At 73.5% G+C, this 89725-nt stretch carries 58 protein-coding genes and 4 pseudogenes (1 of these 62 running past the window's edge); 27 read left to right on the top strand and 35 right to left on the bottom strand.

Going from position 1 to position 89725, the window contains the following annotated elements:
* Positions 1-132: pseudogene (locus AB0O19_RS19890) on the top strand (IS5/IS1182 family transposase); the annotation flags it as partial.
* A gap of 269 nt (positions 133-401) precedes the next feature.
* Here the strand turns inward: AB0O19_RS19890 and AB0O19_RS19885 are convergent.
* Positions 402-668, bottom strand: coding sequence for a hypothetical protein (locus AB0O19_RS19885; RefSeq protein WP_363621062.1), 267 nt, complete (start codon positions 666-668; stop codon positions 402-404).
* Positions 665-4537, bottom strand: coding sequence for a glycohydrolase toxin TNT-related protein (locus AB0O19_RS19880; protein ID WP_363621060.1), 3873 nt, complete (start codon positions 4535-4537; stop codon positions 665-667). Before AB0O19_RS19880 ends, AB0O19_RS19885 begins: the two co-directional genes overlap by 4 nt.
* Positions 4538-5034: 497 nt before the next feature.
* Here AB0O19_RS19880 and AB0O19_RS19875 point away from each other — a divergent pair, with 497 nt between their 5' ends.
* The 4 genes and pseudogenes from AB0O19_RS19875 to AB0O19_RS19860 all read left to right on the top strand — a co-directional run bounded on the left by AB0O19_RS19875 (position 5035) and on the right by AB0O19_RS19860 (position 7928).
* Complete coding sequence (locus AB0O19_RS19875; protein ID WP_363621058.1) at positions 5035-5505, top strand: hypothetical protein; 471 nt, start codon at positions 5035-5037, stop codon at positions 5503-5505.
* Positions 5506-5622: 117 nt separating this feature from the next.
* The gene (locus AB0O19_RS19870; protein ID WP_363621056.1) at positions 5623-5751 is read left to right on the top strand and encodes a hypothetical protein; all 129 of its coding nucleotides are present in this window, start codon (positions 5623-5625) and stop codon (positions 5749-5751) included.
* A gap of 12 nt (positions 5752-5763) precedes the next feature.
* Positions 5764-6177 (top strand): annotated as a pseudogene (locus tag AB0O19_RS19865) (trypsin-like serine protease); the annotation flags it as partial.
* Positions 6129-7928 carry a trypsin-like serine protease gene (locus tag AB0O19_RS19860; RefSeq protein ID WP_363621054.1) on the top strand — a complete coding sequence of 600 codons (1800 nt, stop codon included), beginning with the start codon at positions 6129-6131 and terminating at the stop codon, positions 7926-7928. The pseudogene AB0O19_RS19865 and the gene AB0O19_RS19860, both read left to right, overlap by 49 nt.
* An 823-nt stretch (positions 7929-8751) precedes the next feature.
* On the opposite strand, the pseudogene AB0O19_RS19855 reads toward AB0O19_RS19860, so the two are convergent.
* A pseudogene (locus AB0O19_RS19855) lies at positions 8752-9087 on the bottom strand (integrase core domain-containing protein); the annotation flags it as partial.
* 6 nt (positions 9088-9093) lie between these two features.
* Here AB0O19_RS19855 and AB0O19_RS19850 point away from each other — a divergent pair.
* Positions 9094-9204 (top strand): annotated as a pseudogene (locus tag AB0O19_RS19850) (2-hydroxyacid dehydrogenase); the annotation flags it as partial.
* A gap of 38 nt (positions 9205-9242) precedes the next feature.
* Here AB0O19_RS19850 and AB0O19_RS19845 read toward each other — a convergent pair.
* Complete coding sequence (locus tag AB0O19_RS19845) at positions 9243-10316, bottom strand: hypothetical protein (protein WP_363621053.1); 1074 nt, start codon at positions 10314-10316, stop codon at positions 9243-9245.
* Positions 10317-10573: 257 nt separating this feature from the next.
* On the opposite strand from AB0O19_RS19845, the gene AB0O19_RS19840 reads away from it, so the two are divergent.
* Positions 10574-13750, top strand: a complete 3177-nt coding sequence (locus AB0O19_RS19840; protein ID WP_363621051.1) for a BTAD domain-containing putative transcriptional regulator — start codon at positions 10574-10576, stop codon at positions 13748-13750.
* An 83-nt stretch (positions 13751-13833) separates the two neighbouring features.
* Here the strand turns inward: AB0O19_RS19840 and AB0O19_RS19835 are convergent, their stop codons facing one another.
* The 17 genes from AB0O19_RS19835 to AB0O19_RS19755 all read right to left on the bottom strand — a co-directional run bounded on the left by AB0O19_RS19835 (position 13834) and on the right by AB0O19_RS19755 (position 50480).
* Complete coding sequence (locus tag AB0O19_RS19835; protein WP_363621049.1) at positions 13834-14070, bottom strand: hypothetical protein; 237 nt, start codon at positions 14068-14070, stop codon at positions 13834-13836.
* Between the two features lie 135 nt (positions 14071-14205).
* Entirely contained in the window at positions 14206-15018 is an 813-nt protein-coding gene (gene ddaH / locus AB0O19_RS19830; RefSeq protein ID WP_363621046.1) for a dimethylargininase, read from the bottom strand.
* A 109-nt stretch (positions 15019-15127) separates the two neighbouring features.
* The gene (locus AB0O19_RS19825; protein WP_363621044.1) at positions 15128-16450 is read right to left on the bottom strand and encodes an MFS transporter; all 1323 of its coding nucleotides are present in this window, start codon (positions 16448-16450) and stop codon (positions 15128-15130) included.
* Positions 16451-16456: 6 nt separating this feature from the next.
* The gene (locus tag AB0O19_RS19820) at positions 16457-29710 is read right to left on the bottom strand and encodes an amino acid adenylation domain-containing protein (RefSeq protein WP_363621042.1); all 13254 of its coding nucleotides are present in this window, start codon (positions 29708-29710) and stop codon (positions 16457-16459) included.
* Positions 29711-29755: 45 nt separating this feature from the next.
* Positions 29756-30751: a TauD/TfdA family dioxygenase gene (locus AB0O19_RS19815; RefSeq protein WP_363621041.1), complete on the bottom strand. Its 996-nt coding sequence runs from the start codon at positions 30749-30751 to the stop codon at positions 29756-29758.
* Between the two features lie 8 nt (positions 30752-30759).
* Positions 30760-30972, bottom strand: a complete 213-nt coding sequence (locus tag AB0O19_RS19810; protein ID WP_063350320.1) for an MbtH family protein — start codon at positions 30970-30972, stop codon at positions 30760-30762.
* Positions 30973-31091: 119 nt separating this feature from the next.
* Positions 31092-32276: a cytochrome P450 gene (locus AB0O19_RS19805; protein ID WP_363621040.1), complete on the bottom strand. Its 1185-nt coding sequence runs from the start codon at positions 32274-32276 to the stop codon at positions 31092-31094.
* A gap of 2 nt (positions 32277-32278) precedes the next feature.
* Positions 32279-33076 (bottom strand): thioesterase domain-containing protein, encoded by a 798-nt coding sequence (locus tag AB0O19_RS19800; RefSeq protein WP_363621038.1) that lies wholly within the window; start codon positions 33074-33076, stop codon positions 32279-32281.
* Positions 33073-34830: a non-ribosomal peptide synthetase gene (locus AB0O19_RS19795; RefSeq protein WP_363621036.1), complete on the bottom strand. Its 1758-nt coding sequence runs from the start codon at positions 34828-34830 to the stop codon at positions 33073-33075. Before AB0O19_RS19795 ends, AB0O19_RS19800 begins: the two co-directional genes overlap by 4 nt.
* A gap of 9 nt (positions 34831-34839) precedes the next feature.
* On the bottom strand, positions 34840-39321 hold the full coding sequence (locus AB0O19_RS19790) for an amino acid adenylation domain-containing protein (RefSeq protein WP_363621034.1): 4482 nt from the start codon (positions 39319-39321) through the stop codon (positions 34840-34842).
* A 32-nt stretch (positions 39322-39353) separates the two neighbouring features.
* Positions 39354-44147, bottom strand: a complete 4794-nt coding sequence (locus AB0O19_RS19785) for an amino acid adenylation domain-containing protein (RefSeq protein ID WP_363621033.1) — start codon at positions 44145-44147, stop codon at positions 39354-39356.
* 150 nt (positions 44148-44297) lie between these two features.
* Positions 44298-45569, bottom strand: a complete 1272-nt coding sequence (locus AB0O19_RS19780; protein WP_363621031.1) for a glutamate synthase-related protein — start codon at positions 45567-45569, stop codon at positions 44298-44300.
* Entirely contained in the window at positions 45566-46558 is a 993-nt protein-coding gene (locus tag AB0O19_RS19775) for an asparagine synthetase A (RefSeq protein ID WP_363586019.1), read from the bottom strand. Before AB0O19_RS19775 ends, AB0O19_RS19780 begins: the two co-directional genes overlap by 4 nt.
* A 97-nt stretch (positions 46559-46655) precedes the next feature.
* A complete protein-coding gene (locus AB0O19_RS19770; RefSeq protein ID WP_363621029.1) occupies positions 46656-47945 on the bottom strand; it encodes a methylaspartate mutase in 1290 nt (429 codons plus the stop codon).
* Positions 47942-48385: a cobalamin-dependent protein gene (locus AB0O19_RS19765; protein ID WP_363621027.1), complete on the bottom strand. Its 444-nt coding sequence runs from the start codon at positions 48383-48385 to the stop codon at positions 47942-47944. The genes AB0O19_RS19770 and AB0O19_RS19765 overlap by 4 nt, the downstream gene beginning before the upstream one ends.
* A gap of 204 nt (positions 48386-48589) precedes the next feature.
* On the bottom strand, positions 48590-49885 hold the full coding sequence (locus tag AB0O19_RS19760) for a helix-turn-helix domain-containing protein (protein WP_363621025.1): 1296 nt from the start codon (positions 49883-49885) through the stop codon (positions 48590-48592).
* Between the two features lie 220 nt (positions 49886-50105).
* Positions 50106-50480 carry a MerR family transcriptional regulator gene (locus AB0O19_RS19755; protein WP_363621023.1) on the bottom strand — a complete coding sequence of 125 codons (375 nt, stop codon included), beginning with the start codon at positions 50478-50480 and terminating at the stop codon, positions 50106-50108.
* Positions 50481-50600: 120 nt separating this feature from the next.
* Between AB0O19_RS19755 and AB0O19_RS19750 the strand changes: the two genes are divergently transcribed.
* Positions 50601-51713, top strand: a complete 1113-nt coding sequence (locus tag AB0O19_RS19750; protein WP_363621021.1) for an alkene reductase — start codon at positions 50601-50603, stop codon at positions 51711-51713.
* A 47-nt stretch (positions 51714-51760) separates the two neighbouring features.
* Here AB0O19_RS19750 and AB0O19_RS19745 read toward each other — a convergent pair whose 3' ends face one another.
* From AB0O19_RS19745 to AB0O19_RS19735, 3 genes are all read right to left on the bottom strand, one after another.
* The gene (locus AB0O19_RS19745; RefSeq protein WP_363621019.1) at positions 51761-52213 is read right to left on the bottom strand and encodes a MarR family transcriptional regulator; all 453 of its coding nucleotides are present in this window, start codon (positions 52211-52213) and stop codon (positions 51761-51763) included.
* Positions 52213-53700, bottom strand: coding sequence for an MFS transporter (locus AB0O19_RS19740; RefSeq protein WP_363621017.1), 1488 nt, complete (start codon positions 53698-53700; stop codon positions 52213-52215). The genes AB0O19_RS19745 and AB0O19_RS19740 overlap by 1 nt, the downstream gene beginning before the upstream one ends.
* A gap of 165 nt (positions 53701-53865) precedes the next feature.
* Positions 53866-54531 carry a LuxR C-terminal-related transcriptional regulator gene (locus AB0O19_RS19735; RefSeq protein WP_363621015.1) on the bottom strand — a complete coding sequence of 222 codons (666 nt, stop codon included), beginning with the start codon at positions 54529-54531 and terminating at the stop codon, positions 53866-53868.
* 174 nt (positions 54532-54705) lie between these two features.
* Here AB0O19_RS19735 and AB0O19_RS19730 point away from each other — a divergent pair, with 174 nt between their 5' ends.
* Positions 54706-58050, top strand: a complete 3345-nt coding sequence (locus tag AB0O19_RS19730) for a cytochrome P450 (RefSeq protein ID WP_363621014.1) — start codon at positions 54706-54708, stop codon at positions 58048-58050.
* A gap of 204 nt (positions 58051-58254) precedes the next feature.
* A complete protein-coding gene (locus tag AB0O19_RS19725) occupies positions 58255-59511 on the top strand; it encodes a hypothetical protein (RefSeq protein WP_363621013.1) in 1257 nt (418 codons plus the stop codon).
* Positions 59512-59564: 53 nt separating this feature from the next.
* Here AB0O19_RS19725 and AB0O19_RS19720 read toward each other — a convergent pair whose 3' ends face one another.
* Both AB0O19_RS19720 and AB0O19_RS19715 read right to left on the bottom strand, forming a co-directional pair.
* A complete protein-coding gene (locus tag AB0O19_RS19720) occupies positions 59565-61583 on the bottom strand; it encodes a transglycosylase domain-containing protein (RefSeq protein ID WP_363621011.1) in 2019 nt (672 codons plus the stop codon).
* Positions 61584-61885: 302 nt separating this feature from the next.
* Positions 61886-64066, bottom strand: coding sequence for a hypothetical protein (locus tag AB0O19_RS19715; RefSeq protein WP_363621009.1), 2181 nt, complete (start codon positions 64064-64066; stop codon positions 61886-61888).
* Positions 64067-64267: 201 nt separating this feature from the next.
* Between AB0O19_RS19715 and AB0O19_RS19710 the strand changes: the two genes are divergently transcribed.
* Entirely contained in the window at positions 64268-66379 is a 2112-nt protein-coding gene (locus AB0O19_RS19710; protein ID WP_363621008.1) for a phosphocholine-specific phospholipase C, read from the top strand.
* Between the two features lie 83 nt (positions 66380-66462).
* On the opposite strand, the gene AB0O19_RS19705 is transcribed toward AB0O19_RS19710, so the two are convergent.
* A complete protein-coding gene (locus AB0O19_RS19705) occupies positions 66463-67464 on the bottom strand; it encodes an NAD-dependent epimerase/dehydratase family protein (RefSeq protein WP_363621006.1) in 1002 nt (333 codons plus the stop codon).
* Positions 67465-67712: 248 nt separating this feature from the next.
* On the opposite strand from AB0O19_RS19705, the gene AB0O19_RS19700 reads away from it, so the two are divergent.
* Both AB0O19_RS19700 and AB0O19_RS19695 read left to right on the top strand, forming a co-directional pair.
* Positions 67713-68744: a cytochrome c oxidase assembly protein gene (locus AB0O19_RS19700; RefSeq protein WP_363621004.1), complete on the top strand. Its 1032-nt coding sequence runs from the start codon at positions 67713-67715 to the stop codon at positions 68742-68744.
* Positions 68745-68817: 73 nt separating this feature from the next.
* A complete protein-coding gene (locus tag AB0O19_RS19695; RefSeq protein WP_363621003.1) occupies positions 68818-69450 on the top strand; it encodes a YdcF family protein in 633 nt (210 codons plus the stop codon).
* A gap of 29 nt (positions 69451-69479) precedes the next feature.
* Here AB0O19_RS19695 and AB0O19_RS19690 read toward each other — a convergent pair whose 3' ends face one another.
* The 4 genes from AB0O19_RS19690 to AB0O19_RS19675 all read right to left on the bottom strand — a co-directional run bounded on the left by AB0O19_RS19690 (position 69480) and on the right by AB0O19_RS19675 (position 74287).
* On the bottom strand, positions 69480-70775 hold the full coding sequence (locus AB0O19_RS19690; RefSeq protein WP_363621002.1) for an RICIN domain-containing protein: 1296 nt from the start codon (positions 70773-70775) through the stop codon (positions 69480-69482).
* Positions 70776-71019: 244 nt separating this feature from the next.
* On the bottom strand, positions 71020-73242 hold the full coding sequence (locus tag AB0O19_RS19685; RefSeq protein ID WP_363586001.1) for an NADP-dependent isocitrate dehydrogenase: 2223 nt from the start codon (positions 73240-73242) through the stop codon (positions 71020-71022).
* 165 nt (positions 73243-73407) lie between these two features.
* On the bottom strand, positions 73408-73764 hold the full coding sequence (locus AB0O19_RS19680) for a DUF4180 domain-containing protein (protein WP_363586000.1): 357 nt from the start codon (positions 73762-73764) through the stop codon (positions 73408-73410).
* A 94-nt stretch (positions 73765-73858) separates the two neighbouring features.
* Positions 73859-74287: a helix-turn-helix domain-containing protein gene (locus AB0O19_RS19675; RefSeq protein WP_363621001.1), complete on the bottom strand. Its 429-nt coding sequence runs from the start codon at positions 74285-74287 to the stop codon at positions 73859-73861.
* A gap of 236 nt (positions 74288-74523) precedes the next feature.
* On the opposite strand from AB0O19_RS19675, the gene AB0O19_RS19670 reads away from it, so the two are divergent.
* The 3 genes from AB0O19_RS19670 to AB0O19_RS19660 all read left to right on the top strand — a co-directional run bounded on the left by AB0O19_RS19670 (position 74524) and on the right by AB0O19_RS19660 (position 76215).
* On the top strand, positions 74524-74829 hold the full coding sequence (locus tag AB0O19_RS19670) for an SAV_915 family protein (protein WP_363585998.1): 306 nt from the start codon (positions 74524-74526) through the stop codon (positions 74827-74829).
* Positions 74826-75152 (top strand): hypothetical protein, encoded by a 327-nt coding sequence (locus AB0O19_RS19665; RefSeq protein WP_363585997.1) that lies wholly within the window; start codon positions 74826-74828, stop codon positions 75150-75152. The genes AB0O19_RS19670 and AB0O19_RS19665 overlap by 4 nt, the downstream gene beginning before the upstream one ends.
* Positions 75153-75291: 139 nt before the next feature.
* Positions 75292-76215: a serine/threonine dehydratase gene (locus tag AB0O19_RS19660; RefSeq protein WP_363585996.1), complete on the top strand. Its 924-nt coding sequence runs from the start codon at positions 75292-75294 to the stop codon at positions 76213-76215.
* Between the two features lie 103 nt (positions 76216-76318).
* Here AB0O19_RS19660 and AB0O19_RS19655 read toward each other — a convergent pair whose 3' ends face one another.
* A complete protein-coding gene (locus AB0O19_RS19655) occupies positions 76319-77944 on the bottom strand; it encodes an FAD-dependent monooxygenase (RefSeq protein WP_363620999.1) in 1626 nt (541 codons plus the stop codon).
* Between the two features lie 302 nt (positions 77945-78246).
* Here AB0O19_RS19655 and AB0O19_RS19650 point away from each other — a divergent pair, with 302 nt between their 5' ends.
* From AB0O19_RS19650 to AB0O19_RS19610, 9 genes are all read left to right on the top strand, one after another.
* Positions 78247-79413, top strand: a complete 1167-nt coding sequence (locus AB0O19_RS19650) for a SchA/CurD-like domain-containing protein (RefSeq protein ID WP_363620998.1) — start codon at positions 78247-78249, stop codon at positions 79411-79413.
* Positions 79414-79445: 32 nt separating this feature from the next.
* Positions 79446-79871, top strand: a complete 426-nt coding sequence (locus tag AB0O19_RS19645) for a cupin domain-containing protein (protein ID WP_350879141.1) — start codon at positions 79446-79448, stop codon at positions 79869-79871.
* The gene (locus tag AB0O19_RS19640) at positions 79868-81124 is read left to right on the top strand and encodes a beta-ketoacyl-[acyl-carrier-protein] synthase family protein (protein WP_363620996.1); all 1257 of its coding nucleotides are present in this window, start codon (positions 79868-79870) and stop codon (positions 81122-81124) included. The genes AB0O19_RS19645 and AB0O19_RS19640 overlap by 4 nt, the downstream gene beginning before the upstream one ends.
* 5 nt (positions 81125-81129) lie before the next feature.
* Complete coding sequence (locus AB0O19_RS19635; RefSeq protein ID WP_363620994.1) at positions 81130-82371, top strand: beta-ketoacyl synthase N-terminal-like domain-containing protein; 1242 nt, start codon at positions 81130-81132, stop codon at positions 82369-82371.
* Between the two features lie 34 nt (positions 82372-82405).
* Positions 82406-82669: an acyl carrier protein gene (locus tag AB0O19_RS19630; RefSeq protein WP_350879137.1), complete on the top strand. Its 264-nt coding sequence runs from the start codon at positions 82406-82408 to the stop codon at positions 82667-82669.
* 1 nt (position 82670) lies between these two features.
* Entirely contained in the window at positions 82671-83126 is a 456-nt protein-coding gene (locus tag AB0O19_RS19625) for an SRPBCC family protein (RefSeq protein ID WP_363585990.1), read from the top strand.
* Between the two features lie 5 nt (positions 83127-83131).
* Positions 83132-83452, top strand: coding sequence for a TcmI family type II polyketide cyclase (locus AB0O19_RS19620; protein WP_363621073.1), 321 nt, complete (start codon positions 83132-83134; stop codon positions 83450-83452).
* Positions 83453-83963: 511 nt separating this feature from the next.
* Entirely contained in the window at positions 83964-84557 is a 594-nt protein-coding gene (locus AB0O19_RS19615; RefSeq protein ID WP_363585989.1) for a hypothetical protein, read from the top strand.
* 168 nt (positions 84558-84725) lie between these two features.
* The gene (locus tag AB0O19_RS19610; protein WP_363620993.1) at positions 84726-85424 is read left to right on the top strand and encodes a class F sortase; all 699 of its coding nucleotides are present in this window, start codon (positions 84726-84728) and stop codon (positions 85422-85424) included.
* Positions 85425-85493: 69 nt separating this feature from the next.
* Here the strand turns inward: AB0O19_RS19610 and AB0O19_RS19605 are convergent, their stop codons facing one another.
* Positions 85494-86525 (bottom strand): methyltransferase, encoded by a 1032-nt coding sequence (locus AB0O19_RS19605; protein ID WP_363620992.1) that lies wholly within the window; start codon positions 86523-86525, stop codon positions 85494-85496.
* Between the two features lie 98 nt (positions 86526-86623).
* The gene (locus AB0O19_RS19600) at positions 86624-87697 is read right to left on the bottom strand and encodes a right-handed parallel beta-helix repeat-containing protein (RefSeq protein ID WP_363620990.1); all 1074 of its coding nucleotides are present in this window, start codon (positions 87695-87697) and stop codon (positions 86624-86626) included.
* Positions 87698-88033: 336 nt separating this feature from the next.
* Here AB0O19_RS19600 and AB0O19_RS19595 point away from each other — a divergent pair, with 336 nt between their 5' ends.
* Positions 88034-88984, top strand: a complete 951-nt coding sequence (locus tag AB0O19_RS19595) for a deoxyribonuclease IV (RefSeq protein ID WP_363620988.1) — start codon at positions 88034-88036, stop codon at positions 88982-88984.
* An 82-nt stretch (positions 88985-89066) separates the two neighbouring features.
* On the opposite strand, the gene AB0O19_RS19590 is transcribed toward AB0O19_RS19595, so the two are convergent.
* On the bottom strand, positions 89067-89291 hold the full coding sequence (locus AB0O19_RS19590) for a hypothetical protein (RefSeq protein WP_363585984.1): 225 nt from the start codon (positions 89289-89291) through the stop codon (positions 89067-89069).
* 401 nt (positions 89292-89692) lie between these two features.
* Between AB0O19_RS19590 and AB0O19_RS19585 the strand changes: the two genes are divergently transcribed.
* A protein-coding gene (locus AB0O19_RS19585; RefSeq protein ID WP_363586029.1) for an amino acid permease crosses the window boundary here: on the top strand, positions 89693-89725 show its start. 1350 nt of this gene lie beyond the right edge of the window; the window shows 33 of its 1383 coding nt (coding positions 1-33); the start codon lies at positions 89693-89695; its stop codon lies off the right edge, out of view.

Here is an 89725-nt window from a genome sequence, read left to right as displayed (position 1 = left end):
CGCCTGATCAACAAGCTGAAGGCCTGGCGAGGCATCGCGACCCGGTATGACAAGACCCCGGACAGCTACCTCGCAGGCCTCCACCTCCGTGGCGCAATGATCTGGATCAAGGACCTCACCCGAACCCATTGATCACGACCGAATACGCGGCCTAGCGCCAGCAGTGGCGTAAGCGAGGTCAGACCGGGGTCACGACAGCCCGGGCGCGGCCACGAGGGACACGAAGGAGCCCAGCCAGATCGCCTGGCGGGGCTCCTCGGCCGGTCGTTCACGAAGACGGTGGGAAGCGCCCGGTCCGGAAGGTCCGAACCGGGCGTGCCCGGCTTATCGACCGTCCGAAGCCGACTCGCGTCGAAGGTCTCTTTCCGCGCCGTCAGCCGTGGTCGGAGGAGGCGGTGAACTCACCGAGAGCGGTAGATCTCCCACTGCCTCATGACGTCGGCATAGAGGTGGGAACATGCTTCCTCCTCCGATTCGAAGCTCGCCTTTACCCAGTGCTCGCCACGCTCCCAGACATCGATCGACCACCGGCCGTCGGTGCCCTCTACGAGGATGGGGACGGCCTCCAGCAGGTGGTCGAACGTCGACAGATCCCGAGTGCTGATCCCATAGAAGCGATTGCTCACCCCCGCCTCGTTCAGGCGTTCCAGGAGCTGGTGACGATTCATGCGCATTTCATTCCGTTCTCGAAGACGAGGTACCCCTCGATGCAGAGTTCCTGGACGGACTTCTGCAGCTTGAACTGGGTGGCGCCTCCCGGCTGTTCGAACCACCCCGCCACCTTGCTCCGCTCGACCGCACCCGCAGCCTCATCGAGATCCTTGGCCCACTTGTAGCGATAGTACTGCAGCGACATACTGTCGGGCGGAATCGCCCGTTGGGCGAACGAAGCATTCTCGGAGGCCGGGGACAGCCACCTACCGTTGCTCTCACCGAATCGGTCCCAGACCTCACCCGCCTTGATCTCACCCTTGGCGAGCAGGCGCTTCGTTCCTTCGATGGCATATTCCTTCGGGTAGTTCCATCCAGCGTGGACCTTACCAGCCGCGTCGGTCCAGGCCTGCGGGTTCCAGTATTTCCCGACGAACTGCTCCCTCGTCAGGCCTCCATAGCGCTTCCAGCCATCGGCCATGCGCGCCACTGCGCTCGGGATAGCACTAGGGCCGAGCTTTCCCGCGGCTGCGAGCTCGTCGGCGAGGGGCCTGAACCTGACGTAGGCCGATACCAGATCGTCTATTTGAGTCTGAGTCAGTTTGAGCACGGCCTGGTAACGCGGGCTGAGCAGAGACAGCTCGCGCAGGGTCATGCTCGTCCTGATGCCGAGTTGCCTGAGGAGGGGCTTGAGGAAGGACTTCGGGACGCTGGCTTCCTGCATCTGCAAGGTGACGAACCCGCCGTCGGCCTTCAGCTTCTTCACCATGTCGTCGCCGCACATGGCGCGGTACGGCTTCATACCGAAACCGAGACTGTGCTCGCAGTACGTCATGAGAAGGTTAGGCATCATCACCGAGTCAGGCCTCAACTCGATCATCCGCCAGTCGACGTCACCACCGTTCTCCAGCAGCCACTTGTCGAAACTCGACGCGATTCCCCCGCAGTCCCACAACGGATTGTTCAGCGCGTACCCGTTGACGTAACAGACGCCACCGAGTTCGATGACGTTGGTGCCCGCCGGATAGGCAGAGATGAAACCGATGCCCGAGCCTACAGGGGGAGAGTCGTTCGGAGGATTGGTGCCCGGCTGGGCTCCGTTCTGCTCCTGCTTGCGGCGCTCCTCCTGCTCCTTCTTGACGAGAGCGTTCGCAGACTCCCACGCCTCGCGCCCCACGGCCATGGCCTCGAGTGCACTCTGGTTGGCCGCGAGAGCGGACTGTCGTGCTTGCTCTGCAGAGACACGGGCCATCTGCGCGTAGACCTTGGCGTGCGCGGCCGAAGTACTGGCCCAACTCGCAGACTTCTGTGCTGCTGTCGCCGAGTTGCTCGCCGAGGTGGCCGCGGCCTTGGCCCGCTTTACGGAGTCGACGGCACTCTTAGCGGACTGCTCGGCGTCGACTGCGGACTTCTTCGCGTCGGCAGCAGCCTTTTGCGCAGCGGTTGCGGCATCGGAGGCCTGCTGGGCATAGCCGGCAGCCTCGGCCGCCGCGCCACGGGCGGTGGCGGCCGCACTTGCGGCTTCCGCCGCATCCTGACGGGCGTTGGCGGCCAGCACCTTTCCGTCGGCCACCATGCGGCGCACTTCGGCGATGTGGACAGCGTCCTGGTAGTCCTGTTTAGCGATCTCGTACTGGCCGTGGGCGATGAAGTCCCGCAGCATGGCGTTGGGCGCGGCCATCGCCGCCTGAGAAGCAGCCTGGACGCGAGGTGAACTGGCGTAGATCAACTTCAGTGCTTCGGCCCGGTCGTCCTCCCGACGGGCCGTGTACTGACCGGCGGCCAGGAAGGCACGCAGGGCCTCCGGGGTTCCGGCGTCCAAGGCGGCACTGCCCTGCTTCTGCACGGCCGGACCGCCCGCGTTCATCAAGACAAGGACCTGCGCCCGGTACTCGTCCCGCATGGCGCTGTACTGGCCGGACTCCAGGAACGCGGCCTGAACCTCCGCTGTATCGGACAACGCCTTCTCAGCGGCGGTTCGGAGCGCGGTGACCTGGCTGGTGGCCAGATGCGAGATCTTGCTGTGGTCGTCCTGAGCGGCAGCCTGCCTGCGCCCGGTGCTCAGCCACTGCTTAACGTCGACATCTCCACCGACCAGTGCATACTCGGCGGCCGCAGAGGTCCACGGCGCTCCGGTGCTCAACAGCCGGACCGCGGCCTGCCGCCCCTTCAGTACAGCTGTAGCCGAAGCGGTTCCCGACGCGGTGGCCTCGGCCAGCAGGCGCTTGGTGTCCTCATCCTGCCGTGCTGTCTCGGCTCGCTCCCATTCGACCTTCGCCTGCGACGCGGCCTCCTGGCGGGCTTCCTCCTCGGCGGCCAGCACGGCGAGCGCGGTGCTGGCTTCCCGCGTGCTCGTCTCGGTGACCCTGGCTGTGGCCTCGACCGACTCTGCCTGGTTGGCCGCAGTGGTCGCATTGTCGGCCGCAGTGAGGGCAGCCTCGGCGTGCTTGGTCGCCAGACCGGCCCAATCGCCGGCCTGTCCGGCCTGCGCTGCCGCGTCCTCGGCCGCCGCCGCGGCGGCGTTCGCGTGAGCCGCGGACTTCTCGGCTGCGGTCTTGGCCTCGTCGGCAGCGGTCATCGCCTGCTGCGCGGCGGCCTGGGCCGACGTTGCGGCGCTCCGAGCGGTTGCCGCCGCACGCTTGGCCCGGTCGGCCGCGATCTTCGCGTGGCGGGACTCGGCAGCCGAGACGTTGGCCATCGAGCCGGCCTCGGACGCCGCTTGTGAGGCGGCGGCAGCGTGGTCACTCGCGCTGAAAGCCGCGGCGCCGGCGTTCAGCGCCTCCTTCATCGCCGTCAAAGCGGAGAACACGGCCTTTGCCGCGTTGGTTGCACCGAGCGCCGCGTCCCGGGCATCCTTCGCAGCCTGTTTGGCCGCATTCGCCTGGTTCTTGTCCTTGGCGGCAGCGCTCGCCTGATCGTAGGCGCGTGCGGCGGCGCGCCCAGCCGCAGCCGAGGCGGCAGCCGCGGAAGACGCCGCTGCGGCTGCGGTGCGAGCGGCGTTGCTGGCGTTGTTGGCGGCAGTGACGGCAGTGCTCGCCGCAGTGGCGGCGCTCTCCGCGGCCGAAGCGGCCCGTCCGGCCGCAGCGGACGCGTCCTGGGTCGAACTCTGGGCCGCGGCTGTCTCGTCCTTGGCCCGCTGGGCCGCCTCCTTGGCCAGCCGGGCGGCGTCCACCGCCCGGCCTGACGCCTCCTTGGCGGACTCCGTTTCCGCCTTCGCCCGCTGGCTGGCTTGACGGGCGTCCTCGACCAGTTGGCTGATCGTCATGGACTCCTGGTCCTGGGCCCGGGCGACGTGTTGCTCGGTGTCCAGGAACTCCCGCACTGCGTCAGGGCCGCCGTCGAGCGCGGTGCTGCCCGCGGCCTGCAGCTTCGGTCCGCCCACGTGCATCAGCCGCAGGACCTGGACCCGGTCGTCCTCGAGCTGCGCCTTGCGCAGTCCCTCGCCGAGGAAGGCGGTGTAGGCCTCGGTGGTGTGGGCGTCGAGAGCCCTGTTGCCGGCCTCGTTCACGGCGACCCCGCCGCTGAACATGGCCTTCAGAATGGAGGCCCGCTGGTCCTCCACCCAGGGTGCCTTCCAGCCGGACTCCAGGAAGGCGTGTACATCCTTCTGTCCGGCGAGGGCGGGCTCGGCGGCCTTCCGAACGCCCGGACCACTGACACCGACCAGTTGAAGCAGCCTCAGCCGCTCGTCGTCCTGGAAGGCGCGTGGCAGCTCGGTTGCCAGAAACGCAGCGACCTGCTCATCGGTTCCGGCCAGGGCTCGCTCGGCGGCAGCCTTGACCGTCTCACCGCCGGAGCGCCACTCAGCCAGTGCCAGGGCGCGATTGTTCGCCGTCGGCCCGGCTGCCCCCGCTGTCCCGTTCTCCGCAAAGGCCGGGGTGCTCATGATGCCTGTGGTCAGTGCGAGGGCGGCGAGCCCCGTCGCAAGGCGCCGCCAAGGTGCAGGCCCCGGGCCAGTTTTCAAGCGTATCCCCATCCCGTGTCTTTTCATTTCCCCTCGAAGTCATCAATTCGACACCTGAGTGCGAGTACAGAAGATCTAGTCATGGCCAGGCATGATCGCACATAAACCAAGCAGGAGGGAAAGTCTACGGTCTTCATTTGGGCGGTCAGAGAGGTGGGCTGACGGGCACCCAAGGTCGTCGCTATTGTCCACATTTGGCGGTGTTCTCCTGCGGTCACCATCACCAGGAGGAGGCAATTCAAGCGCCAACAGTCAGTCAAGTGGTATCAATTACGCTTGCCGACCGAGGACAGGGCGGGGCCAGGTCGCCCTGCCTCAATGTCGTCTCACGGCGACAGAGGATAGCTTGTCCGTTTTAATCATGAATGAAAAGGTAAGGATAGGTGTGTGCTGAAATGAGATCCTCCAGGGTGCTGACCATGAGTGCCGCAACCGTCCTGGCGATGTCGCTGGGAATATCGGCGGTCTCTGCCACGGATGGTGGTAGCAGTGCTGGTGGTGCGGGCGCCGATCTGCCGCCGGTTGCCGTGGAGGACTTCACGCACCCGGGCGCCGACCGCGTGCTCGCCGACACCGGCGTCGTCCTGAAGCGCGGCGACGGGCACATCACCCTCGTTCCCTGCGATGGAACGCCCGGACTTCTCAGAGTATTCGCCCGCGACCTCCAGGACTTCTGCCTCCGCATGACCGGAGACAAGGGCTATCTGAGCTTGGAGGTCCCGCGGATCACCGGAGTCAGGGGTAATGACTACAACGTCTCCATCAACACGACGGCGGGCTCCAGTACGACCTCTTTCACGGTGAAGAAGAACACGTGGACGCCCGTTGGTTCGAGCACGGATCCGGAGGGGCGTGATTACACGCTGATGGAAGTCACGGCCACCAAGTAGCCCTCTCGAAGGCGGTGTTCACCGCCGAATCGGTGGCCGGGTGGGTGTCACGCCCCGTCCTCCGTAGTCGGCCGCCTGTCTCTGTCGGATCCCTTCTGTTCATCCGAGGAACGAACCATGTACTCCAAGACCGCCCTGGCTGGGCAACGAGCCGGTGTGGCCGCCACTGCCGCCTGTGTCATCGCGACCTTCTCAATCCCCGCGGCACAGGCCGTCACCGGTGAGCCGGCCGCCGACGGCGCGTAGCCCTACGCGGCCCGGATCGTCATAGGCGACAACCAGCGTGCCTGCACCGGCGCGCTCGTCGACCGCAACTGGATTCTGACCGCGACGTCCTGCTTCGCCGAGGACCCGGCGCAGCCGCAGGCCCTGGCCGCGGGGGCGCCACACCATCGGCGACACCATCCACCTGTTCGCCATCAGCGGCGACGACCGGATTTGGACCGCCGACAAGAAGGCCGACGGCAGCTGGACCAGCTTCTACCCCGTTGCCAGCAGCGCCATCCAGGGCATTACCGCCACCCCGGCCGACTGAGCCGAACCTGTAACCCGTTCCCGCCGGGCCGCCCCTCCCAGGTAGGCCCGCCCGGCGGGGTCCCATACCTTCAGGGGAGAACCTCTCCATGTCCCACACCACTACTGCGTCCCGCTCCCGGCGGGCGGGCGTGCTGATAACGGCCGCAGTCGCCGGCGCGCTGACTACCTTCTCCGCATCCCCGGCCGGCGCCGTCCCCGGCGACGCGGTCGCCGGCGGCACGTACGCCTACACTGCCCGCCTGGCGATCGGCGACAACGTGCGCGCCTGCACCGGCGCGTTGGTCGACCGGTACTGGGTGATCACCGCCGCGTCCTGCTTCGCTGACGACCCGGCACAGCCGGAGGCCCTGGCCACGGGCGCCCCTACGTGGAAGACCACCGCAACCGTCGGCGACAAGACGGTCGACGTGGCCGAACTCGTGACCCGTCAGGACCGCGACCTGGTCATGGCGCGCCTTGCCACCCCTGTCACCGGCGTCGCGACGCTCCCCGTCGCGACCACCGCGCCCACGACCGGTGAAAACCTGCGCGTGCCCGGCTACGGCCGGACCAAGGACGAGTGGGTGCCGAACAAGCTCCACTCGGGGGCCTTCACCCTCGACACCATCGCCGCAACCGCCATCGGCACCACCGGTACCGGCGGCGCCGCGATCTGCAAGGGCGACACCGGCGCCCCCGCGATCCGGGAGAAGAACGGCAAGGCCGAGCTCGTCGCGGTGGCCTCCCGTTCCTGGCAGGGCGGCTGCCTCGGCGAGACCGAGACCCGTACCGGCGCCTCCTCCAGCCGCGTCGACGACGTCGCCGGCTGGGTCCAGCAGACCGTCTCCACGTGGTCCAAGGCGGTCGACTACTCCTCCGCGGTCGTCAACTCCGTGTACAACCCGGATTCCAAGACCGCCGAGATCTTCGCCCTGGGCACCGACGGCGTCCTCGCCCACGCCTCCAACACCGAGGGCAAGGGTTGGAGCTCCTGGTCGACCCTGGAGAACTGGCAGTTCAGCGGCATCCCCGCCACGATCTACAACCCCGCCACCAAGGCTCTCGAGCTGTTCGCCATCGGCAAGACCGGCGAGCTCTGCCACAACTACTGGGACCCGGGCACCAGGAAGTGGGTCGGCTGGAGCGTCATCCCCAGCGCCCTCAAGCTCAAGGCCAACCCGGTCGCCGTGTTCAACCCCTCGAACCAGACCGCCGAGGTGTTCACCCTGGACACGAACGGCTACATGACCCACACCTACAGCACCAACGGCTCCCGCTGGGACGACGTCCGGGGCCTGGGCAACTGGCAGTTCACCGGCACCCCCACCACCCTCTACAACCCCGCCACCGACGCCGTCGAACTCTTCGCCACCAGCAACCGCAACGAACTCGGCCACAACTACTGGGACAACAAGGCCAAGACCTGGAGCGACTGGAGCACCATCGGCGGCCAGGCCGTGACCGGCAGCCCCACCGCCGTCGTGAACCCGGCCAACAACAGCGCCGAGGTCTTCGCCACCACCACCAACAACACGATGGCCCACAGCTACAGCCTCAACGGCGCCCGCTGGTCCGACATCACCACCATGGGCGGCTGGCAGTTCAACGGCACCCCCACCGCCGTCTACAACCCCGCCGCAGGCGCCGTCGAACTCTTCGCCGTCCGCAACACCGGCGAACTCGGCCACAACTACTGGAACAACAACACCAGGACCTGGGCCGACTGGAGCACCATCAGCGATTGGAAGTTCTCCGGCACCCCCTCCGCCACCTACAACGCCTACACCAACACCCTCGAACTCTTCGCCACCGGCACCAACGGCACCATGTCCCGCGCCACCTACCAGAACAACCAGTGGCTCGCCTGGGAGAGCATGCCCGGCTGGACCTTCGCCATCACCGGCTGACCAAGCCACGACCGCACGGTGCGCCCGCACAGGCCACCCCCATCTCGGGCGCACCACATCTGACAACGGCCAGGCAGGGCGCGGGCGGGACCGGACGGTCGTCCGGTCCCGCCCGCGCCCGTCTCCCCCACACGCCACCGGCAGCAGCCAGACATGAGAGGAAGGAATGGGTTGCGGAAGGCAAATGCTGCCTTGACGGCCACTCAACCTGCGCGTTCGTCCCAAGTCCGAACATGGAAGCCGCCCAGTGTCACCCGGTCGGGGTGAGGCAGCCGCGCTTGGTCGGCGCCCATAGGCCGACAAGGAAGCCTCACGTGAGTCGCACACGAATGTCCACTGTCCTTGCGGCCCCTGCCCGCAAGCCGCGCGCGGCCTGCGGGTGAGTCGTAGGTTCACTGTGACGATCGGTGGCCGATGAGGCATGGGAGTGGTTGTAAGAAGCGGAAATGCCTTCGGTACGGACAGCGGTGTGGCATCGAGGATCGCCCCGTTGGAGGTGCGGCAGCCCGCCGTGCAGGATCGAACCCCTCGAACGGAGGCGGAACTGGCGGCGTTACCAAGGCGCTCGAAGGACTACGACTACTCGTCTGCGGCAGCCCTCGGAACGGCGCCGATGAGCCGCGCACCGGCGGGCTGCCTCCGGCACCGGGGTCGTGTCCCAATGAGGTGGTGTAGTGGTCGTTCGCCAACGGTCATGAAATGGGTGGGAGTTCGTTGTGGCCGGGCTCGTTGGGGTAGATCTTCTCCATGCTGGCCTCGGGCAGGTAGCGGCGGGGGAAGGCGGTCCAGAGGCTTCCCACCGAGGCACGGACTGTTTGTAGGCTTATGCGGCAAGTGTCATGCTACTTGACCGGCGCTCGTAGCTGATGAGGCTGAGCTGATCGTTGGCCGGGTGTCTGCGCCAGGTGTTGTACGTGGTCAACCAGCCGAACACGGCGAGTCGGCAGGAGCGGGCCCCGGACCAGCGCCGTGCGCCCTTGAGGGTCTCCCGCTTCAGCGACGCGTGGAAACTCTCGCATGCGGCGTTGTCCGCTGACGTGCCGGCAGCCCCCATGGACTGTGTGACACCCAATTCGCCGCAGAGATCGGCGAATTCACGACTCGTGTACTGAGATCCGTGATCCGAGTGGAAGATCGCGCCGTCGAGGTTGCCACGGGTGACGGCGCCGACTTCACCCACACCGCCGTCGGCCAGATCATCGACGCCACCGCCCGCAACATCGACGACTACGCCGCCGGCCGCACCAACGAGAACACCCTCGTACCGAGGAACTGACCCGTCGTCCACGAGGGCGGCCCGGGGATCGGGCGTGTTCAGCCGTGTTTCGACTCCGGCAGGCGGGCGCAGGGGGCGCCGTCCGGGGTGTCGGGGGCGGTGGTGTCCCAGGCCCGCAGGGCCGTGAGGGCGGCGGCGCGGGCGGGGGCCGTCGGCCGGACGCCCTCCGGGGCGAGCAGGAAGTCGGCGACCGGGGTGAGCAGCAGGGTGGCGGGTCCGGCCGGGAGGAGGCGGGCTTCGTCCCACTGGTGCCGGACGACGGTGCGGCGCAGCAGGGTGCCGTGCCGCGGCCGGAGCGGGCGGGCGAGGGATTCGCGGCGGCGGAGTTCGGGGGCGACCTCGGCCTCCAGGACGGTGCGCACGCCCCCCAGGGAGCCCAGCGGCACGTGTTCGGCGGCGAGGTCGAGCAGCGCGACGGCCTCCGGGGCGAGCCGGTAGGCGGCGACCACGGCGGCGGTCTCGACGGGCTCGAAGGACTGCCGGCCCAGGCGGGCCACGTCGATCACGTCACCCGCCCGGAAGGCGCGGCCGAGCCCCTCCTCCGCGAGGGCGATCAGGCACTCGACGTGGTCGTCGGCCGCCAGGTAGGGCCGGACCGGGACGGTGGCGAGGTCGCCGGTGAGCGCGGCGGTGCCGAGCCGGACCTGGTACCACGGGTCGAGCAGCGGGTCCTCGGCCGGCCAGCGCAGGGTGACGCAGGTGTGCCGGGGGCGCTCGCCGATCAGGGTGACCTCCACGGACTCCACCGGGTGTTCGGTGACCAGCCGGCTGACGGCCTGCCAGAGCGCGGCCTCGGTGGGGCTGACGAGGGTGAGCTCGCCCAGCGGCCGGGGCAGGTCGGACGGGTAGTAGCCGGCCAGCGGGAGGTCGCGGATCGGGCGCACCCCGGTGGCGTCGGCGAGGTCGCGGGCGATCCGGGCGTAACAGTCGGCCCGGTCCCGGGCGCGCTGAAGCTCGGCGCGGGCGTGCTCGCCCATCCGGACGTCCTCCCGGACGAGCGCGGCGAGCACCAGGTAGGGGAGGTCGCGGGCGCCGCGGGCGCGGTGGAGCAGTTCGACCGGTCCGGCGACCGGGTCGACGTCGAGCAACCGGTAGAGCAGGTCGGTGTTCACTGGCGTCGGCCTCCGAGAAACGTGGTGGTCGCCCGGGCGGCGGCACCCGGGGGATGTGGCGGGCCCGGCGGGTCGTACCGGGCCGACGGCTGGGGCCACACCAGTGATTGTGACGGTGGGCGATCAACACCGGATCACTACGGGGTCGATGATCTCTCGACAGCCCACCGGCTGGCGTGGGTTGATAGGGACTCATCAATCGGGGGGCAGACGCGTGCGTGGGCGGGGGCGGGCACATGAAGCGGGCAGGTGCACGAATGGGTGATTTCCGGTTCTCGGTGCTGGGGTTGATGAGAGCGCAGCGCGGCACGACCGTGCTGAAGGTCGGCAGTCCCCAGCAGCAGGCGATGCTGGCGGTGCTGCTGCTCCGGCCGGGGCACGGCGCGAGCGCCACGGACCTGATCGACGCCCTGTGGGGTGAGGAGCCGCCAAGCACCGCGGTGACGACGGTGCGGACGTACGCCTGGCGGTGGCGCAAGATCCTGCACGGCGACGAGCCGGACGCGCCGACCGTGCTGACCTCGGTCGGGGACGGCTACCGACTGGTGCTGCCCAAGCACTCGGTGGACGCGGCGCAGGTCGAGGAACTGGCGGCGCAGGCCGAGCGCACGGCGGCCTCCGGACAGCCGCAGCAGGCCCGTGACCTGCTGAACCAGGCGCTGGAGCTGTGGCAGGGCGAGCCGCTGGCCGGCATCCCCGGCCCGTTCGCGCAGCGGCAGCGCCAGCGGTTGCAGGAGCTCCGGCTGACCCTGTTGGAGGAACGGATCGCCCTGGATCTGACGCTGGGCCGCTTCTCCCGGTGCATCCCGGAGCTGACCGCGCTGACCACCGAGCACCCGCTGCACGAGCGGGCGTACGGGCTGCTGATGCGCGCGCTGTACCAGGCCGGGCGGCAGGCGGACGCGCTGGCGGTGTACCGGAACGCGCGTCAGTTGTTCCTGGACGAGCTGGGGGTGGAGCCCGGGGCCGACCTGGACCAGCTGCACCGGCGGATCCTGGAGGGCGACCTGTCGCTCGCCGCCCCGGCGCCGGCCGCGGCGCCGCTCTCCGGCCCGGTGAAGCCGGCCGGGCCCGGGCCCGAGGCGCAGGATCCGCCGGACGGCCCCGCGGCGGCCGGTGCGCCCGCCGCGCCCGCCGGCACCGGCACGGCGTCGCCCCGACCTGCCCAGCTGCCGCCCGACGCGGCGGACTTCACCGGCCGAACCGTCCTGGTCGAGCGGCTGGGCGCGGCCCTCGGCGCCCCGGACCAGCAGGCGCTGGTGATCGCGACCGTGGTCGGCATGGGAGGGGTCGGCAAGACCGCGCTGGCCCTGCACGTCGCCCACCGGGCCCGCGACGCCTACCCCGACGGGCAGCTCTACGTCGACCTGCGGGGCGCCGACACCACGCCGGCCGACCCGGAGGCGGTGCTCAGCAGCTTCCTGGTGGCGCTCGGCGTGCCGGCCGACGGGGTGCCCGAGGGGCTGGACGCCCGCTCGGCGCTGTTCCGCTCGGTGGTCGACGGCCGGCGGCTGCTGCTGGTGCTCGACAACGTCCACGACACCGCGCAGATCAGGCCGCTGCTGCCGGGCGCGGTCGGCTGCGCCGTGCTCACCACCAGCCGTACCCGGCTCTCGGGCCTGCCCGCGTCCGTCCAGGCCGACCTCGGCGTGTTCGAGCCGGCGGAGGCGCTCGAACTGCTGGGCCGCACGATCGGCGCCGAGCGGCTGGCCGCCGAACCGGAGGCCGCCCGGGAGCTGCTGCTCGTCTGCGGCCACCTGCCGCTCGCGGTGCGGATCGTGGCGGCCCGGCTGGCCGCCCGGCCGAGCTGGACCGTCCAGACGCTGGGCCGCCGGCTGGCGGTCGAACGGCGGCGGATCGACGAGCTGCGCATCGGCGACCTGGCGGTGGAGGCCGCCTTCGAACTGAGCTACCGCCAGTTGACGCCCGCCCAGGCCCGGGCGTTCCGGCTGGCCGCCTCGGTGGACGGCCGGGACATCGGGCTGCCCGCCGCGGCCGCCCTGCTGGACCTGGACGAGTACGACGCCGAGGACCTGCTGGAGTCCCTGGTGGACGTGGCGATGATGGAGTCGCCGTTCCCCGGCCGCTACCGGTACCACGACCTGCTGCGCGCCTTCGCCCGGCGGCGCCCGGACCACCCGGGCGCGGCCGTGGAGGCCCGTGACCGGCTGCTGGACCACCTGCTGGCCACCGCGTGCGCGGCCTTCCAGCACGCCGTCCCGGGAGATCCGGCCGCCGGTGCGCTCGGGCCGGCCCGCAGCGCGGGCGTGGACCTCGGCGGCCCGGACGGCGCCCGGGCCTGGGCCGAGGCGGAGGGTTCCGGGGCGATCGCGCTCGCCGCCCAGGTGGCGTGCTGGACCGTCGCGGACGACACCGCGCCGCCCCCGGCCGACGGCGCGGCACCGGACCCGTTGCGCGCCGCGATCGACCTGCTGATCGCGCTGACGCCGTTCGTCCTCGCCCCGCCCAGCCGCCAGCTCGCCAGTACGGCGGAGGCCCTGGCCGCCGCCGCGGACCACCACGCCGACCACCGGGCAGCTGGTCGGGCGCACTTCCTCCGCGGCAACGTCGCCCTGGCCGCCACCCGGTTGGAGGAGGCCGAGGCGGCCTCCCGGCTGGCGGTGGCCGCCTCCCGCTCGGCGGGCGACACGGTGATCCTGCGCCAGGCGCTGAACGACCTCGGCCTGGTCTGCCAGTTCCTCAGCCGCTACGACGAGGCCGTCGGGCACTACGACGAGGCGCTGCTGCTGGCCCGCGAACTCGGCCACCGCTCCGGGGCGCTGGTGACGACGGTGAACGCCGCGTTGGCCCGGGTGCGCAGCGGGCGGGCCGCCGAGGCCGTGCCGATCTGCCACGAGGCGCTGGCCGAGCTGCGGACCCGGCACGACGATCCCGGCCGGGCGTACACGCTGTACGTGCTGGGGCTGGCGCTGCACGGGCTGGGGCGGCACGAGGAGGCCGTCACCTGGTTCGGCGAGTGCCTGGCGGTGGCCTCGGCGGCCGGGCTGCGGGCCCGGGCCGCGCACGCCCGCTACCGGATGGCGGACAGTCTGCGCTCGCTGGGTCGGACGGACGAGGCGCTGGAGCACGCCGGGCAGGCGCTGACGCTGTGCGAGGAGCTGGGGGCCGAGCGGGACCAGGGCCAGGCGCTGGTGGTGCTGGGCCGGACGCTGGCGGACCTCGGGCGGGAGGCCGAGGCGTGGGGCCGGCTGCGGGAGGCGCATCGGATCTTCGTCCGGCTGGGGCTGCCGGAGGCGGAGGAGGTGGCGGGGCTGCTGCCCCGGGGGGAGGGTCCGAACGCTTCGGCCGCTACGGCTGCTTCGGCCTCTTCGGCTCCGTCGACGTCGTCGGCTCCGTCCGTCCCGGATGGGTGTCGGGGCGGTGGCCGGGGGGCGTCGGGCGCTCCGGTGACGAGCTGCGGGCCGGGCCGCTGACGAGCTGATGACCGGTCACTGAAGAATCGATCCTGCCGCTTTCCGGTGCGGTCAGGAGACAGTGCGGTCAGGAACTGGGGCGGTCAGGAGCCGGTGCTGTTCCAGTCGCCGGTGCTGCCGTGGACGGTGCCGGTGGGGCTGGGCTGGGCGGGGGTGGGCGTCGGCGTCGCGTCGCCGCTCACCACCGTCGCCGTCCCGGTGCCGGCCGTCTCCGCCACGGCGGCCGTGGCGGAGAGGCCGGCGCCCAGGGCGACGACCACCCCGAGACCGACCGTGAACAGCCGGAGGCGGGTGGGGGCGGTGGCCGGACGCTGCGTCATCTCTGGTGCTCCCTTGGCTCGCTTCCCCGGTGGGAAGGGCTTCCGTCGTGGTGTGCCACCAGTCTGGCCGGGAGCGTTCAACGGCGGATCTACAGCCGAGCACCACTGATCACGGCCGCCCGTCGAGGCCGTCGTTCAGGCCGCCGCGCGGATCTCCAGGGTGCAGCACTTGACGCTGCCACCGCCCTTGAGCAGCTCGCTGAGGTCCATCCCGATCGGCCGGAACCCGCGCTCCCGCAGCCGCGCGGCCAGGCCGACGGCCGCCTCCGGCAGCACCACGTGCAGGCCGTCGCTCACGGCGTTGAGGCCGAACACCGCCGCGTCGGCGCCGTCCACCAGCAGGGCGTCGGGGAACAGCCGGCGCAGGACGGCACGGCTGCCGGCCGAGAAGGCCTCCGGGTGGTACATGATCTCGTCGCCGTCCAGCACGGCGAGCGCGGTGTCCAGGTGGTAGTAGCGCGGGTCGACCAGCTCCAGGCCGATCACCGGGCGCCCGAAGAACTCCTGGGCCTCCGCGTGCCCGTCGGCCACGCTGCGGAAGCCCCGCCCGGCCAGCACGGAGCTCGCGGTCAGCAGCAGGTCCCCCTCGCCCTCGTTGACGTGCTCCGGATCGCGCGTCTCGAAGCCCCGGGCGCGGAACCACTCCAGGTAGGCCGGGCCCTCGGCGGCCCGCTCGGCGTTGCGGAAGCGGGCGCCGAGCACCTTGCCGTCCACCACGGTGGCGCCGTTGGCGGCGTAGACCATGTCGGGCAGGCCGGGCAGCGGGTCGATCAGGTCGACCCGGTGGCCGAGCTCGCCGTAGAGCGCGTGGAGCCGCTCCCACTGGGCGACGGCGAGCCCGGTGTCGACCGGCTTCGCCGGGTCCATCCACGGGTTGATCGCGTAGGTGACCTCGAAGTGGGTCGGACGGCACATCAGGTAGTGGCGCGGGCGGGCGGTGCGGGTCATCGGAGGCTCCAGGGGCCGGGAGGGAAGGTCAGGCAGGTCAGGTCAGGTCAGGTACGGGCAGGGCTGGCGGTTCGGGTGCTGCGGCGGTCCGGGTGCTGCGGCGGTCCGGTCAGGAGACGGGACGCCCCGGGCGCTCGGGCAGCTCGGGCGGCTCGGGCCGCTCGGGGAAGTCGCGCAGGCCCCGCAGCGGGCTCGCCAACAGCACCCCTCCGGCGGAGAGCAGCACGCCCGCCATGATCCAGATGGTGGTGCGGGCGCCCAGCGCCTCGCCGAGCCAGCCGCCGGCCAGGGCGCCGACGGGGATCGCACCGTAGTTCAGGGTCGCCGCGCTGGCCCGGATCCGGCCGATCATCTCCGGCGGGCAGTAGGCCTGGTTGAAGCTTCCCGCCAGCACGTTCCCGGCGATCACCCCGCCCACCGCGACGGCCCAGGCGAGCGCGCACACGGCCAGCGGCAGCCGCTCCCCCGCGAGCGGCAGGAGGAGGATGAACGGCGCCACCACCAGCTCGCAGAGCAGCAGTCCGCGCGCGCTGCCGAGCCGGCGGGCGATCCGCCGGGCCAGCGTCGCCCCGGCCAGGCCGCCGACGCTGACCACCGCGAACACCATGCCCACCGCGCCCGGTTCGACGCCGACCGACCGGATCAGGAACACCGTCTGCACCGCCTGGATGCCGTTCAGCCCCAGGTTGCCGACGGCGCCGAACAGCGCCAGCGTCCGCAGGTACGGGTCGTGCGCCAGGAAGCGCACCCCGTCGCCGATCTCCCGCAGGAGGCCGCGCCGCGCGGACCGCGGCGGCGGCTGCTCGACCGTCCGGATCCGGCTGACGCAGATCGCGGAGACCACGTAGCTGACGGAGTCCGCGAGCAGCCCGCTGGCCGCGCCGAACGCCTGCGCCAGCAGACCGGCCACGCCCGGCCCCGCGATGTCGGCCGCGGAGGCGCCGGAGCGCAGCTTGACGTTGCCCTCCAGCAGGTCCTCCTTGCCGACCAGGGTCGGCAGCACGGCCCCGTAGGCGGTGGAGAAGAACACCTTCACGGCTCCGGTGAGCAGGGCCACCACCACCAGCTGCGGCATGCCGAGCACGCCCAGCCAGCCGGCCACCGGGACGCTCGCGAACAGCAGGAGCAGCAGCAGGTCGCAGACCAGCATCACCCGCAGCCGCGGCCAGCGGTCGACCCAGGCGCCGGCCGGCAGGCCGAGGAACAGCCAGGGCAGCCAGGCGGCGGCGTTCAGCACACCGACCGCGAGCGGGCCGGCGTCCAGCGTGACGACGGCGACCAGGGCCAGTGCCACGCTCCCGACGGCCGTGCCGAGACCGCTGGAGGTCTCACCGATCCAGAGCCGGCGGAAGTCGCCGTGGGCCCACAAGCCCCACCGGCCGCGAGGCGGTCCGGTCGGCGGTGCGGCGGGTGCGGGGACGGTGGTGGTCATCGCGGATCACACTCCAAGCTTCTCGGCGAGCACGGCGGCGATCCGTGCGAGGGACTCCGGACGGGTCAGGTCGCCGTGCCCGCAGGCCAAGCGGTGGCTCTCGATCCGGCCGTCCAGGTAGGGCCGCCAAGCCTGCTCGTACGGCCAGTCGGCGGGCTTGTCGAGGGTGGCGCCGAAGAACACGGCGTCGCCCCGGTACTGCTCGGGCAGGTGCTCGGCCATCAGCTTGCGGTGCCGGTCGAACACCTCGGGCAGGACGTCCGCGGCCTCGCCGAGCACGGCCGCCAGGTCGGCCTGGCCGCTGCCGTCCGCCGGGTCGTAGCCCAGCGAGCGCAGCAACTCGGCCAGCGTGTCGGCCGGTTCGGTGGTGAGCGGGGCGGCGTCCGTGCGAACCGCCGGGGCGCCGTCCAACAGGGCCAGCAGGCCGACCGGCGCGCCCTCGGCCCGCAGCCGGACCGCCATCTCCTGGGCGACCACCGCGCCGAAGGACCAGCCCAGCAGGTGGTACGGGCCGGACGGGTGCACCGCGCGGATCTGCCGCACGTAGTCCTCGGCGATCTCGGCGACGCTCGCCGGCGCCCCGCCGCGCAGGCCACGGGCCTGGAGGCCGTACACCGGCAGCTCGGGGTCGAGGTGGCGCAGCAGCCCGGAGTAGACCCAGCTGATGCCGGCCGCCGGGTGGACGCAGAACAGCGGGGCCCGGTCGCCGCCGGTGCGCAGCGGCAGCAGGACGTCCAGGGCGTCGGCCGCCGGGCCCTGGTCGAGCCGGCGGTCGAGCCCGGCCACGGTCGGCGCCTCGAACAGCGCCCGCATGCCGAGGTCGACGCCGAGCGCGGTGCGGATCCGGGAGAGCAGCTTCATGGCGAGCAGGGAGTGTCCGCCGAGGTCGAAGAAGCCGTCGTCGATGCCGACCCGCTCCAGGCCGAGGGTCTCGGCGAACAGCGTGCACAGCAGGCGCTCCCGCGGGGTGCGGGCCGGGCGGCCGGCCGGCAGGGCGGCGAAGTCCGGTGCGGGCAGAGCGCGGTGGTCGACCTTGCCGCTGCCGGTCAGCGGCAGGGCGGGCAGCGCGACGAAGGCGGCGGGCACCATGTGGGCGGGCAGGGACTCGGCGGTGAAGGCCCGCAGCCCGGCCGGGTCGAGCGGACGGTCGGTGACCAGGTAGGCGACCAGCCGGCTGCCGCTGTCGTCCGGTCGGACGACGGCGGCGGCGACCTCCGGGTGGCGGGTCAACGCCTGCTCGATCTCGCCGAGTTCGATCCGGAAGCCACGGATCTTCACCTGGTCGTCGGTGCGGCCCAGGTACTCGATCCCGCCGTCGCGGGTGCGGCGGACCAGGTCCCCGGTACGGTACATCCTCGTACCCTCGGCGAACGGGCTGGCGACGAAACGCTCCGCCGTGAGCGCCGCACGACCCAGGTAACCGCGGGCCAGACCGGCCCCGGCGAGGTACAACTCCCCGGGGACACCGGCCGGCACCGGGTTCAGGTGCTCGTCCAGCACGTACCCGGCGGTCCCGGCGACCGTCCGGCCGAGCACCGGCCGGTCCGCGCCGTCGAGCGGCTGCACCAGCGCGTCCACGGTGGACTCCGTCGGACCGTACAGGTTGTACGCCCGGGTCCCCGGCGCCTCCCGCAACCGCGTCCACAGCGCCTGACCGACGGCCTCACCGCCCAGCAGCACGAGCTTCGGGGCGGGGGCGTCGAGCAGTCCCTCCTCGACCAGTTGGGCCGCGAAGGACGGGGTGGAGTTCACCACGTCGAGGCCGTGCGTGCCGACGTGGCGGACCAGGGCGGCCGCGTCGAGGCGCAGGTCGTCGCCGATCAGGTGCAGCTCGTGCCCGGCGACCATCCACAGCACGCCGTCCCACGAAGCGTCGAAGCACAGCGAGGCCGTCAACGCGACCCTCCGCCGCTCCTCACCCGCCATCAGCTCCATCCGGTGACCCGCCAGCAGAGCCGCGAGGCTCCCGTGCGACACCACCACGCCCTTGGGGCGACCGGTCGAACCCGACGTGTAGATCACGTACGCCGCATCCGCCGCGCCCAGCCGACGGCTCGGAATCCCGTCCGGACCGGGCACATCCGTGACATCCAGAACGGACAACCCCGCCAGCACCTCCGGCAACGGCCAACGCCCGTCACTCAACACCAGCACCGGCGCCGCATCCTCCAGCGTGTACGCCGTCCGCTCCGCCGGATACGACGGGTCCAGCGGCAGGTAGACACCACCGGCCTTCAACACCGCCAACAGCCCCACCACCGACTCCACCGAACGCGGCAGCGCCAACGCCACCACCGACCCGGGGACCACCCCGGCGGCGATCAACCGGTGCGACAGCCGGTTCGCCCGCGCGTCCAACTCCGCGAAGGTCAACGCGACGCCCCCGTGGACCAGCGCCACCGCCTCCGGAGTCGCCACGGCCTGAGCCTCGAAAACGGCCGGAACCAACGGCACCTCCGCCGCCAACGGCACCACCCCGCCCAGCAGTTCGGCCCGCTCGACCGGGGACAGCAGGTCCGCCCGACCGATCGGCTGGTCCGGCCCGGCCGCCACGGCCGCCAGCAGCCGGCCGAGCCGGAGGGCGATCGCCTCGACCGTCTCCCGGTCGAAGAGGTCGGTGGCGAAGTCGATCACGCACTCCAGGCCGGCCGGTGCGCCGTCCGCGTCGAAGGACTCGCCGATGCCGACGCTCAGGTCGAACTTGGCGACCGCGCCGCCGGACGGCTCGACGGAGACGTCCAGACCGGCCGCGTCGAGCGGCGCCGCGTCGCCGTCGCCCTGCATCACCAGCATGACCTGGAAGAGCGGGTGGCGGGCCAGCGAGCGGGCCGGGTTCAGCTCCTCCACCAGCCGCTCGAACGGCACGTCCTGGTGTGCGTGCGCGTCGAGTTGGGTCTCCCGGACGCGGGCCAGCAGTTCGGTGAAGCTCGGATCGCCCGAGGTGTCGGTGCGCAGCACCAGGGTGTTGACGAAGAAGCCGACCAGGTCGTCCAGCGCCTCGTCGGACCGCCCGGCCACCACCGAACCGATCGGCACGTCGGTGCCCGCGCCGAGCCGGGTGAGCAGGGCGGCGAGGGCGGCCTGGACGGTCATGAACATCGTCACCCGCTGCGAGCGCGCCAACGTCACCAGGTCGCGGTGGAGTTCGGCACCCAGCGGATGGACGATCCGGTCGCCGCGGTGGCTGGCGACGGCGCCCCGGGGGCGGTCCGCCGGCAGCGTCAGCTCCTCCGGGAGGTCGGCCAGCGCGTCCCGCCAGTAGGCGAGTTGGCGACCGAGGAGGCTGCCCTGGGCCTGGCCTTCGCCTTCGCCCTCGCCGAGCAGCTCACGCTGCCAGAGCGCGTAGTCCGCGTACTGCACCCGCAGCGGCGCCTGCTCGGGCGCGGCGCCCGCCACCCGCGCCGCGTAGGCCTCGGCGAGATCGCGCAGCAGCGGGCCCATCGACCAGCCATCACCGGCGATGTGGTGCAGCACCAGGACGAGCAGGTGCTCGTCCCGGCCGGCCGGGATCAGGTGGGCCCGGATCGGCAGTTCGGCGGCGAGGTCGAACGGGCGCGAGGTGCAGGCCTCCGGCGCGGTGCCGCCGGGCAGCGGCTCGACGGGGACGCGGGCCGCCTCGGCCGGTCGGATCCGCTGGTACGGGGTTCCGTCCTCCTCCTCGATCACCGTGCGCAGGCTCTCGTGCCGGGCCACCAGGTCGCCGAGGGCGAGCTCCAGGGCCGCGGCGTCCAGCTCGCCCGTCACGCGGAGCACGAGCGGCAGGTTGTAGAGGGCGCTCGGGCCTTCCATCCGGTCGATGAGCCAGAGCCGCTGCTGCGCGAAGGACAGCGGCACCCGCTCGGGCCGCTCAGCGCGGACGGTCAGCGCGAGCCGGTCGCAGCCCGCGTCGAGGCGGCCGGCGAGCCCGGCCGCGGTCGGCGCCTCGAAGACGTCCCGGATGCCCAACTCCGCACCCAGCACGGACCGGACCCGGCTCAGCAACCGGGTGGCGAGCAGCGAGTGCCCGCCCAGCGCGAAGAAGTCGTCCTCCACGCCGACCGCGTCCAGGCCCAGCACCTCGGCGAGCAGGCCGCACAGGATCTCCTCCTGCGGGCTGCGGGCCGCCCGGCCGCCGGACGCCGCCAGGGCGGCGAAGTCCGGTGCGGGCAGAGCGCGGTGGTCGACCTTGCCGCTGCCGGTCAGCGGCAGGGCGTCGAGCGGCACCACGGCGGCGGGCACCATGTAGCCGGGCAGCGACTCGCCGGCGAACCGGCGCAGCGTGTGGGCGAGTTCGGGGGCGGCGGCGCCGTCCACCGCGCAGTAGGCGACCAGCCGTCGGTCTCCTTCGCTGCTCTCCCGAACGGTCACCACGGTCTGGCGGACGGCGGGGTGGCGGGTCAACGCCTGCTCGATCTCGCCGAGTTCGATCCGGAAGCCACGGATCTTCACCTGGCCGTCGGTGCGGCCCAGGTACTCGATCCCGCCGTCACGGGTGCGACGGACCAGGTCCCCGGTACGGTACATCCTCGTACCCTCGGCGAACGGGCTGGCGACGAAACGCTCCGCCGTGAGCGCCGCGCGACCCAGGTAGCCCCGGGCCAGACCGGCCCCCGCCAGGTACAACTCCCCCGGAACACCCGCCGGCACCGGGTTCAGGTGCTCGTCCAGCACGTACCCGGCGGTCCCGGCGACCGTCCGGCCGAGCACCGGCCGCTGGGTGCCGTCGAGCGGCTGCACCAGCGCGTCCACGGTGGACTCCGTCGGACCGTACAGGTTGTACGCCCGGGTCCCCGGCGCCTCCCGCAACCGCGTCCACAACGCCTGACCGACAGCCTCACCGCCCAGCAACAGGAGGCCCGGTTCCGGTGCTTCCAACAGTCCTTCTGCCAGGAGTTGTTCGGCGTACGAAGGGGTGACCTCCAGGACGCCGATTCCGGCCTCGCGCACGTGGCGGACCAGCAGGGCGGCGTCCCGGCGGACCTCGTCGCCGATCAGGTGCAGCTCGTGCCCGGCGACCATCCACAGCACACCGTCCCACGAAGCGTCGAAGCACAGCGAGGCCGTCAACGCGACCCTCCGCCGCTCCTCACCCGCCATCAGCTCCATCCGGTGGCCCGCCAGCAGAGCCGCGAGGCTCCCGTGCGAGACCACCACGCCCTTGGGGCGACCGGTCGAACCCGACGTGTAGATCACGTACGCCGCATCCGCCGCGCCCAGCCAACGGCTCGGAATCCCGTCCGGACCGGGCACATCCGTGGCATCCAGAACGGACAACCCCGCCAGCACCTCCGGCAACGGCCAACGCCCGTCACTCAACACCAGCACCGGCGCCGCATCCTCCAGCGTGTACGCCGTCCGCTCCGCCGGATACGACGGGTCCAGCGGCAGGTAGACACCACCGGCCTTCAACACCGCCAGCAACCCCACCACCGACTCCACCGAACGCGGCAGCGCCAACGCCACCACCGACCCGGGGACCACCCCGGCGGCGATCAGCCGGTGCGCCAGCCGGTTCGCCCGCGCGTCCAACTCCGCGAAGGTCAACGCGACGCCCCCGTGGACCAGCGCCACCGCCTCCGGAGTCGCCACGGCCTGAGCCTCGAACACGGCCGGAACCAACGGCACCTCCGCCGCCAACGGCACCACCCCGCCCAGCAGTTCGGCCCGCTCGACCGGGGTGATCAACGGGAGCAGCCCGATCCGGGTGTCCGGCCGCTGGACGGCCGCCGTCAGCAGCCGCGCGAAGTGGCGGACGACCGTCTCGGCCGTCTCCCGGTCGAAGAGGTCCGTCGCGAAGTCGAGCGCGCAGTCGATCCCGGCGGGTTCGCCCTCCGGGTCGAAGGACTCCTGGGCGATCAGGTTGAGGTCGAACTTGGCGACTCCGGTGGCCGCCGGCAGCGCCTCGCCCCACAGGCCGGTGGGCGGCGCGTCGGCCTGCTCGTTGTTCTGGAGCACCAGCATGACCTGGAAGAGCGGGTGGCGGGCCAGCGAGCGGGCCGGGTTCAGCTCCTCCACCAGCCGCTCGAACGGCACGTCCTGGTGCGCGTAGGCACCGAGGTCGGTCTCCCGGACGCGGGCCAGCAGTTCGGTGAAGCTCGGATCGCCCGAGGTGTCGGTGCGCAGCACCAGGGTGTTGACGAAGAAGCCGACCAGGTCGTCCAGCGCCTCGTCGGACCGCCCGGCCACCACCGAACCGATCGGCACGTCGGTGCCCGCGCCGAGCCGGGTGAGCAGGGCGGCGAGGGCGGCTTGGAGGGCCATGAACACCGTCACCCGCTGCGAGCGCGCCAACGCGACCAGCTCGCGGTGGAGTTCGGTGCCCAGGAGTTGCGACACCCGGTCACCGCGGTGGCTGGCGACGGCGCCCCGGGGGCGGTCCGCCGGCAGCGTCAGCTCCTCCGGGAGGTCGGCCAGCGCGTCCCGCCAGTAGGCGAGTTGGCGGGCGGCCAGGCTCTCCGGATCGACCTCCTCGCCGAGCAGCTCGCGCTGCCAGAGCGCGTAGTCCGCGTACTGCACCGGCAGCGGCGCCCGCTCGGGCGCGGTGCCCGCCGCCCGGGCCTCGTAGGCCTCGGCGAGATCGCGGACCAGCGGGCCCGTCGACCAGCCGTCGCTCGCGATGTGGTGCAGTACCAGGACCAGCACGTGGTCCTGGTCGGCGGTGCGCAGCAGGACGGCCCGGAGCGGGAGTTCGGTGGCCAGGTCGAAGGCCCGGCGAGAGGCCGCGTCGACGGCCTCGGCGACCTCGTCGGCCGGGCAGTCCCGGACGTCGAAGGGCACCGCCGCCGCGTCGGCCGGGCGGATCAGCTGGTGGGGCTCGCCGTCGGTCTCGACGATCACCGTGCGCAGGCTCTCGTGCCGGGCCACCAGGTCGCCGAGGGCGCGCTCCAGGGCGGCGGCGTCCAGCTCCCCGGCCAACCGCAGGGCCAGCGGCGAGTTGTAGAGGGCGCTCGGGCCCTCCATCCGGTCGATCAACCAGAGCCGCTGCTGCGCGAAGGACAGCGGCACCCGCTCGGGCCGCTCGGCCCGGGCGCTCAGCGCGAGCCGGTCGCAGCCCGCGTCGAGGCGGCCGGCGAGCCCGGCCGCGGTCGGCGCCTCGAAGACGTCCCGGATGCCCAACTCCGCACCCAGCGCGCCCCGGACCCGGCTCAGCAACCGGGTGGCGAGCAGCGAGTGTCCGCCGAGGGCGAAGAAGTCGTCGTCGGCGCCGACCGCGTCCAGGCCGAGCACCTCGGCGAGCAGGCCGCAGAGGATCTCCTCCTGCGGGGTGCGGGCGGCCCGGCCGCCGGCGAGGGCGGCGAAGTCCGGGGCCGGGAGCGCGGCGCGGTCCAGTTTGCCGTTGGCGTTCAGCGGCAGGGCGGGCAGCGGCACGATGGCGGTCGGGAGCATGTAGCCGGGCAGTGTCTCCGCGGCGAAGGCGCGCAGTCCGGCCGGGTCGAGGGGGCCGTCGGCGACCACGTAGGCGACCAGGCGCAGGCCGCTGTCGTCGGGCAGGACGGCGGCCCGGTGCACCTGCGGGTGCGCGGCCAGGACGCTCTCGATCTCGCCGAGTTCGATCCGGAAGCCGCGAACCTTGACCTGGTGGTCGGTGCGGCCGAGGTACTCCAGCTCGCCGTCGCGGGTGCGGCGGACCAGGTCCCCGGTGCGGTACATCCGCTCCCCCGCCGCGAACGGGCTGGCGACGAAACGCTCGGCGGTCAGCCCCGGCCGGTTCAGGTAGCCCCGGGCCAGACCGGCCCCGGCCAGGTACAGCTCCCCGGGGACGCCGACCGGCGCCGGGTTCAGGTACTCGTCCAGCACGTACCCGGCGGTCCCGGCGACCGTCCGGCCGAGCACCGGCCGCTGGGTGCCGTCGAGCGGCCGGGTGAGGGCGTGCACGGTGGACTCGGTGGGGCCGTACATGGTGTGGCCGGCGGTCAGCGGGGACGCGCACAGCCTGGTCCACAGGCCCTGGCCGATGGCCTCCCCGCCGAGCAGCAGCAGCTTCGGCGCGGGCTCCTCCAGCAGGCCCTCCTCGACCAGTTGCTCGGCGTACGAGGGGGTGACGTGCAGCGTGTCGATCCCGGTCTCGCGCACGTGGCGGACCAGCAGGGCGGCGTCCCGGCGGACCTCGTCGCCGATCAGGTGCAGCTCGTGCCCGGCGACCATCCAGAGCACGACCTCCAGCGAGGCGTCGAAGCAGAGCGACGCGGTCAGCGCGGCCCGCAGCCGGCCGTGCGCCGCCTCGGCGTCCGCGATCATCGTGGCCCGGTGGCCGGCCAGCAGGGCCGCGAGGCTGCGGTGCGGCACCAGCACGCCCTTGGGGCGGCCGGTCGAGCCGGAGGTGTGGATCACGTACGCGGCGTCCGCCGCGTGCAGGCGGGGCCGCGGGTCCTGTGCCGGGCCGGGCTCGTCCGTGACGTCCAGGACGGGCAGGGCGGCCAGCAGTTCGGGCAGCGGCCAGCGGGCGTCGGTCAGCACCAGGGCGGGCGCGGCGTCCGCGAGCATGTGCGCCGTCCGCTCCGCCGGGTACTCGGCGTCCAGCGGCAGGTAGGCGCCGCCGGCCTTGAGCACCGCCAGCAGCCCGACCACCGTCTCCGCCGAGCGCGGCAGGGCGAGGGCCACCACCGAGCCGGGGGCCACCCCGGCGGCGATCAGCCGGTGCGCCAGCCGGTTGGCCCGCGCGTTCAGCTCCGCGAAGGTGAGCGCGGTGTCCCCGTGGACCAGCGCCACCGCCTCCGGGGTGGCCGCGGCCCGGTCCTCGAACACGGCCGGGAGCAGCGGCGGTTCCCCGGCCGACGCGGGGCCGGCCGTCAGCGCGGCCCGCTCGGCCTCGGGCAGGACCTCGGCGGCGGTGACGGCCAGGTCCGGGTCGGCGGCGGCCTGCCGCAGGATCAGGGCCAGCGCGGCGCCGAGCCGTTCCGCCGTCTCCCGGTCGAACAGGTCGGTGGCGTACTCCAGCCCGCCCGCGAGCCCGCCCGGGGTGCCGTCCGCGCGGTGGCGCTCGGTCAGCGACAGCTTGAGGTCGAACTTGGCGGTGCCGTAGTCGACGGGCTCCTCCGCCGCCGCCACACCGGGGAAGGACGGTCCGGCCTCGGCGGCGGTGGCGAAGGTCAGCATCACCTGGAACAGCGGGTGCCGGGCCAGCGAGCGGACCGGGTTGAGCTCCTCGACGAGGCGCTCGAACGGCGTGTCCTGGTGCTCGTACGCCGCGAGGTCGGTGTCCCGGACGCGGCGCAGCAGTTCGGCGAAGCCCGGCCGGCCGGAGAGGTCGGTGCGCAGCACCAGGGTGTTGGCGAAGTAGCCGACCAGGTCGGTGACGGCCTCGTCGAGGCGGCCGGCGACCGGAGTGCCGATCGGCAGGTCGGTGCCGGCGCCGAAGCGGTGCAGCAGGGTGGCGTAGGCGGCCTGGAGGACCATGAACAGGGTCGCGCCGTGCTGGGCGGCGAGCTCGCCGAGGCGGGCGTGCAGTTCGGCGTCGAGTTCCAGCGGGACGACGGCGCCGCGGTGGGTGGCGACCGGCGGCCGGGGGCGGTCCACGGGCAGCGGCAGCTCCTCCGGCAGGTCGGCCAGCGCGGCGCGCCAGTAGGCGAGTTGGCGGGCGGCCAGGCTCTGCGGGTCGTCCTCGTCGCCGAGCAGGGCGTGCTGCCAGAGCGCGTAGTCGGCGTACTGGACGGGCAGCGGCTCGCCGTCGGGGGCGCGGCCGGCGAGCCGGGCCCGGTAGGCGTCGGTGAGGTCGCGGTAGAGCGGGCCCAGCGAGGCGCCGTCCCCGGCGATGTGGTGCAGGACGAGGACCAGGACGTGCTCGTCCGGGCCCTCGGGCCGCAGGTAGGCGTGCAGGGGCGGGTCGGCGGCCAGGTCGAAGGTGTGACGGGCGAGTTCGTCCACCGGCCGGTCGGTGGTGGTGAGCAGCGGGGCGGTCGGCCCGTCGAGGACGTGCTGGTGGGGGGTGCCGTCGTGGACGGCGAAGACGGTGCGCAGGGCCTCGTGCCGCCGGACGGTGTCGCCGAGGGCGTCGGCTAGGGCGGCGGGGTCGAGCGGGCCGCGCAGCCGCAGGGCGAGGGTCACGTTGTAGGTGGCGGCGGGGCCCTCGGCCTGGGCGAGGAACCAGAGGCGGCGCTGGGCGAAGGAGAGCGGCACCCGTTCGGGCCGGGGGCCGGGCCGCAGCGCCGGCCGGGCCGGGGCGGGCACGTCGGCCGCGCGGTCGGCGAGCCGGTCGGTGAGCCCGGCGACGGTGGGGGCCTGGAAGAGGTCGCCGATGGCGAGTTCGATGCCGAGTTCGGCGCGGGCCCGCCCGGTGAGGCGGGTGGCGAGCAGCGAGTGGCCGCCGAGGGCGAAGAAGTCGTCGTCGATGGTGATGTCGTCGATGCCGAGCAGGTCGCCGAAGAGCTCGCACAGCGCCCGTTCGCGCTCGTCGCGGGGCTCGCGGCCGGTGCCGTCGGCGGCGACGTCCGGGGCGGGCAGGGCCCGGCGGTCGACCTTGCCGTTGGCGTTGAGCGGCAGCGCGTCGAGCAGGACGACGGCGGCGGGGACCATGTAGCCGGGCAGCGTGGTGCCGGCGAAGGTGCGCAGCTCGGCCGGGGTGAGCGAGGCGTCGGCGGTGCAGTAGGCGACCAGCCGGGTGTCTCCGGGGCGGTCCTCACGGGCGATCACGATGACCTGGCGCACGGCGGGGTGGCGGGAGAGCGCCGCCTCGATCTCGCCGAGTTCGATCCGGAAGCCGCGCAGCTTGACCTGGCCGTCGATCCGGCCGAGGAACTCCACGGCGCCGTCGGCGCGCAGCCGCACCAGGTCGCCGGTGCGGTACATCCTCTCCCCGGGCGCGTACGGGCAGGCGACGAACCGCTCGGCGGTCAGCCCCGGACGGTTCAGGTAGCCCCGGGCCAGCCCGGCACCGGCGATGTACAGCTCTCCCGGGACGCCGGGCGGGACGGGGCACAGCCGGGCGTCGAGGACGTAGCTGCGCATGGCGTCGAGCGGGCCGCCGATCGGCACCCGGGGGCCGTCGAGGTCGGCGTGGACGAGCGGGTGGTGGGTCGCGAAGGTGGTGGTCTCGGTGGGCCCGTAGACGTGGGCGAGCAGCAGGTCGGGGCAGGCGTCCAGGACGCGCCGCATCAGGGTGCCGGAGGCGGCTTCGCCGCCGGTGCAGACGACCCGCAGGGCGGCGAAGGTCTGCGGGGCCTGCTCGGCGACGAGGTCGAACAGGGCTTTGGTGAGGAAGACGGCGGTGACGTCGTGGCGGGTGGTGACGGCGTGCAGGGAGGTGGCGTCGAGGGCGCCGGGCGGGGCCACCACGACGGTGCCGCCGGCCAGCAGGGGCGTCCAGATCTCGTAGGTGGCGGCGTCGAAGGCGTGCGGGGAGTGCAGCAGGACCCGCTCGTGCCGGCCGTCCTGCCAGCGCCGGTCGGCGGCGAGGTCGAGGACGTCGCGGTGGCGGACGGCGACGCCCTTGGGGCGGCCGGTGGAGCCTGAGGTGTACATCGCGTAGGCGAGCTGGTCCGGGTGGACGGGCACGCCGGGGCGGTGGGCGGGGGCGGCCGCCTCGTCGCCGGGGCGGACCACCACGGCCCGGTGCGGGAAGCCCGGGTCGGCGCGGTCGGTGAGCAGCACGGGGGCGCCGGTGTCGGCGAGCACGTCGGTCATCCGCTCGGGCGGCAGGCCGGGGTGCATGGGCACGTAGCAGCCGCCGGCCTTGAGGATCGCCAGGGTGGCGACGACGACGTCGACGGAGCGCTCCATCAGCATCGCGACGGGGGTCTCGGTGCCGACGCCGAGGGCGATCAGGTGGTGGGCGAGGCGGTTGGCCCGGGCGTCGAGTTCGGTGTAGTCGAGGGTGCCGCCGTCGTGGGCGAGGGCGGTGGCGTGCGGGGTGCGGTCGGCCTGGCGCTCGAAGGACTCGGCGAGGGTCCCGGGCCGGCCCGGGGCGCCGGTGGCGTTCCACTCGGTGAGGATGCGGGTGCGCTCCTCGGGGGCGAGGACGTCGAGGGTGGCGATGGGGGCGTGCGGGTCGGCGGCGGCACCGGTCAGCAGCAGGCCGAGCCGGGCGGCCAGCGCGGCGACGGTGGTGTGGTCGTAGAGGTCGGCGGCGTACTCGATCGAGCCGGTGAGCCCGGCGGGGGCGCCGTCGGCGCCGTGGCGTTCGGCGATGCCGATGTTGAGGTCGAACTTGGCGACCCGCAGGCCGATCGGTTCGGGCGCGGACTCCAGCCCGGGCAGGTCGAGTTCGGCGTCCTGTCCGTGGTTCTGGAGCACCAGCAGGGTCTGGAACAGCGGGTGGCGGCCGAGGGCGCGGGTCGGGTTGAGCTCCTCGACCAGGCGCTCGAAGGGGATGTCCTGGTGGGCGAAGGCGTCGAGCTGGGCCTCCCGGACGCGGCCGAGCAGTTCGGCGAAGCTCGGGTCGCCGGACGTGTCGGCGCGCAGCACGAGGGAGTTGACGAAGAAGCCGACCAGGTCGTCCAGTGCCTCGTCGGCGCGGCCGGCGAGGCCGGTGCCGAGCGGGATGTCGGTGCCGGCGCCGAGCCTGGTGAACAGTGCGGCCAGGCCGGCCTGGAGGACGGTGAACAGGGTGGTGCGGTGCGCGCGGGCGAGGTCGAGCAGGGCGCTGTGCAGGTCGGCGCCCCAGGCGAGGTCGACGGAGTCTGCGGCGCCGGTGGGGGCGGGCGGCCGGGGGCGGTCCGTCGGCAGCTCCAGCTCCTCCGGGAGCCCGGCCAGCGCGGTTCGCCAGTGGTCGAGTTGGCGGGCGAGCAGGCTCTCGGGGTCGCGCTCGTCGCCGAGCAGGTCGCGCTGCCAGAGCGCGTAGTCGGCGTACTGGACGGGCAGCGGCTCCCAGTGGGGCGCGCGGCCGGCGAGCCGGGCCCGGTAGGCGGTGGCGAGGTCGCGCAGCAGCGGGCCGAGCGACCAGCCGTCGCCGGCGATGTGGTGCAGGACGACGAGCAGCACGTGCTCGGTCGGAGCGAGGGTGAACACCGTGACCCGGATGGGCAGTTCGCGGCTCAGCTCGAAGGTCTCGGCGGCGGCCGCGTCCCGGCGGGCGGGGTAGTCGTCCGGTGCGCAGTCCACGACCAGGAAGCGCGGCTGCGCCTCCTCGGCCGGCAGGATCTGCTGCACCGGGACTCCCCCGGCCACCGGGAACACCGTACGCAGGGCCTCGTGCCGGGCGACCACGTCCACCGTCGCGGCGCGCAGCGCGGCGGTGTCGAGCTCGCCGCGCAGGCGCAGGGCGAACGGAAGGTTGTACAGCGCGGTCGGCCCCTCGATCTGGTCGATCAGCCAGAGACGCTGCTGTGCGTACGAAACCGGGATCACGGTGCTTCCTCTACTCACGTCACGGCACGGGGTGGTCTGGGACGGTCAGGCGACGGCCAGGGTGGGCCGGACGCTGGGCCGGCAGTCCAGGACGTCGAGGGGCTGCCCCATCGCGACGGCGATCCTGCGGTCGCCGCGGTACGGGTCCCGGCCGTGCGCGCACAGCACGTTGTCGACCAGCATCACGTCGCCGACCTGCCAGCGCTCGCGCACGGTCGCGGCGTGGTACGCCTCGTTGAGGGCGTCGACGTCGGCGCGCTCCAGCGGTTCGCCGTCCCCGAAGCCGGTGTTGAACGGGAAGCCGTCCGGGCCGAACTCGTCGGTCATCGCCTCGCGGATGTCCGGGTCGAGCGACCACTCGCTCCAGAAGGCCAGGTGGTTGAACCAGACCTCCTCGCCGGTCGCCGGGTGGTGGATGGTGCCGGGGCGCAGCTGGCCGGTGCGCAGGTTGCCGTCCGGCAGCCACTCCCAGATGATGCCGTTCTCCCGGCAGTAGGCCTCGACCTCGGCCCGGTCCTCGGTGGCGAAGGCGGTGCGCCAGCCGAGGGAGACGTAGTCCGAGTAGTTGCGGGTGAGCGTCCAGCCGGACGTCCGCATCCGCTCGACCAGGTGCGCGGGCAGGTGGTCGAGCACCTGGCGGCAGTCGGCGGTCGGGGTGGCGCCGCCCTCCTCGGGGGCGGTCAGGCAGGCGAAGAGCAGCCGGCCCGGGAAGGTGAGGGTGTAGCTGTTCTCGTTGTGCATCCGGATCGGCTGGGGCGACGGCAGGTCGGTGGAGGAGAAGACGCCGTTGCCGTAGTCGCTGCGCGGGGTGGCCTTCTCCCGGTAGGGGGTGCGCTCGGGGATGAGGACGTCGCGCACGGCGGCGACGTCCTCGGTGCTCGCGACCGGCAGGCCGCGCAGGAAGATCGTGCCGTGCCGGTGCAGGGCTTCGGTGAGCTCGGTCTCGTTCTCGCGCAGCCATGCGCGGGCCTCGCCGATGTCGGCGGTGCGCGGGGCGTGGGCGAGGGCCGGACGGCCGGGGTTCAGTTCCCAGGTCAGCATGGTCGCGCTCACTGCCGGGCGAGGGAGGCGGTCAGGCTGGCGGGCCGGATGTCGGTCCAGTTGGCCTCGATGTGGTCGAGGCAGCCCTGGCGGGTGTCCTCGCCGTGGACGGTGGTCCAGCCGGCCGGCACGTCGATCCAGACCGGCCACAGCGAGTGCTGGTTCTCGTCGTTGACCAGCACCAGGTAGCCGGCGTTGTCGTCCTCGAACGGGTTGCTCATGGTGTCCTCCTTGGGTTGCTTCGAAGGTAGGGGCGGGCCGGGGGGCGCAACGGCAGGAGTCGCGGCAGGAACGCGGCAGTTCGGCTCGGGCGCCCGTCGGCGGTCCGCGGCGGGCCGGTTCAGCGCGGGGTGAGGCGCACCGGGAAGTGGTCCAGGCCGAAGTTGATGATCGAGCGGTTGTGGACGACCGGCCCGGTCGGTTCGATCACGGCGACGCGCTCCAGCATCGCCGTGAACAGGGCGCCGAGTTCGGCCTTGGCCAGCGGCGCGCCGATGCAGTAGTGGGCGCCGAGGCCGAGGGCGAGGTGCTTGTTGGGGGCGCGGTCGAGCAGGATCTCCTCGGGCCGGTCGAAGGCCTCCGGGTCCCGGTTGGCGGACCACACCCAGACCGCGACCCGGTCTCCGCGCCGGATGGTGCGGCCGTCGAGCTCGGTGTCCCGGCTCGCGGTGCGCAGGGTGTGCAGCCCGACGGACGTCCAGCGCAGGAGTTCGTCCAGCGCCGAGTCCATGCCGACCTCACCCCGCTGCAACTGCCGCCACAGTTCCGGGTGCTGGACGAGGGTGTGCAGGCCCATGGCCGCGGTGTGACGGACGGTCTGGACGCCGCCGACCACGATGTTGTCCAGGTTGAGGACGACGTCCTCGATCGGCAGCAGCTTGCCGCCGACCCGGTAGGTGGCCATCTTGCTGATCAGGTCGTCGCGCGGGTCGGTGCGGCGCAGCATCACCTGGTGCAGCAGGTAGGGGATGAGCTGCTGGTGGCCGGCCCGGCGCTCCTCGGGGGTGCGGCCGAGGAAGGCGACGTCGCAGACCCGCTCGACCATCTCGCGGTCCTTCTCGGGGACGTCCAGGAGGTCGCACATGACGGACAGCGGCAGGGCGGAGACGGCGTCGACGAGGTCGACCTCGCCCAGTTCGACGGCCCGGTCGACGATCGAGGCGGCGAGTTCGGTGATGCCGCGGGACGCTCCGCGCACCGGGCCGGGGGCGAAGAACGGGTTGGCGGGCGCGCGGAGTTCGCGGTGCCGGGGCGGGTCGGTGAGGGCCATCATCCGGCCGGAGCCGACCGGGACGTTGCCCTCGCCGGCGCCGAGCAGCGAGCCCTGCTCGGAGCTGTAGAGCGTGGCGTTGCGCAGCACCTCCGCGGAGTGCCGGTAGGAGAGCACCGACCAGATCGGCCCGTCGTCGACGGTGTCGGTGCGGTGGACGGAGGCCTCCCGGCGCAGTTCCGCGACCAGGGCGGGGGTGTCGGGGCGGGCCCACAGGCCCGGGTCGGTGAGGTCGACCGCGGTGGTGGTCAGCATGGCTACTCCGTCGTGGACTGGTCGGCGGCGGCGCCGGCCCGGTGGCCCGGGCCCGGTCGCTCGATGAGGGAGGTCAGCAGGTCGACCGGGCCGGGCCCGTCGACGGTGGCGAGCAGGTGGCCGCCGGGGACGATGTGGTGGCCGCCGGCGCCGCGGGTGTGGACGGCCCAGCCCTGGAGTCCGGCGGAGCCGAGCATCGGGTCGTCGGCGCCGGCGACGGTGTGCAGGTCGGAGCCGATCGGCGGGTGCGGGCGGGGGCGGTAGGTGGCGACCACGGCCAGGTCGGTACGGATGCCCTGAAGCGCGTGCTCCTTCAACTCCGAGTCACCCTCGATGAGTTCACCCATGCCGGCCAGGCGCAGCAGGTCGTCCGCGGTGTGCTGCGGGCGGTCCCGGCCGGCCCAGGTGGCGGGCGGCGAGGCGGAGGCGGCGACCACCAGTTCGGGCCGCCGCTCGGCGGGCAGCGCCCGGGCGACCTCGTAGCCGAGCAGGGCGCCGAAGCTCTGCCCGTAGAAGCCGAACCGGCCCGTCAGGTGCGGGGTGAGGGCGTCCACGACGGCGTCGACCAGCAGGTCGAAGCTCGCGGGCATCGGGTGGCCGAGGCGACCGCCGCGGGCGGGCGGGCGCACGGCCCAGACCTCGGCGGTCGGGGCGAGGGCGCGGGCGAGCGGGGTGTAGGCGGTGGCGTCGCCCCCGGCGTGCGGGAAGCAGAACAGCCGGAACGGGCGGTGTGGTTGGGGCGCGGGGACGAGCAGCCAGTCCCCCTCGACGCGGGGGCGCACCCGCGTGGCGGTGGTCATGCGCCGCTGACCCGGGCGCGGGCGGTCAGGGCGGGCCGGGGGGCGGCGGTGCCGGCCTCGACGGCCTTGCCGACGGTGGCGGTGAAGGCGGCCAGGTCGGCCGAGTCCAGCAGGTGGCGCAGCTGGAGCTCGATGCCGAGCCGGCGGCGCAGCAGGTGGACGACGCGCAGCGCGGCGAGCGAGTGGCCGCCGAGCGAGAAGAAGTCGTCGGTGGGCGTGACGCCGGTCAGGCCGAGCACGGTGCGCCAGACCTCGGCGACCTGCTCCGCCAGCCCGCCGGAGCCCTCGGCGGGCGCCTCCTCGGCCGCGGGGGCGGGCTGCGCCGCGGGGGCGGGCAGGGCCGCGTGGTCGACCTTGCCGTTCGGGGTGAGCGGCATGGCGTCCAGCACGGTGATCGCCGAGGGCACCAGGTGCGCGGGCAGGGTGGCCCGCAGGCGCTCGGTCAGCTCGGCGGCGGTGGCGGCGCCGGTGACGTAGCCGACGAGCCGGCGGTCGCCGGGGGCGGGCTCGTGGACGGTGACGGCGGCGGCCTGGACGCCGTCCAGCCGGGCCAGCGCGTGCTCGACCTCGCCGAGCTCGATCCGGTAGCCGCGCAGCTTGACCTGGCGGTCGACCCGGCCGACGTACTCCAGCCGGCCGCCCTCGCCGCGTCGGGCCTGGTCGCCGGTGCGGTACATCCTCTCGCCGGGGGCGGTCGGGTCGGCGACGAAGCGTCCGGCGGTCAGCCCGGGGCGGCCCGGGTAGCCGTGGGCGAGCCCGGGCCCGGCGAGGTACAGCTCGCCGACGACGCCGTCGGCGACCGGGGCGAGCTTCTCGTCCAGCAGGTGGAGGCGCACGCCGGGCAGCGGCTCGCCCAGGTGCGGACCGGGGCCGCTGATCGGCGCGGTGACGGCGTCGACGGTGCACTCGGTGGGCCCGTACAGGTTGAGCGCGTCGATGCCGCCGTCGGCGAGCTCCCGCCAGGTGTGCTCGGGGACGGGCTCGCCGCCCATGAACAGCCGCGGCACCCGGGCGCCGGTGAGCGGCTCGCGCAGCAGCTCCCAGTGCGAGGGGGTCAGGTCGAGGTCGGTGACGGCGTGCTCGGCCAGCAGGGCGGCCACCCGGGCCGGGTCGGCGCGGTCTTCGTCGCCGATGACCAGGACGGTGTCGCCGCGGCAGATCCGGGCCCACTGCTGGACGGAGGCGTCGAAGGAGACGCTGGCGTTCCAGCCGACCACCCCGGGCTCGGCGCGGTAGGCACCGGCGGCCTCCAGTGCCTCCACCAGGGCGGCGACGGCGCCGCGCGGCACCTCGACGCCCTTGGGGAGCCCGGTGGAGCCGGAGGTGTAGATGACGTAGGCGGGGTCGAGCGGGTCGGCCGCCTCCGGCAGGTCCGACCCGTCGGCGGCGGCGTCCGGGCGCAGGACCGGCACGTCCTGGGCCGCCGGGAGGCCTTCCGTACTGATCAGGGCCGCGAGCCGCGCGTCGGCGGCCATGAAGGCCAGCCGCTCGGCGGGGTAGGCCGGGTCGAGCGGGACGTAGGCGGCGCCGGCCCGCCAGACGGCGAGCAGGGCGACCGGCAGGTCGGCGGTGCGGGCGAGGTGGACGCCGACCCGGTCGCCGCGGCCGACGCCGTGGGCGCGCAGGGCGCGGGCCAGCGCGGCGGTGCGCAGGTCGAGTTCGGCGAAGTCCAGGCGGGCCGCTCCGGCGAGGACGGCGGTGCGCTCGGGGTGGGCGGCGACGGCATCGCGCAGGCGGTGCAGGAGGTCGGTCATGACGGTTCCTCAGGACTCGCGGACGGAGGCGGCCATGGCGTGCAGGGCTGCCGTGTAGGTGTCGATGAACTGCTCGGCGGTGGTGTCGGTGACCAGGGAGCGCTGGTGGTCCACGGCGAGCAGCACGCGCTGCGAGACCGGGTCCTGGATCAGCGAGGCGCCGAACGCGAAGCTGTTGGGCTCGTGGCGCAGGGTCGGCTCGCAGCCGATCCGGCCGTCCACGATGCGGGCGGAGCTGAGCCGGCCCAGGGCGTGGAAGCGCAGGTAGCCGAACTGGCTGTCCAGCGCGGTGTCGGTCATCAGCCGGGCGAGCCGGGCGAAGGGCACCCGGCGGTGCGGCATCATGTCCAGTTCCTCCCGGTGCACCTCGCGCACCAGGGCGAGCAGGTCGTCGGTGGGCTCGCAGCTCAGCGGGACGGTGTTGAGGAACAGCCCGTACACCTCGGTGCCGCCGAGCCGTTCCAGCCGGCCGTTCACGGCGAGGCCGGTGGTGACGCGCCGTCGCCCGGTGACGGCGGCGAGGGCGTGCAGGTGGGCCGCGAGCGCGACCGACTTGAGGGGCACGGCCAGCGCGTCGGCGACCTGCCGCAGTTGCTCGGGCGCCTCGGGCAGCACCCGCTCGACGGTGCGCGGCGCCTCGTGCACGTCCTCGCTGCCGGGGAAGGACTGGCCGCTGACGCCGGACAGCCGGTCGCGCCAGTACGCGAGCGAGCGCTCGTCCCCGGCGGCCTGCCGTTCGACGGCCACGAAGTCGCGGAAGGCGGTGCGCGGCGGCGGGGTGGGGGCGCCGAGCGGGTCGGCGGCCAGGGCCGTGTGGCGCTCCAGGATCTCGGTGAACAGCGAGGTGAAGCTCCAGCCGTCGAGGATGGCGTGGTGCTCGGAGATGGTGAGCTGGAAGGCGTCCTCGGCCAGGCGCTGCACGGTGATCCGGAACAGCGGCGGGGCGGTGAGGTCGAAGGGCGTCCACCGGTGGGTGTCGAACACCTCGCGGACCGCCGTGTCCTGGTCGGGCTCGCCGCGCAGGTCGGTGAACTCGACGGGCGCGGGCAGCCGCCCGTACACGAGCTGGAGCGGTTCGCCGTAGCCGGACAGGTCGAGGCCGGTGCGCAGCACCGCGTGGCGCTCCATGGCCTCGGCGACCGAGCGGCGGAAGGCCTGTTCGTCGAGGTCGCCCGAGATCCGGTAGGAGTTGACGTTGTGGTAGCTGTCGGTGCCGCCGGCGATCTCCATGTGGAAGACCATGGAGAGCTGCATGGAGACCATCGGGTAGGCGTCGGCCAGGCCGGGCGGCAGGTCGTCGCGGTCCTCCGGGGTGATCAGGGAGAAGGGCTCGTGGTCGGCCGGGCCTTCGGCGACGGGCTCGGCCAGCGGCAGCAGGGCGGCGACCGTGGGGGCGTTGAAGACGTCCCGCAGGCTCACCCCCCAGCCGCGCTCGTGCAGCGCGCCGGCGAGCTGGACGGCCCGGATGGAGTCGCCGCCGAGGTGGAAGAAGTCGTCGTGGACGCCGATGCCGTCCACCCCGAGGACCTCCGTCCAGACGGCGGCGAAGGCCTCCTCCTCCGGGGTGCGCGGCTCGACGTGGCGGCCTCCGGTGGCCGTGCTGCGCTGGCCGGGGGCGGGCAGCGCGGCACGGTCCACCTTGCCGTTGACGGTGAGCGGCAGCGACTCCAGGACGGTGAAGCTGGCCGGGACCATGTACGGGGGCAGCGAGCGGCCGAGGAAGGCGCGGACGTCGGCGGGCTCGCGCCCGGTGACGTACGCGGCGAGCCGGTCGTCGTGCACGGTGACGACGCAGGCGTCGACGTCCGGGTGGGCGGCGAGCGCGTTCTCGATCTCGCCGAGCTCGATCCGGAAGCCGCGCAGCTTGACCTGGAAGTCGGCACGTCCGATGTACTCCAGGCCTCCGCCGGGCAGGCGCCGGGCGACGTCGCCGGTGCGGTAGAGCCGCGCCCCGGGCGGGCCGTAGGGATCGGCGACGAAGCGGCCCGCGGTGAGGCCGGGGCGGCCCCAGTAGCCGTGGGCGAGGCTGCCGCCGCCGATGTACAGCTCGCCGGCCGCGCCGGGCGGCACCGGACGCAGCCAGTCGTCCAGGACCTGGGCGGTGAGGTGCGGCATGGGCGCGCCGATCAGGCTGCGCTCGAAGCCGGCGCTGCCGGCCAGGTCGTGGGTGGTGACGTGGACGGTGGTCTCGGTGATGCCGTACAGGTTGCAGAGCCGGGCCGGGGGCGGCGGGTCGAGTTCGAACCAGCGCTGGACGACGCCCGGGTCCAGCGCCTCCCCGCCGAGCATGATCCACTTCAGCGCGGACAGGTCGCGCGGGCCGCGCCGCAGCACGGGCTCCAGCTGGCGCAGCGCCGAGGGGGTGAGGCAGAGGAAGGAGACCCGTTCCTGCTCCAGCAGTTCGGCGAACTCCTCCGGCGAGCGGCTGGTGACGTAGGGGACGACGACCAGGCGGGCACCGTGCAGCAGGGCGCCCCACATCTCCCAGACCGTCCAGTCGAAGGCGTAGCTGTGGAAGAGCGTCCAGGTCTCCTCCGGGCCGAAGCCGAAGTGCTCCGCGCCGTCCGCCATGAGCCGGCTGACGTGCTCGTGGGCGACGGCGACGCCCTTGGGGCGGCCGGTGGAGCCGGAGGTGAAGATGATGTAGGCGACGTCGCCGGGGCGCCCGGCGGCCGGCGGGCGGTGGTCCGGCCGGGCGGCCAGGTCGGCCGCCTCGGCGGTCAGGTCGTAGGCCTGCCAGGGGCCTTCGGGGGCCCGGTCCGGGCGGTCGGTGACGACGAGGGTGACGTCGGCGTCGGCGAAGACGAGCGCGGCGCGGTCGGCGGGGGCGGCGAGGTCGACGGGCACGTACGCGGCGCCGGTCTTGAGCACGCCGAGGACGGTGACCAGGACGTCGGCCGTGCGGTCCAGCAGCATGCCGACGCGGTCGCCGGGGCCGGCGCCGCGGGCTCGCAGGGCGTGGGCCAGGCGGTTGGCCCGGCGGTCGAGTTCGGCGTAGCTCAGGGTGTGGCCGGAGTCGCTGACGGCAGGCCGGTCGGGGTGGGCGTCGGCGGCCTGCTCGAACAGCCGGTGCAGGCAGTGGCCGGGGGTGTCGGTGGCCCGGACGGCCTCCGCCCCGGCGGTGCGGCCGGTCAGCCGCAGCACGGTGGCGTCGGGGTCGTCCAGGGCCGCGGTGAGCAGGGCGCCGAAGTCGGCGGCCAGCCGGCGCACCGTCCCGGCGTCGAACAGCTCGCTGCGGTACTCGGCCTCGCCACGCAGTTCGCCGCCGGGGTCGCCGGGGTCGCCGCCCGTCCTGCTGCCGGTCCCGCTGCTGTCGAAGACGGACCAGGTGAGGTCGAACTTGCTGGTGCCGTTGGAGCGCACCCGGCTCTCGGCGGTGGCCCGGCCGAGCACGAGCGGGGTGCGGTCCTCGCCGTGGGCGCCGAACACCACCTGGACCAGCGGCGGGTGCTGCGCGGTGCGGGCGGTGCCGAGCTGGTCGACCAGCTGGTCGAAGGGCACGTCGAGGTAGCCGTAGGCCTCGAAGGCGACGTCCTGGACGTGCTCCAGCAGGGCGCGGAAGCTCAGCCCGGGCGCGAGCCGCAGGCGCAGCGGCAGCAGGTTGACGAAGTAGCCGAGCAGGTGCTCCAGTTCGGGCCGGTTGCGGGTGGTGACGGGGGTGCCGATCACCAGGTCGTCGGCGCCGGTCCAGCGGTTCAGCAGCAGGGCGAAGGCGGCCAGTTGGACGGTGAAGGGGGTGACGCCCTCCGCCTCGGCCAGGGCGCGCACCTTCGCCGCCGTGCCGGGGGCCAGCCCGAACTCCTCGGTCCGTCCCGCCGCGCCCCGCTCGGCGGGACGGGGCCGGTCGGTGGGCAGCTCCAGCAGGGCGGGGGCGCCGTGCAGTTGCTCCTTCCAGTAGGTCAGGTGCTCCTCGAAGGAGGTGTCGAGCTCCTCCACCGCGTAGTCGGCGTACTGCACGGTCAGTTCCGGCAGGTCGGCGGCCCGGCCCTGCACCGCGGCGCCGTACAGGTCGGCGAGTTCGCGCTCGAAGACCTCGGCGGACCAGCCGTCCCAGACGATGTGGTGGACGGTGAACAGCAGCGTGGTGCGCTCGTCCGCCAGGTGGAAGGCCTCGGCGCGCAGCAGCGGTCCGGCGGCCAGGTCGAAGGGTTCGGCGCAGCGGGCGGTGAGCAGTTCCTCCAGGCGTCCGGCCTGCTCGGGGCCGCCCTGCGGGCGCAGGTCGGTCACCGCGAGCGGCACGGCGAGGGTGTGGTGGACCTGCTGGCGCGGGCCGTCGGGGTGCAGCGCGAAGGTGGTGCGCAGCACCTCGTGCCGGGCCACCAGGGCGTCCAGCGCGCGCTGGAGCAGCGGGAGGTCGAGCGGGCCGGTGACGTCGACCGTCCAGGGCGTGCAGTAGGTGACCTGCCGCGGATCGAGGCGGTCGAGGAACCAGAGGCCGCGTTGCAGCCCCGAGGCGGGCGCGGTGCGCGCCGGGTGGTCGGACGGGCTCACGGCCTCGTTCCCTTCGTGTGCGGTGCGGCCCGTCATCGGGCGGCCAGCCGTTCGGCGATGGCGCTCACGGTCCTGGCCCGGAACACCAGTTGCGGGGGGACGCGGGTGCCGGTCTCCCGAGACAGCCGCATCGCGACCCGGACGGCGGCCAGCGAGTTGCCGCCGATCCGGAAGAAGTTGTCCTCCCGGCCGACCTCGGTGAGGTCGAGGACCTCGCACATGGCCTCGGCGACCAGCCGTTCGGCTTCGGTCAGCGGGTCGCAGGCGGCGGCCCGGCGCCCGGCGGGGGCGGGCAGTGCCTTCCGGTCGACCTTGCCGTTGTGGTTGAGCGGCAGGGCGTCCAGGACGTCCAGGGTGGCGGGCACCATGTGCTCGGGCAGCAGGCCGGCCAGGTGGTCGAGGAGCACCTCCGGGTCCGGTGCGTCGGCCCCGACGGTGACGTAGGCGGCCAGGCGGTGGTCGCCCGGGGCGGGCTCGTGGACGGTGACGGCGGCCTCCTGGACGGCGGGGTGCCGGGTGAGCGCGTCCTCGATCTCGCCGGGCTCGACCCGGAAGCCGCGGATCTTGACCTGGTCGTCGATCCGGCCGGTGACCTCCAGCAGGCCCCCGGCGTTGACGTAGCCGAGGTCTCCGGTGCGGTAGAGGCGCTCGCCGGGGGCACCGAACGGGGAGGCGACGAAGCGTTCGGCGGTGAGGCCGGGCCGACCGAGGTAGCCGTAGGCGAGACCGCCGCCGGAGGCGTACAACTCGCCGATCACGCCGGGCTCGACGGGGCGCAGCTGCTCGTCCAGGACGAGGACGCCCTTGCCGTTCAGCGCGACGCCGATCGGGACGGAGCTGCCGGTGACGTCCTCCGGGCCGACCTGGTGGCAGGTGGTCAGGCCGAGGCTCTCGACCGGGCCGTAGCCGTTGGCGACCACCAGGCCCGGGTGGTTCTCCAGGGCCTTGGCCACGTGGGTGACGGAGGCCCGCTCGCCGGCCGTGATGGCCAGTTTGAGGCCGTCGTAGGTCTCCGGGAGCTCCTCCAGCAGGAAGTTGAACAGGCTGGCGGAGAGCTGGAGTTCGGTGACGCCGTGGCGGCGGGTCAGCTCGGCGATGGTCTGCGGGTCCGGGCGCTGGCCGGGCTGCAGGACGCAGGCGCCGCCGAAGCAGAGCGCGCCGTAGAGCTCCAGTGCGAAGGCGTCCCAGGAGACCGGCGAGCACTGCAGCCAGACCTCGTCCGGGCCGAAGCGGGCGTAGTCCTGGCCGAGGTAGGTGGTGGTGAGCGCGCGGTGCGGGACGGCCGCGCCCTTGGGGCGGCCGGTGGAGCCGGAGGTGAACATCACGCAGGCGAGATCGGCGCCGTCGACCGGCACGCCGAGGTCGTGCGCCGCGTACCGGGCCAGCTCGGCGGCCGCGGCGTCCAGGTCCACCTGGCGCCGGACGGCGAACGGCACGGTGGCGTGGCGGTGGGTGATCACCGTGGCGGCGCCGGTGTCGGCGACCGCGCCGGCCAGCCGCTCGGCCGGGAAGTCCGGGTCGAGCAGGGTGTAGGCGGCGCCGGTCTTGAGTGCGGCCAGCAGCGCGGTGACCATCTCCGGCCCGCGCTCGGCGAGTACGGCGACGGTGTCGCCGCGGCCGATGCCGAGGCCCACCAGGTGGCGGGCCAGCCGGTTCGCGGCGGCGTTCAACTCGCCGTACGGGACGATCCGTTCACCGGAGATCAGGGCGGTGGCCTGCGGGGCCCGGGCGGCCTGCGCCTCGAACAGGGCGTGCCCCGGCACCTCCAGGGCGGCGGCCAGGGTGCCCAGCCACTGCTCGCACAGGCCGGCCATGGTGGAGGCCTCGAAGAGGTCGCTGTCGTACTCGAAGCGGCCGGTGAAGCCGGTGCCGCGGTCGTCCACCGAGACGGACAGGTCGAAGCGGGAGACGGGGTTGGAGTGCAGTTCGCGGGTGACCTCGCACCCGCCGACGGTCAGCGGGCGGGTGTCCAGCGGGTGCAGCTCCAGCAGCACCTGGCACAGCGGGTTGCGGTCCTCGGGGCGTTCCTCCAGCACCGCGTTCGCGATGTCGTCGAAGGGCACCTCCTGGTGCCGGTAGCCACCGATCGACACCTCGCGCACGTGCCGGACCAGCTCGCGGAAGGAGACGCCCTCCTCGACCTTCAGACGCAGCGGCAGCAGGTTGACGAAGTAGCCGATCAGGCCGTCGAGTTCGGCCCGGCCACGGACGTTCACCGGCGAGCCGAGCACCAGGTCGCGCTGCCCGGAGCGGCGGTGCAGGGTGAGCGCCAGCCCGGCGAGCAGCACCATGAACGGGGTGGCGTCCTCGCTGCGGGCGAGCGCCCGCACGGCCCCGGCCACCGGATCCGGCATCGCGAAGCGGTGGAACGCGCCGCGGAAGGCCTGTTCCTCGGGGCGGGGGTGGTCCGGCGCCAGCGCGTCGACGTCCGGAACGTCGGCCAACTGCTCGCGCCAGTAATCGAGTTGCCGCTCGGCGGTGTCGTCCTGGTACTGCCAGGCCGCGTAGTCGCCGTACTGGACGGCGAGTTCCGGCAGCTCGGCCGGGCGACCCTCGGCCGCCGCGGCGTACAGCTCCTGGAGCTCGGCCTCCAGCACCGGCAGCGAGCCCTCGTCCCAGACGATGTGGTGGAGGAGCAGCAACAGCGTGGTCGCCCCGGCGGCCCGGAAGACCCGCGCCCGCACCAGCGGCCCGACCGCCAGGTCGAAGGGCTCCAGCGCGGCCTCGGCCACCAGGTCGTCCACCCGGTCGGCGGTGGTCTCGGTGAGCGTGAACGGCAGCTCCACGGCCGGGTGGACGACCTGGCGCGGACCGTCCTCGGCGAGCTCGAAGGTCGTCCGCAGGCTCTCGTGCCGCGCCACCACCCCGGCCAGCGCCTGCCGCAGCAGCTCGGGGTCGACCGGCCCGGCGAACCGGAACACCCAGGGCACCACGTAGGTCGGCGCGTCCGGGTTCCACTGGTCGAGGAACCAGAGGCCGCGCTGGAACTTGGACAGCGGGGCCCCGGCGGCGCCCGAGCGGACCAGCGCCGGGCGCTCACCGCCGGAGGCGGCGGTCACCGCGGCGGCGAACTCCGCCAGCGTCGGCGCGTCGAAGATGGTGTACGGGGACACCATGCCGAAGACGTCGAAGACCCGGCCCACCACCCGCACGGCCGTCAGCGAATCGCCGCCCAGGTGGAAGAAGTTGTCGTCCGCCCCGACCTCGGGCACCCCGAGCACGTCCGCCCAGACCGCCGCGATCAGCTGCTCGGCGGGCGTGCGCGGCGGGCGGCCGGCGGGCTGGCCCTCGGGCGCGGCCTGCGGCTCGGGCAGGGCCTGGCGGTCCACCTTTCCGCCGCCGGTCAGCGGGAAGGCGTCCAGCGCCGTGAGCGTCGCCGGGATCATGTGCTCGGGCAGCCGCTCGGCCAGCCAGTCCCGCGCCTCGGCGTACCGCGGCGCGGCGCCGGTCAGGTACCCGGCCAGCCGGCCCTCGCGCGCCACCACCACGCAGCCGGTGACGCCCGGGTACCCGGCCAGCACCTGCTCGATCTCGCCCGGCTCGACCCGGAAGCCGCGGACCTTCACCTGGTGGTCGCTGCGGCCGACGAACTCCAGCGGGCCGTCCTCGGTCGTGCGGCGCACCACGTCGCCGGTGCGGTACATCCGCGCGCCGGGAGCGCCGCTCGGCGCTGCGGCGGGGTCTGCGAGCGGCTCCGCGGGCGGGGCCGCGGGCGGGGCCACGAACGGGTCCGCGACGAAGCGGTCTGCGGTCAGGCCCGGGCGGCCGAGGTAGCCGGAGGCCAGCAGCGGCCCGCCGACGTACAGTTCGCCGGCCGTGCCGGGCGGCACCGGACGCAGCCGCTCGTCGAGCACGTAGAGCCGCCGCCCGCCGAGCGCGGTCCCGATCGGCACGCCCGCCTCGGGCTGCTCGCCCGCGAGCCGGTGGGTGGTGGCGGTGACCACCGTCTCGGTCGGTCCGTACGCGTTCAGCAGCGGCACCCCGGTCGCGGCCCACCAGGCGGCGGCGGTGGCGGGCTCCAGCTTGTCGCTGCCCGAGATCATCAGCCGAAGGGTGCGCGGCACCCGGCCGCCCAGGGCCGCCACCACGTCCTGGAAGTAGCCGGCGGCCAGGTTGGCGACGGTGACGCCCTCGGCGTCCAGCAGGTCCAGCAGTTCGGCCGGGGAGAGGAGTCGGTGCTCCGGGAGGACCAGGCAGGCCCCGGCGGACAGCGCGCCGAGGACCTGCTCCACGGCCACGTCCACCGTCGGACGGGCGAACTGCAGCACCACGTCCTGTTCGGTCAGGCCGAAGGTCCGGACGGCAGCGGCCAGGTGGCCGGTCAGCGCGTCGAGCGGGACGTGCACGCCCTTCGGACGACCGGTGGTGCCGGAGGTGTAGATGACGTAGCCGGCACCGGCAACGGCACCCGCGCCGTCGCTGGGCCCGCTGAGCTCGGTGAGCTCCTCGCCGCCGAGGGCCAGGGAGGCCCCGGCGTTCTCGGTGATCCAGCGGTTGCGCTCCTCCGGGGCCTCCCGGTCCAGCGGCAGGTAGGTGGCACCGGCCCGCAGGACCGCCAGCAGCGCGACCACGTGGTCCAGCCGGTCGCGGCCGGTGACGGCGACCGTCCCCCCGGGGGCGAGCCGGGCGGCGAGCGCGGCGGTCAGGCCGTCCAGCTCCCGGTAGCTGACGGTCCGGCCGCCGGTGCGGACGGCCGGCCGCTCCGGAAAGCGGCGGACGGCGGAGGCGAACGGCTCGAAAGCGGGCGGCTCGAAAGCGGAAACCGTGATTTCAGGCGCCGTGATTTCGGGCGCAGCATTCTCAGTAGGGAAACCGCGAGAGGACATCATCCAGCCCCAGAAGTGAGATGAATCGGCGACGAGTTCGACGATAGGGGGAATTCGACGGCCCTATCGGCAGGAAATGAGGAAGGAAATCGGCAGTTTCCGGTGCCGCTTTCCGGACCTGCCGCAGGAATCGACCCGGGCAGGCCGGGGCTACCGGCCGGCGGTGATTCCGTATTCCTCGGGGGACCAGACGTCCTCCCGGTCCAGGGCCTGTGGCGCGTACTTTCCGAGCGCACTGATCAGCAGTCGGAGTTCCAGCGCCAGACAGTCCACGAAACGGCGGAGCCCGGATTCCCGGTCCTCCGCCACGGCGAGCAGCGCCGCCCGCCCGAGGCCCACCGCGCGGGCCCCCAGGGCCAGGCTCTTGACCGCTCTGGCGCCTTCCCAGATCCGCCCGGAGACCAGCAGCGAGGGCGGCGGCGCGACCGCCAGCCGGCGCAGGCACTCCGCGAGCGGCAGTCCGACGTGCGGCAGGAACACCCCGGGCGCCCAGCCGGTTCCGCCTTCGGCGCCGTCCACCACGACGGCGTCCGCCCCGGCCTCGTGCGCCACCCGGGCGGCCTCGGCCACGTCCCGGCCGGGGTAGAGCTTCACCCAGATCCGCACCCGGGGGTAGTTGTTGCGCATCAGCCGGATCTGCTGGCGCAGGATCTCCGCGGTGAAGGTGCCCGGGGTGGCGGCGCGCAGCACCCGCCCGTCGCCGAACAACGGGTCCAGCCCGAAGCGGTCGCCCAGCGCGGCGGCGGCCTCGGCCTCCAGCACGGTCATGCCGCCCAGGCCCGGTTTGGCGCCCTGGCCGACCTTCAACTCGAAGGCCAGCCGTCCGGATTCCAGCAGGGGCAGGGCGGCCGGGTCGCTGTGGACGAGGTTCCACACCTCGGCGTCGGCGTCCTCGGTGCTCTGCTGGACGGCCACGCCGCCGAGGCCGTCCGGGAGTTCCTCGGTGTAGGCGCGCAGCCGGCCGAGCAGCGTGCGGTCGGCCGCCTCGCCGAGCCGGCCGTAGCCGTTCACCGGCACCACGTTCTCGCCGATCACCATCGGGATGCCGAGTGCCCCGGCCTGCCGGCTCAGCGCCAGCCCGAGGTCACCACCGGCGGCCCGGGTGGAGCCGGTCGCGGAGACGTACACCGGCAGCGCGGAGGCGAACCCTCCGATGGCGGTGGCCAGTTCGACGTCCCGGTAGTCGGGCTCGCGGCCGAGGTCGATCAGCTTGGCCAGCCGCTGCGGCAGGAACAGCGGCGGGACGATCCGCAGCGCGTCCAGGGCGTCCGGCGGCGCCGCCCGGTCCGCCTCGCCCGGCCGGCCGGCGCCGAACAGCACGTGTCCGTACTCCTCGGCGGGCGGGAAGGCGGCGGCCGCTCCGGCGCGGGCCCGGTTCCGGACCTCCTCCTCCGGGAATCCCGGCGCGCTGAGGTCACTCACGGGGACACCACCCCGGCGATCTTCGGGAAGGCGCTGGCCTGCCAGACGGCGTCCAGCCCGGCGACGTACCGGGTGAGCCGCTCGACCCCGATGCCGAAGCCCGCGCTGGCCGGCACGCCCTCGCGCACCAGGTCCAGGTACCAGCGGTACTTCTGCGGGTTCTCGCCGGTCTCCCGCATCCGGGTGACGATCTCCGCGTAGTCGTTGGTGCGCTGGCTGCCGCTGCACAACTCGCCGTAGCCCTCGGGCGCCAGCAGGTCGAAGTTGCGCAGCAGGCCCGGGTCGTCGGGGTGCTCGCGGTCGTAGAAGCCGCGCGAGCCCTTCGGGTAGTCGGTGACGAAGAACGGCCGGTCCCGGCGGGCCGACAGCAACGCCTCGCCCTCCCAGTCGAGTTCGGCCTCGGGGCTCTGCGGGTGCCCGATGCCCTGGAGTTCGGCGACCGCCTCGGCGTGCCGGATGCGGCCGAAGGAGCCCTGCAGCAGTTCGGCGAAGGCCTGCGGGTCCCGGCCGAGTTCGGCGAACTCCTTGGGCAGCGCGCGGACGGTGCTGTCGACCATGTGCACCACCAGGTCCTCGGCCAGCTGGACGACGTCGTCCCGGCTCGCGCCGGCGACCTCCACGTCCAACTGGTGGAACTCGGCGAGGTGGCGGCTCGTCCCGGCGGTCTCCAGCGGTTCCAGGCGGACGTTCGGGGCGATGCAGAAGATCTTGTCGAAGGCGAGCAGCGAGGCCTGCTTGTACAGGATCGCGCTGGTCATCAGCTTGTAGCGGTGGCCGTAGAAGTCGATGTCCACCTGCTTGGAGCCGCGCGCACCGGGATCGGTGACCGGGCCGATGATCGGCGGCAGCAGTTCGGTGAAGCCCCGGCCGCGCAGGAACTCGCGGGCCGCGGTGAGCAGGTGCTGCTGGATCCGGAGCGCGCTGCGGGTGGCCGGCGCGGTCAGGTGCCGGCCCGGGTCGGTCGGCGGCAGGAGCGTGGGGTCGGGCATGGTCGGGTCCTCTTCTCTCGTTCTCTCGTGGAGCGTGGAGCGTGGTTTCTCACCCGGTGTCTCACCCGGCTTCTCACCCGGCTTCTCACCGGGCGTCTCACCGGGCGGCGGGCAGGCCCCGGAGTGCGGGTGCGGGCGAGCGTTCGGCCCGCTCGTCGTAGCGCTGCTGGACCTGGGAGAGCGCGGCCAGCAGCCCGGCCGAGCCGAGGATCGGCGCGCGGCCGCCCTCGGCGAGCCCGGCGATCGGCATCGAGCCGACGGCGGACCACAGCAGCCGTCCGTCCGGGCCGAGCGAGCTGCGCGTCCGCCCGGCGTTGTCGGGGTGCAGGCAGTACGGCACGTCCAGGTAGCCGGCCGCGAACGCCCGCACCAGGGCCCGCCCGACGTCGGCGTCCAGGTCGAGCACCGCTCCGATCAGCGCCCTGGCCTCGGCCTCGATCCCGGTGTCCGGCGGGGCGGCGGGCCGGGGGCGGGAGCGTTCCGCCGTGGCGGCCTCGGCGGCGGTCTCCAGCGCCCGGACGTTCTCGGCGACGGTCGGGATGCGGTGCGCCTCGGCCGTGGTCTTGACGATCAGCCGGGCGGCGCCGCCGCGCACCGCGAGCCGCGCGGCGTCCTCCAGCAGCAGCCGGGCGCCGCCGGGCGAGCGCGGGTACACGCCCATGTACGCGTACACCACGAGGTGCCGGTCGACGTCCGCGAGCAGTTCGCCCGCGATCCGGCCGAGCGCGGCCAGCGCCTCCTCGTCCTGGCCGGCGTTGGCCTGCTGGGCGTAGCTGAGCGAGATGCTGCGCAGCCCGTGCTGGCGGAAGAACAGCGCCTCCAGGACGCTGATGGCGATCAGCAGCGAGGGCGGGCAGAGCTGGCCCATCATGCAGCCGCCGAACGTCTCCAGGTGCGGATCCGCACCGAACTCCCGTATGGACGACAGCAGTTCGCAGCTGCGCTGCCAGCGGGCCACCGCCTCGTGCAGCGGGGTGCGGCCGTACGGCAGGCAGTAGGAGACCGGTCCGCCCTCGGTGGCGTCCAGGCCGGCCGCCAGCAGCGCCCCGATGATGTGCTCCGGCGCGGCCGAGCCGTGCCGGACCTGTACCGGGAAGCCCGCGTCCGCCACCCCGGCCAGGACCGCCCGGGTGACCTCGACCGGGTGGGTGGCGATCGGATAGCCGTTGAGGCCGGCCCCGGCGGCCAGTGCCCGCCGCGCGGCGTCGAGGTCGCCGGTGCGGGTGTAGCTGTCCAGGGTGATGGTGCCGACGGTGACGGCGGTCGCCGCCCGGGTGGCGAGCAGGCCCTCCCGCATCCGGGCCGCCCGCGCCATCCCCATCCGGGGCTGGACCACCAGTGCGCCGGCCTCCGCGGCCTGCGCCACGAACGCGCCGAAGCTCGTCACAGCAGGACCCGGGAGCGCAGCCCGTCGACGAACTCGCGGAACCCGGCCACCGCGGAGCCCTCCTCGAAGACCCGGTCGAAGCCGGCCGCGAGCAGTGTGCGCTCGCGGTCGGGGTCGTCGGTTCCGGCGATGCCGAGCTTGCCGCCGATGACCGTCGGGGTGCGCCGCAGTTCCGGGCAGGCGCGCAGGGCCGGGATCACCCGCAGCCCTTCCTGGTGACCGTGCCCGTTGACGCTGCTGATTACGATCAGGTCCGGTTCGATCCGGCGGCATTCGGCGAGCAGCAAGGCGTCGGGGACGCACGCGCCCAGGTTCGTCACCCGGTGGCCCATTTCCTCCAGCAGCAGTTGCAGGAACACCAGGTTCCAGGTGTGCGAATCCGAGGCCGTCGTCGTCACGACGACGTCCAGTCTTCTCTCTCCGGTATTTCCGTGCTCCACAGCCCAGCCCTCGTCGGTAGCGATCGTCGATGGAATTCCGCCGACGCCCCAGCCGGCGGCCCGGGAATTCCGGCGCGTATTCCGCGGCGGTCCAGCCCCACGGAGAACGCTAGGAACGATCGGGCCCGGCGACCGGCAGCTCGTGCGGCAAGATGCGGGCAAGAAGCGGCAGTATCGACACCCGGCCGGCCTGCCGCCGTGCGGTCAGCCCGCGACGGCGAGCAGTTGGACGTCCGCGGCCGGCGCGAACCGGTGCCCGGGCTCCTCCCGGAGGAGGCGGCGGCACACGTTGAGCACCGTGAAGCGCACCCCGTCGCGGGCGGGCACGCTGCGGATCAGTCCGCGCGACAGCAGTTCGTGCACCGTCGCCAGGCAGGTCTGCGGCGCCCAGCCGCTGCGGACCACCGCGTCCTCCCCCGACCAGTCGCCGGGCTCGTCCACGAGCACGTCCAGCAGGGCCCGCTGGCGTTCCGTCAACCGCTGGATCGCCGGCTCCACCTCGTCCCGGACGTCACCGCGCGTGCCGTACACCACCGGCGGTGCCGCCAGCGTGAACGGGCCGGCCGACAGCCGGGCCAGCAGCTGGGCGGTGGACTGCACCAGCGTCCACCCCGCCGCGCGCTCCAACGCTCCCGGCAGGCCGTCCAGGTGGCGGCAGAGCGCGGCCACGGCGGGGGCCTCGGAGCGCTCCAGGGTGTAGCCGGGGCGCAGCCGGCGCAGGTGCGAGAGCAGCAGCCGGACGGCGCCGATCTGCGCCAACGCCTCCGGCTCGGCGTCGAGTTCGGGGGCCGGTACGGGCAGCGGGGCGAGCGGGACGACCTGCCCGCCGGGCAGCGGCCAGGCCTCCCGGGCGGTGATCAGCACCCGCAGCCCGGGGCAGTGGTGGAACAGCCCGTCCAGCCGGTCGGCGTCCACCCCGCCGTCGGCGCCGTCCAGCACCAGCAGGGCGGGCCGGTCGCCGATGTCCCGGACGATGTCGTCCACCCGTCCGTGCCAGGGGGCCGAGTCGCCGGCGCAGTCCACCCAGCGCACCGACCAGCAGGCGGCCAGGTGCAGGCGGCGGGCCACCTCCAGGGCGAGCCGGGTCTTGCCGACCCCGCCGAGCCCCACCAGCGAGACCAGCCGGTCCCCGTGCACGGCGAAGGCGTCGGACAGCACCTCGGCCTCCATCTCCCGCCCGACGATGGCCCCGCGCGCCACCGGCGGGGCGACCGGCGCCGCGGCCGCCGGCTCATCGGCGAGCGGGTGCCGCCGGGCGGCCTCCTCGAAGTCCGCCCGGCTGCGGCCCTCCAACCGCAGCGCGTCCGCCAGCAGCCGGACGGTCTCGTTCCGCGGCCGTCTCACTCGGCCGCTCTCCATGTCCCGGATGGCCCGCACGCTCAGGGTGGCGTGATCGGCCAGACACTGCTGGGTCAGGCCGATCCGCTCGCGCCGCACCCTCAACTGCTCTCCGAAGCCCGCCGCCGTCCTCACCGCTTGCACCCACTGCCCGCCGTCCATGCCTCGTCTGCCCTTCGTGGTCCGGACTCCTGATGGGGGTCGGGACCAGTGGCGGCATCAGCGCTGGGCACCCGCGCGGTCCGTGGTCCGACCGCGTGGGACCCGGTGGTCAGGCTGTGGCCTCCGAACCGGTCCCCTCCGGTTCCAGATGCTCCAGGCTCGCCGTCTACGCCCGATCAACGGCCGATCACCGGCCCCACCCACGACCTTCACGCGGGCCTCACAGCCCGTCGGCGGACTGCTCCTCTAGTGCGGCGCGGGCTGTGTCCATCAGTTCGTCGAGCGCGTCACGGGTCCTGGCCATGTCCGCGATGTGCGCGTCGAGCTTCGCCCGCTCCTGCCCCATCCGCTCCAGCGCGGCCACCGAGTGCTCCTCGCTGGGCGCGTCCACGCACGGCAGCAGTTCGGCGATGGCGCGGCTGGACAGCCCCGCCGCGTAGAGGCGCTGGATGAACAGCACCCGCGCCACCGCGCCGTCGGTGTAGTGGCGCTGCCCGCTGGCGCTGCGGGTGCTGGCCAGCAGGCCCTGCCCCTCGTAGTAGCGCAGGGATCTGACGCTCACTCCGGCGCGTTCGGCGAGTTCTCCGATCCGCACGGGCACCTCCGGGTCGTGATCCCCGTCACAGGGCTTGCCTCTGACGTCAATGTCAGGTTTTAGCGTAACGGAGGACGGGCCCGGGCACCGGGTCCGTGACTTCGAACGAAGGACTTCCGCATGACGACGTCCGCCACGTCCGCCACGTCGAGCGCCCTGCTCACCGGCTACCGGCTCGGCGAACTCGCGCTGCCCAACCGGGTGGTGATGGCACCGATGACCCGGGGGCGCGCCACCGCCGACGGCCTGGCCACCGCTTCGATGGCCACCTACTACGCCCAGCGGGCCACCGCCGGGCTGATCGTGACCGGAGGCGTCCAGCCGAGCCTGATCGGCCAGTCGAACCCGGGCACGCCCGGCCTGTACACCGACGAGCAGACGGCCTCGTGGCGCCAGGTGACCGCTGCCGTGCACGCCAACGGCGGCCGGATCTTCGCCCAACTGATGCACGGCGGCCGGGTCTCGCACCCGGACACCACGGGGCTGCGACCGGTCGGCCCCTCGGCCGTCCCCGCCACCGGCGACGTGTTCACCCCGACCGGTCCGCAGCCCGCTCCGGTCCCCCGGGCCCTGGAGACCGACGAGGTCCCCGAACACGCCCGCTCCTACGCCGAGGCCGCCCGCCGCGCCGTCGACGCGGGCTTCGACGGGGTGGAACTGCACGGCGCGAACGGCTACCTGATCTCGCAGTTCCTCTCCTCCAACGCCAACCGGCGCACCGACCGCTACGGCGGCCCGGTGCGCAACCGGATCCGTTTCGCCGTCGAAGCCGCCACCGCCACCGTCGAGGCCGTCGGCGCCGCCAGGACCGGGATCCGCCTCTCCCCCGGCGGCACCTTCTGGGGCGTGGCGGAGGAGGACGTCCTGGAGCTCTACACCGCCCTGCTCGGCGAACTCGCCGGCCTCGGACTCGCCTACGTCCACCTGGAGGCGACGACGGACGAGCCGTCCCTGCTCGCCCTGCGCCGCGCCTGGCCGGGCACGCTCATCATGAATCCGGTGCTTCCGCTGGGCCCGAAGCAGGTCGACCGCGAGGCGGCGGACCACTGGCTCGGCCTCGGCGCCGAACTGATCAGCTTCGGCCGCGCCTACCTCGCCAATCCCGACCTCGTCGAACGGCTGCGCACCGGCGCCCCGATCGCCCCGGCCGACGAAGCCACCTACTACCAGGGCGGGGACCGGGGCTACCTGACCTACTCGGCCTACCAGCACACGGTCGACCAGCGGCCGTAGCCGCCACCCGCCCGAGGCCGCCGCGGCGGCGCCCCGCCCCGGGAGGTTCAGTCCAGGAGCTTCGCCAGGACGCGGTCGAGCGCCTGGATGTCCTCCGGGGGCAGGGCGAGCAGGTCGTCGGGCGGGGTGGTGAGGATCCTGACGGCGAGGGCGGCCTTCGCCTGGCCCTCCTCGGTCAGATGGACCAGCTTGGACCGGCGATCGGCGGGATTGGTGACGCGTTCGGCGAGGCCGCGCCGCACCAGGTCGTCGACGATGACGGTGGTGTAGGGCGGGTCGCTGCCCAGCCGCTCGGCCAGGTCCCGCAGGGTGATCGGGTCGGCGCCGAGGCGGCGCAGCGCCCTGACCCGGCTGAAGCTCATGCCGAGGGCTTCGGCGACGGTCTTGCGGCGGTCGTAGCGCTCCAGGACGAGCGCGTTCAGCCCCTGCCAGACCCTGGTCGCCGTCCTGGTGGCGGCCTCGTCCCCCTCGTGGTGCTCACCGGTGTGCGGGCGGTCCATCAGGTGTTCACCGTCTCCTTCGTCTCCCTCGTCCCCGGCGCCTCCGGCGTCTCCGGCGTCTCCGGCGTCTCCTCGGCGGCGAGCCGCTCCGCCGTGCGCAGGGCCGTCTCCCGGGCCCAGCGGCCGGAAGTGAGCGTACCCGTGACCAGCACGGCGGCGCCGCAGCCGGCGATGATCCACCACGCCGTCCGCCCGGCGTCGGTGAAGGCCGCCGTGTGCGCGTACGCGCCGCCCGCCATCAGGGCGCCGACGACGGCCACGCCGAGGGACTGGCCGATCTGCCGGCTGGTGGAGGCCACCGCGGCCGCGACGCCGGCCTGCGAACGGGGCATGCCCGAAACGGCGGTGTTGGTGATGGGCGCGTTGACCAGACCGAAGCCGGTGCCGAAGAGCAGGTACGCGACGACCAGCACGGCCGTCGGAAGGTGGTCGGAGTAGGTGAGCGCCTGGAGCACGGCGCTCGCGCACAGGGCCGCCCCGGCGAGGAGCAGGGGGACGCGCGGCCCCCGGGAGGCGACCATGCGGCCGGACACCGGTGCGGTCAGCAGCGCCATCACCGCCATCGGCAGCATGAACAGTCCGGCGTGCAGCGGGGTGAGCCCGCGCACGTTCTGCAGGTACAGGGAGCTGACGAACAGGAACCCGCCCAGGGAGGCGAAGGCGGCGACCGCGATCACGGTGGCGCCCGCGAACGGCGCGGAGCGGAAGAAGCGCAGCTCGATGAGCGGGTCGGTGCGCCTGGGCTCGTACCACAGCAGGCCCAGCAGCGCGCCCAGCGCCGCCGCCGCGCAGCCGACGACGAGCGGCGAGGTCCAGCCGCGCTCCGGCGACTCGATGATCGCGTACGTGAGCGTGGTGAGCAGGACGATGACGAGCACCTGGCCGACCGGGTCCACCCGGCGGGGCCGCGGCGCCCGCGATTCCGGCACGTACCTGCGGGTCAGGAACAGCGCGGCCAGGCCGATCGGCACGTTGATCCAGAAGACGGCCCGCCAGCCGGCCGACTCGACCAGGGCGCCGCCGACGATCGGCCCGGCGGCCATGCTGATGCCCACGACGCCGCTCCACACGCCGATGGCGCGGGCGCGCTGCCGGGAGTCGGTGAAGGTGTTGCTGATGATCGACATGGCGACGGGGTTCAGCATCGATCCGCCGACCGCCTGGAGCATCCGTGCGACGACGAGCCAGCCGAGCCCGGGGGCCAGGCTGCACAGCAGCGAGGCCCCGGTGAAGACCACCAGCCCGATCTGGAAGACCCGGCGGCGGCCCACCCGGTCGGCGGTGGAGCCGGAGAGCATCAACAGGCTGGCCAGCACCAGCGTGTAGGCATCGACCGTCCATTGCAGCCCGGACACCGAGGTGTGCAGGTCGCGCTGGATGGCGGGCAGGGCGACGTTCAGGATCGTGTTGTCGAGGCTGACGATCAGCAGGCTCATGCAGCAGATGGCGAGCACGAGCCAGGGCCGTCGTAGGGCGGCGTCCGGCATGGTGGGAGCTCCACAAGTATTTGTATTGTTGAAATCATTGTGAGCATACAACTAAATCGCCGAACAGCCCAGCCCCGAACAGCCCAGCCCCGAACAGCCCCGGCCCGCGCAGCCCCGGCCCCGCGCAGCCCGGCCCAGCCCGCGAGCCGCCCCCCGCCCGCCCCGTCACGGGCGGGGGGCCGGCTCCGGCGGCCAGGCGCCGGCGGCCAGGACGCCGGTGGCGTACGCGCGGGCGACCAGCGCGGTGCGGTTGGGCAGCTGCCAGCGGCGGGTGAGCCGGGCGAGGTGGTAGTTGACGCCGTCCGGGGTGAGGCCGATCTCCCGGCCGATCTGGGCGGTGGTGGCGCCGCGGGCGGCGGCGGCGAGGATCCGGGCCTCGATCGGGCTCACCTCGGGGCGGGGGGCGGCCGGCGGGGCGGCCGGCCCGGTACGGACGGGCAGCGAGAGCAACAGGTTCGGGGCCTCCTCCGGGGTGTCGCCGACCAGGGCGACGGTCATCTCGCCGCTCCGCTCGGTGCCGTCGGCGGCCGACCAGGAGACCGGCGCCGGGTACTGCGAGCGCCGGTGCAGGCGGACGGCCTCGGCGAGCGCCGGGATGGTGGCACTGTCCCGGAGGGTGAAGAACTCCAGGATCTTCCGGTTGCGCAACTGCCCGGGCAGCAGGCCGAATTCGGCGGCCATCGCCCGGTTGACGATCATGATCCGGCCGCTGAACTCGCACACCGCCAGCGCCACCGGCACGTGGTCGAGCAAGCGCAGCGTCCGGTTGCGCCAGATGACGGCGAGGTCCTGCCAGCTCTCCGCGGTCGACTCGCAGTCGGTCAGTCTCATGCCCGGCCCCTCCCGTGTACGGCTCCCGCGTGCTGCAGACCTGACGGTCCGTTGACAAGTCTTCCGCGACCGCCGCTACTGCACAAACATGTAGTCCCCGGGCCCGGGTTCCCGCCCCGCTCGGGCGAGAGTGGAGGACGACGAGGTTTCTCCTGCCACGGAAGGCGACAACCCATGACCGAGACGATGACCCCGGCGGCAGCCGAGGCTGCGAATCCGGCCGGGGCCGGGCTCCCGCCCGAGACCCTGGTGCCCCGGCAGAGCACCGCCGGGGTGCCGCTGGTCGACATCTCGTCGGCGCCGCCGATCGCCGCCCCCGTGCTGCGCACCATGGAGCTGGCCCGGCGGCACGCCCCGGCCTTCGTCCAGCGACTGCACGGGCGGGACAGCCTGATCGTCACCGGCCTGGACCTGGTCGAGGAGCTGGCCGACGAGGAGCGGTTCACCAAGTCGATCGGACCGGCCCTGGAGAACGTCCGCGCGTTCACCGGGGACGGCCTGTTCACGGCGTACAACGCGGAGCCGAACTGGGCCAGGGCGCACGACATCCTGATGCCCGCCTTCGCGCTCGGCTCGATGCGCACCTACCACCCGGTGATGCTGCGGGTGGCCCGCCGCCTGATCGAGTCCTGGGACGGCCGGTCGGCCGCCGGACTGGTCGTGGACGTGCCCGGCGACATGACCCGGATGACCCTGGACACCATCGGGCTGGCCGGTTTCGGCTTCGACTTCGGCTCCTTCGACCGGGAGGAGCCGCACCCCTTCGTCGAGGCGATGGTCCGCTCCCTGGACTGGGCGATGAACAAGCTCCTGCGCGACCCGGAACTCGACCACAGCGAGCGCGACGAGGCCGCCCAGGGCGACGCCCGGTACCTGGCCTCGGTGGTGGACGAGGTGATCGCCGCCCGCGCCGGCAGCCCCGAGCAGGGCCCGGCCGAGGACCTGCTCGGCCTGATGCTCGACGCCGTGCACCCCGCCGACGGCGGCAGACTGGACGCCGAGAACATCCGCAACCAGGTGATCACCTTCCTGATCGCCGGCCACGAGACCACCTCGGGCGCGCTCTCCTTCGCCCTGTACTACCTCGTCAAGCACCCCGGCGTGCTCCGCGAGGTCCAGCGCGAGGTGGACGCGCTCTGGGGCGACCAGGCCGACCCGGAGCCCTCGTACGAGGACATCGGCCGGCTCCGGTACACCCGGCAGGTGCTCAACGAAGCGCTACGGCTGTGGCCGACGGCCCCCGCGTTCAGCCGGGAGCCCCGCGCGGACACCCTGCTCGGCGGCCGGATCCCGGTCCGCGCCGGGGAACCGGTCCTGGTGGCCACGATGATGCTGCACCGCGACCCCGTCTGGGGCGACAACCCCGAGCTGTTCGACCCCTCCCGCTTCGACCCCGAGCCGGAGGCGGCCCGCTCACCGCACGCCTTCAAGCCCTTCGGCACCGGCGAACGCGCCTGCATCGGCCGGCAGTTCGCGCTGCACGAGGCGACCATGCTGCTCGGCATGCTGGTCCACCGCTACCGGCTGATCGACCACGCCGACTACCGGCTGACCATCAAGCAGACGCTCACCATCAAGCCCGACGACTTCACCCTCGCCCTCGCCCCGCGCACGCCCACGCCCCCGGCGGTGGTCGACGCGCCGGTCCGCGCCGCCGACCTGCCCGGGCGGGTCCGCCAGGGCACCGGCCTGCTGCTCCTACACGGCTCCAACTACGGCGCCTGCCGCGAGTTCACCCGGCAGCTGGCCGACGTGGCGGCCGCACTCGGCTGCGACACCGCCGTCGCCCCGCTGGACGCCTACGCGGACGGGCTGCCCACCGACCGGCCGGTGGTGATCACCGCCGCCTCGTACAACGGCCAGCCGACGGACGACGCGGCGGAGTTCGTCCGCCGGCTCCGGGTGGCGACCGAACAGGCCGAACAGGCCGAGGGCGGCGAAGCCGCCGAGGGCGCCGCCGGGTTCGCGAAGGACGTCCGGTACGCGGTGCTCGGCATCGGCGACCGGACGTACGCCGCCACGTACCAGCGCGTGCCGACGCTGATCGACGAGGGCCTCGCCGCCCTGGGCGGCACCCGGCTGCTCGCCCGGGGTGCGGCCGACGCCTCCGGCGATCTGGCCGGGAAGGTGGCGGAGTTCACCACGGCGCTGAGCCGGGCCCTGCTGGAACGGTACGGCGACGCCGCCGCACCCGTCGTCGCCCCCGGCTCCGGCACCGCGCCCGCTCCCGTTTCCGCCGAGGCCGCCCCCCTGGAGACGTACACCGTGACGGAGCTGGCCGGCGGTCCGCTGGACGCCCTGGCCGCGAAGCGCCGCGTGATCGGGCTGACCGTCACGGCGGTCGGCAGCCTCACCGACCCCGCCTACCCCCGGGTCAAGCGCCTGGTCCGGCTGGCCCTGCCGGAGGGCGTCGACTACCGCACCGCGGACCACGTCTCGGTGCTGCCGGCCAACGACCCGGCCCTGGTCGAGCGCGCCGCCAAGGTGTTCGGCGCCGACCCGGACACCCTGCTCGCCATCGTGGCGAACCGGCGCACCATCCTGGCCGTGGACCGGCCGCTGACGGTTCGCGAACTGCTCACCCACCACGTCGAGTTGCAGGACCGACCGAGCGCCGCCCAGCGCGCGACGCTGGCCGACCTCAACCCCTGCCCGCCCGAGCGGGCCGCGCTGCGGGCGCTGCCCGAGGACGACCCCCGGACGCTGCTGGACCTGGTCGAGGACCACCCGGCCCTGCGGGAGGTCCTGACCTGGCCGGTGCTGCTGGAACTGCTGCCGCCGATCCGGCCCCGGATGTACTCCATCTCCACGTCGCCGACCAGCGCCCCGCGCCACGTGGACCTGATGGTCTCCGTGCTCGACGCCCCGGCCCGCTCCGGCCGGGGCTCCTTCCGGGGCGTCGGCTCCGGCTACCTCGACCGGGTGGCCGTCGGGGACACCGTGCTGGCGCGCCTCCAGCCGTGCCGCGAGACGTTCCGGATCGGCCACCGCGCCCCGGTGATCATGATCGCGGCCGGCACCGGCCTGGCGCCGTTCCGCGGCGCGGTCGCCGACCGCCGCGCCCTGCTCGCCGCCGCCACCGGCGAGGACACCGCCACTGACGAGGCCACCGCCGCCGCCGAGGCCACCGCCAGGGACACCGAACTCGCCCCGGCCCTGCTCTACTTCGGCTGCGACGCGCCCGACGCCGACTACCTGCACCGCGACGAACTGCTCGCCGCCGAGCAGGCCGGCGCCGTCTCGATGCGCCCGGTCTTCAGCGAACAGCCCGTCGACGGCCGGCGCTTCGTCCAGGACCGCATCGCCGCCGAGGGCGCGGAGGTCTGGAGCCTGCTCACCGCCGGCGCCGAGGTCTACGTGTGCGGCGACGGCGCCCGGATGGCCCCGGGCGTCCGCGCCGCCTTCCGCGAGCTGTACCTGAGCCGGACCCCCGGCGCCGACGAGGGCCAGGCCCAGGCCTGGCTCCAGGGCCTGATCGACGAGCGCCGCTACGTCGAGGACGTCTACGCGGGCCGCTGAGCCCGCCCGACCGGGAGGCCGGCCGCACCCGCCCGGGGTGCGACCGGCCTCCCGTCGCACACATGTCTCCCAACTCCCCTTCCATGCAAGCCTCGACACATTGTCGATCAAGGTGTTCTGATGTTCGCACCATACGTATGACTATCCGACCAATACCTGACGGTAGGTCGGAGAAGCGGAGGAACGGTGCGTCCTGCTCGTGGCGTGGCTGTCCTGCTGGCAACGGGGGTCGTCGTGGCCCTCGGCCTGGGCACGGGAGGCCCCGACTCGAAGGGCAGACCGGCCACCGCCGACGCCGCCCCGGAGAGCACACCCGACCCGAGCGGCACACCCTCCGACGGCCCCAGCAGCCTCGCCGCCACCCCGACCCCCAGCGCCACGCCGAGCTGGGACGGCCAGGTCAAGGTGCTCGGCGACGGCTCCACCTCCGACACCGGGCCGCAGCCCAAACAACCCCGGCCCGAGAAGCTGAAGCCCGGCGAGAAACCGCCGCAGTTCGTGGTGTTCTCCTGGGACGGCGCGCTGGAGGGCGACGACGAACAGTTCTCGCGCTTCCGCAAGCTGGGCACGGAGAACAACGCCCAGATGACGTTCTTCCTGAGCGGCATCTACACCCTGCCCAAGTCCAAACGCACGCTCTACCACCCGCCGCAGCACGACGCCGGCGCCTCCGCCATCGACTTCGCCACCGACGCCCACATCAAGGACACCCTGGAACAGCTGCGCCTGGCCTGGCAGGACGGGAACGAGATCGGCACCCACTTCAACGGGCACTTCTGCGACTCCAAGGGCGGCGACGACTGGAGCACCGAGGAGTGGAAGAGCGAGCTCGACCAGGCGATCTCCTTCGTCACCAACTGGAAGACCAACACCGGCTTCAAGAACCTCCCGCCGCTGCCCTTCGACTACACCAAGGAGGCGGTCGGCGGCCGCGCCCCCTGCCTGCAGGGCCAGAAGAACCTGCTCGCGGCCGAGAAGGCGGCCGGCTTCCGGTACGACGCCAGCTCACCGGGCGAGTTCCAGGTCTGGCCCGGCAAGAAGGACGGCATCTGGAACTTCCCGCTCCAACTGCTGCCCTACCCGGGCAAATCGACCCAGGTCCTCTCGATGGACTACAACTTCCTCGCCAACCAGTCCGGGGACACCACCAAGGGCGATCCGAAGAAGTACGACGCGTGGGAGAAGGAGACCCGGAACGGCTACCTCAACGGCTTCGAACGGGTCTACAACGGCAGCCGGGCGCCGCTCTTCATCGGGAACCACTTCGAGAGCTGGAACGGCGGCATCTACATGCAGGCCATCGAGGACGTGATGAAGAGCGTCTGCACCCGGGAGGGCGTCCGCTGCGTGTCCTTCCGCCAGGTCGCCGACTGGCTTGACGCCCAGGACCCCAAGGTCCTCGACCAGTTGCGCGCGCTGGACCCCGGGCAGCCGGCCGACTGGTCCCGTCTGGTCAAGTGACCCGGCCCGGGCGGCCGCGGGGCCGTGACACCGCGCCCCGCGGCCGCCCGGCCCTACCGGCCTCCCGGGCCACCCGCCGCCTTCATGTACGAGGTCCAGATCCGGGTGGGCAGCGCGGAGTCCGGGGTGTCCGGGGCGGCGCCGCCCAGCCCCTCCAGTGAGAGCAGCTTCATGTCCTTCAGGTCCGCCCGGAAGACCGTGACGGCCGTGGACATCCGCGCGTCGTAGCCGACGAACCACCCCGCCGTACGGTCCGGGGTCGTCCCCGGCTTCCCCGCCAGGTCGGGCCCGGCCTCCGCCGCCGCCTTGGCGCTCCCGGTGCGGACCGCGCTCTTCAGCGCCGCGTCCACCTCCCCCGCGACCTGCGGGGTCAGCGCCTGTACGGCGGTCGGCAGGCGCAGCGCGAGCGGCTCGCCGTTCCGGGTGATCCTCAGGACGGAGTACGGGTCCGTGTGGCTGCCTCCCGCGGCGAAGGCGGCGTAGGCGTCGGCGGTCCTGATCGCGCTCGGCGTGGAGTTCCCGACACCGAAGGCCGGCACCAACTCCCCCATGCTGCCCGGGAGCAGGCCCAGGTCGGCGGCGGTCTTCTGCACCCGGTCCAGGCCGACGTCCATGGCGAGCTGCATCATCGGCCCGTTGACGGACTGCTCCACCGCGCTCCTCAGGGTGACCGTCCCCCAGCTCCGCTTGCCGTCGTTGGCGGTCTTCGCTATCCGCCCGTTGCGCCCCCAGTACGGCCCCTCCGGGGTCATCACGTTCACGCCGTCGTCGCCGTCGTAGGTGGTGGTGGGCGTCACCGGGGTGCGGCTGCCGCCCCGCTGGCGCTGGACGCCCTCGCTCAGGCCCGAGGCGTAGACCAGCGGGGTGAAGGCCGAACCGACCGGCACCGTGGAGGTGTTGGCGTTGTCGAAGCCCTGTTTCAGGTAGTCGGTTCCGCCGTAGAGCGCGACGATCCTCCCGTCCGGGGCCACCGAGGCGGCGCCGACCTTCAGTAACCGGTCGGCCTCGCGGCTGTCGGGGTCGATCCCCTTGGTGGCGTCCCGCACCGCGGTGGCCAGCGCGGTGACCTTCGGCTTCTCGAAGGTGGTGAAGATCTGGTGGCCGCCGAGGTCGAACTGGGCCTGCGTGATGTCGCTGTGGCCCTCCACGTAGGTCCTGGCCATGTCCACCAGGTACCCGACCTGGCCGCTCAGCCCCGCCGCCTTCGGCTGGGTCCTGGGTTCGGGGAACACCGTGTACCTGGCGCGCTCGGCGGCGGAGAGCTTGCCGACCTTCACCATCCGGTCCAGGATCCAGGACCACCGTTCCTCGGCCCGCCGGTGGTTGTTCGCGCTGATCCCCGGATCGAACTGTCCGGCCCCCTTCAACAGGGCGGCGAGGAAGGCCCCTTCGCTCGGGTTGAGCTGCGAGACGTCCTTGCCGTAGTACGCCGCCGCGGCCCGTTCGATGCCGTAGCTGCCGCGCCCGAACCAACTGGTGTTCAGATAGCCGGCCAGGATGTCCGGTTTGCTCATCCGCCGGTCCAGTTTGATCGCGATGACGATCTCGCTGAGCTTGCGCGAGACGTCCTGACGCTGGTTCAGGTAGCTGTTCTTGACGTACTGCTGGGTGATGGTCGAGCCGCCCTGGGTCTCACCGCCCGTGGCCATCTGGTAGACCGCGCGGCCGATGCCCGTGAAGGAGATCCCCGGGTCCGAGTAGAAGGTCTCGTTCTCGGCGGCCAGTACGGCCCACTGCACCGACTCCGGCACCCGGTCGAGCGGCACCTCCTGCCGGTTGGTCTCACCGATCCGCGCCATCTCGGTGCCGTCCGCCCAGAAGTACACGTTGTTCTGCTGGGTGGCGAAGGCGTTCAGGTCCTCCGGGACCTGGGTGGTGACGTAGAACCAGATCAGCCAACCCGTCAGCACCGCCGACCCGGACCCGGCCACCAGGAGCAGCTGCCGCCAGGACGGGAGCCAGCGACGGACTCCGCGCCGCCCTCTGCGCGGGTAGTCGATCCACCGCCGCCCTTCGGGCTTCTCCCCTCCGGGCTTCTCCTTCTCGGCCCCGCCACCTTGGTGAGCACGCACAGTCCGGTCTCCGATTCGCTCGTGGGCACAGACCCCCGAACTCAGACGCGATGAGGGTCGGACCACGGCACAACGGAATTGATGTGATCACGGTCATACCGCGCGGACCGGCGGGGCGGCGCAGACCTGCCCGGCCTGGGGTTTCACAGCGCCGGCCGAGGAGGTGGACCACGGGAAACGACGACGCCGGGGTGCCTTGTGGCACCCCGGCGGGTGGTCGAGGGCGAGGAAAGCGAACGGGCTATGTCAGGTGGAGTGAGAAGGAAGCCCGTTCATGGCCTCGCCGGGGCCAACGGTAGCAGTCAGGCGGGGATCAGGTCGCGCAGGTTTTCCGGGGTGATGACGACGGAGTCCGGGTGCAGGCCCTCCGGGCGCTCCAGGCCGATGTACGTGACCGGGCCGGCCGGGAGCGCCGCGCCGTCCCACAGCGTGGTGGCGGTGGCGCGCTCGCCCATCAGCCCGGTCAGGTGGCGGACCGTCAGGTGGTCGCGCTCGACGATGCCGCGCAGCAGCGTGGCGACCGACACCCGGTTCCCCTCGACCCGGTTGGAGTTCGGGTTGCCCTTCAGGTACAGGTGCAGCCACTTGGCGTGCCAGCGGCCGTCGTCCCCGCGCAGGAAGGCCAGTGGCAGGGCGACCCGGCCCGGGCCGCGCAGGTCCGACTTCATGCGGACGGTGCGCGGTTCGAAGGGGCGGCCCTGCTGTTCGGCATCGCGCAGCATGAAGCCGAAGAAGGACTCCTCGACCTCCTCGAAGCCCTCGCCGGAGAAGATGTTGACCTGCGGGACGATGGAACTGCCGCGTACGGCGCCCAGGCGCAGGTTGATGAACTCGGAGCCGCCGTCGGTGGCGTCGGTGACGTCGCCCGAGTGCTCGCCCTCGAGCTGGGTGAGCGAGGTGTAGGAGAGCCAGCCGAGCGTCTCGTAGGAGTCGTCGAGCAGCAGGGCGGACAGGTCGAAGTCGGTGCTGTGGCTGGTCTGCTTCCAGTAGACGAAGAAGCGCAGCAGTTCGCCGTCGACCGGGGTGAGGGAGCCGCGGGGCAGCACGCCGAGTCCGGCGGCGGTGGCCCTGCCGCTGAGCGGGAGTGCGACGTCGAGCACGTCGGGGTCGATCAGCAGGTGCCCGGGGTCGGGGAGGCGGCGGCTCGTCTCGGCGTCCAGGGCGGCGAGCAGGCGGTCGCGTTCGGCTGCCGGCAGGGGCGGGCGGGCGTCGCCGGTGACCCAGGCGCGGCCGAGGCGGTTGACGAAGAGGCGGCGCCCGTCCGCTTCCCCGGTGCGGTTGTGGAGGTGTTCGCGGACCGACAGCAGGACCCGACCGGAGACCTGCGGGGCGGCCTGCTCGACGGCGGCCACGACGGTGTCGCGCTCCTCCGGGGTGCGGCCCGCGCGCAGCAGCCGGTCCAGGGACCGGAACAGCATGCCCGGGGCGGCGGCCAGCAGCCGTACCGCGCCGGTGACGTCGTCGGCGCCGAGGAGTTCCTCGACGCGGCTGGTGAGGGAGCGGGCCGCCAACTCGCCGCGGGCGACGGCGAACACCTCGGCGGCGTGCGGCCAGCGCGGGTACTCGTGCGGGTGGAGGCGCTCACCGAGGCGCTTGAACGCCTCGCGGTGCGCGGTGACGTCGGCGAGCTTGGCGGGGCTGGCGGCGACGACCGCGTCGAGGCCGGCCAGCAGGGCGCGGCGGGCCGGCCGTGGCAGCGCCCGGAACCGGGTCGGTTCCGCCAGGGTCACGTCGCCGTCGGACAGCGCGCAGGCCAGCCGGAGCACGTCGGTGACGGTGTCCAGGAGGAGGTCGGCACCGGCCCGGAGGCGGGCGAGGTTGACGACGGCGCGGTTCTCCCGGACCGGGATCGCCTCGGGCTGCGGACCGGCGACGCAGTGCCCGGCGAGCACGCCGAGGTCGCGCAGGCCCTCCTCGCCCAGCGGGGTGGTGCTGCCGGCCAGGGTCAGGTAGAGGGCCGTCACCTCCTCCTCCAGGGCGCCGCCCAGGTGCAGGACCGTGATGCGGTCGCCCGCGGCGGCGATCAGCTCGTCGTGGGCGGCGAGCAGTTCGGCGTAGCTGTGCTGGTAGCTGCCGTAGGCCGGGAGGGTCAGCAGGTCGACCACGCCGGTGCGCAGTTGGGCGAGCGCGCCGTCCCGTGACGCGTCGTCGGCGAGCGCCCCGGCGATGCAGTGCGTCCAGAACTCGAAGGTGTCCGGCACGTTGAGCGGGAAGTCGATGAAGTAGGCGTTGTGCCCGACGTGGTCGCCCACCAGCTCCCGGACGGTGCCCAGGGTGCGGGCGGCGGTGTCGACGACCGTCGCCCCGGGCAGCCCCGACAGGTGCTCCAACAGGCCCGCCGAGAGCTTGAAACCCACGGACATCAGTGCGGCGTCGAACTGCCGCGCCGCGACGGCGCCTTGCCCCGCCGGACCGCCCGGCCAGGAGGAGGCGGGGAGGTGGTGGGTGTGCCGGACGACGATGGGTTCGAGACGGTGGACCATGCGGTCATGCTCGCAGAACGGCGCGGGGCGACGCATGCGGGTTTCCGGGCCCGCCACCGGTAGGTCCCGGGAAGTTGGCTAGACAGGAATTGGCTGAAAACTCATGCGGCGTTCGCTGGAGGACCTCGTACGGCCCGGCTGCGGCACCTATGTTCGAACCTTCTTGGCACCCCCCCTTACCCCGAGAAGGAAGGACACCACGTGGCCTCCATCGACCGGCGCCGATTCCTCCAGCTGAGCGGCGCGTCCGCAGCCGCCGCAGGCCTCGGCGCGTTCCCGCCCGCGGTCAGCAAGGCCCTGGCACTGCCCGCGATCGGCCGGACCCGCTCGATCGAGGACGTCGAACACGTCGTCGTCCTGATGCAGGAGAACCGTTCCTTCGACCACTACTTCGGCACCCTGCGCGGCGTGCGCGGGTTCGACGACCCGCGCCCCACGCTGCTGCCCGACGGCCGGCCGAACTGGCACCAGCCCGCCGCCGCCGTGAAGACCGACCGCTACCACGACCGCGGCCTGCCCGCCTCCGAGCAGGAGGTGCTGCCCTGGTACATCGACCCCCGGAACACCACCGAGTACCAGGCCGGCACCGACCACGGCTGGAGCAGCGGCCACCTCGCCTGGAACGAGGGGCGCCACGACCAGTGGGTGAACCAGAAGCAGGACGTCATGACGATGGGCCACCTCAAGCGCCAGGACCTGGCGTACCACTTCGCCCTGGCCGACGCCTTCACCCTCTGCGACTCGTACTTCTGCTCCGTCCACGCCGACACCGCGCCCAACCGCATCTACCTGTGGACCGGCACCAGCGACCCGCGCAACGTGTACGGCCGCAAGCCCAACGGCCCCGGCCTGGAGGAGCGCAACAACACCAACGGCTACACCTGGACCACCTACCCCGAGCGCCTGGAGAAGGCCGGCGTCAGCTGGAAGCTGTACCAGGGCGGCTCCGGCGAGCCGGGCACCCCCACGGACAACTACACCGACAACTCGCTGATGTTCTTCGAGCGGTACCAGGTCGCCGAGGGCGCGTCGGGCCCCCTGGTCGACAAGGGCGCCACCGACCACACGCTGAAGGAGTTCCGCGCCGACGTCCAGCAGGGCCGGCTGCCGCAGGTCTCCTGGATCGTCCCGCCGTACAAGTACAGCGAGCACCCGTCCGCGACGCCCACCGACGGCGCGTACTACATCAACCTCGTGCTGGACGCGCTCACCTCCAACCCCGAGGTCTGGGGCAGGACGGTCTTCCTCATCAACTACGACGAGAACGACGGCCTGTTCGACCACGTCGTCCCGCCGATGCCGCCGGTCGTCAGCGGCCCGGGCGGCCAGGGCATCGTCTCCGCCGACCTGAGGGCGAGCCTGCGCGACGAACTGCTCGACCTCGGCAAGCACCCGGGCGAGATGAGCCCGCTGGTCCCCGGCGCCGACCCGGGCGGCCTCCAGCCGATCGGCCTCGGCCCGCGCGTGCCGATGCTGGTCATCTCCCCGTGGTCGCGCGGCGGCTGGGTCTGCTCGGAGACCTTCGACCACACCTCCGTCCTGCGGTTCCTGGAGGCCCGGTTCGGCATCGAGGAGCCCAACATCAGCGCCTGGCGCCGGTCGGTCTGCGGCGACCTCACCTCGGCGCTCGACTTCTCCGGCACCGACCCGCGGCCGGTCTCGATCCCGGTGCCCGCGCCGATCGCCTCGCAGGGCAAGCCGTACCAGGTACCGCTGCCCCAGCGGATGCCCACCCAGGAGCCCGGCATCCGGCCGGCCCGCGCCCTCCCGTACGACCTGGTGGTCAACGAGGAGGAGACGGACACCCCCGGGCGGTTCCAGCTGGATCTGGAGAACCGGGGCGAAGCCGGCGCCTGGCTCTACGTCTACGACCGGACCGCGCCGAAGGCCGCCCCCCGCCGCTACACCATCTCGGGCGGCGACACCCTCGGCGACTTCTGGCCGCACTCCGCCTCCGGCGACTACCACCTCGCCGCCCACGGCCCGAACGGGTCGGTGTACGAGTTCGAGGGCAGCGCCCGGACCGAGCTGGTCGCGCTGTTCGACCCGCAGAAGTCCAAGGTGCGCGTCAAGGTCACCAACAACGGGCCGGTCACCCGGACGGTGACCGTCGCCAACGCCTACGCCAAGGGCTCGCAGCAGAGCCGCAGCCTCCGGCGCGGCGCCTCGGCCCAGTTCACCTTCGACATACGCCCCGACAGCCGCTGGTACGACATCACGGTCGCCGCCACCGACGGCCCGACCTTCCGCCGCCGCTGGGCCGGCCACCTGGAGAACGGCCGCCCCGGCACCAGCGACCCCGGCCCCCGCTGACCGACGGCGCGGCCCTGACCGTCGGCACGGTGCCCGACCGGCGGCGCAGCGCCTGAACCGGCCCGCCGCACCGGCGTTTCGTCCTACGCCGGTGCGGCGAGCCCCAGCGCCTGGCGGTACCAGGGGGCGGCGGCGGGCAGCCGGGCCAGCGGGCCGGGGCCGGGCGGGCAGGCGGCGAGGCGCCAGACGTCGTCCCCCCGGTACCAGTGGTCGCGGGCGATCAGGGAGAACTGCCGCTCGGAGACGCGGCCCGGGGTGGCGGCGAGCAGACGCCGGCATTCGTCCCACGAGGCGTCCGGGCCGTCCGGCCCGTCCACGCCGTCCGCGCCGTCCGCGCCGGGCAGGGCGGGCAGCAGGCCGAGGCCGGCCAGGGCGGCGAGCAGGTCGCCGGCCCGGACCGGGTCGGGGTGGCTCGCGTGCTGGACGCCGGGCGGGACGGCGTGGTCGTCCAGGGCGAGCGCGGTGATCAGCCGGGCCAGGTCGGCGCGGTCCACCACGGAGAGCCTGGCGTTCCCGCCCGCCCAGGGCACCGGCACCCGGCGGACCAGTTCGGCCAGCGCGGGCACCACCCAGCGGTCGCCCGTCCCGGTCACCAGGCCGGGCCGCAGCACGACGGCACCGGCCGCCAGCGCGACGCGTTCGCCGAGCAGCCTGGTCCGGCTGGCCTCGGAGACCGGGGCGGCCGGCACCTCGTCGACCCCGATGCCGGAGTGCGGCCCCTCGCCGTACACCGCGGTCGTCGACAGGTGGACGATCCGGCGCACCCCGGCCCCGGTCGCGGCGGCCGTCACCGCCTCGGTGCCGCGCACGTTCACCGCCGCGCACTCCTCGGCGCCGCCGGAGACCCGGGAGGCCAGGTGGAGCAGGACGTCGGCACCCTCGCAGAGCGCGGCCAGCGCCGCCCCGTCGGCGAGGTCTCCCGGCACCCAGGCGGCCGGGCCGCGCCCGGCCGACACTTCGCGGGCCAGCGCGCGCACCCGCGCGCCGCGGGCGGTCAGGGCGGCCAGCACCGCGGAGCCTATGAAGCCGGTCGCCCCGGTCAGCGCGACCGTGGTGCGCTCCGGGTGCCGCCGTCCCGCCGCCATGCCGCACCCCTCGCCGTCCCGCCGTCCCGGCGTGTCCCGTGTCGCCGTCCCGGCGTGTCGCCGTCGACCGGCCGGTCAGTCTATCCAGCCGCCACCCGCCCGGCGGCCACCCGTACGGAGGGGGCGGGGCACGGCCCGAGGTAAGGCCCACCTAGGCTGTAGGCCAAGCAAAACGGGCGAACCGGACCCCCTCCAGGGGCCACGAGGACGGAAAGCAGGGCCCCCCGATGGGCGACGGAATGTCAGGCATGCACCACCACGGCGGGATGACCCAGCTAGGCCCGTTCACCTTGTCCAACGTCTGGACCTGGTCCCCCGACTGGGTGTTCCTGCTGGGAGGCCTGGCCGCCCTGGCGCTGTACGCGGCTGGCGTGGTCCGGCTCCACCGGCGCGGCGACCGCTGGCCGATCGGCCGGATGGTCGGCTGGGCGGCCGGTGTCGGCAGCTTGATCCTGGTCACCTGCACCGGGCTGAACGACTACGGCATGGTGCTGTTCAGCGCGCACATGATCCAGCACATGGTGCTGTCCATGCTGACGCCGATCCTGCTGCTGCTGGGCGCCCCGATCACGCTGGCGCTGCGCGCGCTGCGGCCGGCCGGCAAGGGCCGCCCGCGCGGGCCGCGCGAACTGCTGGTGGCGCTGCTGCACAGCCGGTACGTCCGGGTGATCTCGCACCCGGCCTTCACCATCCCGATGTTCATCGCGAGCCTGTACGGGGTCTACTTCACCCCGTTGTTCGACTTCCTGATGCAGTACCGCGCCGGGCACATCTTCATGATGGTGCACTTCCTCCTCACCGGTCTGGCCTTCTTCTGGCCGATCATGGGCGTGGACCCGGGCCCGCACCGCCCCGGCCATGTGATGCGGATCATCGAGCTGTTCATGGGCATGCCGTTCCACGCCTTCTTCGGCGTGGCCGTGATGATGGCCAGCCACCCGCTGGTCACCACCTTCACCGTGGAGGGCGCGCCACCGGGCACCGACCTCCTGGAGGACCAGAAGCTGGCCGGCGGCATCACCTGGGCGTTCGGCGAGATCCCGACCGCGATCGTGCTGATCGCGCTGGTGTACCAGTGGATGCGCTCCGAACAGCGGCAGGCCCGCCGCTCCGACCGCGCCGAGGAGCGCAGCGGCGACGCCGAGCTGGAGGCGTACAACGCCTATCTGGCCTCACTGCACAAGCGCGGCCCGCGCCCGGCGGCCCCGGCCGCCCCGGCCGCCGCTGTCACCCCCGTCACCCCCGTCACCCCCGTCACCCCGGCGGCCGACGCCGGCTGAGCCCACCGCCGCCTGCACCACGGAACCCCCGTCCCCGGTGGAACGGGGGTTCCGCCGTATACGTTCGGACGGTATGCACGCTCTGCTGATCGTCGCCGTCCTGCTCGGCGGGTACGTCCTGCTCTGGCTGCTCGGCTTCCTCGGCTGCGCGCTGCGGCAGGGGCGCCGCCCCGCCCCCGTCGGGGCGGACTACCTGGTCGTCCTCGGCGCCGCCCTGGACGGCTGCGAGCCCGCCCCGCCGCTGGCGGCCCGGTTGGACGCCGCGCTGGAACGTTTCGCCGCCGAGGAGGCCGCCGGGCACACGCCGCTGCTTCTGGTCACCGGCGGGAAGGGCCCGCACGAGGAGTGCACCGAGGCCGCCGCGATGGCCCGCTACCTGACCGCCCGGGGCGTCCCGGCCGACCGGATCCGGCGCGAGGAACGGGCCGTGAACACCGTCGAGAACCTGCGTTTCAGCGCGGCGCTGATGGCCGCCGAACGGCCCGGCTACCGGTGCACGGTCGTCACCAGCGGCTTCCACACCGCCCGCACCGCGCTCGCCGCCCGCCGGGCCGGCGCCCCCGGCCGGGTGGTCGCCGCGGACGGACTGCTCGCCCACGGCCCGTACGCACTGCTGCGGGAGGCGGTCGGCACGGCGCTCGCCTACCCGCGCGCCAACGCCGCCGCCCTCCTGCTCCTCGCGGGCACCGGGGCCCTCCTCGGCTAGGCGGACCTATGCCCCGGGCCCGGCGGCTGCTACTGGAGCCTCCACTGCTGGTTCCAGCCGCTGTTGCAGGTCCAGACGCCCAGGGCCTTGGCGTCCTCGTCGTAGGTCAGGCAGTCCTGGTCGGTGATCCGGATCTGGTACTGGCCGTCGCCCTGCGCGACGAGCTGCCACTTCTGCTCGTCGGAGCCGGTCCACGGCTTGGCGTCGGCGACGTAGCCCTTGGTGTTCTCGGTCAGCGCGAGGCCGGACACGGCGCTGGTGATCTTGTAGCGGCCGTTGCCCAGTGCGGTGAACTGCCAGCCGGTGTTCTTGGGGCCGCTGGTGCCGGCGAGGATCGAGGGGCCGGAGGCAACCCCGGTGGCCACCGGGCCCCGGCCGGTCTTCACCTGGGGGTACAGCAGCCCGGTCACGGCGTCACCGCCGCCACCGCCGCCACCGCCGCCCTGGTGCGCGGGCACGCCGGGAGTGGCGGTACCGCCGGTGCTGACGCCCGGCACCGTACCGGGCTTGGCCGGGACACCCGGGGTGGCGGTACCACCGGTGCCGACGCCCGGCACCGTACCGGGCTTGGCCGGGACACCCGGGGTGGCGGTACCACCGGTGCCGACGCCCGGCACCGTGCCGGGGATGCCGGGGGTGACGGGGACGCCCGGGGTGCCGGGGGTCCCCGCGATGTCGGCCGGGATCTCGCGGGCCGGGAAGTGGATGATCCGCTTGCTGTCGTAGCACCGGATCAGCACGCAGGACCGGGAGGTGGTCACGGTCCGGTCCGAGTCGCTGCCGACGAAGGCCCAGTTCCCGTAGCCGCCGTCGCCCTTGTTGGTGAAGGTCGACTCGCCCGCGAAGACCCAGATCCGGAAGTCGTCGTAGCCGGTCGGGCCGCCCTCGCTGTCGTGGTGCTCCAGCTTGACGGTCTGGTCGATCAGCACCCCGCGCATGTCCGCCTCGTAGACGTTGCGGAACCAGAGGGTGTCGTACAGGTCGGTGCCGTCGTACTTGAACACCATCACGTTGAACCCCGGTGCGGCGGCGCTCAGTTGGCCGGCCATCCCCTGGGTGAACGCCGCGTTGTCGGCCTGCGCGGTGAGGGCCGCACTGCGGAAGCCCCCGATCATGGCGCCGATGGAACTGATCAGCGCGCTGTAGCAGTTGCCGTTGCCGATGTTGGCGGGCCCGCCGACGCCCGGCTCGATGCCCGGGCAGTCGGTCGCCGCCGAGGCCTGCTGCGGCACGGCCATCAGGCCGGTCGAGGCCAGGGCCGCCAACAGGGTGCCGGCGACGGCCCGTTGGGTGACCCTGGTCGTCCGGCGGGAGGAAGCGCGCATGCTGAAGTGCCCCGATCGTTCGGCGAGGTGGCGTCCGTCTGCGGATCCGCAGCGGAGAGCGGTCCTCCGGATGCTAGGGCCGCTCACCGGCACCACCCGCGATCTTGACGGCACCCTGACGAACCGTTGATGATCTTCCTCCGCGCTGGCCCCGCGGCGGCCGCGGAGGCCGCCCGGAAAGCCCGGAGGCTCCCGGGTCCGGTACCGGACCCGGGAGCCTCCCGGTGCTTCGACTCCCCTGGGATCAGGCGAGGTTGGCGAGCGCCTCGTTGAAGGTCTTGGACGGGCGCATCACCGCCGCGGCCTTGGCCGGGTCCGGCTGGTAGTAGCCGCCGAGGTCGACCGGCGAGCCCTGCACGGCGATCAGCTCGTCGACGATGGTCGTCTCCTGCTCGCCGAGCGCCTTGGCCAGGCCCTCGAACGCCTGGGCCAGCTCGGCGTCGGCGGTCTGCTGGGCCAGCTCCTGGGCCCAGTACAGGGCCAGGTAGAAGTGGCTGCCGCGGTTGTCGATGCCGCCGAGGCGGCGGCTCGGCGACTTGTCCTCGTTGAGGAAGGTGCCGGTGGCGCGGTCCAGGGTGTCGGCCAGCACCTGGGCGCGGGCGTTGCCGGTGCTGGTGGCCAGGTGCTCGAAGCTGGCGGCCAGGGCGAAGAACTCGCCGAGGCTGTCCCAGCGCAGGTAGTTCTCCTTGACCAGCTGCTGGACGTGCTTCGGGGCGGAGCCGCCGGCGCCGGTCTCGAACAGGCCGCCGCCCGCCATCAGCGGGACGACCGACAGCATCTTGGCGCTGGTGCCCAGCTCCAGGATCGGGAACAGGTCGGTCAGGTAGTCGCGCAGCACGTTGCCGGTCACCGAGATGGTGTTCTCGCCGCGGCGGATGCGCTCCAGCGAGAACGTGGTGGCCTCGACCGGGGACTTGATCTCGATCTGCAGGCCGGTGGTGTCGTGCTCCGGCAGGTACTTCTTGACCTTCTCGATCAGGACGGCGTCGTGGGCGCGGTTCTCGTCCAGCCAGAACACCGCCGGGTCGCCGGTGGCGCGGGCGCGGGTGACGGCCAGCTTGACCCAGTCCTGGATCGGCAGGTCCTTGGTCTGGCAGGCGCGGAAGATGTCGCCCGGCTGGACGGCCTGCTCCAGCACCACGTTGCCCTCGGCGTCGACGAGGCGGACGGTGCCGGCCGCGGCGATCTCGAAGGTCTTGTCGTGGCTGCCGTACTCCTCGGCCTTCTGGGCCATCAGACCGACGTTCGGCACGGAGCCGATGGTGGCCGGGTCCAGGGCGCCGTGGGCGCGGCAGTCGTCGATGACGGCCTGGTACACGCCGGAGTAGCTGCTGTCGGGCAGCACGGCGAGGGTGTCGGCCTCCTGGCCGTCCGGGCCCCACATGTGGCCGGAGGTGCGGATCATGGCCGGCATCGAGGCGTCGACGATGACGTCGCTCGGGACGTGCAGGTTGGTGATGCCCTTGTCCGAGTCGACCATCGCCAGGGCCGGGCCCTCGGCGAGCTCGGCCTCGAACGAGGCCTTGATCTCCGCGCCCAGGTGCGGCACGCCGTCCAGGCCGTTGAGGATGCCGCCGAGGCCGTTGTTCGGGTCCAGACCGGCGGCGACCAGCACCTCGCCGTACTTGGCGAAGGTCTTCGGGAAGAAGGCGCGGACCACGTGGCCGAAGATGATCGGGTCGGAGACCTTCATCATGGTGGCCTTGAGGTGGACCGAGAACAGCACGCCCTCGGCCTTGGCGCGCTCGACCTGGGCGGTCAGGAACTCGCGCAGGGCGGCGACGCGCATCACCGAGGCGTCGACGACCTCGCCGGCCAGCACCGGGACGCGCTCGCGCAGCACGGTGGCGCTGCCGTCCTCGGCGACCAGCTCGATCCGCAGCGCGCCGTCGGCGGCGATCACGGCGGACTTCTCGGTGGAGCGGAAGTCGTTCTGGCCCATGGTGGCGACGTTGGTCTCGGAGTCGGCCGACCAGGCGCCCATGCGGTGCGGGTGGGTCTTGGCGTAGTTCTTCACCGAGCCCGGGGCGCGGCGGTCCGAGTTGCCCTCGCGCAGGACGGGGTTGACGGCGCTGCCCTTGACCTTGTCGTAACGGGCGCGGACGTCCTTGTCCTCGTCGGTCTGCGGGTCGTCCGGGTAGTCCGGGAGCGCGTAGCCCTGTGCCTGCAGCTCGGCGACGGCGGCCTTCAGCTGCGGGATGGACGCCGAGATGTTCGGCAGCTTGATGATGTTGGCGCCCGGGGTCTTGGCGAGGTCGCCCAGCTCGGCGAGGGCGTCCTCGATCCGCTGGCCCTCGGCGAGACGCTCCGGGAAGCTCGCGATGATCCGCCCGGCCAGGGAGATATCGCGGGTCTCCACGCGCACACCCGCCGTCGAGGCGTATGCCTGGACAACCGGCAGGAACGAGTAGGTCGCCAGGGCCGGAGCCTCGTCGGTGTGCGTATAGATGATGGTCGAGTCAGTCATCGGTACTCCGCTTCACGTCTCCAACGTCTTGACGTCAAGATATCTCGTCACGACCCCCTAGCTCCACCTCCCCCCGCCCCGGAGCGCGCGCCGGGCGCCCCGGGGGCGCGCCGACGGTCAGCTCCACCGTGGTCCCGGGGCGGGTGCGGGGCAAGCGGAGAACGCTCAGACCTCGGTGAACCGGGCCGCCAGCTCCGTCTCGTCGGCGAGGAACCAGAGCTGCCGGCCGCGGTTGCTCTCCCGGACGAAGTCGCGCAGCGGGTCGCTCGCCGCGACGTGGTCGGCGATGTCGCCGAGGACCACGAGGCCGACGCGGTAGTTGACGAACTTCTGCACGATGCCGCCGGCGACCCGGGTGCGCAACGTGAAGAAGTCCGGGTGCAGCCGGGCGACGGGGACGACCACCCAGGAGGCACCGCGGCCGAACGCGTCGCCGATCACGTCCATGGCGTCCTGCTCCTCGCGGATCGGCGCGCCCTCGGCGGGCAGCCGCAGGACCGTCGTGCCGTACTGCTCGGACATTGCCGTTCTCCCTGGTCGATGTGGATCCGATATGGACCCGATGCGGATCCCGATGCGGATTCGGTGTGACCGACGCCATCCGACGCGGCCGGCGTCAGTGCATGGACGCGGTCATCGTGTGGACGATGCCGAGCAGCGCGGCGGTATCGGCCGGATCGCCGAGGACGACGAGCCGCAGGGTCTCCCGCTCCTCGTCGTGGACGGTCTCGACGTGCAGCGGCCGGCCGCCCTCGCGCGGGCCGGCGATCGCGGCCATAACGGCGGTGGACAGCCGGTCGGCGGCGGCCCGGTCGACGTTCTCGATCCGGACGACGGCGGACACCTCGGCCCGCCGCGCGCCGGCGCCGGGTACGGGCGGGGCGGCCGGGGCACCGGTGAAGGCCTCCAGGTCCGCACGGGCGATCCGGTACTGCTTGCCGATCCTGGCCGCGGCGAGCCGGCCGTCGCGGATGTAACCGCGGACGGTGCGCACGTGCAGGCCGAGAAGTTCGGCCACCTGTTCCACCGAGTAGTACTGCGCCACCTGCGACCATCCTCCCGAACACCCTCATCCGCAGGAAACATACCATCCGATAGGGATGTTTACGTAATGATAGGGAGTGGTTTAGTCCACTCGGGTGAACCGACCGTCAGGGGTGCGTCAACGCACCCACCCATTCGGTCAACGCCGCGTCAGGACCGGCGACGCCCGGCGGAACCCGGCCTAGCGTCGAAGCAGCAGTTCCGGCAGGCACCACCACCCCACCCGGGAGCACTCGCATGGCCCGCGTCGTCTGGCACGTTCCGGTCACCGTCTCCGGTACCGGCACCACCACCGCCCTCCGCCTCTTCCGCCTGCGCGACGGCCGCCGCTGCGCCGTCGGCTTCTCCAGCCCCGAGTCGCTCGCCGCCCTCTTCGGGCCGGACCAGGCCTTCACCGAACTCGGTGAACCCGCCCTGCGCGCGCTCACCGCCCCGCTCGGCATCGACACCCTCGTCCTCGACCCGCGCCTGGTCGCCCCGCCCGTCACCGCACCCGCCGCCCCGCTCGCCCCCGTCCCGACCGCACAGCTCCAGCACCGGTGACCGCCCTCCAGCTGGTCCCCGAGGACCCGGACCCCGAACCGGAACCACCTGAGCCGGCCCGGGCGCTGCACGCGCTCGCCCGGGTCAGCTACGGGCCGGTCCCGCTCGACTTCGACCGGCTGGCCGCCGAGCACCCGGCCGTCCAGGGCGGACTCTCCCTCGCCGGCGACGCCGACCTGGAGCTCCGCCTCGCCTGCACCGGCCCCGAGGAACTGCGGGCGGTCGCCACCGCCCTCCAGCGCGCCGGGGCCGCCAAGGTCAGGATCGACCTGGTGCTGCGCGCCCTCACCCCCAGACCCGTCACCCTCCGCCCGGTCCCCTAGCGGCCTCCTCCTCGCGCCCCGGTCGGACGGCGCCAGGGCCCCGCCCCGGTGCCGTCCGACCGTGATCATTTCCTCGTCCCGCGCCCGCGACGTACCGTCAAGCCCAGAGGCGACGCACCCGGCTTGAGGAGCAGGCACGATGGACCGATTGACGTACGACGAGGTCAAGGCCGCCGGCGAGCGGATCGCCGGGAGGGTGCGGCCGGTCGCGGTCGCCCCCGGGGACGACCGCGGGCGGACCTGGCTGGCGCTGGAGTTCCTCCAGCACACCGGCAGCTTCAAGGCGCGCGGTGCGCAGAACTTCCTGCTCGCGCACGCCGAGGCGGGCACCCTGCCGGAGGCCGGGGTCACCATCGCCTCGGGCGGCAACGCCGGGCTGGCCTGCGCCTGGGCCGCGCGCGAGCTCGGCGTGCGCGCCACGGTGTTCCTGCCCGAGACGGCCTCCCCGGTGAAGCTGGCGCGGCTGCGCTCGTACGGCGCCGACGTGCGGCTGGTCGGCCGGGAGTACGCGGAGGCACTGGCGGCCTGCGAGGAGTTCGCGGCGGGCAGCGGGGCGCTGGCCTCGCACGCCTACGACCACCCGCTGATCGCCGCCGGCGCGGGCACCGTGCTGGAGGAGATCCGCGCCCGGGTCCCCGGGCTGGACACGGTGGTGGTGTCGGTCGGCGGCGGCGGGCTGTTCGCCGGGGTGGCCGTCGCGGCCCGCGAGCACGGCGTCCGGGTGGTCGCGGTGGAGCCGGAGGGCAGCCGGGCCCTGCACGCCGCCCTCGCCGCCGGCCACCCCGTCGACGTCCCGGTGTCCTCCGTGGCCCAGGACGCCCTCGGCGCCCGCCGCGCCACCGCCCTCGCCGTCCACGCCGCCCGCCACGAGGGCGTCCGGTCCGTCCTGGTCGACGACGAGGCCATCGTGCGTGCCCGCCGCCGGCTCTGGGAGGACCGCCGCATCGCCGTCGAGTACGCGGCCTCCACCGCCCTGGCGGCCCTCGACCACGCGGAGGGCGAGCGGGTCGCCGTCCTCCTGTGCGGCGCCAACACCGACCCGTCCGACCTCGCCACCCCCTGACCGACGGCCCCCGGACGGCGGCTTTGGCCGGATCCGTCGTCAAGCACGAAGACCTGCCCGCCGGTTGGGAAACCGGCGGGCAGGTCCCGTTGTCGGCCGGGCGCTACAGGCTCAGCACCGCCCGCAGGGCCCCGGCGACCTCCGCCTCCGGGTCGTCCGCCGCGCCCGTCGAGCGCCAGGCGACGAAGCCGTCCGGCCGGACCAGCACGGCGCCCGCCGGGCCGATCCCGTGCAGCTCCGCGAAGTCCGCGCCCGGCTCCGGCGCCAGGTCGTCCTCGGCGCCGCCGCCGATCCGGTAGGCGTCCAACGGGACGGCCAGCCGGTCGGCCGCCCGCCGCGCCCCGGCCTGCCAGGCCGCGCCCTCGGGGCCGGTGAGCAGCACCATCGCCTGCTCGTACAGGTCCAGCGTGGACAGGCGCACGCCCGCCCGCAGCAGCCACTGGTGCGGGGCCCGGCTGCCCGGCTCCCCGGCCGACTCGAACTTCTCGGGGACGACCGCGCCCGCCGGGTCCGTCCCGATCACCGCGCCCACCGGGTAGCGGTAGCCGAGCGCCACCCCGAGCACCCCGGTCTGCCGCCCGGCACCCGGCACCACCGCGTACCCGGGGTGGCTGTGCTCGGCCGAGCGGGCCGAGGCGCGCTCGCTGGTCACCTGCGCGACCGGGCGGCGCTCCTGCCCGTACGTCTCCAGCAGCTCCGGCCCGGCCCACCCGCAGAGCACCGCGGCGAGCTTCCAGGCCAGGTTGTGCGCGTCCTGGATGCCGGTGTTGGAGCCGAACGCGCCGGTCGGCGACATCTCGTGCGCGGAGTCCCCGGCGAGGAAGACCCGCCCGGCGCCGTACCGCTCGGCCACCCGCTCGGCGGCGTGCCAGGGCGCCCGGCCGGTCACCTCGACGTCGAGCTCCGGCAGGCCGACGGCGGTGCGGATGTGCCGCTCGCAGCGCTCGTCGGTGAACGCCTCCAGCGGCTCACCGTGCTCGGGGTGCCAGGGCGCGTGGAAGACCCACTCCTCCTGGTTGTCCACCGGCAGCAGCGCGCCGTCCGCCTCCGGGTTGGTCAGGTAGCAGGCGATGAAGTGCCGGTCCCCGACCACGTCGGCCAGCCGCTTGGCGCGGAAGGTGATGCTGACGTTGTGGAACAGCTCGCCCTGGCCGCTCTGGCCGATGCCCAGGCGCTCGCGGGCCGGGCTGCGCGGGCCGTCCGCGGCGATCAGGTAGTCCGAGCGCACCCGGCGCTCCTCGCCGGTCTCCCGGCTGCGCAGCACCGAGGTGACGCCCTCGGCGTCCTGCTCGAAGGAGACCAGCTCGGTGTTGAAGCGGACGTCGCCGCCGAGGTCGCGGGTGGCGCGCAGCAGCACCGGCTCCAGGTCGTTCTGGCTGCACAGGCACCACGAGCTGGGGCTGAACCGGGCGAGCCGCCCGCCGGGGTCGATCTCCCGGAACAGCCACTCCTGCTCGGTGCCGGTCAGCGAGGGCGCCTGGAGGATGCCGTGGTTCGGGGCGAGGACCGACGCCGCCTCGCGGATCGCCGGCTCGATCCCGGCCACCCGGTACAGCTCCATCGTGCGGACGTTGTTGCCTCGGCCACGCGGGTGATGCGAGGTGTCGGCGTGCTTCTCGACCAGCAGGTGCCTGACACCCAGTCGGCCGAGGAAGAGCGAGGCCGACAGCCCGACCAGCGACCCTCCCACGATCAGGACCGGCACCCGGTCGTCAACCTTCGGATTCATCAATTGCTCCACCCTGTCAGGGGATTCAGCGGACCGGCGCCTGGGATCGGGGCCGCCGTCGAGGGGGCCGCACGGCCGGGGGCCCCGCTCTTCCATCCCCCGCCCGAGGGTGCTTGTGCCGCCTCTTCCCCCGGATGGCCCGCAAATATCGCGGCACCCCGGTACGCCGCTCACGATCGACTTCAGGCCTGGCGCCGACCGACCGGGCCGATCGCCGTCGCACCGCCCTCCCAAGCCGGGAGCACCCCCCGGACGCGGCCCACCGCGGCCCGCAACGTGCGGCCCAGAGCAGAAAGTGGATCATGACAACTCTGTCCGAACCGCAGCGGAAGCAGCAGGCCGACTCCGACACCCGGCTCCGGGTGGTACTGATGCTGGAGATCCAGGACGGCGCCCAGCAGCGCTTCCTCGACGTCTACGAGCAGCTGCGCCACCAGGTCGCCTCGGTGCCCGGCCATGTCAGCGACCAGCTGTGCCAGTCGATCAACGACCCCCGCCAGTGGCTGATCACCAGCGAGTGGGAGGACCAGGACACCTTCCTGGAGTGGGTGGACAGCCCCGCCCACCGAGAGATGGTCAAGCCGATGCACGGCTGCGTCAGCGACAACTTCCGCTCGCTGCGCTACGGCATCCTGCGCGAGACCTCGGCGGCCGGCTCCACCGGCACCCGGGCCCCCCTGGAGGTGCCGCCCGGCCTGCCGCGCACCGAGCCCGCCGGGCACGTCGGCCCGCCGAAGGCCGAGCCCGGCCCGGACGGCGTGGTCCGGCACGCGCTCACCTTCACGGTCAAGCCCGGCAGCGAGCACGAGGTGGCCCGGATCCTGTCCGGCTACGCCTCGCCCCGCGCCGAGGTGGACGAGCACACCCGGCTGCACCGCACCTCGCTGTTCATGCACGGCAACCGGGTGGTCCGGGCCGTCGAGGTGGTCGGCAACCTCGGCGACGCGCTGCGCCACGTGGCGATGCAGCCGGAGGTGCGGGCCGTCGAGGAGGCGATCAACCCGTACCTGGAGGAGGCCCGCCAGCTGGGTGACCCGCAGGCCGCGCGCGCCTTCTTCGCCCGGGCCGCGCTGCCGGCGAAGCACCAGGCGATCGCCAGCTCCCCGACCTCCGCCCGGCTGCACCGGCACGCCGTGCTGTACCCCGTCCGCCCGGGCGAGGGGCAGGCCGTCGCCGAGCTGCTCGCCGACTACGACAACCTCGCCACCGCCGACCCGACCGGCCCGGTCGCGGCCAGCACCGTGTTCCACCGGGCGGACGTGGTGGTGCGCCTGGTCGACCTGCGGGTGCCGGCCGAGGCCGACCCGGCGGCCGCCCTCGGCGTGGCGGGCGACCAGGAGGCCGCCGCACTCGGCCGACTGCTCGACCTCGGCCCGCAGGGCGACCTGCGCACCTCCACCGGACTCGCCGCCGCCCTCGCGGCCCGCGCCATGAACCCGGTCACCGACCGCAGCTCGCAGGACAACTGAAGAACCAGCCGCATCTCTCGGAGGAAAACACCATGACCACGCAGTACCCACGGATCGTGCACGTCGACGAGGCACCGGAGAACCGTCGGCGCGGCGGCGACCTGCGCGCCATGCTCACCCCGACCACCTGCGGGGCGACCAGCGGGTTCATGGGGCTGGCGATCGTCCAGCCCGGCGAGCGGATCGGCGAGCACTACCACCCGTACTCCGAGGAGTTCGTGTTCGTGGTCAGCGGCGACCTGGAGGTGGACCTGGACGGCGAGAGCCGTCCGATCAGGCCCAACCAGGGCCTGATGATCCCGATCAACATGCGCCACCGCTTCCGCAACGTCGGCGACACCGAGGCCCGGATGGTGTTCCACCTCGGCCCGCTCGCCCCCCGCCCCGAACTCGGCCACGTGGACACCGAGGAGACCGGCGCCGCCGGGCCGCCGGAACACGCCAAGGTGGCCTCGTGACCCGGCGCGTCGCCGTCACCGGGATCGGCGTCGTCGCGCCCGGCGGGGTCGGGGTCCCGGCGTTCTGGGAGCTCCTCACCGCCGGCCGCACCGCCACCCGGGGCATCACGCTCTTCGACCCCACCGGGTTCCGCTCCCGGATCGCCGCCGAGGTCGACTTCGACCCGGCGGCCCACGGGCTGGGCCCGGCGGACGTCCAGCGGGCGGACCGCTACGTGCAGTTCGCGATGGTCGCGGCGGACGAGGCGATCGCCGACGCGGGCCTGGACCTGGCCGCCGAGGACCCGTGGCGGATCGCCGTCTCGCTCGGCACCGCCGTCGGCGGCACCACCCGGCTGGAGCACGACTACGCCCTGGTCAGCTCCGGCGGCGCCCGCTGGGACGTCGACCACCAGCGGGCCGATCCGCAGCTGCACCGGGCCTTCGCGCCCAGCACACTGGCCTCCACGGTCGCCGAGCGCACCGGCGCGCACGGCCCGGTGCAGACCGTCTCCACCGGCTGCACCTCCGGCCTCGACGCGATCGGCTACGGCTTCCAGGCCGTCGAGGAGGGGCGCGCCGACATCTGCATCGCCGGCGCCTCCGACTCGCCGATCTCGCCGATCACCGTCGCCTGCTTCGACGCCATCAAGGCCACCAGCGAGCGCAACGACGACCCGGAGCACGCCTCCCGGCCCTTCGACGCCCACCGGGACGGCTTCGTCCTCGGCGAGGGCGGCGCCGTCCTGGTGCTGGAGGAACTGGAACACGCCCGCCGCCGCGGCGCCCGGATCTACGGCGAGATCGGCGGCTTCGCCACCTTCGGCAACGCCTACCACATGACCGGCCTCACCCAGGAGGGGCTGGAGATGTCCCGGGCGATCGACGACGCGCTCGCCCACGCCCGGGTGGACCGCACCGACGTCGGCTACGTCAACGCGCACGGTTCGGGCACCAAGCAGAACGACCGGCACGAGACCGCCGCCGTCAAGCGCTCGCTCGGCGCCCACGCCTACCGGACGCCGATGAGCTCCATCAAGTCGATGGTCGGGCACTCGCTCGGCGCGATCGGCGCCATCGAGGTGGTCGCCTGCACCCTGGCGCTGGCCCACGGCGTGGTGCCGCCGACCGCCAACTACGAGACTCCGGACCCGGAGTGCGACCTCGACTACGTGCCGCGCACCGCGCGCGAGCTGCCGCTGAGCCACATCCTCTCGGTCGGCAGCGGATTCGGCGGATTCCAGTCCGCCGTCGTGCTCAACAGAACGGGGTGAGTGTCATGACGTCACGTCAGCAGGGCCGCCGGGCGGTGGTCACCGGCCTCGGCGTGGTGGCGCCGAACGGCGTTGGGGCCGACGCCTTCTGGAAGGCCACCAGGCAGGGCGTGAGCGTCCTCGACCGGATCACCCGCGAGGGCTGCGACGGGCTGCCGCTGCGCGTCGCCGGCCAGGTGCGGGACTTCGACCCGCGGGCCGCGATCGACAGCCGGTACCTGGTGCAGACCGACCGGTTCACGCACTACGCGATGGCCGCCGCCGACCTGGCGGTGGCGGACGCCGGATTCCGCCCCGACCCCGAGCATCCCTTCGCGGTCGGGGTGGTGACCGCGGCCGGCTCCGGCGGCGGCGAGTTCGGCCAGCGCGAGCTCCAGCAGCTCTGGGGCAAGGGGCCGCAGTTCGTCGGCCCGTACCAGTCCATCGCCTGGTTCTACGCCGCCAGCACCGGCCAGATCTCGATCCGCGGCGGCTACAAGGGTCCGTGCGGGGTGGTCGCCAGCGACGAGGCCGGCGGCCTGGACGCGCTCGCGCACGCGGCCCGCACGATCGAGCGCGGCACCGACGCGGTGGTGGCGGGCGCCGCCGAGGCACCGCTGGCGCCGTACTCGATGGTCTGCCAGCTCGGCTACCCGGAGGTCAGCCTCGCCGGGCAGCCCGACCGGGCCTATCTGCCGTTCACCGCGCAGGCCTGCGGCTTCGCCCCCGCCGAGGGCGGCGCGATGCTGCTGCTGGAGAACGAGCAGGCGGCCCGGCGGCGCGGCGCCGCCGTCCGGGCCCACCTGGCCGGACACGGCTCCACCTTCACCGGGGCCTCCCGCTGGGAGGAGTCCCGCGAGGGGCTGGCCGCCGCGATCCGCATCGCCCTGGACGAGGCCAGGATCGCGCCCGAGGAGATCGACGTGGTCTTCGCGGACGCGCTCGGCGTTCCGGCCGCCGACCGGGCCGAGGCGCTCGCACTGGCCGACGCGCTCGGTCCGGCGGCCGAACGCGTCCCGGTCACCGCCCCCAAGTCCGGCACCGGACGGGCCTACTGCGGCGCGCCGATGCTGGACGTGGCGGCCGCCGTCCTGGCCATGGAGGACGGCGTGCTGCCGCCCACCCCGAACGTCACCGAGGTCAGCCACGACCTCGCCCTGGTGACCGGCCGCGCCCGTCCGGCCGAACTGCGCACCGCACTGGTGCTCAGCCGCGGGCTGATGGGTTCCAACTCCGCACTGGTGCTCCGGTGCGGAGACCGGCCCTGAATCCGCACCCGCAACTCCACCGAAGGGACATCCCGTGAGCAACACCCTCAGCTATCACGAGCTGGCCGCCCTGATCCAGGCCCGGGCCGGCGTCACCGTCGACCCGCTGCACCTGGAGCGCCCGGGCGCGCAGTTCGACGAGTTCGGCGTCGACTCGCTCGGCCTGCTCGGCGTCGTCGGCGAACTGGAGAACCGGCACGGCCTCAAGGTCACCTCGGGCGCCGAGTCCGCCAAGACCCCGGCCGAGTTCCTGCAGCTCGTCAACACCTCCCTCCTCTCCCCGAAAGCTGGTGCCTGAGATGCCCGGACACACCGACAACGAGATCGTCATCGCCGCGCCCCTCGACCTGGTCTGGGAGATCACCAACGACCTGGAGAACTGGCCGGACCTCTTCAGCGAGTACGCCTCGGTGGACGTGCTGGAGCGCGACGGCGACAGCGTCCGCTTCCGGCTCACCATGCACCCGGACGAGAACGGCCAGGTGTGGAGCTGGGTCTCCGAGCGCACCACCGACAAGTCCTCGCTCGCGGTGCGCGCCCGCCGGGTCGAGCCCGGCCCGTTCGAGTTCATGGACATCCGCTGGGAGTACGCCGAGGTCCCGGCCGGGACGAGGATGCGCTGGATCCAGGACTTCGCGATGAAGCCCACCGCCCCGGTCGACGACCACGGCATGGTCAACCACATCAACCGCAACTCCCGGATCCAGCTGGAGCTGATCCGCGAGAAGGTCGAGAAGCGGGCGGCGGAGCGGTGACCGGAATGCACCGCGCCCTGATCGTCGCCCGGATGAAGCCCGAGGCCGCACCGGACATCGCCGAGGTGTTCGCCACGTCCGACCAGGGCGAACTGCCGCACCTGATCGGCGTCACCGGCCGCAGCCTGTTCCAGTTCGGCGACGTCTACCTGCACCTCATCGAGGCCGAACGCCCGCCGGGCCCGGCCGTCGCCAAGGTCATCGGCCACCCGGAGTTCCGGTCCGTCAGTGACCAGTTGACCGCCTTCGTCCAGGCCTACGACCCGGCCACCTGGCGCGAGCCGAAGGACGCCATGGCGCACGAGTTCTACCGCTGGGACCGCTGACCCCGTCCCGCTCGTCCTGGGCCCGCCCCCGGCCATCCGCCGGGGGCGGGCCCACGTGCGCGTCCGGCTCGACCGGACGTGGCGTCAGCGCCGCCCGAGCCGGCCCGACGCGGCGTCAGTGCCACCCACGCCCGCCGGACGGCACGTCAGCACCATCCGGGCCGCCCGACGCGGCGTCAGTGCCATCCCGGGCCTGCCCGACGTCGCGTCAGCACCATCCGAGCCCGCCCGACGCGGCGTCAGTGCCTTCTGAACGGGCCCGACACGCCGTCAGCACAGGACCGGCTCGGCCCGGACCGCCGCGAATCCTTTTCACCCGTCTCACTGGGGCACCCGGGTGAACCGGGCCGGGACTCCACTCGAATCGAGCACAGTCCGTACCCAAGTCGCCACTCTCCGGTGGCGGCGGACGTCGCGGTGGTTGACGGTGAATCAGACGCAGTTCCCACGAATTCCCTTGTCCGGCGCCGTGCCGGCGATCGCGGGCCTGTGTATCGGAAGGATCAACCTCATGCGTTCTGCACGCACTCTGCTCGCCGGGGCGGCTGTCGCCGCCGTTCTCACCGTCGGCACCCCCATGGCCTTCGCCGACGGCTCCGCCGACCAGGCGAAGAGCCTCACCTCGCAGGACCAGTCCGACCGCGGCGACGAGCACGGCCGTGGCGACGACCGTGGCGACGAGCACGGCCGTGGCGAGGGTCGCGGCGACGAGCACGGCCGTGGCGAAGGCCGTGGCGACGAGCACGGCCGCGGCGAAGGCCGCGGCGACGAGCACGGCCGTGGCGAGGGTCGCGGCGACGAGCACGGCCGTGGCGAAGGCCGTGGCGACGAGCACGGCCGCGGCGGCGACAAGGGCGGCGAGGGCCGCGGCGGCGACAAGGGCGGCGAGGGCCGGGGCGGCGAGCACGGCCGCGGTGGCGAGCACGGCCGCAAGGGCCCGCACGGCGGCGTGCACGCCGGCGGTGGCGGCCTGGCCGTGGCCGAGACCGGCACCACGCTGTCCGGTGGCGGCCTCGCCTCCGGTGCCGTCCTGCTGATCGGCGGCCTCGGGGCCGGCGCGTACGCGCTGCGCCGCAACCGCCGCAACACCGGCGCCACCATCTGACGTCCGGCATCTGACGCCGCCCCCACGCGCCTCCCCACCAGGGCGGCGCGCACGGGGGCGGCGGGTCGTTTTGGACCTTCTGGACCTTTCGGACTTTTTCGGGCCGCCACCGGCCCGGCTGCGCATGGGAATGGAGAAAGAGGAGCGATGGGCGGTCCCGTCCCTGGAATGTCCCGACTGCTGCGCACCGGCATCGGTGCGGCGGCGGTCGGCCTGCTGCTGATGTACAACTCGGTCGACACCACGCCGAGAGCCAACTCGGCGTCCCGCATGACCCGTCCCCCGGCGATCGTCGCGCCGGCCACCCCCCGCCCGTCCGCACCGGCCACCACCCCCGCGGAGGCCCCCGCGGAGGCCCCTGCGGAGGCCGCCGAGGACCCGGCCCCCGCGCCACCGTCGCTGGGCCGCGCCAATCCGACCCGGCTGCGGATCCCGCAGATCGGCGTCGACGCGCCGTTCACCGAGCTGACGCTCGATCCGGAGGGCCAGCTCACCGCGCCGCCGCCGGACGACGACAACCTGGTCGGCTGGTACCGGGACGGCGTCTCCCCGGGCGAGCTCGGCAGCTCGGTGGTCGCCGGGCACGTGGACACCACCACGGGCCCGGCGGTGTTCGTGATGCTGAGCCAGATGCAACCGGACCAGCAGATCGAGGTGGAGCGCGCGGACGGCACGGTCGCGGTGTTCTCGGTGGACTCGGTGGAGGCCTTCCCCAAGAACGCCTTCCCGGACGACAAGGTGTACGGCCAGACGCCCGACGCCCAGCTGCGGCTGATCACCTGCGGCGGTGCGTACGACAAGGGCCAGAAGGACTACACGGACAACGTGGTGGTCTTCGCGCACCTGGACTCCTCGCACCCGGCCTGACCGGCAACGCGAACGACCGCCGCCCCCAACTCCCGGGGGGACGGCGGTCGTTCGCGTGGGGGCCGGTGCTCAGCCGCGCACGGTGGCCTCGAAGGCGTGCAGGTAGGGGTTGACCGGGTGGACGTCCGCGACGTCCAGTCCGGCGTCCTCCATCAGCCGCACCATGCTCTCCTTGGAGTGCTTGGCGCCGCCGACGTTGAGCAGCAGCATCAGGTCCATCGCGGTGGTGAAGCGCATCGACGGGCTGTCGTCGACCAGGTTCTCCACCACCACGACGCGGGCGCCGGGCCGGGCCGCGGCGACCACGTTGGCGAGGGTGCGGCGGGTGCTCTCGTCGTCCCACTCCAGGATGTTCTTGATGATGTAGAGGTCGGCGCGGACCGGGATCTCCACCCGGCAGTCACCGGGCACCAGCCGGGCGCGGGCCGAGAAGGCGCCGCCGTCCTGGAGCTGGGGTTCGGCGCCGGCGACCACCTTGGGCAGGTCGAGCAGGGTGCCGTGCAGCGCCGGGTGCTTCTCCAGCAGGCTGGCCAGCACGTGCCCCTGGCCGCCGCCGATGTCCGCCACCGAGTCGACGCCGGTGAGGTCCAGGTACTCGGCGAGGTCGTGGGCGGACTGCCGGCTGGAGGTGGTCATCGCCTTGTCGAAGACCTTCGCGGAGTCGCCCGCGTCGCTGTGCAGGTAGTCGAAGAACTCCTTGCCGAACAGCTCGGGGAAGACGTTGCGGCCGGAGCGGACCGCCTCGTCCAGCTTGGGCCAGGCCTCCCAGGTCCACGGCTCGGTGCACCAGAGGGAGATGTAGCGCAGCGAGTTGGGGGCGTCCTCGCGCAGCAGGCGGGACATCTCGGTGTGCTCGAAGCGGTCGTCGGAGGTCTCGGAGAAGATGCCGTAGCAGGTGAGCGCGCGCAGCAGGCGGCGCAGCGGCAAGGGCTCGGTGTCGAGGGCGGCGGCGAGATCGGTGAGGCTGGTCGGGGTGTCGCCGAGCACGTCGGCGACACCGAGCCGGGCGGCCGCGCGGACGGCGGCGGCGCAGGCGGCGCCGAAGACGAGCTCGCGCAGGCGCATCGCGGCCTGGGGAGTCGGGGGCGGTGCGATCGTCATGGGAGGTCTTCCTTGTCGACGGGGGCGGGGGTGCCGGGGGCGCGTGCCGGGGGCGGGTCGTGCCGGGGGCGGGTCGTACCGGGAGTGGGTGCCGCGGCTCAGCAGCGGCCGAACGGCTCGGACCGCGCGCAGGTGTTTCGGGCGAACGCGTTCTCGCCGGTGTCGCGGTCGGCGATGTCGGCCGGGCTGTTGCCGCTCAGGTGGTTGTCGGCGACGGTGTTGCGGGCGTTGGCGACGCCGACGACGCTCTTGAAGAGGACGATCCCGCCGGAGAAGTCCGAGCTGCCGACGTTGTCGTGGACCTCGTTGTCGGTGACCCGGGCGTCCTCGACCCCGGTGAGCACGATGCCCGCGCCCTGGATGGCGCCCAGCCGCGGGTTGGCCGGGCAGAACATGTTGTTGGCGACGACCTCGTTGCGGCGCACGTCGAGGTCCCCGGCCCGGGGCACGCCCTCGTCGCCGACCACGAAGACCCCGGCGCAGTTGCCGCGGAGCTCGTTGTCCTGGACGGCCAGCCCGCGCAGTCGGCGGACGGTGACGCCGACCCGGTTCTCGGTCAGCTCGTTGCCCTCCACGACGGTGCCCCCGGTGTCGGGCGCGCCGCCCTCGCGGTAGGCGTAGTTGGCGAGGAAGACACCGGACTGGCCGTTGTGGGTCGCGCGGTTGCCGACGATCCGGGCCCGGGTGGAGATCTCCTGGCTAATGCCCTGCTGGGCGTTGTCGTGGACGTAGGTGTCGCGCACGGTCAGGCCGGTGGTGCCGCTGGCGTCGATGCCGTTCTTGCGGAAGCCGGTGACGGCGAGGGTCTCGATGGTGACGTCCGGCAGCGGGGCCGCCTCGGTGCCGTCGACGCACAGGCCGTGTCCGGCGGTGGCGCAGGCGTTCTCGGTACCGTCCCCGGGGGTGATCACGCTGTCCGCGCCGGCGCCGCGCAGGGTGAGACCCGGGGTGGTGATGCGGACGCTGCCGGGGTAGGTGCCGGCGAGCAGTTGGACGGTGTCGCCGGGAAGGGCGGCGTCGACGGCCTGCTGAATCGATTCGCCCGGCTGGACGACGTGCAGGCCGTCGGCGGCGTGGGCCGCGGGCACGGCGGCCAGGCCGGCGAGGACGGTGGTCAGGGCGGTGGCGGCGGCGGTGGCCGCGGCGAAGTGGTGGACCCGTCGCGTGGGCATGAGTGGTGACCTGTTCTTTCCGGCGCGCTCGCCGGTGTGCGGCCGGAGCCTGCCGGGCGGCGCGCTAGGTACGCGGTGTCTGTTCTTACGCGGTGTGCGTGGGCGGTGACGGCCGGTGGGTGCGGCCGACTCGACGCTATGGGCCGCCGGGTGGGCCCGCCACCAGGGCTGGGCTGCGGGACTGACGGGGCGTCGGCCGGTGGTGGGACGGCCCGGCGTGGCGCGTACGGCGCGGCGCGCTCCGGGCCGCGCCGCACGGCACGCCCTCGGACCGCCCCGGCACCGCCGGCCGGGCCGCGTGCCACCGCCGGCCGGCGGCGTGACATCCTCGGGGCCATGACCACCGCACCCGCAGCGCCCTTCGGCACCCTCCGCAACCCGGTCGGCGCCCACGTCCCGGTGGCCGCCCGCGGGCTGGCCGGAACGGGGCTGGCGTACGCGCGCCGGGTCGGCGCCGAGACCGTGCAGGTGTTCGTGGCCAACCCGCGCGGCTGGGCCACCCCGCCGGGCAACCCCGCGCAGGACGAGGAGTTCCGGGCGGCCTGCGCCGAGCAGGCACTCCCCGCCTGGGTGCACGCCCCGTACCTGATCAACTTCGGCTCGGACAACCCGGCCACCCGCGAGCGCTCGGCCGACTCGCTGCGGCACTCGCTGCGCCGCGGCCACGCGATCGGCGCGCTGGGCGTCGTCCTGCACACCGGGTCGGCGGTCGGCACGGCGCCCGGCGGCGGCTCCCGGCGGGCCGAGGCGATGGCACAGGTCCGGGCCGACGTGCGGCCGCTGCTGGACGAACTGGACGCCCTCGGCGAGGACGCGCCCTGGCTGCTGCTGGAGCCGACGGCGGGCCAGGGCAGCTCGCTCTGCTCCCGGCTGGAGGAGCTCGCCGAGTACGTCGAGGCGCTGGACGGGCACCCGAAGGTCGGCGTCTGCCTGGACACCTGCCACGCCTTCGCCGCCGGGCACGACCTGGCCGTACCCGGCGGGGTGACGGCCGCGCTGGACGCCCTGGCGTCGGCGGCCGGGCCGGGCCGGCTGCGGCTGATCCACGCCAACGACTCCGAGGACGTCGTCGGCGCGCGCAAGGACCGGCACGCCAACATCGGCGCCGGGATGATCGGCGCGGAACCGTTCCGCGAGCTGTTCGAGCACCCGGAGACGGCCGGTGTCCCGCTGCTGGTGGAGACCCCGGACCGCAAGCACGGCGGGGACGGCACCGGGCACGCGATGGACATCGCCGTACTGAAGGAACTGCGCGAGCGGGCCGCCGCCCCCGCCCGGCCGGCCTGACCTGCTCGGGCCGCCGCTCGGGCCGCCGCTCGGACAGCCGTGAGCCCGGGGGCCCACAGCGGCCCCCGGGCTCACCGGTCGGTCAGCAGTCGCCGATGCAGTCGTCCTCGGTGTGCTCGTGGACGTTCAGCCAGTTGGCGTGCGGGCCGAACAGGCCGACACCAGCCGAACCCGACTCCAGGCTCTGCCCGGTCGACGAGTGCGACCCGTGCCAGGCCGCCATCGCCGGCGCCGGCGCCGCGAAGGCAGCGGCGCCCGCCACGGCCGCGATCACGGCGAGCTTGCGGATCTTCCCACGAAGCGACATCTGATGTCCTCTGGTTCGATTCTGGTCCTCGATCCGCCTCCCGGAACGGCCGGTGCGGCCACCGGACGGGGCGGACGGCGCCCCACCGGGGGAAGCGCCGGGCCAACGTTTGCACACGAACGCGCACGCGCCGCGGCACGCCGCAAACCGGCTGAGGCATTCGGGTGACGACTTCCCTCCCCCGGGTGAACGCCCTCGGACACCCGGCCGCACACCGAACGGCCGGTCCGGACCGGCGCAGGACGAGTGCCCGTCCGACCGGCGCGGGACCGCAAGTCTTGCGGTGACATGCCAGGCCGACTGAACAAATCCCATCGATTTGGTACAGGACGCCACCCGGTTCGAGCATGAACGGTGGCTCCACCGAGCACGCGCAGGACCACGAAAGGCGCACCACCCTCATGCAGACCAGCCCGGCCGCACCCCGGCAGGCG

The organism is Kitasatospora sp. NPDC091276 (assembly GCF_040684355.1).
GTDB lineage: Bacteria > Actinomycetota > Actinomycetes > Streptomycetales > Streptomycetaceae > Kitasatospora.
Note: the sequence above shows the minus strand (reverse complement) of the source record. Positions and strands in the feature narration are given on the sequence as shown.

Excerpts from the sequence above, each read along its gene's own strand:
- AB0O19_RS19795 (WP_363621036.1), bottom strand. The coding sequence starts at position 34,830 with ATGACCGACCTCCTGCACCGCCTGCGCGATGCCGTCGCCGCCCACCCC.
- AB0O19_RS19650 (WP_363620998.1), top strand. The coding sequence starts at position 78,247 with ATGACAACTCTGTCCGAACCGCAGCGGAAGCAGCAGGCCGACTCCGAC.
- AB0O19_RS19815 (WP_363621041.1), bottom strand. The coding sequence starts at position 30,751 with ATGCTGACCTGGGAACTGAACCCCGGCCGTCCGGCCCTCGCCCACGCC.
- AB0O19_RS19600 (WP_363620990.1), bottom strand. The coding sequence starts at position 87,697 with ATGCCCACGCGACGGGTCCACCACTTCGCCGCGGCCACCGCCGCCGCC.
- AB0O19_RS19775 (WP_363586019.1), bottom strand. The coding sequence starts at position 46,558 with ATGCCCGACCCCACGCTCCTGCCGCCGACCGACCCGGGCCGGCACCTG.
- AB0O19_RS19800 (WP_363621038.1), bottom strand. The coding sequence starts at position 33,076 with ATGACCACCGCCACGCGGGTGCGCCCCCGCGTCGAGGGGGACTGGCTG.
- AB0O19_RS19615 (WP_363585989.1), top strand. The coding sequence starts at position 83,964 with ATGCGTTCTGCACGCACTCTGCTCGCCGGGGCGGCTGTCGCCGCCGTT.
- AB0O19_RS19690 (WP_363621002.1), bottom strand. The coding sequence starts at position 70,775 with ATGCGCGCTTCCTCCCGCCGGACGACCAGGGTCACCCAACGGGCCGTC.
- AB0O19_RS19670 (WP_363585998.1), top strand. The coding sequence starts at position 74,524 with ATGGCCCGCGTCGTCTGGCACGTTCCGGTCACCGTCTCCGGTACCGGC.
- AB0O19_RS19730 (WP_363621014.1), top strand. The coding sequence starts at position 54,706 with ATGACCGAGACGATGACCCCGGCGGCAGCCGAGGCTGCGAATCCGGCC.
- ddaH (WP_363621046.1), bottom strand. The coding sequence starts at position 15,018 with ATGACCCGCACCGCCCGCCCGCGCCACTACCTGATGTGCCGTCCGACC.
- AB0O19_RS19655 (WP_363620999.1), bottom strand. The coding sequence starts at position 77,944 with ATGAATCCGAAGGTTGACGACCGGGTGCCGGTCCTGATCGTGGGAGGG.
- AB0O19_RS19595 (WP_363620988.1), top strand. The coding sequence starts at position 88,034 with ATGACCACCGCACCCGCAGCGCCCTTCGGCACCCTCCGCAACCCGGTC.
- AB0O19_RS19610 (WP_363620993.1), top strand. The coding sequence starts at position 84,726 with ATGTCCCGACTGCTGCGCACCGGCATCGGTGCGGCGGCGGTCGGCCTG.
- AB0O19_RS19825 (WP_363621044.1), bottom strand. The coding sequence starts at position 16,450 with ATGACCACCACCGTCCCCGCACCCGCCGCACCGCCGACCGGACCGCCT.
- AB0O19_RS19880 (WP_363621060.1), bottom strand. The coding sequence starts at position 4,537 with ATGAGCACCCCGGCCTTTGCGGAGAACGGGACAGCGGGGGCAGCCGGG.
- AB0O19_RS19870 (WP_363621056.1), top strand. The coding sequence starts at position 5,623 with ATGTACTCCAAGACCGCCCTGGCTGGGCAACGAGCCGGTGTGGCCGCC.
- AB0O19_RS19695 (WP_363621003.1), top strand. The coding sequence starts at position 68,818 with ATGCACGCTCTGCTGATCGTCGCCGTCCTGCTCGGCGGGTACGTCCTG.
- AB0O19_RS19590 (WP_363585984.1), bottom strand. The coding sequence starts at position 89,291 with ATGTCGCTTCGTGGGAAGATCCGCAAGCTCGCCGTGATCGCGGCCGTG.
- AB0O19_RS19700 (WP_363621004.1), top strand. The coding sequence starts at position 67,713 with ATGCACCACCACGGCGGGATGACCCAGCTAGGCCCGTTCACCTTGTCC.
- AB0O19_RS19750 (WP_363621021.1), top strand. The coding sequence starts at position 50,601 with ATGACGACGTCCGCCACGTCCGCCACGTCGAGCGCCCTGCTCACCGGC.
- AB0O19_RS19705 (WP_363621006.1), bottom strand. The coding sequence starts at position 67,464 with ATGGCGGCGGGACGGCGGCACCCGGAGCGCACCACGGTCGCGCTGACC.
- AB0O19_RS19835 (WP_363621049.1), bottom strand. The coding sequence starts at position 14,070 with ATGACGCAGCGTCCGGCCACCGCCCCCACCCGCCTCCGGCTGTTCACG.
- AB0O19_RS19785 (WP_363621033.1), bottom strand. The coding sequence starts at position 44,147 with ATGTCCTCTCGCGGTTTCCCTACTGAGAATGCTGCGCCCGAAATCACG.
- AB0O19_RS19860 (WP_363621054.1), top strand. The coding sequence starts at position 6,129 with ATGTCCCACACCACTACTGCGTCCCGCTCCCGGCGGGCGGGCGTGCTG.
- AB0O19_RS19875 (WP_363621058.1), top strand. The coding sequence starts at position 5,035 with ATGAGTGCCGCAACCGTCCTGGCGATGTCGCTGGGAATATCGGCGGTC.
- AB0O19_RS19620 (WP_363621073.1), top strand. The coding sequence starts at position 83,132 with ATGCACCGCGCCCTGATCGTCGCCCGGATGAAGCCCGAGGCCGCACCG.
- AB0O19_RS19625 (WP_363585990.1), top strand. The coding sequence starts at position 82,671 with ATGCCCGGACACACCGACAACGAGATCGTCATCGCCGCGCCCCTCGAC.
- AB0O19_RS19740 (WP_363621017.1), bottom strand. The coding sequence starts at position 53,700 with ATGCCGGACGCCGCCCTACGACGGCCCTGGCTCGTGCTCGCCATCTGC.
- AB0O19_RS19605 (WP_363620992.1), bottom strand. The coding sequence starts at position 86,525 with ATGACGATCGCACCGCCCCCGACTCCCCAGGCCGCGATGCGCCTGCGC.
- AB0O19_RS19635 (WP_363620994.1), top strand. The coding sequence starts at position 81,130 with ATGACGTCACGTCAGCAGGGCCGCCGGGCGGTGGTCACCGGCCTCGGC.
- AB0O19_RS19735 (WP_363621015.1), bottom strand. The coding sequence starts at position 54,531 with ATGAGACTGACCGACTGCGAGTCGACCGCGGAGAGCTGGCAGGACCTC.
- AB0O19_RS19810 (WP_063350320.1), bottom strand. The coding sequence starts at position 30,972 with ATGAGCAACCCGTTCGAGGACGACAACGCCGGCTACCTGGTGCTGGTC.
- AB0O19_RS19685 (WP_363586001.1), bottom strand. The coding sequence starts at position 73,242 with ATGACTGACTCGACCATCATCTATACGCACACCGACGAGGCTCCGGCC.
- AB0O19_RS19760 (WP_363621025.1), bottom strand. The coding sequence starts at position 49,885 with ATGGACGGCGGGCAGTGGGTGCAAGCGGTGAGGACGGCGGCGGGCTTC.
- AB0O19_RS19745 (WP_363621019.1), bottom strand. The coding sequence starts at position 52,213 with ATGGACCGCCCGCACACCGGTGAGCACCACGAGGGGGACGAGGCCGCC.
- AB0O19_RS19645 (WP_350879141.1), top strand. The coding sequence starts at position 79,446 with ATGACCACGCAGTACCCACGGATCGTGCACGTCGACGAGGCACCGGAG.
- AB0O19_RS19805 (WP_363621040.1), bottom strand. The coding sequence starts at position 32,276 with ATGCTGACCACCACCGCGGTCGACCTCACCGACCCGGGCCTGTGGGCC.
- AB0O19_RS19840 (WP_363621051.1), top strand. The coding sequence starts at position 10,574 with ATGGGTGATTTCCGGTTCTCGGTGCTGGGGTTGATGAGAGCGCAGCGC.
- AB0O19_RS19680 (WP_363586000.1), bottom strand. The coding sequence starts at position 73,764 with ATGTCCGAGCAGTACGGCACGACGGTCCTGCGGCTGCCCGCCGAGGGC.
- AB0O19_RS19885 (WP_363621062.1), bottom strand. The coding sequence starts at position 668 with ATGAATCGTCACCAGCTCCTGGAACGCCTGAACGAGGCGGGGGTGAGC.
- AB0O19_RS19660 (WP_363585996.1), top strand. The coding sequence starts at position 75,292 with ATGGACCGATTGACGTACGACGAGGTCAAGGCCGCCGGCGAGCGGATC.
- AB0O19_RS19715 (WP_363621009.1), bottom strand. The coding sequence starts at position 64,066 with ATGGTCCACCGTCTCGAACCCATCGTCGTCCGGCACACCCACCACCTC.